We start from the raw sequence: 114,241 nt of genomic DNA on the forward strand, positions 1-114,241 counted from the left end.
CATCGTCGAAGGACTGTGCGTGACCTTCGACGGGCAGCCGTTCGAGCCGCTGCCGAGCTTCATGGCCGTGGCCGAAGACGTCCTCAGACTCACTGCTGTGTGCACCGTCTGCGGGAAAGACGCTGTGTTCCACCAACGACTGGAGCAGACGGGGAGCCCGATCGGCTCAGATTCGGCGACTGGCGCTCAGAACCCTGCCGCGACTCCGGCCGCGACCACGATCGACGCCAGTCATATCGGTGGGCTGGATACCTATGTCGCGCGCTGTCGGCAGCACTTCACCGGAGCCGGCCAAGAGGCCTAGTCGTCGATGCTGTCCCAGACCTCACGCCAGATCCGCGCGAGATCCGGTATCTGATAGTGGGCGTTCAGCCCGCTCGGCTGCGGCACCACATGCAGCGCCACATCGGCCGGCCACCCCTCGATCAGCGACGTATCCTGACGCCCGAGCTGAGCCTTCGGCAGCCGGTACCCGGTGCGGAACGCGGTGATCCCGGCGATCGCCACCGCAGAGGGCCGGATAGCGGCAAGACGGTCGATGAGGTGAGCCGCACCCTCACGCAGCTCCTGCCGGGAGAGTTCGTCGGCACGCACAGTGGCGCGACCGATGAGGTTGGTCAAGCCGATTCCACGGCTGAGGAGCTGCTGCTCATCCGCGGGATCGAGTCCACACGAAGCATCGACCTGGTGATCGGTGAGACCCGCCTGATGCAGAGACGGCCAGAAACGATTGCCGGGACGTGCGAACGGGGCATTCACCGCAGCCGTCCACAGGCCGGGATTGATGCCGACGATGAGCATCTTCAGTCCGGAGGAATCGGCCGGAAGGATATCGTCGATTGCATTCGGATCGTCCGTCGCGAACGCCGCCAGGTCGTCCTTGGTCGGTTTGCGGCCGCCCAGAGGCGATGGCCGACGATTGCTGACGAATTTGTCCTCACTCACACCTTGCACACTACCGTCGTACCATGAGCCACGATCATGTCACCCCACTGGCTGGAGAATCTGCCGCCTTCCATTTCGGCGAACGGTGGATCGTCGACGCCGGAATCGAGTCGGTATGGGCGGTTCTCGAACGGGTGGATCAGTGGCCGGAATGGTGGACGGGACTGACCGCTGCCGAACGGGTCGGGGTCGGACATGACGATGCAGCCGATATCTTCGTGGCTCCCGGCAGCCGAGCCAGACTACTCGTCCGCGCTCCGATCGGGTGGTCGCTGCGCTTCACCATCGAGGTCGACGAGGTCGAAGCACCCAATCTCATCCGGTTCCGATCAGAGGGCGATCTGCGCGGCGAAGGCCGGTGGACTCTGACTGCCTTCGAGGGTGTGACGGTCATCGATGCGCTGTGGTGTGTGACGACGAACAGAACCCTGATCAGGGCGATGCGACCGCTGTCGGGACTCATGCACGGTGCAGTGATGGCAGCCGGCGAACGCGGACTGCGTCGGCGGCTGTCGGGACTGGGCCGTCACTGATCCGAACCCCCTCAGGTCACGCGAAACTCGAAAAAGACGCCGCCGGTGACGTTATTGTCGAGTTTCGCGTGACCTGAGCTCGTTTCGCGTTGCCGGAGGCTTCAATCCTGCCCCGCCCACGCATCGATGCCGCCGGCAAGGGAACGCAGTCGGACTCCGGCCGGCACCGAACCGGACAGGATCTCGATGGCTTCGGCCGATCGAGCCCCGGACCTGCAGTGGATGACGATATCGACAGGAGCCCTCGACCGGCCGGCGCCACCGAGCACCGACTCAAGCGCCTCCCACCCGCTGTCTCGAATGTCGCCGAGGGGCAGATGCATCGAACCGGGGATGGAGGCCAGTTCGCGTTCCCAGTCCTCTCGCACATCCACGACGACCACATCGTCTTCCCGGGCCCGAAACTCTGCGATGTCGATTTCGTCCACCGTGGGACCGGGGGCCGTGCCGATGGCCGGAACGGCTGCGCAGGCGGCGGCTGCCTCGGTGAGATCGGTGACCGCAGGACGGTCGGGATCGGGGGAGAACCGCAGAGTCGAATACTCCCCGGTCAGCGCCTCATAGCGCAGGAGTCGACCGATGAATGGAGAACCGACTCCGCAGATGAGTTTGATCGCCTCGGTCGCCATCGCCGAGCCCACGGTTCCGCACAGCACCCCGAGGACTCCGCCCTCGGCACAGTTGGGTACCGAATCGGGTTCCGGGATATCCGGGAACAGGTCGCGCAGCATCGGTCCGTGGCCGGGAACGAACGTGCTCACCTGTCCGGCGAAGCGGAAGATCGTGCCCCACACCAAGGGGGTGCCGATGAGTTCGGCAGCATCATTGGACAGGTACCGGGTGGCGAAGTTGTCGGCACCGTCGAGGACGAGATCGTGGCCAGCGAAGAGTTCGAGCGCATTCTCCGGGGTCAGCCGACCCTCGATCGTGTGCACCGCAATATTCGGATCGAGCCGGTGCACGGCTTCGGCGGCTGAGGCGACCTTCGATCGGCCCACGTCGGCATCCCGGTGGATGACCTGACGCTGCAGATTCGACGACTCCACCACGTCATCGTCGATGATCGTGATCGAGCCGACCCCGGCGGCCGCGAGATAGTTGATCACGGGCGAACCGAGTCCACCGGCTCCGATGACCAGCACCGAGGCGGCCCGCAGACGCCGTTGCCCCTCCAGTCCGAATCCCGGCAGGCTGAGGTGCCGGGAGTAGCGTTCCAGCTCCGCAGGGGACAGGGATTCCACGGGTTCGACGAGCGGAGGGAGCGTCGGCAGAGCGGTGGAAGCGGTACTCATTGTGCTGCGACCATTCCGGCGAACGGCGATGATGCCAATGCCAAGGGCCGCTTGGGGATCCTCCCGGCTCCGGCCGCCAGATGTCCGGCCTCGACGGCCAAGGCCATCGCCCGGGCCATGGCGTGAGCGTCGTGGGCGCGGGTGACGGCCGAGGCCAGAAGCACAGCGGTGCATCCGAGCTCCATCGCCAGAGCCGCATCCGAGGCGGTGCCGACACCGGCGTCGAGGATCACGGGCACCTGCGCACGGGAGACGATGGTCTCGATGTTGTGGGGGTTGAGGATGCCCAGTCCGCTGCCGATCGGAGCACCGGCCGGCATCACCACGGCCACTCCGGCGTCCTCCAGGCGTTTCGCCAGAGCGGGATCGTCGTTCGTGTAGGCGAAGACAGTGAATCCGTCGAGGACGAGTTCCTCGGCCGCGGTGAAGAGCTCGATGGGGTCCGGAAGCAGGGTGTCCTCATCGGCGATGACCTCGAGTTTCACCCAGTTCGTCTCCAGGGCTTCCCTGGCCAGGCGGGCAGTGAGCACGGCATCCCGGGCGGTGTAGCAGCCGGCGGTGTTCGGCAGCACTCGGATTCCCAAACGCTGGAGCATGGTGAAGACCGAGTCTCTCGACTCGGCGTCGAAGCGGCGCATCGCCACCGTGGTCAGCTCGGTCCCCGAAGCCACCAGGGCGTCTTCGAGGATGCTCAGGGAGCTCGCCCCTCCCGTGCCCATCACGAGACGAGACGACATCTCCACATCATCGATCGTCCAGCTCATATCAGCCTCCCTGCACTGCGGTGACGACGTCGACGGTGTGCCCGTCGGCCAAGGCGAATCCGGACCAGGCACCGCGACGGATGACTTCACCGTCGACGGCCAGGGCGATGCCCAGACGTCCGCCGTCGGCTGGTGTCCCATCGGGGTTCAGTTCCCGTCCGGTGACGTCGGCGATGAGGTCGAGCGCCGAGGTGGCACCCGGCAGCTCATGGCGAGCGCCGTTGAGGACGATGGTCGGTGAGTGGTCGGGGTCGGTCATGAGATGCTCCTCGTCGAGTAGGCAGTTGCGTGGTTCGGGCCGGCAGTGGTTTCGGTGGTGAAGCGATGTGGGGACACGGACTCGAGCGACCCGTCAGGAGGCCAGTCGGACACGGTTCCCAGGGCGAGTTCGGCGCCGAGTCTGCCGCCGAACGGGGCCAAGAGGATGCCGTGGCGGAAATACCCGGTGCTCACGATGCAGCCGGAATCGATGCGCCCGATCATCGGCAGGTCATCGGGGGACCCGGGGCGGGCTCGGGTGGTGATATCGGTGATCTCCGCGTCGAGGACGCCCGGGACCAGTCGCTGCCCGTCGGCGAGCAGTCGGTGGATCGCCCCGCCGGGGGTGCCGGAGCGACCATCTTCACGGGAACTGGCACCGAGCACGATCTCGCCGTCGGGGCGAGGAACCAGATAGACGGAGCGGCCGTTGACCAGCCCGCGGATGGTGCGGGTCAGCAGGGGAGTCGCCTCGGCGGGGGCGCGCAGCCGCAGCACATCGCCCCAAACCTCCCGGAGCGGCAGCTGCGGGGCACCATGGATCGTGTTGTTGGTGCTGCCGGCGCAGAGGATCACCTGATCGGCCTCCAACCGACGGCCATCGTTGATTTCGACGCCCACGGTCGCCTCGCCGACCCTGACCAGCCCGGCGGCTCGCTGCCGGATGAGGGACCCCGAACCAGTGGACAGGACCGACAGCAGAGCCGCACAGACCCGACGCGGATCGATGGACCGGTCTCCGGAGATGTGTACGGCCCCGGCCACGGCAGGAGACAGCGACGGCTCGACCGCGCGGGCGGCGCTGCCGGTGATGAGCTCGGTGTCGAATCCGGACTGCGATTGTGCTTCGCGCAGCTCCCGCAGGGCCTGCAGGTCGGCCCGGTCGCCGGCACACACCAGGGTTCCGACATCAGAGAAGCCCAGTCCCGCCTCGGCAGCGCTCGCCACCTCGGCAGCGAACTCCGGGTACATCTGCGCCGAGGCCTGCATCAACGGGTACAGGGGAGTCTGCCCCCACACCACCTCGGCGGCGGGAGCGATCATCCCCGCGGCGGCATGGCTCGCCCCCAACGCGGGGAAAGGATCGATGATGGTGACTTCGGCACCGAGGCGGCGCAGGTACCAGGCCGTGGACAGGCCGATGATTCCGGCGCCGACGACAATGACTCTCACAGCTTCTCCCTCCGGCGGCATGATCCGCATCAGGTCTTACGGTCGGCTCCTACGCCCTCTCAGCCTCGTTGGGAGGCTCCCGCGAACTCCTCTACTCTATGACCATGACCACACAGATGCCACCGCGCACCGCAGCACGGCAGACGAAGAGAGCCTGGAGGCAGGCCCGTTTGGCCGAAGCGTCGCTCTACTTGTGCACCGATGCCAGGACCGCTCAGGGAGACCTCGCCGAGTTCCTCGACGCCGCCTATCGCGGAGGAGTCGACATCATCCAGCTGAGGGACAAGAGCATTGAGGCGCGGTCCGAGATCGCCGCGTTGGAGGTCCTCAAGGAGGCCGCCGCCCGACACGGCAAGCTCTTCTCCGTCAATGACCGTGCTGACGTCGCGCTGCTCACCGACGCCGATGTCTTCCACGTCGGTCAAGGCGACCTCACCAGCTCTCAGGCCAGGGCCGTACTCGGCCCCGATGTCATCCTCGGCCGCTCCACCCATTCCCTCGAACAGGCGCTCGCCGCCGAAGCGGACCCGGAGACCGACTATTTCTGTGTCGGACCCGTCTGGGAGACCCCGACGAAGCCCGGTCGCGCAGCCGTGGGAACGGCGCTGCTCACCGCCACCGCCGCCGAGGCGGACAAACCGTGGTTCGCCATCGGCGGGATCGCGGCGGGGGAGAGGCTGGACGCGGTCCGACAGGCGGGTGCGAACCGTGCCGTAGTCGTCCGTGCGATAACCTCGGCTGAGGATCCTGCGGCGGCCGCTCGGGAGCTCAAGGAGGAGTTGGAATGACCCAAGCAGCTGACAGCGCAGCCCAGGGAACCGGTGCAGGCGCGGATCTGTCGATTCTCATCGCCGGGGCAGGTGCCACCGGCGGAGCCTTCGGCACCTATCTGCAGGAGGCCGGACGCGATGTCACATTCCTGCTCCGGCAGGCTCGAGCGGCGACGGTCCGCGCAGAAGGAATGCGCTTCACCGCTCCCGATGCCGATCGGACGAATCAGGTCGATGTCATCACCGCTGAGGAGCTCGAAGCCGCACCACGGACCTTCGACCTCGTCATCATCGCGGTCAAAGCCGGCGGCCTCGACTCGGTCATCGATGACATCGGACCGGCTGTCGGAGAGCAGACGACGATCATCCCGTTCCTCAACGGCATGGCTCAGATCGAGAAGCTGCAGAACAGATACCCCGGACAGGTGCTCGGCGGATTCGTCAAGATCGTCGGCACCATCAGAGACGGAGCCGTCGTTCAGCTCACCGACCTGGCCGTGATGACCATCGGCGACCTCCACGGTGCCCAGGTGCCCGCGCGGATCTCCGACGCTCTCGACGTGCCGGGGTTCAAGCTCCAGACCGTCGCTGGAATCATCGACGGGCTGTGGGAGAAGTGGACCTTCATCGCCGCGGCCGGTGTCGTCACCTGCCTGTTCCGTGCTCCGGTCGGGGCGATCATGGAAGCCGGCGGCCGGTCGCATGTGCATGCCATCGTCGACGAGCTCGAAGCCGTGGCGGCAACGGCCGGACACCCGGTCTCGGAGGCCTCACACGCCATGACGCTGAAGATGCTCACCGAGGACGGTTCGGCCTTCACCTCATCCCTCTACCGGGATGTGACGGCTGGGCTGCCGAGCGAAACGGAGCACATCCTCGGCGACATGGCGCTCAAGGCTGCGGAGCTGGGAGTGCCGACTCCTCTGCTCGACCTCACACTTGTGCAGCTGCGGGCAGGGGAAGCCCAGAAGCGGTCCTGACTTCAGCCGTGCCCGTGCGCAGCATCGCCAGATATGACTCCTGCGGCTGAGTGTGTTCGGTGTCGGTCGAACCGTGGGCTGCGGTGAATGTGACCATGGGGACGCCGTCGATATCATCGAGGACGAGCAGCGTCTCGTAACCGCCAGGGCCCACAGAATGTGAGCTGCCTGAGGGCAGGTCGAAGACGAGCCGCTCCAGCGGACTGTCGGGTTCGGGCGGCCGATTCATCTCCTGAGCCGCGACATCGGCGAACTGCTCGGCAGTGATGAGGTAGGCCTTGGCCGGTGTCGGTCCGGGGACGGAATGGTCGTAGAAGGCCATGCCACCGCCCCAGACTTTCGACTCTCCGGCAAAGTAGATCGTCCCGGGCAGCTCGATCCCGGCCTCTGCCTGGGGGAGGGTGCTGTCTCTGGCGCCCGGATAGGTCACCTTCGCACCGGGCGGTCGCCCGCCCTGCAGATAGCAGGCGAGCCGATCGCGGGCCATGTTCGATCCGTAGCTGACGTACCACACATGTGTTTGAGACATCCTCTCCATCATGACATCTCGGCCTCGGAGATTGTCGAATCGACTCCTGCTGCGGGTGCGGCGCCTGCTGCGTGTGCGGCGGCGCCGGCGCATGCTCTGCAAGCGTCGGGCGAGTTCGACGCTGCTGGTGATGGCCAGGGCGATTCCGATGCCGACGGCGACCCCGAGCAGCGGCCGGTCCTCGAAGAGCGTGCCCCCGATGAGTCCGATTCCCGTCGAATAGAGCGCCCAGGCCAGACTTCCGACTCCGTCCCAGAGCAGGAAGCTTCGGATCGGGAACCCGAGCAGGCCGGAGCCGATGGTCGCCAGACTGCGGCCTCCGGGAACGAACCGACCGGCGATGAGCACAGTCCCGCCTCGGCGAGAGAATGCCGTGTGGGCGGAGTCGAGGAGCTTCTCAATTCGGGACCACCGTCGCCACCGTCCGACCCCGGTCGCAGCGAAACGGCCGACAAGATGAGCCGCCAGATCGCCGAGGAGAGCTCCGGACGCAGCGGCGAGGACGAGCCCTGCTGGGTGCGGCTGCCCCGTCGCGGCGAAGGTCGCAGCGGTGATGAGCAGAGTCTCCGAGGGCACAATCGGCACGAGCGAGTCCAGAGCCGCGGCCAGGGCGATGAGCAGGTACACCCACGGAGAGGTGAGAGAGGCAGTGAGCAGCTCGAGTGCGAGATCCATACTTATCCACGCTAGGCACCGGGCGGGAAAGTCGGTACGCGGTCGGGCACACAGTCGGTGCGGTCGACCGGCAGGTGCCGTTGCGGTAAACCGGAATCCGAGACTGCGGTCGAACCCCCTGTGAGTCGGCGATCGGCGTTGCTACGATCGATTCATGCCCTGGCCGAGCGCGCTGTCCACCCGCCTTCCTCCCGAAGTACGGATGTTCGCTGCGCGGTGGACGCGGTCCGTCCTCGCTGTCGTGTGGGGTGGTCTGCTGTGCCTGCCGCTTGTCATCACCTCCGTTCTCCCGCCCACCTCACGCGTGGCCACGAGAGTCCGGGGCTGGGAACTCGCCCGGCACTCCCGCGGATTCGGACTCGTCCTCGCATCTGCACCGATGAAACGGCGATTCCTGCTCGGCAACGGCCTCGTCGCAGGTCTCGCCATCATCCCCACGGCGAACCTCCTCGGCGGATTCTTCGTCGTCACTCTCGGTTCGCTCTTCCAGGGATTCTTCATCGGGGGAGCCGTCAACATCGGGTTCGACATGTGGTCGATCTCCCAGCCGACGCTGTTCGTCGGTGTCCTCTACGGGGCGGCGAACCTCATCGGAACCGTCGCTCTGGCCGAGGCGGCCAGCTGGGCGCACAGCCGCATCGACGCGCATTTCGTCGAGGTGGAGCGCCCCTTCGCCGTCTACACCCGCATCAGCGAACTGCTGACGACCCGCCGTGGAGTCGTGCTCGCCATCGACGAGGAACGACGCCGGATCGAACGCGACCTGCACGACGGCGTGCAGCAGAACGTTGTGTCCCTGTCTGTGCTCATCGCGCGTGCCAGGCGGGCCTCCGGGCCGGTGAAGACCGAATCCCTGCTCGACGATGCGCTGATCCAGTCCCAGGACCTCATCGACGAGATGCGGGAAGTCGCCTGGCGGGTCTATCCCACAGCGCTGGATGAGCATGGGCTTCGCCCCGTGCTCGAGCGGATCGCCGGGCGCAGCCCCGTACCGCTGACCCTCCAGACCGTGCCGGAAGGCAGATTTCCGGCAGCAGTGGAATCTGCGACCTACTTCGTCGTTCGTGAGGCCGTGACGAACGTCGTCAAACACGCCGAGGCGACCGCGATCACGGTGAGCATCGTCGCCGAGGCGCAGACGGCGCTGACCGTGACCATCTCCGATGACGGCCGCGGCGGAGCCGATCCGCGCGGGGGAGGACTCCAAGGGCTTGCGCGACGGGTCGGTGCCCTCGACGGGAGTCTCAATGTCGACTCCGCAGAGGGCACGGGCACGACGGTGAGCGCTTGGATCCCGCTCGGTGCCGAAGCACAGATGGGCAGCACGAAGAGTGAGAAGAGCTAGAGGTGACCATGACAGAGATACAGACGGAGAATCAGATGCGCGTCGTTCTCGCCGATGATGCGGTGCTGCTGCGCGAAGGCGTCCGCAGTCTGCTCGAAGACGAAGGGATCAGCGTCGTCGCGTCCGTCGGAGACGGAGGCGAGCTGCTGCGGGCGGTCGCCGAGCTGCGACCGACCTTGGCGATCGTCGACGTGCGGATGCCGCCGACCCACACCACCGAAGGGCTGGAGGCGGCATTGGCGATCAAACGGCGTTTTCCGGACATCGGCGTGCTCGTGCTCAGCCAATACGTGCTGCGTGAATATGCGACAGAACTGCTGAGCACCGAGTCGGTGGGCGTCGGCTACCTGCTGAAGAACCGGGTGACCGACATCGACCGGTTCCTCGAATCGGTCCATCGGATTGCCGAGGGCGGAACGGTCATCGACCCCGACGTCGTCCGTCAGCTGCTCACCACCTCGGAGAGGCAGAACACGCTGTCGACCCTGACCCCGCGGGAAAGCGAAGTGCTCGAAGCGATGGCCGAGGGACTGTCGAACCGGGGCATCGGCGAGCGACTCTTCGTCTCGGTCAGCTCCGTCGAGAAGGCCATCAGCGCGATCTTCGACAAACTCGGCCTCCAAGCGGGGGAGACGACGAGCCGCCGCGTCGAGGCAGTGCTCGCCTACCTCAACCGGGAGTGAAAGAATCGGACCGAGAAGCGCCACCTGGGCCGAGAATGAGGAGAGAAATGAAACGCCGACTGCCTGATCTCAAAGAGCTCGCTCCATTGCTCCAGTTCGACCTGCCCCGCCTCGACCGAGTCGCCGCGAGGTTGGAGTCGGCCGCAGACATCTGGGACCTCCGCCGCATCGCCAAGCGCGTGACGCCGACGGCTCCGTTCGACTATGTCGACGGTGCCGCTCTGGATGAGCGGACATTGGCGAAGAACCGTGACGCGCTGGGCAACGTCGAGCTGCTTCCCCGAATCCTCCATGGAGTCGACGCCCCGGACACGTCGACGACGATCGCCGGCACCCGAACCGCACTGCCCTTCGGCATCGCCCCGACCGGATACACACGCATGATGCACTCCGAAGGCGAAGTCGCCGGAGTGCGTGCGGCGTCGAAGGCCGGAATCCCGTTCTCACTGTCGACGATGGGCACGACCTCTGTCGAAGACGTCGCGCAGGCGGCACCGGATTCCACCCGGTGGTTCCAGCTCTACCTGTGGAAGGACCGGCAACGCAGCCTTGACCTGATCCAGCGGGCCGCCGCCAGCGGATATGAGACCCTTTTGGTCACCGTCGACACCCCGATCACCGGTCAGCGTCTGCGTGATCACCGCAACGGTCTGACGATCCCACCCCGACTGACGCTGGGGACCATCCTCGACGCCTCCTATCGCCCCGGCTGGTGGTTCAACTTCCTCACCACCGAACCGCCGAAGTACGCATCACTGTCGAACACCTCCCAGTCCCTGGCGGAGATGACAGCGACGATGTTCGATCCGACTCTCGACCTCGATGACCTGCGTTGGATCCGCGAACAGTGGACCGGGCGACTGTTCGTCAAGGGCATTCTCACTGCCGAGGATGCCCAGCGCGCGCAATCCGTCGGAGCCGATGGACTCGTCGTCTCCAACCACGGCGGCCGTCAGCTGGATCGGGCTCCGGACCCGCTGACGTCACTGGCCGAAGTCCGAGCGGAGGTCGGACCGGAGATGGAGCTGATCTTCGACTCCGGGATCATGTCCGGCACCGATGTCGTCGCCGCACTGTGCGCCGGGGCGGACTTCGTGCTCATCGGCCGGGCGTATCTGTACGGCCTCATGGCCGGCGGTCAGCGAGGCGTCGAGAGGGCGATCGCCCTCATCCAGCAGGAGATCCTCACCGCCATGGGTCTCATGGGCGTCCGCAGCATCTCCGACCTCGGTCCCGAACTCGTCCGGGGCCTGCCCCATGCACCGGCCTCGGACCGGAAGCTGTCGGCCGACTCCCTGTGAGTCTCCGTCAGGCCTGCAGCAGACGTGTGAGCAGTCGGAACTGATGGACCGAGATCTCCGCCGGATCGACGGCCGCGCTGTCGTCCTCCGTCAGTGACAGAGCCCTTTCATCGAAAGTGCGCAGCAGTGAGAACACCGTCAGTGTCTGGAGTTCGAGGGGACAATCAACATCGATCGCCTCGGCCTTACGCCCGACGATGAGTACGGCGCGCACCCATTCTTCGACATGGCCGGCGAGCTCCCGGACCGCGGGCCTGTCCGCATTCGCATAGACGATGTGCCACAGACGCGTGAGCTCGGGGCTCTCCGGCCATGTTCGCGCGATGTTGCCCCAGACCGAGCGTGCTCGGTCCCAGAACCCGTCTGAGAAAGTCTCCGGAGCAGGCGGTGTCCAGAACCGGCGGGCGGATACAGCGAGATCGGCGACGACGAGGGCGAAGAGGTCGTCCTTCGAATCGACGACATGGTAGAAGGAGCTCTTGCTCATCCCGCAGGTGGAGATGATGCGATTGAGCGACGCCTCCTCGAATGTTCGCGAAGCGAATTCTCGCGCGGCGGCGTCAATGAGCGCGGCGCGCTTCTCGGGGCGCATACGCGCCAACGCAGTCTCGGACACGTCGTCAGTGTAGCAATCGCCATCCAGTCTATGGACCATCCGGTCCAGTCGGTGATATCGTGTGTGGACCACCCGGTCCACATTGAGGGTGGAACATTGAACTGGATCGACGAAGGAGCTCATACATGATCACCAGCGTCACGGTCGACGACCAGCTGAAAGACGTGAGTCCAGAAGAGCCGCGCATCCTCATCGTCGGAGCCGGAATCGCCGGAATCACCCTGGCTCAGCTGCTCAGGGGCCGCGGGATGCACCCGGTCCTCATCGACCGCTCGGCCGATTCCGGCCGCATGATCGGCGACAACCGCGCCGGATACATGCTCGCCCTCATGCCGATGGTCGATCCCATCATCGACGAACTCGACTGCCGGGAGGCTTACCTCGAATCCAGCGTCGGCATCGACCGCTATATCGCCCATGCGCATACAGGCAGAGTCCTCAGGCAGGACCGCCTCGGTGACCTGCTGGCCGACTACGGCGACTACCGCGGAATCTCCCGCGCAGCACTGCTCGACGTGCTCACCGCCAGCGACTGCTCGATCGCGTTCGGCACCACAGTGACAGAACTGTCCGAAGTCGGAGCCACTGTGACTCTGGCCCAAGGAGGCCATGGGGGCCAAGATGCAGAGCACGATTTCGATGTCGTCGTCATCGCTGACGGAATGAACTCCCGCACCCGCGGACTCGTGACCGGCAAGACTGCGTTGACCGACCCCGGAAAGAACGCCAAGCCCGCCGCGACAGGCGCCGACGTGCCCTTGTCCGTGTCGGCAGTGGACACGACCTGGGGCGGATGGGTCTGCTGGGCCGAAGCCGATGATGATCAGAGTGCCGTCGATGAGATCTTGGCCGACGGATTCTTCCTCGGAATGTATCCGGTCAAGGATGGAATCGGCGTCTTCCTCGGCTGTCCCGACTCTCGGCAGCCGCTCGGCCCGCGACGATTCGCCGCCGAGGTCCGCAGCCGTCTCACGGTGCTGACGCCGCGGATCGACGCCTGTCTCACCGCGGTCGAGGAGGCGGAATCACCCTTCTTCTGGCCGCTGCGGGATTCACGGGCACACCGGTGGTGCCACGGGCGGACCGTTCTGCTCGGTGATGCGGCGGCCGGGTTCCTCCCCACGGCCGGAATCGGTGCCGGCATGGCGATGGAATCGGCCGGAGTGCTCGCCGGCGAACTCTCCGCCCTGGCCACTCGGCCCAGCACAGCCTCAAGCGCAGGCAGTTCAGTTGCCGCCGAACCGGTGGCCGCACTCGAACGTTTCGAAGCCCGCCAGCGACCGCGTGTCGAGGCTGCTCACGACAATTCGCGGTCTCTGGCCCGACTGATGTTCGGCCGGTCCCGCCTCTTCGCATTCGCCCGCGACCAGGCGTTCCGCGTCATCAGCATCCGCTCCGCGCTCAAGCCGATACTGCAGCTGCTCGAATCCCCACCCGAGCGGATGTGACCCTCCTCCCAGACTGCGTCCCCATCGGCCTCGAACGGGCCCGTGTGTGGTAGGAATGGCCAGGGTCCTCGTGCGCGGACCTGCCGAACCACGAACGAGGATGACCATGGGAATGACAGCCGCCTCGGCGAGCGAAGAACGCCGACTCCGACGGGGGCTGAAGTCTCGCCACCTGCAGATGATCGCCATCGGCGGTGCCATCGGCACCGGACTCTTCCTCGGCTCAGGCGGCACGATCTCACAGGCCGGACCCGGCGGTGCCCTCCTGGCCTACGCCGCGATCGGCATCATGGTCCTCTTCGTCATGCAGTCCCTCGGTGAGATGTCGACCCACCTGCCGGTGGCCGGATCGTTCCACACCTACGGCACCAAATACGTCAGCCCCTCATTCGGCTTCGCCATGGGCTGGAACTACTGGTTCAACTGGGCGATCACCTTGGCCGCCGAACTCGTCGCAGCCGGTGTCATCATGTCCTTCTGGCTCCCCGATGTGCCGTCATGGATCTGGGCGGCGGTCTTCCTCATCCTCCTCGCCGGGCTGAACTTCCTGTCCGCGAAGGCCTTCGGCGAAGGCGAATTCTGGTTCGCCGCCATCAAGGTCACAGCCGTCCTGGCGTTCCTCGTCCTCGGCGTTCTCATGATCTTCGGCATCCTCGGCGGAACCTCACCCGGAATGAGCAACTGGACGACGGGCGAGGCTCCGTTCGTCGGCGGATGGATGTCCGTCATCAGCGTGTTCATGATCGCCGGGTTCTCGTTCCAGGGCACCGAACTCGTCGGCGTCACCGCAGGGGAGTCGGAGAACCCTCGCAAGGACATGCCGCGAGCCATCCGCACCGTGTTCTGGCGCATCATGCTCTTCTACATCGGCGCCATCGCCGTCATCGGGTTCCTCCTGCCCTACACGGACCCCTCTCTGCTGGCCTCGGCGAACAACGAGGACATCACCGCCTCGCCGTTCACGCTCGTCTTCGAGCGCGCCGGCATCGCAGTGGCCGCCGGGATGATGAACGCCGTCATCCTCACCGCGATCCTCTCGGCCGGCAACTCCGGCCTCTACGCCTCCACCCGCATGCTCTACGCCATGGCCAAAGAGGGAACCGCGCCGAGGCTGTTCGCCCGTCTCAACGAACGCGGAGTCCCCGTCATGGCGCTGCTGGCCACCGCCATGATCGGCCTGTTCGGATTCCTCACCGAGATCATGGGCGACGGTGGGGCCTATACCTGGCTGATGAACGTCTCCGGTCTCTCCGGCTTCATCGTCTGGGTCGGCATCGCATGGTGTCACTTCCGGTTCCGCCGCGCCTATGTGCGGCAGGGGCACAATGTTGCGGACCTGCCCTACCGGGCGCCGCTGTTCCCGATCGGGCCGGTCATCGCGCTCATCATGCTCATCGTCGTCATCATCGGCCAGAACGTGCAGGCCATCGTCAACGGCCAGCTGCTCCAGGTCGCCAGCGCCTATGCCGGGCTTCCCGCGTTCCTGCTCCTGTGGGTCATCCACCGCATCGTCACAGGCCGGCGCTCACGCATGGTCGCCCTCGATGACATGGACGTCGAGGGACTTGAGATCAAGGCGTCCTGATCCCTTGGTCGATCCCTCGCCGAGGCGGCCGCGCGGTGGATTCGAACCGCCGAAAAATTATGTTAAGCTAGGCTCACCTAACTACTCAAGAAGGATTCCATGCGCCGTATTCTCGCCCCAGTGATTGCCTCAGTTCTCGTCCTCGCCGGCTGCGGCGGAGGCGCAGATTCAGCCGACGAGGCCTCGGGGCCCACCGTCGACACAAAGTTCGGCGCCGTCGAGGTGCCCGCCGACCCGCAGAAGGTCGTGGCGCTGGGATGGGGCGATGCCGAGACCGCTCTGGCGCTCGGAGTCCAGCCCGTCGGAGCCTCGGACTGGGTCGAGTTCGGCGGCACGGGAGTCGGCCCCTGGGCCGAAGACCTCTACGACGAAGCCCCGGAGATCATCGCGACGATGGAACCCGACTACGAGGCCATCGCCGCACTCGAGCCCGATGTCATCCTCGACACGAACAGCTCCGGAGAGAAGGCGCGCTACGACCGCCTCTCCGAGATCGCTCCCACGGTCGGAGTGCCCGAAGGCGGCGACAACTACCTGACGACGATGGACCAGCAGGTCGATCTCGTCTCCCAGGCGCTCGGCAAGGAAGACGACGGGAAGAAGCTGCTCGACGACCTCGATGAGACCTACGCCGATGCGCGCGAAGCCCACCCGGAGTTCAAGGACAAGTCCGTGACCGTGGCAGCGAAGACCTCCGAGGGCTGGGGTGCCTACGTCGAGGAATCAGGTCGCGTGCAGGTCATGAAGCAGCTCGGCTTCAAGCAGTCGGAGACGATCGCCGGAATGAAGGCGGACGGCTTCTCCGTGCCGATCTCCGAGGAGAACCTCGATCAGCTCGACGCGGACCTGCTGCTGACGTTCCCGATCTACATCGAGGACAAGGATGTCACCGAGGATGCTGCCTATAAGCGCATTCCTGCCGTCAAGGGCGGGCACGACCTCGTTCTGACCAAGGACAATGACGACATCCGAAAGGCATTCTCGCTCAATTCGATCCTCTCGGCGAAATACACCGCGGAGGAGCTCCCGGATCTCATCGCAGACAAAGTGAAGTAAACGGCGGTCTAGTGCAGCTGCGCATCTGCGCAGAACTCACACAGCGGCGCGCCACGCATTCAGTCCGATGTCGATGATGCGGGCGTGCCGCACATCCGGCAGGGAATCGATCGGCAGCCATTCCGCCCGATCCGTCGTCCCATCGACCTCGAGCGTGCCTAAGGTGCCGCCGGTGATCCGCGCCTCGTAGACGACGCGTACGCCTTTGAAGGGACGGTCCGTCGAATCGCTGAAGATCGGATTGCGACGTGCTTCGGTGAAGGAATGCGTGGTCAGAGGGCGGACGATCTCAGCGTCGAACCCGGTCTCCTCTTTGATCTCCCGGACCGTGCCGGCTTCGATGCTCTCGTCGAACTCGATTCCGCCGCCGGGCAGGGTCCAGATCGCGTGCAGTCGGTCCTTTCCGCCGTTGAACCAGCTGAGGAGGATTTCGTCGTCGTCATTGACGATGACCGCGTATCCGGCAAGTCGGGTGTCATATTCGGAGAAGTGCATGACCTCACCCTACCCGCGTCAGCAGTGACCGCCGCGGGAGAAACTCAACAGGGCTGCTGAGATGCAGAACGGGAAGGGCTAGGCTGGGATCGTGACCACCATCAACAGCACTCGAATCGGCGAATCCGGGCGCCTGGTCGTCTTCCTCCACGGCCTGTTCGGCCGAGGCAAGAACTTCACCCGAATCGCCAAGGGCATCGAGCCCGAATTCTCCAGCCTGCTGGTCGACCTGCCCAACCACGGCGAGTCCGAATGGACAGAGACCTTCGACTATGTCGAGCTCGCCGATGCCGTGGCGGCCCATATCGCCGAGGCGGTCGACCCCGACGACCAGCCCGTGCACTTGGTCGGGCATTCCCTGGGCGGCAAGGTCGCCATGGTGCTCGCCCTGCGCCACCCGGAACTCATCGACCGCCTCGTCGTCGTCGACATCGGTCCCAATGCCGGCGGGTCCACCGGAGTCTTCGACCATCTGCTCTCCAGCCTCGCCGCCCTCGACCTCGACCGGATCGAATCGCGCACCGACGCGGATGAGGCGCTGCGGGACCCGATCCCCGAGGCGGCGATCAGGGGATTCCTGCTGCAGAACCTGCGCCCCACCTCGGCGGGGTATTCCTGGCAGCCCAACCTCGCACTGCTGCATTCGAGCCTTGACGTCATCGGGGACTTCCCGGACATGGGCGATGCCGTCTTCGACCATCCGGTCCTCTGGGTTGCCGGTGAGAAATCGGACTACGTCGACCGTGACGACCTTCCGCAGATGCGCAGTCTGTTTCCCCGCACCACCCTTCTCACCGTCAAGGGTTCGGGACACTGGGTGCATTCGGAGAAGCCGCGGGAGTTCGTCTCAGCACTGACGGCATTCCTCAGCCGCCCCTGAAAAGGAATATGCTGTACGCGCTCGACGTTGCCACAGTGGGCACAATTGGACTCAATCTCTCAGGAGGAATGCGTGAGCACTTCGATCCCGGCCGATCCCGCAGAGAAGTTCGCCGAATACGCGGACGGAACCCGACTGGTCAGCACCGATTGGGTGGCCGAACATGCAGGCGATCCCGGACTCGTCATCGTCGAAAGCGACGAAGACGTGCTGCTCTACGAGACGGGGCATATTCCCGGAGCGGTCAAGGTCGATTGGCACACGGAACTCAACGACCCGGTCACCCGTGACTACGTCGACGGCGAAGGATTCGCCGCACTCATGTCCGCCAAGGGCATCTCGCGCGATGACACCATCGTCGTCTACGGCGACAAGTCCAACTGGTGGGCCGCCTACGCGCTGTGGGTCTTCACTCTCTTCGGCCACGAAGACGTCCGCCTCATGGACGGCGGTCGCTCGAAATGGCAGGCCGAGGGCCGCGAGATGACCACGGATAAGCCGCGCCCCGAACCCACCGAATACCCCGTCGTCGAACGGGACGACTCGGTCATCCGCGCCTTCCTGCCCGAGGTCCGCGACAGCCTCGGCGACCTGCCGCTCATCGATGTGCGCAGCCCGGAAGAATACACCGGCGAACGCACCCACATGCCCGCCTACCCGGAGGAAGGCGCGCTGCGCGGCGGACATATCCCCGGCGCGAAGTCGATGCCCTGGGGCAAGGCGGCCAACGAAGACGGCACCTTCAAGTCCGCCACTGAACTCAAGGAGCTCTACACCGAGCAGGCAGGGCTGGGCACCAGCGACGAGGTCATCGCCTACTGCCGGATCGGCGAACGCTCCAGCCACACCTGGTTCGTCCTCAAGCACCTCCTCGGATACGAGAACGTGCGCAACTACGACGGCTCCTGGACTGAATGGGGCAACGTCGTCGGCGTGCCGATCGTCACCGGAGCCGAGCCCGGAGAGGTGCCAGGACGCTGATGACCGAGACGACGACGCCCAAGACCGACGATCTGCCGGAGGCGCTGGCAGAGATCGTCACGGATTTCGCCGAAACCCCGGCCGATGACCGCCTCCAGGTGCTGCTGGAGTTCGCGACGGACCTTCCCGACCTGCCGGAGAAGTACACGGACCACCCTGAACTGCTCGAGCCGGTGCCCGAATGCCAGTCGCCGATCTTCCTCGTCACCGAGGTGGCCGACCCCGAGGCGGGGGAGCGGGCGGAAGTGCGCCTGCACTTCTCCGCACCTCCGGAGGCGCCGACCACGCGGGGCTTCGCCGGGATCCTGCACGAAGGGCTCGACGGAGCTACCGCCGAGGCGATCCTGTCGGTTCCAGCCGACCTGCCCCTGCGGCTGTCGATGTCGGAGATCGTCAGCCCGCTGAGGCTGCGCGGAATGAGCGGAATGCTCTCGCGGATCCAGCGGCAGGTATCTGAGAGGATCGGCAAGATCACAGCCGAGTGAGACGTCTCTCGCTTGGCTGAGGTGGTCCAGTGAGTTACAGTGTGGTTAGCCTGCCCTTAGTCACCTGACCACTACCTCACTCAAAGGACCACCTCGATGACCGGTTCCGCCACCTCTGCCGAGGCGAAACCGCGTATCGACACCAGTCATCCGACCGGTGGGAGCCTGCGGATCAGAAGAGTGCTGGGACTGGTCGCAGCGATCATTGCGCTCATCGTCGTGATCGCAGCCTCTCTGGCGATCGGCGCCAGGGACATGCCGATCTCGGAGGTCCTCCGAGCCCTCTTCTCGCCCACCGGCAGCGACGATCAGCTCGTCGTCCTGGAACTGCGCCTGCCGCGGACCGTGCTCGGCATCCTCGTCGGAATGGGATTGGGCCTGGCCGGCGGTCTCATCCAAGCCCTGACGCGCAACCCCCTGGCCGATCCGGGCATCCTCGGCGTCAACGCCGGTGCGTCCCTGGCGATCACGATCGGGGTCGCGTTCTTCGGGATCTCCTCGATCACCGGTTACATCTGGTTCGCGTTCGCCGGCGCCCTCGTCGCCACCGTCGGCGTCTATGTCATCGGGTCTGCGGGTCGCAGTCGCACGGTCGATCCGATCCGCCTGACTCTGGCCGGAGTCGCCGTCGCCGCTGTGCTCACCGGACTGACCAAAGCGATTCTGCTGACCAACGAACGCGCCTTCGACGCCTTCCGATCCTGGGACGTCGGCGCGATCGCCGGCCGCGATTTCGATACGATCACCGCGATTCTGCCGTTCATGATCATCGGCACCGTGCTCGCACTGGCACTGTCCCACTCACTCAACGCCGTGGCCCTCGGCGACGATCTGGCCGCCAGCCTCGGCACCTCGGTCAACCGCACCCGAGTGCTCTCCATCCTCGCCGTGACCCTTCTTGCCGGAGCGGCAACGGCCGCTGCCGGACCGATCGGATTCATCGGCCTGATGATTCCGCACATCGCCCGGTGGATCGTCGGTCCCGACCAGCGCTGGATCCTCAGCTACTCACTCGTCCTGTCACCCATTCTGCTCCTGGCCTCGGATGTCATCGGCAGAGTCGTGATGAAACCCGGCGAACTCCAGGTCGGAGTCGTCACCGCGTTCGTCGGTGCTCCGGTGCTCATCGCCCTTGTCCGTCGAAAGAAGGCGAGCGGCCTATGAAGACCACCCACTTCGCGGTCCCCGACCGCAGCCTCACCGCGCACCCGCATGCACTGCCGGGGGAGAAAGTCGACTTCGGCCGGCCCATGCTGCGCGTCTTCGGGTTCCGCATCGACCTGCGGGTCGTCATCACCGCCGGTATCATCACTGTTCTGGCACTGGCCTGCGGCTTCGCCGGTCTTATGCTCGGCAAGTTCTCGCTGACTCCGACCGAAGTGTTCCAGGGACTGTTCGGCGCCGCGGAGAAGCGCATCGTCAATACCGTCGTCGGGGAGTGGCGGGCACCGCGCATCATCGCCGGCATCGTCCTCGGCGCCGGACTCGGAGTCTCCGGAGCCGTGTTCCAATCGCTGACACGAAATCCTCTCGGCTCACCGGACATCATCGGCTTCTCAACCGGTGCCTACACCGGCGGCATCGTCACGATCATCGTCTTCGGTACGAGCTTCGTCTCCACCGCTGCGGGCGCGATCATCGGCGGACTCCTCACCGCCGTGGTCGTCTACCTGCTCACGTGGAAAGGCGGGGTGCAGGGCTTCCGGCTCATCATCGTGGGTATCGCACTGACGGCGATGCTCAACGCCTTCAACACCTGGCTGATCATGCGCGCCGATCTCGAGCTCGCCATGGCCGCTGCCACCTGGGGTGCCGGAACCCTGAATGGAATGGGCTGGTCGACGATCGCACCGGCGGCTGTGGCCACCATCGTCCTCGGTCTGGCCTGCGGACTCTTCTCCCGAGATCTCGGCACCCTGGAACTCGGCGATGATACGGCGAAAGCCCTGGGCGTACGCAACGAGCCCATCCGTGCCGTTCTCATCGTCATCGCCGTCGCCCTCGTCGCCGTGGTCACGGCCGCGGCCGGACCGATCGCCTTCGTCGCCTTGGCTGCACCGCAGATCGGGCGGCGGATCGCGCGGGCACAGGGCACCAGCCTGCTGACCTCCGCGGCTGTCGGAGCACTGCTCCTCGTCGCCGCCGACCTCATCGCCCAGCATGCGTTCGGCGACATCCAACTGCCCGTCGGCGTGATCACCGTGAGCATCGGCGGCATCTACCTCATCTGGCTCCTCATCCAAGAAGCTCGGAGGGCATCATGAGCATTCCAAACCCCGCAGGCGCAGCCTCCCCGCTGATCGCCGAGAACCTCGACCTGGCCTATGACCAGCGCCAGATCGTCAGCGATCTCGACGTGAGCGTTCCCGACGGAAAGTTCTCGATCATCGTCGGCCCCAACGCGTGCGGCAAATCAACCCTGCTGCGGGCTCTCGCGCGACTGCTGCCGCCGGCGAAGGGCACTGTGCTTCTCGATGGGAACAACATAGAGAAGATGAAGACGAAGAAGATCGCCCAGCGGTTGGGTCTTCTCCCGCAGTCGTCCATCGCCCCGGACGGGATCACAGTCGCCGAGCTCGTCTCCCGCGGGCGGCACCCACATCAGTCGTTCCTGCGCCAATGGACCGACGCCGATGAAGCAGCTGTGTTGTCGGCGCTGCGGGCGACGAACACCGAAGAGCTGTCCTCACGGCTCGTCGATGAGCTCTCCGGCGGTCAGCGCCAGCGCGTCTGGGTGGCCATGGTGCTCGCCCAGGAGACATCCCTCCTGCTGCTCGACGAACCGACGACCTTTCTCGACGTTGCCTACCAGATCGAACTGCTCGACCTGTTCTCCCAGCTCAACCACGAATACGGGCACACGCTGGTCGCCGTCCTCCACGACCTCAACCAAGCCTGCCGCTACGCCGACGAGATCATCGCCATGAAGAACGGTTCGATCGTCGCTCAAGGGGCTCCGGAGACGATCATCACCTCAGAACTCGTCAACGAGGTCTTCGGCATCGACTGCACAGTCATCGACGATCCGGTCACGGGTGCTCCGATGATCGTGGCGGGAGCACCGAAAAAGACATTCGCGCAGCGCTGACCGGGGTCGACCGGACGACTATGTTCGGGTCTGATCCGAATGCGGCCCCGCCTCGGCGGGCGTGTGCGTCCTATCGGAAGTGCTCTTGCCTTTGAAGAGTGCCTTGACTCCGAAGATCACGCCGACGACGATACCTCCCCAGATCGCACCGAGGATGAGGGAGAAGAACGTGTTGACCAGCCAACCCAGGAAGCCGCCGATGACCGCGATGGCGGCGACGGGCTCTTCGAGGTGGTGGACGAAGCCGTAAAGAGCATGGAACCCGAGCTCATCGGTGCCGACGAGGATGATGTGGCCGCCGACCCACAGCATGGCGAAGGTGCCCACGACGGAGAGCAGAGCGAGCAGCTTCGGCATCGCCCCGACGAGGAACCGACCGAACTTCTGCTGCCCGGGGGAGTCCTTCTTCGCCATATGCAGCCCGATGTCATCCATCTTCACAATGAGCGCGACGGCACCGTAGACGCCGACGGTGATCGCAACGCCGACGACGGCGAGGATGACCGCGCGGCTGGTCAGCGACTCGGCAGCCACCTCGTTGAGGGCGATGACCATGATCTCGCAGCTGAGGACGAAATCGGTGGTGATGGCCGACCGCACGACCTTCTTCTCTGCCGCCTTGCCATCGGTCGACTGTTCAGTGGCCGGGGTCTCCTTCTCATGGTGGGCGATCCAGCCGAGTTTCTCGAAGATCTTCTCGGCGCCCTCATAGCAGAGGTAGGTGCCGCCGACCATGAGCAGCGGGGTGAGGAGCCACGGCAGAAATTGGCTGAGCAGCAGAATGATCGGGAGGATGATGACGAGCTTGTTGAACAGCGATCCCACAGCGATGCGCTGGATGATCGGAAGCTCGCGTTTCGGGTCGACTCCTTCGACGAACTTCGGCGTCACCGCCGCATCATCGACGACGACGCCCGCGGCCTTCGCACCGGCGCGTGATGCCCCCGCGGCGACATCGTCGAGGCTGGCGGCCGAGAGTTTGACGAGCGCGGCGACGTCGTCGAGAAGTGCGATCAGACCCCCGGCCATCTAACGACCGCCGAGCTTGTGAGTTGGGCCGGGCGGCTGACGGTGAAGGTCGCCGAGGTGGTTGTCCGCTGCATCGAAGAGCCGCAGGCGGTCGCCGTCGGGTTCGACCCTCCTGGCTTTGGGCACCCAGGTGAGCATTCCGGGAGCGGCCTTGAGCGTCATCATCGAGGGCTTGATGATGAAGCCTTCAGCTTCCGTAGACCAGGAAGTGACGAGAGCGTTGGCACCGTCGCTGCCGCGCAGTGAGCCGTCCTCGGAGAACTCGAGGAAGGCCCGTTCGTTCGTTTCGGCAATCCAGCGGCCGATGAGTTCCTGTGTCATTTGTCTTCCTTCTCCAGTCCGCCGATGACTTTTCCGTTGCTGTCTTTGACCTTCATGACATCGCCTTCGATAGTCGCCGTTGAGGCTTTGCTCAGCCATGTGTCGACGCCGGCGCATGCTTTCTGGGTCGACATGAAGGAGTCGATGGCGATCTCGTCGCCTTTGACCTTCCAGCTCGTGACGATCGCGTTGCAGCCGTCAGAGCCCTCGAGCGAGCCGTCGTCAGCGAATTCGAGGAACGGGTCGCCCTCCTCCGGTGAGGTCCACTTACCGGTGGGATCGAGCCTGGAGGCGTCGTCGCTGGGGGAGCTCGTTTCGCTGGATTCGGTGGGGGACGGCGAGCCGGGGTTGCGTGGGTCGTTACCGGTGTCGCAGGCGGCCAGCGGCAGCGTGAGAGCAAGGGCAGCGAGTCCGAGGGCGAGCCTCGAGGCGGGTCTTACGGCGGCCAAGGGGCGAAGCTTTGTGTGGTTCGGCATGCCCCTGATCATAACGGCACCGTTTTGAAGCGACCTGGACGAACACAGGACAGCTTGTGTCGTCCGACTTCTGTAAGTTGTGTTCACCTGCGACATTGATGGCTTTTGCATTGCGTCGTGATCAAACCGTAACCTTTCACACGGTTGGAAATCTGACACCGGAGACGCGAACCGCCGAATCGGCGCGAAGTCCGTTGACGGGGTCGGGCAATCGAAGCATCGACAACGATCAAGGGAATCAACCTTATGCAGAAGAAACTCGTGCAGAGTTCGCTGGCAATCAGTGCCGCTGCGGCGCTGAGCCTGAGCGGCGCGCTCGTCGCCTCACCGGCGATGGCTGACAACGCCCCGCAGAAGCTGGACCTCCAGAGTGAAGCCCACGTCCAGAAGGCACTTTCTGGTATCGAAGGCGTCAACGCCTACGGCACCGACGGCAGCGAGCTCAGCATCGGCGTTGCCAAGAAGACCGATGATGTCAAGAAGCTCGAAGAGAAGTACCAGAACATCAAGGTCACCGAGGGCGTCAAGGAACTGAAGCCCTACGCGAAGAATGACCTTGTCGGCGGTGCCGGCTACCTGGTCAAGGCAGGCGAGAGCGGCGGAGCCTGCTCGACCGGCTTCTCCGGCTGGGATGGAGACGGCAAGCCCGTCGTCCTCACCGCCGGTCACTGCTCGAAGATCATCAACGAGCAGACAAACGAGTTCGACGGCGACACCACGGTCGACCAGACCGAGAAGCCCTCGATCTCCGAGGCCAACGGCGGCGAAGGCTTCCAGGCCTCCGGCAGCGGCGTCATCGGCAAGTGGGGCTTCCACAACTTCGGCGGCGACCTCCTCGAAGGCGCCGACCAGAACAAGTGGCCTGAGCCCAGCGAGTCCGACATCGACTTCGCAGTCATCAACGTCGACGAGTCGAAGTACAACGTCAAGAACGGCATCACCGACTGGTCGACCGCCGATTCGGACGATCTGGCCAAGTCGACCACCGAGATCACCGAGGTCGGTGCGCACAAGGACGGCGCTATCAGCAAGTCCGGTCGTACCACCGGTAAGACCGAGGGCAAGGTTCTGCCCCGCTCGGAGTACGACTTCGATTACCAGAATGTCGGCGGTCGTTGGGTCCACGGATTCGGTGTGACTGCTCCGATCGACAAGCCCTTCTCGCAGCCGGGCGACTCCGGCGGCGGCGTCTACCAGGGCAACACCGCCGTGGGTGTCATCTCCGGCGGCGGCGACCTCGATGCGAACACCTCGTTCACCTGGGTTGCCGACCTGGACCACTCGCTCGAGGAGTCCGGCACGGACTTCAACCTCAAGAAGCCGGGCGAGGAGACCCCTGAGGCACCTGCCGCTCCGAAGGCCGAAGACCAGACCATCGAGCCTGAGGGCAAGGTCCAGGGCAAGGCCGAGGCTGGCGCCAAGGTCGAGGTCAAGTGGGAACCCGCTGAAGGTGCTCAGGCAGCCGAGAACGGTTCTGAGACCGTCACGGCTGACAAGGACGGAAACTTCTCCGTCGAGGGCCCCAAGGCCGAAGGCGACTACAACTTCACTGCGACTGCAACCGTCGATGGACAGGAGTCCAAGACGACCGAATTCGACGTGACCGTTGAGAAGGACGAGTCCGAGACCCCTGCTCCCGTCGGGCGTGAGATCAGCGTCGACCCCAAAGAGATCGCTGCTTCCGACTTCGTGAAGGAAGACAAGGGCGTGACGATCACGGTCAAGGGCTTCGACGAGGGCGAGAAGGTCAACCTCGAAGTTGCCAACGGGCCTGAAGGCGTCGAGGGCATCAAGCTGGACGAGACCGCCAATGAGAACGGTGCCGCCGCATTCTCGATCTACGGCACCAGCGCCGAGAACGCCGAGGCCTACCTCGGTAAGTACGACGTCGAGGTCACCGGCGCCAACGACACCGAGGACGAGTCGGCACTGACCGGTACGTTCGAGGTAGTCGCTGACGAAGACGGTTCCGGCGGCGGATCCGGCGGAGACGATGACGGCAACAACGACGGCGGCAATGCCGACGGCGGAGCCGGCGACGGAAACGACGATGACGGAAACGGTGACGGCGGTTCTGATTTGCCTCGCACCGGTGCCGAGCTGACCGGCCTTGCTGCCGGAGCCGGACTGCTCCTCGTGGGCGGAACCGCGGTCGTTTTGACGATGCGTCGCAAGAACAACAACTGAGTGATGTGAAGCCGACCGTCTGACGGTCTGCTGAACTCACCGACGGTGCCCCCGGTCTTCTGACCGGGGGCACCGTCTATTCATGGCGGCGGTCTCCCGGAAGATGCCGGCAAGTCACTTTGTACATCTGCTGAAGTTTCGGTCATTAAGTTCACAGTTTTGGACGTACTTTTTTGGTAGTTCCTGAGTGCGGCCCGTAACCTTATCGTGACTTAGGTCATCAACTTGTGACATTGATCCCTCAGAACAGAGAGACAACAACTTATGCAGAAGAAACTCGTACAGAGTTCGCTGGCGCTCACGGCGGCAACGGCGCTCGGCCTGGGCGGAGCGTTCGCTGCTTCTCCGGCCGTCGCTGACAACGGTCCGCAGAAGCTGAATGTGCAGAGCGATGCGGCTGTGCAGAAGACTCTGGACAAGGCGTCCGGTGTCAACGCATACGGCGCCAAGAACGGCAAGCTCACCATCGGTGTTGAAAAGGCCGACAAGACTACCAAGAAGCTTGAGCAGGATTTCTCGAACGTCAAGGTCGTTGAGGGAGTCAAAGAGCTGAAGGCCTATGCCGGCAACGACTTGGTTGGCGGAGCGGGTTACCTTCTCCAGGATGGCGGACCCGGCGGCGCCTGCTCGACCGGGTTCTCAGGCTGGGATGCTGATGGAAAGCCGATCGTTCTGACCGCTGGCCACTGCGCCAAGATCATCAATGAGGATACTTTCGAGTTCGAAGGCGACACGACTGTCGACGAAACCGAACAGCCTTCCACTGCCCCTGCGGTAGGCGGAAAGGGATTCAAGCAGACGGGGCTCGGTGCCATCGGCACATGGGGCTATAACAAGTTCGGTGGAGAACTCGTTCCTCCGGGTTCAAATGCTCAGCCCAATGAGGACGATATCGACTTCGCGATCATCAATGTCGATGCTTCGAAGTACAACGTCAAGACGGGTGTAACCGACTGGTCGACCGCCGGAGACGACGATCTCGCTGCGAAGCTCGCTACCGATATCACCAAGGTCGGCGCTCATAGTGAAGGCACCGTTCAGAAGGCCGGCCGAACCACCGGGCTGACTGAGAACGAGACTTGGACTGCCTACAACGAGCAATTCGACTTCGTCAATGTCAGCGGACGCTTCGTCCACGGCTTCGGCGTCAAGGCGCCGAAGGGTGATCCGTTCTCCGCGCCCGGAGATTCCGGTGGCAGTGTATTCCAGGGTGAGACTGCAGTCGGCGTCATCTCCGGTGGCGGCCCCACAGAGGACGAGGACGGCAATGAAGTCGACTTCAGCTGGATTGCCGACCTCGACTATTCGCTCGAGAAGTCCGGCCAGTCGATTTCGTTCGAGGACCCGAACGAGGAGCCTCCGGGTGATGATGAGGCAGAGGCTGACGCGTCGGCTGCTGCTGACGGTGAAGATGCAGATGCTTCGGCCGCTGCCGACGGTGAGGACGCAGATGCTTCCGCCGCGGCCGAGGGCGACGACGCAAACGCTTCCGACAACGCTGACGCCGACGCCAAGGAAGCTGATGCTTCGTCCGCTGCGGAAGGCGACGACGCTGAAGCTTCGGCCGACGCAGACGGAGCAGAGTCAGACGCTTCCGCAGCCGCTGATGGCGACAACGCCGATGCATCCGCTGCCGCCGACGGTAAGGATGACAAGGCCGATTCCGACGCTGACGGCGACGAGAAGCCGGAAGCTCCCAAGGTTGGAGACCAGACCGTCGTTGAAGGCGGAAAGATCACCGGTAAGGCCGCTCCGAACGCTGAAGTGAAGCTGACCTGGAAGGCCGCTGGCGATGCCCAGGCAGGTTCCGCTCAGGCTCAGGCCGCACCGGCTGAGGGCAGCGTCACGGTCAAGACCGATGCTGACGGAAACTTCTCCACCGAGGCTCCTGCCGAGGCTGGCGAATACGCCTACTCTGCCACGGTTACCGCTAACGGACAGACCTCGGAAGCAACCAGCTTCACGGTGACTGTCCAGGCTGCCGAAGCCGAGCGCAAGCTGACCGTCGAGCCGAAGGAGGTCGCTGCTTCGGACTTCGTGAAGGAAGACAAGGGCGTGCAGATCACGGCTGAAGGCTTCGAAGAGGGAGAGAAAGTGACCCTCAAGGTTGTCGACGGGCCTGAAGGCGTCAAGGACTATGAGATGACGCAGACCGCCAACGCTGAGGGAGTCGTCGGATTCTCGATCTACGGCACCAGCGCTTCGAACCCCGAGGCCTACCTCGGTAAGTACGACGTTCAGGTCACCGGCGCCAATGACACCGAAGACGAAGAAGCCCTCACCGGCTCCTTCCAGGTTGTTGCCGACGAAGACGGCAACGGCGGCGGCAACGATGGTGACGACAACGGCAACGATGATGGAAACGGTGACGGCGGCGGATCTGATCTGCCTCGCACCGGTGCCGAGCTGACCGGCTTGGCTGCCGGAGCCGGACTGCTCCTCGTCGGTGGAGCCGCTGTTGTTCTGACCATGCGTCGCAAGAAGAACAACTGAAGCACACTCTGACGGTCACTCGTTGACCGAATGAGGAAAGGTGCCCCTGACCAGCTGGTCAGGGGCACCTTTTCTATACTTGAATCACAGTCGAAGTTGATTAGTCCCGAGCCAATTGACGAAGGAGTCAAAACAGTGAGCCTTGAAGACGATCCAGTCGACTACCAGGTCACCGAAGCCGGCATCCTCCTCATTCGCCGAGGCGGCCGTACCGTCATGGAGCTCGGCGGAAAGAAGGCTGCCGCGCTCATCCCCGAGCTCGGCCGAGATGACGACACCGACCGGCACCTGTTGACACGGGCGACCGGAAACTATCGCCACGGCAACGAACAACAGTCTGGTCGGCATTGAATCTGGCTGGACGTTCGTTCAGTTGTTGGTACTGTATGTGATATGAGTCAATCGACCGTCAGTGAGTTCTCACAGGCCACCGCAGTCACCCGGCAAGGCGACCACAGCTTCACCGCCGAACTCGACGCGGGCTGGAAAGTCGCCGGAGCCGTCAACGGAGGCTACCTTCTCGGAGTCGCCGGTCAAGCCCTGCGCACCGTCAATCCGAACACCCCGGATCCCCTCGTCATCTCCACCTTCTATCTCGGACCGAGCAGAGAAGGTCTGGTCGACATCACCACGCGCACACTGCGCGAAGGTCGATCGACGGCGAGCTACGGCATCGAACTCTCCCAGAACGGGGCACCGACGATCTCGGCAATGGCCACGATGGGCAACCTCGGCGAGCTTCCCGATGATGTCGGCACGACAGCCACGCCGCCCCAGCTGCCCCCACCGGAAGAATGCGTCGGTGTCGCCGAAGCCAGCGAGGACTTCAAGAAGGCGGCGCCGCTCATCGAACGGTTCGATATGCGCCTCGACCCGGCCACCGCAGGATTCGCGGTCGGCAAACCCAGCGGTCGCGGGGTGTTGCAGGGCTGGATTCGGTTCGTCGACGGGACCGACCCGGACCCGCTGTCATTGCTGACTTTCCTCGACTCGTTTCCGCCGGTGATGTTCGACCTCGGTCGCTTCAACTGGGCGCCGACGATGGAACTGACCGCACACGTCCGCGCCCTGCCCGCTCCCGGCTGGATCAGCGCGCGACTGTCCACTCGGAACATCGCCGGCGGAATGTTCGAAGAGGACTGTGAACTGTGGGACTCGGCCGGTCGCCTCGTCGCTCAGTCGCGGCAGTTGGCGCGCCAGCCCCGCGGGTGACGCGACGATGACGGCGGATAACCGACCATGACGCCTTCGACTTGTCATGTCTGTGGGGTGCTCTAGAGTCGGGTCAGCACCTATCCGACTGCGAAAGGACCGCGCTCATGGCGTCGCTGGCATCTTTGAGCATCACCTTCGACTGCCTCGATGTGGAAGCACAATCGATCTTCTGGGCAGACCTCCTCGGTGCCGACATCGATCCCGGCGCCAACGAGTTCGTTGCGAGCATCGGGGGAGTTCACAACAGCGAGTCACCGACCCCGGGAATGCTCTTCCTCAAGGTCGACGAACGGGCAGAGGGGAAGAACCCGCTGCACATCGACCTCGACGATCCGCACTATCCGGCGGACGTCGACCGCGCAGTCTCCTTGGGCGCACATAAGCTCGCGTCTTTCGACGAATATGGGATCGAATGGACGACTCTGAAAGATCCCGAAGGAAATCTCTTCGACATCGGTCGGCGAAAACTAGACTGAGCCTCACACACCTGGTTCGAACATCAGGCCGTCTGCATGGTCAGAGAGGCTCAGCATGACCCTGCCATTGACCGATCCGAGCAACTCCCCGAACGAACGTCGTGGGCTCGAAGAATTCGTCGAGTACTTCCGACAGGTGGTCAGACGCAAGGTCGATGGGCTGACGCCCGAGCAGCTCGACCACACCGTGGCCTCATCGTCTCTGACGATCGGCGGCATCCTCCGCCATCTCACGCTCGTCGAGGAGAGCTGGTTCGTCGAAGTGCTGCAGGGCAGAGAGCTGGGGGAGCCGTGGTCGAGCGTCGATTGGAACAGCGACCGTGATTGGGACTTCGAGTCTGCGTCAGGGATGACCGCAGACGAGCTCCTAGCTGACCACGAGCAGGCCTGTGAGAAGTCCCGTGAAATCCTCGCCGAGGTGGCCGACCTTGACACGCTCACCGAACGAGGAGACCGTGACGGAGAGAAGTTCAACGTCCGGTGGATCCTCATCCATCTCATCGAAGAGTACGCTCGTCACGCAGGTCATGCGGACATCCTGCGCGAAGACACCGATGGTGAGATCGGCGACTGAGTCGCGACTCATCTGCACGGGGTGGATCAAATAGGCTGGAAGGTATGACGAACTCCCTGCCGACCGATACCGACACTGCGCCGAAGAGATCCAAAGCGCTCCTCCCGCTCGACCTGATCCGCGGCTTCCTCATCGGCAGTGCCGAACTCGTCCCCGGGGTCTCCGGAGGCACTATCGCCTTGGTCACCGGAGTCTACGACCAACTGATCGATTCCGCAGCGCACGTCGTTGCCGCGGCGAAGACCTTGGTGACCGGCCCCAAGCGTGTCAGCGGAGCACTGGCAGAACTGCGGCGCACCGACTGGTTCCTCGTCATCCCTGTTCTGTTGGGTATGGCCGCGGCAGTGATCACCATCGCCGGTGTCATGGAAGGCTTCGTCACCAGCAAACCCGAACTCTCGCGGGGTCTGTTCTTCGGTCTTGTCGCCGCCAGCATCGCGGTGCCGTTGAGGATGTTGCCGGCCCGTTCCTCACGGCAGCCCGTGCTCCTCGGCGTTCTGGCGTTCATCGCCGCCGCCGCTCTCGCGTTCTGGATGACGAGTCTGGCAGGTGGGGCAGACGTGGAGAATCCACCGCTCATCGCCGTCTTCTTCGTCGCCTCGATCGCCATCTGCGCACTTGTGGTGCCAGGAGTGTCCGGATCGTTCTTCCTGCTGGCAGTGGGTATGTACTCGACCACTCTGCGGGCCGTCGACTCCCGCGATTTCGGGTACCTCGGAATCTTCATGCTCGGCGCGATCCTCGGCCTGGCGGTCTTTGTCAACATCCTGAAATATTTCCTGCACAACCACCGGTGGTGGGCCCTCATCGTCATGGCAGGACTGATGTTCGGTTCCCTCCGCGCGCTCTGGCCGTGGCAGTCATCTGCAGAGGTGGGCGCCGACGGCGAAGAACACGGAGCGGGCGGCCTGCTTGCTCCCGTCGATCCGGTACTCGGTCCGATCCTGCTTGCGGTCCTTGGCGCTGCTGTTGTCGTCATCCTCATCGTCGTCGAGGCGAAATCTGCATCATCGAAGGATGAGGCCGGCGGCGCCGATTCCTCTGGGGCGTGAGCATCGGTAAACCGGCACTCAGCTGATCGAAGGGCGGTCGAGCGCCCGGTCCATGGTGATCGGGTTCGCCTCGGCGGCAACTCACGTAGAGTGAGAGCGACAGCAGTCAGCTTCGAAGAAGGAGAGAGTCAAGCATGGCCAACACAGCATTTCAGGGATCTCCGGTCAAGACCGTCGGCGAACTGCCAGCCAAGGGCGAGCAGTCTCCGGCATTCAGCCTCGTCGGCAGCGACCTCGGCGATGTGAACTCCCAGGACCACTCGGGCAAGCGCGTCGTGCTCAACATCTTCCCCAGCCTCGATACGGGCGTGTGCGCCGCCTCGGTGCGCAAGTTCAACGAACTCGCCGCGGGTCTGGAGAACACCACCGTTCTCTGCGTGTCCAACGACCTTCCGTTCGCCCAGGCTCGCTTCTGCGGTGCCGAAGGCATTGAGAACGTCGTCATGGCATCGGGATTCCGCAGCTCGTTCGGCAAGGATTTCGGCGTGACCATGGTCGATGGCCCGCTCGCCGGTCTGCTTGCACGGTCCGTCGTCGTCCTCGATGAGAAGGGCACCGTAACGTACACGCAGCTCGTCGACGAGATCACGACCGAACCAGACTACGATTCGGCAATCGCGGCTCTGGGAGCCTGACCTCTCCGCGGGCCGATGGCAGACCGGCGAAGTACGAACCGGGCGGGACGCACACGCGTCCCGCCCGGTTGTTCTATATCAGCAGCGCGCCGGTCGAGGTGGTTCGGAGCGCCGGCTGCTGACGAGGAGCAACTGGCGAAGTGCTCACATCTCGACGACTGTGATCGGCAGGGCATAGTCGACTCCGGCGAGTTCTCCACCGCTCGTGGCGATGCTGGGGATCATATCCTTCGGCGCCGGATGATCGCCGAGGGCGTCCAAATAGACCTTGTGTGCCTCAAGCGATCGCACACCACGGTTGACGTGCTCCGCGGTAAGCGCCACGGCGTGGGTGGGCTGGGCACCATTGATGAGCAGCCGATCTGCCTTCCACGCTTCAAGCCCCTCGTCCTTGAGATCGGTGAAGACCCAGGGATTGTCCGCATCGCGAATAGCGTCGACGGTGGCAACTCCGGCGTGGCGGTGGTCGACATGATTGAGCCCCCACTGCACTTGGAGGTCGAAGGTGGTCACGACAACCGCATTCGGGCGGAACTCGCGGATCTTTCGCGCGATTGCCCGACGCAACTCGTGCGTGGGTTCCAGCAGACCATCCGGGAAGTCGAGGATCTCCAGATCGTCGACGCCGACGATATTGCATGCCCGACGCTGTTCCTCGGCGCGCAGCGGTGCCACTTCCTCCGGGCTCATGTCCCGAATTCCTGCTTCTTCTAGGGTGAGCAGAAGATAAGCGACTTCTTTTCCCTCATCGGTCCACTTCGACACGGCTGCCGAACCCCCGTATTCCATATCGTCAGGGTGGGCGACCACGCAGAGCACACGGTTGATATCGGAGTCATCGAAAAGCGGGATCTCAGTCATAAGTTCAGGCTAGGTGCCAGTCGACGCTTGCGCCAGAGACCGGGGACGACCGGAAGATTGGGTACGATGTGGAGGACCTCCCGATCGAGTGAAGGCAGACGATGATGACCAGACCACTCGTAGCGGTGACGCTGGCCCTGGGGCTGACTCTCAGCGGATGTTCGGCATTCCGGGTCACCAGCTCCGAAGATGCAGGGTCCAAGCCGGCGAATGTGGGAATCGGCGACGGGCAGTCACCTTCGCCGACGGGAACCGGCCCGACGATTCCCGACGGGATGAGCGAGACCACTGTCGACCTGGGTGGGCAATGTCCCGTGGAAGTCAGTTTGGCCTTGGGTGCCGACTGGGCGGATGGGTCCGGTTACGACGGCTATCGGCTCTATGAAGCCGAATCAGGCGCAATTATCACTGTCAACTGCATCGATGACGACGAGTCGTCTCCTCAAGAATTGGTGGACAAGGCGCGGGAGAGGATGTTCAGCACCTCGGGATCGTCCATGACCAGTGAGTCCACCGGATCACTCAGCGGTGGAGAGTACTGGGTCTTCCACGGCGCACTGGCACCCGATGACATGCGAGCTGTCGACAAAGAGGACTCCGTGATGTTCGGTGCAGTTGCCGGAATATCTGTCGATGGCAGGCTTTTCAAGGTCAGCGTCGACATGCTTGCGCAAGCCGATGACACAGAGGCTCGAGGCCAGTTCCGACAGATGCTGCCGACGGTCCGCTTTGGCGATCAGGTGCTCAAAGCCCCGGACTTGCGCTGAGGATGCCGACTGCGAGACATGCGTTTGAGCAGTTCTCGGGCCGCTATCCTTCCGGCCCTGGTCGCGCCGACCGTGGAACTGGCTGATCCGTAGCCGACGAGGAACAGCCGTGGATCGTCCTTGACCGCGACCTCGGTTTCCATGGAGATTCCGCCATCAGGTGTGCGCAAGCGCAAGGGTGCAAGGTGTTTGAGTGCCGCTCGGAACCCGGTGTTCCAGAAGATCACGTCGACCTCTTCGACACGGGGTTCGTCGAACGGCGCCCATGATTCGGGTACTGCCAGGTGGTCGCTGGCCGAAGGGCCCAAGCCTTCAGAAGTGGGCGGCAGCTCGGTGTCGCCGAGTCCGGGGAAGTGGACGCCGTGGTGAAGGATGCGGTCGAACATGCCTCGAGACACCAGGACTCCCGAGTCGATTCCTTCCCCGAACTCCCGGCGGATCGGCAGTCCTGTCGTGCGGACGACGCTGGCTGGGGCCAGACCGGACAGAGTTCGTTCGCGAACGGCTCGTTCGACCTCAAGTCCCCATTGGCCGTCGAATTCCCTGGACGTGAAGTTCGGGGGACGGCGTGTGGCCCAAAGAGTGTCGGTCACCTCGGCGAGTTCGAGGAGAAACTGCGTGGCGGAGATTCCGCCGCCGACGACGAGCGTGCGCAGTCCCCGGAAGTCCTCGACGTCACGGAAGTTCACGGTATGCAGCTGGTGGCCCTCGAACTCCGCGATGCCGGGGACGAAGGGGACGTAAGGCTGGGTCCACGTGCCGGTTGCATTGATGAGGTAGTCGCTGGAGAGCGTCACGTGTTCACCGTCGATGGTGGCAGTGATGGTGAACCGTCCCTGTCCGGGCTCTTCGGACCGGACGGTGTCCACTTCAGCCGGGCGGATGACGCAGAGTTCGAGTTCGCGTTCGAAGCGGGAGTAGTAATCGGAGACGACCTCCGAGGCGGGGACGTTCGGGTCGGGACGTCCGAGCGGAAACCCAGGCAGGTCAGAGATGTGGTTGGTGGTGCCCAGGGTCAATGAGTCCCACCGTTCTCGCCAGGCACCACCGGGTCCGTCTCCGGCATCGAGGATGATGAAATCTTTGCCCGGGGCGAGGCCGTCGCGCCACAGGTAATGTGCGGCGGACAGTCCCGCCTGGCCCGCGCCGATGATGACGATAGGCCAATGAGAGTCGATCAGGAGCTCGTTGATTCGGCACACCATGGGGCCATTGTTTCAGGTTTCTCTCGTCAAGGGCTCACAGATCATGGCCGGGCGATGGGCCGAGCCTTACCGACTGAGAATGTCACGGCCTCATCGGGCAGATCGGGCACAGTCCGGCCCGCGGGGATTGGAATAGCAGTCTTCGTCGACAAGGTAGCGGTGATATCGGTAGACCTCGATGCCGATGTCGTTGCTGGCGACGTGAGCGAATCCGTCGATGGGGAGCCAGGGGCCGCCGTCGACCGAGAATTCTCCGCTGAATGTCGCGGTCATCGACGCCGATACTTTGCCGGATTCTTGGTATTCGTGTCCGATCTGGGGTGTGCCGCCGGGCAGTGGCTTCGCCCCCTTCGCATTAGTGGTCGTGCCCGAGCCGTCTCCGAAGTCCCAGTTGAAACGCTCTGGGGTGACTTTGACCTTGACGGCATAGGTCAGCAGGGTCATGTCGATATAGCTGACGTCGATGTCCGTCCAGAAGGCCGCCGGTTTGCCGACGACAGCCCAATCCTTCGGCCAGGCGTAGATTGTGGGAGCCGGTATGTCGAAATTCTGGAATTGCGATTCTGGGATGTGCGTCGGGGGATCGGGCCGAGCCGGAGCGCCGCCACCGCCCCCTCCGCCACCGGGGCCGGGCTCACTCACACACAGATAACCGACCTCTTCCGTCGGGCAGTCAGGCTGTCCGCCGCCTCCTCCGCCGGCGCCACCTCCGCCCCCGGATCCACCGCCGCCGCTGCCGTTGCCGCCTCCACCAGAGCCGCCACCTCCGGAGCCTCCGCCGCCGGAGTCGCCCCCGCCAGGAGATGGCTGGGGTGCAGGGGGTTCTACAACTTTGCACTTCTTTAAGCTGAGTGCACTACATCCTGGCCCGGATTGGACACCGGCAGACGGACCAAAACCGCTGAGCATGATCAGACAGAGTAGAGAAGCTATAAGGCCTATTTGCCGCAAGGCGTACTCCACAAGCTCTGAGACTCGATTTTCCAATCGCTGTTATCCAGCTCAGCAAGAAACCTGACTCGGAGTGGTTCGGGTTCCTGATCAGGTAGTGACTCTCCAACACCCACCTCTGCAAAATTGGAATTATCAAGGCAGGTGAGAACTACGACTTCGTCTATTCCTGAACCTACGTCTTGAATTACTCGATCTTCAATGCGGAACTCGCCTGCCATGTGCTTTTTATTCTTCTTGAGTTCCTTGGAATCCTGTTTAAGGGTTTCAAGCGCTTCCCCTTTTGCTGCGCCATCAATATTTTCAGTTTTCTTTCCGCCGCTTGAAAACGCCTCGTTCAATGTCGTCACATATTCATCCAACGCCACCAAGGCGCCCTCGACGGCCTTCTTTTCCTCTTTGTCGAGGTCAAGGTCTGTTTCGTAGTCGGGGATGGCCACCTCGGCGGGATTATCGGTCGACCCTCCGCCCGGCTGCTGTGCGGGCAGGGTCGACGTCGGTGCGGCTACCGGCGAGTTGTCGGCACAGCCGACAACCGCGACCAAACTCAGCGCGGATAAAACGGCAACGAATAGTTGGGCAGGTCGACGATACGGTCGGGACGATCCAGTTCTCATTCCACGCCTCTGTGGTCTGCAACTGCGGCGCGACCCCGTCGGCCGACACCCGGATTCCCTACATTATTCGACAGGCACGCTTTTTAGAACAGGCGAAGTCCAATCTGTGGATAACTCACGCCCGAGTGTGTGGGAGTACCGACCATTCGGCGACTGCGGCTACTTGTTCGCGGCCTTCGCCGCGGCCTTCTGCTGCTTCTTGAACGCACGCACCTCTTGCAGAGTGACGTCATCGACGACGTCGGCGATCGAACGACGGGCGTCCGCGTCACCATAGGCACCGGCCGCCTCCTGCCAACCTTCGGCCTGGAGTTCGAACTGCTTGCCGAGCAGCGCCAGGAAGATCTTGGCCTTCTGATCACCGAAACCGGGCAGCTTCTTCAGACGTTTGAGGACCTCAGCACCGCTGGGATCACCCTCAGTCCAGATCGCCTCGGGATTCCCGTCGTAGTCGTCGATGATGGCTGCCGCGAGCTTCTGCACGCGTCCGGCCATCGACTTCGGAAACCGGTGCACCGCGGGAGTCTGCGCGAAGACATCGAGGAAATCATCCGGATTCATCTCTGCGATCTCGTCGATATCGAGCTTGCCCATCCGTCCAGCGAGCTTCGCCGGACCCGCGAAGGCACTCTCCATGGTCACCTGCTGGTCGAGCAGCATTCCGACGAGCAGAGCGAAGCGGTCTTCGGCCAAGAGTTCATCGGCCTTCGGGTCTCCAGACAGGAACAGTGAAGTCATGTCCCCATCTTCGCACGCCGCATACGGCTGTCCACGCCCGCTATCATCGACAGATGACCTGCCCCTGCTCCGGAATGCCTCCCGGCACCGCCTACGACGACTGCTGCCGCCCAGCCCTCGACGGTGAAACCTGGCCCACCACCGCCGAGGCGCTGATGCGCTCCCGTTACACCGCCTTCGTCCGAGGCAACGAAGACCACCTCTTACGCACCTGGCATGCCAAGACCCGACCCGACGATGTCGGCGTCGATGACGCCACCACGTGGCTCGGCCTCGAAATCGTGTCCACCACGGGCGGGGGAATCGACGATGCCACCGGCACCGTGCACTTCCGTGCGCGATTCCGGGACCACCTCGGCGATCATGTCCTCGAAGAGAACTCCTCCTTCGTCCGCAGAGCCGGACGGTGGATGTACCTCGAAGCGCTCGAGAGCTGACAACCGGCATCTGCTTCGAACGCTGACCACTGTGTCTATACTGGTGTTCGGCGCTTCCAACGCCCAGCCGAGGTCGTGTTCCCAGCACACCGACCGCATGGCGAAGGGGAGAGAATCCTCGGACGAAACCGGCACGGTGATTTCCTGACCAGGTTTCGTGCTGGGGGAGACTTGGTCGCTTGAGGAAGTGACACCATGACCAAGGACAAGGATTTCAAGAAGCTCGTTCGCACGCGGATGACCGAAACCGGTGAGAACTACACCACGGCCCGCGCCGCGCTGGTCGCCGCGAACCAGGGGCCAGGATCCAACAGAGATTCCCGCACCGAATCCGTCATCGCCCCGGAGATCGCACGGTTTCGGGCGAAGACACTGAAGACGTTCATGCCGGACGGCCACATCGTCGCCATTCCGACGAAACGACGCGCCCTCGTGCTCGTCCTCATCGAGGTCCTCGCCGCCCTCGACCCGGACCAGGTCTACGACGAGAAACGGCTCAACGGCATCCTCGGTGAATTCCATCCGGACTTCGCCCTGCTGCGTCGCGAACTCATCGACTACCGCCTACTCGAACGCAATGCCCACACGGGGGAGTACTGGGTCAACCCGAACCCGCCCACCCATACCGGATCGCAGGCGCAGGAGATGGCCGGGCTCCAGGTTTTTCTGCGCTGAACCGGCGACAGCGTATCCTTGAAGCTCGAACCACAAAAGGGCAGACACGAGGAGCATCCATGGCCTATCACGCCGATTCGACCGATCTCGACGAAAAAGAGATTCTCAGCTGGGACATGTTCGGCCGATCGGCGCGTGAGATGGCGCAGACCATCGCGGATTCCGACTACGATCCCGAGATCGTCATCGCCGTAGCCCGCGGTGGGCTGCTGCCCGCCGGAGCACTGGCCTATGCGCTGGGGCTCAAGCTCTCGGACGCCATCAACGTCGAGTTCTACACCGACGTCCACGAGACCCTGCCCGACCCCATCCTGCTCGCCCCGATGCTCGACGTCGAAGCGATCAAGGGCAAGAAGCTGCTCGTCGTCGATGACGTCGCCGACTCCGGCCGCACCCTGGCCCTCGTCCTCGAACTGCTGCGCAAACACGGCGCGGAAGCCCAGTCGGCCGTCATCTACGCGAAGTCCGCATCGATCATCGACCCGGACTTCGTGTGGAAGCGCACCGATCAGTGGATCGTCTTTCCCTGGTCGGCCGAACCCCCGGTCGAACCCAGCAAGTGAGCTGACCAAATGGAGGAGACACGGGACATTGCGGCCCCGTGCGGACGCGTGCGCGCCTACGTCAGCGATGACGTGATCCGCGCACGGGGCATCCGCTATGCCCGTGCAGGGCGTTTCCTCCCTCCCGTCGATGAACCTCCGGTGGACTTCATCGACGGCGGTCAACCGGGCCCGGCAAGCCCGCAGCTGCGCCGCGACCCGAACGCCGGAATGACCTTCGACCAGCTCGGCGGGCTGCCCATCAGCGAAGACTGTCTGCGCGTGAGCGTGACCATGCCGAAGGACACCACCACCGAGGCGGGGCTTCCCGTCCTCGTCTGGATCCACGGCGGAGCCTACGTCGCCGGTGCCGGGGACGCGGAGATCTACGATCCGCACGCCCTGGCAGCCGAGCAGAACATCATCGTCGTCTCCGTGACCTACCGCCTCGGCGTCCTCGGATACCTCGGAACCGGCCGAGACGAACACCTCAACCTCGGAGTGCTCGACCAGATCTCTGCCTTGCGCTGGGTGCAGAAGAACATCTCCGCCTTCGGCGGCAACCCGGACAACGTTACGATCGCCGGGCAAAGCGCCGGAGCAGACGCCTGCGCCCACCTCATGATCGCCGAAGGCACCGCTGGACTCTTCCATCGTGTGCTCATGGCCTCAGCACCCTTGGGGCTTGCCGGCGGCACCGACGCAATGAACTGGGCGATGGGGAAAGTCGCTGCGAAGATCGACTCTGAAGCCGGCGTCGACGAGATCCTCCGCGCACAGGAGGAGGTGCACAAGGCCGCCCTCGTCGGGGGTCTGCATGCCGGAATGTGCTTCGGAGTCCGCTACGGTCAGTACCCTTTGCCGTCACGCTCGAAGGCAGCCGAGGCCTGGGCGGAAGTCGCCCCGAAATTCGACGTCCTCATGACCCGCACGGAACGGGAGATGGCGTTCTTCGCCGGTTTCGTTCCCGCACTGCGTCGCCTCCACGACCGCACCCTGACCTCCCCGATGCTCGAATCCCTCATCTCCGGAATCACGTCGGCGGTCTACACTCGGGCCGGACGCGAATTCTACGACCGCCACCGGATGTCCGGCGGTCAAGGCGCCCGCCTGCTCATCGTCTCCCGCGGCGACGACAGCTTCTTCGACGCCGCGCATTCGGGAGACCTGCCGCTGATCTTCCCCGGCGAGATCTGGCACGATTCCTTCCTCGACTACGGTGCGACCACCGATATCGCCGGTCCCGAGCTGCGCCGGGTCTGGGGAGAGTTCGCCTCCTCGGGCATACTGCCGCGAGTGCGGGTGCCCGGACTCATCGACATCATGGGCTGAACGATTCGACTGCACGATTGCCGTCTGCGATCCCTGTCTGCGAACCCAGTGCTGTCGCCTTTTCACAACCGCCGTGTCACCGGCGTGCACTACCGTTGGACCATGGACGCTCATCAGATCTCGGCAGCCCGTCTGATCTCCCAGGGACTCATCGGACCTCCACCCGAGTCACCGACAGGAACCGACCTCTCAACCGCCGGCGCAGTCGTCGAGCATCTCGGCTGCGTCCAAGCCCAAGCTCTCGGCGGTGCACTGGTCTCCATCGCCCTGCGCCTAGGACCGGGTGTCACTGACGGTGTGGCCGCGGTCCGTGCTGCCATCGATTCCGGAGAGATCGTGCGTTCCTGGACCCAGCGCGGCACCATCCATCTGACTACGGCCAAGGACCTCGGGTGGATCCTCGGCCTCACCGGGGCACGGATCATGAAAGCCACAGCCAAGCGGCGCGAGTATTTCGGCATCACCGACACCATGCTCGATACTGCAGCGGAACTCGCCACAGCGGCCATCCGGGACCGGGGACCGCTGACGCGCGAAGAGCTCCTCGAAGCCTTCGCTCCCATCGGCGCCGGAGACGAATACGGTCACGCCCGTCACCTCATCACGTCACTGGCGCTGCAGAACATCATCGTCCAAGCGCCCTTGATCGAGGGCAAAGATGACATGAAATATGTGCTCACCGCCGATTGGGTGCCCACACCCACAGACCTGGACACCGAGGCGGCCGACCAGGAATGGATGAGACGCTTCGTCACCAGCCACGGACCGGTCACGGTCGATGACGCGACACGGTGGACGGGACTGCCGAAGACGAGAATGAGAAAGGCCATCCACGCCGGAATCGATGCCGGAGAGATCGCGAGCACCGACATCGACGGCACCGACTACGTCCATGCCCCGGATCTGGAGGACCGACTGGCCGAATGGGAGACGGCAGCGCAGGAGACCATGCTGCTGCCGGGATTCGACGAGATCATCCTCGGGTACAAGGACCGCAGCGCCACACTCGACCCTGCGAATGAGAAACTCGTTGTGCCCGGAGGCAATGGAATGTTCAAGAACACGGTGGTGACCGGCACCCGTGCACGCGCGACCTGGAAACGATCACCCCGCAAGACCGGTCCGCGAGTCCGCGTCGACACCTTCCCAGGGGAGAGAGTTGACCTCGAGTCCGTCGAATCGGTGAGTGCAACCCACCCGGCCTTCGTCTGAGCACGCAGAGACGACCGACGGTGGACGATCGCCACATGCCACCCACACAGTGGTCCGGCCAGGTGGGTGAAGGCGACCGACCGGCGTCGCCTGCGGGCCGAGTTGCCGTCGGGATCGTCCTCAATCCCAAACATCCAGCGACCCTGCGATCGTATGCCGAGCTTGTGCCGGAACTGCGCAATGCCGGCGCGCACTACCGAAGCATGACCACCAGCGTCGACCGTTCCGGTCGGTGGCAAGCCGAACGGCTCGTCAAATGGGGCGCCGAGATCGTCATCATCCTCGGTGGCGACGGCACCATTCGAGCGACAGCGCCGGTACTCGCCGAGGCGGACATCCTGACGTTTCTCGTCCCGACCGGGACCGCGAACGTGCTCAGCCGCCATATCGGCCTCCGATCCTCCCAGCACGCCATCGACCATTGCGTGCACACGATCGCGTCGATCAGCCGTGGCGAAAGGCCGGACCTCCGGAACGTTCCGATCAATGTTGCGGAGTTCCAGACGGCCGACGGCGCTCGGCATCGCAGTAACTTCATCTGTCTCGCAGGAATCGGGGGAGATGCCCGGGCCGTCGCCCACCACCGTGCCTCGCTCGGGCTGCTCGGCTACGCCTGGGGAGCCGCGCGGGCCCTCTTCGCCGCGGACTTCACCGCGAACACGTGGAACACCGCAAGCATGAGGGACGCCGCAAGAGCGGAAGACACCGCAAACACAGGGGAGGGAACCGCCTCGGCGCCGGTGTGGTCGGTGATGGCGTCGAAGGTCGCTCGTCCTGCAGGACCCATCGCCGTGTTCCCCGAAGCGCACATCGATGCTCCGACCTTCTCCAGGCTCACCGTCGGCCCGTTTCCGCACTCACCCATGGCGCGGTGCCGAGCCTGGGCAGGAACCGCCGCGGCATGCCTGCAGGGCAGACCGGACGCCCACCCGCTCATGAACTATCGGCGCACGACCGAGGTGACGGTCACCGTCGAGTCACCGGTACCGGCACAACTCGACGGAGACCTCATCGGCGACTGCCTGGAACTGCGGGTGGCCGCCGGTGAGGAGACACTGCGGGTATCAGCGCCGGCGTCGTGAGGTGCCGAAGATGCCGCGTGCGATCTCGCGTGCCGCGGTCCTTGTGAACTGTTTGAACGCCGAGGACTTCACGACCCGGGACAACAGGTTCTCGTCGTCGTTCTTCGCCGACTTCCTCCCAGAGCCACCGGACTCCTCCGGGAAATCGATCTTGTCCGCTGAGGCGTCGCGACCCTGACTCTCGCCGGGCGCATCGGCAGGAGCTGACTTCTGTTCCTCGGCGTGAGCTTCTGACCCGCCTTCGAGGCGCTTGGCGAGGATCTCGCGGGCGGATTCGTTGTCGATCGCGGTGCCGTACTTCTCATGCTGGGGCGACTCCGCCACAGCCGCTTTGATCTCGTCCTCGCTCATCGGCCCCATCTTCGACTCCGGGGCTCGCATTCGCGTCGGTGCCACCAGGGTCGGAGCACCATCGGGGTCCATGACGGTGACCACGGCTTCGCCGATGCCGAGTGACGTGAGCAGCTCTTCGAGGTCGTAGTCGGACTTCGGGAAGGTCTGCACAGTCGCTTTGAGTGCCTTCGCGTCGTTGGGTGTATGTGCCCGCAGCTGGTGCTGGATGCGCGAACCCAACTGTGCGAGCACATCTTCGGGAACATCCTTCGGCGTCTGCGTGACGAAGAAGATGCCGACACCCTTCGAGCGGATGAGCCGCACCGTCTGCGTCACCGACTGGAGGAAGGCCTTCGACGCGCCGGCGAAGAGCAGGTGGGCTTCGTCGAAGAAGAACACAAGCGAGGGCTTGTCCGGGTCGCCGACCTCAGGCAGGTCCTGGAACAGGTCGGCCAGCAGCCACATGAGGAACGTGGAGAACAGGGCCGGCGACTGACTGAGTTTCTGCAGTTCGAGTACAGAGACGATTCCGGCGCCGTTGTCGTCGGTGCGCAGCAGATCAGCGGTGTCGAATTCCGGTTCGCCGAAGAAAACGTCGCCGCCCTGGGCGGCGAGTTCGGAGATTTTGCGCAGGATGACGCCGACGGTGGCCTTCGACGCTCCGCCGATGCCTTCGAGATCGGCTTTCCCTCATCGGAGGTGAGGAAGGTGAGGACGGCTTTGAGATCGGAGAGGTCGAGCAGCGCCAGACCTGCCTGATCGGCATAGTGGAAGACCAGAGAGAGGACGGATTCCTCAGTGTCGTTGAGTTCGAGCACCTTTGCCAGCAGGATCGGCCCGAACGAGGTGACCGTCGCTCGCAGGGGAGTGCCGAGCCCCGAATCACCCAGAGTGCAGAACTCGGTCGGATTGGGCCGCGACTGCCAGTCCTGACGGGCGGCATCGAGGCGCTTGCGCAGCTTGTCGGATTCGACGCCGGCGGCGCCGATGCCCGAGAGAGCGCCCTTGATATCAGGAGCGAACACGGGCACTCCGGCCCGGGACAGCTGCTCGGCGAGTACCTGCAGGGTCACGGTCTTACCGGTTCCCGTGGCACCGGCGACGAGGCCGTGCCGATTGAGCATGGACAACGGAATGGAGATCGGGGTCTCCTTCGAGGGTTCTTCACCGTCCAGGGCGACCCCAAGATCGAGTGTCGCGCCGTCGACGGTGTATCCGTCTCTGAGTGTCTGCAACGCCTGCTCAGTCATGAGTCAATCTTTACGCAGCGGCACCGAGCTGGTGGAGGAATTCTGCGTGGATTCGTCCGTCCGTGCCCAATTCCGGGTGGAAGCTGGCACCCCAGACCGACCCCTGCCGGACGCGGACGGGTACGTTGTCGTGACGGGAGAGCACCTCGGTGCCGGGCCCGAGCTCGAGGATCTGCGGGGCCCGAATGAATGTGCCCTCGACCGGTTCGTCCAGCCCGCGTACGGTCAGCGGGGTGGTGAAGGACTCGCGTTGACGACCGTAGGCATTGCGGGCCACGGTGACATCGAGCCCGCCGAGGCGGTCATACCCACCCAGCGAATCGTCGCTGAGCCGGTCGGCCAGGAGAATGAGTCCGGCACAGGTGCCGAAGACCGGCAGACCGTCGGCCATGCGTTCGCGCAGAGTCGCGAAGAGATCCGTGCCGGCGGCGATGCGCACCATGGCCGTGGACTCACCACCGGGCAGAATGAGCGCATCGAGGCCCGCGAGGTGTTCGGACTTGGTGACTTTGAGGGTGTCGGCCCCCAGGGAGCCGAGCATGAGCAGGTGCTCACGGAAGGCTCCCTGGAGGGCGAGGACGCCGACTCTCACCAGCCGCGCTCGGCCAGGCGGTGCGGTGCGGGGACGTCGGCGACGTTGATGCCGACCATCGCATCGCCGAGTCCGCGGGAGGCGTTGGCCACGGCCTGCGGGTCATCGAAGTGCGTGGTCGCCTCGACGATGGCTTTCGCGCGGGCCTCCGGGTTGCCGGACTTGAAGATGCCGGAACCGACGAAGACACCGTCGGCGCCGAGCTGCATCATCATCGCTGCATCTGCAGGGGTGGCGATGCCGCCGGCGACGAAGGTCACGACGGGCAGACGACCGAGGCTGGCGACCTGCTTGACCAGGTGGTACGGGGCGGCGATCTCCTTGGCCGCGACGTAGAGCTCGTCTTCGCTCTTCGCTCCCAGCGCACGGATCTCTGAGTTGATGGTGCGCAGGTGGCGCATCGCCTCGGAGACGTCGCCGGTTCCTGCCTCGCCTTTCGAGCGGATCATCGACGCGCCCTCCTGGATCCGGCGCAGAGCCTCACCGAGGTTGGTTGCACCACAGACGAACGGCACCTTGAAGACGGACTTGTCGATGTGGTTGACGTAGTCGGCGGGGGAGAGGACCTCTGATTCGTCGATGTAGTCGACACCGAGCGTCTCGAGGATCTGAGCCTCGACGAAATGTCCGATGCGGGCCTTGGCCATCACCGGGATGGACACGGCGCTGATGATCGAGTCGATGAGGTCGGGGTCGCTCATCCGGGCGACTCCACCCTGTGCGCGGATGTCGGCGGGGACGCGTTCGAGGGCCATGACGGCGGAAGCACCGGCCGCCTCGGCGATGCGTGCCTGCTCTTCGTTGACGACATCCATGATGACGCCGCCTTTGAGCATCTGAGCCAGGCCGGTGTTGAGCAGGGTCTGTGTTTCGGTCATTGTGGTGTAGATCCATTCACTGTCGCGGAGTCGATCCGGGTCGCCACGGGGAACAGAACAGAGGGATCTCTGTCTGCTGCCGGAGGTCGGAGGGATCGTGGTTCTTCGGGGTGAACGGCCGTTCTCGACCAGCCTAAGCCGATGAGTGGCTCATTGAGAGAGCCAGTAATATGCAAGTATTTTAGGCCAGATGAACGTGATCGCTCTAGGATCGACTCATGGTCACGAAGGCACAGGACGGCACTCAGGCCGAGGGCATCGCTCTGCCGGTGAACGTCGACAAGGGGCTGTCGACTCCGTTGCCGGATCAGCTCACTCAGGAGCTGCGTCGTCTGATCTCGGACGGGACTCTGCGGCCGGGGGATGCGGTGCCGTCAAGCCGTCGGTTGGCCAAGCATCTCGGAATCTCTCGCGGCAGTGTGGAGACAGCGTATGCGCAGCTTGCCGTGGAGGGATTCCTCATCGCCGCCGAGCGTTCGGCCACGCGGATCAATCCCGACCTGCCCGCCGCCTCGACGACGGTGGGCTCCAAACACCGAGTTCCGGACTCGCCGAGGCGGCGCCTGCGCAACTATGTCGACCTGCGCCCGGGGTTCGGCGGTGACTATCCTCTGCGCGAGCCGGCCTTTCGCAGGGCCTGGAGGGAATCACTCGACCTCGACCCGGGCCCGATCGATCCCTTGGGTCAGCCCCGAGCCCGGTGGGCGATCGCCGACTATCTGCGGCTGACTCGTGGGATGGCCGTCGACCCCGACGAGATCATCCTCACCAGCGGGTCTCGCGATGGTTTGCGGCTGCTGTTGAGTCTCGGAGTCTCCGGATCCATCGCCGTGGAGAATCCCGGTTTCCCGGGTCTGCGCCAGGCGATGACCGACCAACACCTCGTGCCCCTGGACTTGGTCGGCTCTTCGCCGGCACCGGCCGATGTGTCTGCGGCCGTCGTGACACCGAATCACCAGTTCCCGCACGGAACACCGATGCCGGTCGACCAGCGTGCCCGCCTGCTGAATTGGGCGGCTCGGGGAGACGTCCTCATCGTCGAGGACGACTACGACAGTGAGGCCCGCTTCACCCGCACAGTGCTGCCGACCCTCTTCGACCTCGCATCATCGACTGGCAGCAGCGCTCAGGTCGTCCACATCGGTACCTTCTCCGCTCTGCTGACCTCGGCCGTATCGACCGGATACGTCATCGCTCGCGGACCGATCTCGGAGGAGCTCATGAGCCTGCGCGCGGCACTCGGACCGGCGTACTCTCCGATCCTGCAGATGGCCATCGCCTCCTACCTCGGCTCCGGTGGGCTGCGTCGCCGCATCTCCCGGGGACGGCGGCGACTCCGGGCCGCCGAGGAGGTCGTGTCCGAGATCGGCCCGATCCCCGGTCTCGTCCACGAGGGACGCACCCTCGTCATCGAAACGTCTCAGACACAGGCTGCAAGCTTGTTGATGGACCTGGCCGAGCGCGGCATCCTCGTCGCCTCGTTGGCTCGCGGCTGGACCGGTGGTGACGAGATTCGACACGGTCTGGTCATCGCCCATTCGAACGTCGAGGCCTCTGTGCTGCGAAAGGCCCTGGGAGAGGTGAAGACCCTGTTGAGTAGGATTCAGTCATGAGGAATTCCGGATTTGCAGTCGACGGCATCATCAAGCTGCTGCTGGCCGTGCTCGGCTTCATCTTCATCGGCGGGCTCGAGGACTTCTTCCTCGCCCCACGCTGGTTGGTCATCACCGCGCTGGTGCTGCTCTTCCTCAGCGCCGCCACCCAGATCTCCTATGCCGTGACCAAGGGGGAGAAGCGCTACCTGAAGTTCCCGATGGTCTTCGACGCGCTTCTCATCGTCACGGTCGTCGTCGGCCTCATCCTCGCCGCTGCGAGCAACCCCGCTGGCGCCTGGATCCTCTTCGGGCTGGTCGGAGTGGGCTCGTTGGGCATCGCTGTGGTCTTCACGACCGGCGAGAACGGCCCCTCGTTCAGCGAAGACGAGCCGCAGAGTTCCTGACCGCTGCCGCACGCCGCTCTCCGCCGATCAAGCTTTCCCGCACGGCGTTCTCCACCGATCAAGCGTTCCCGCAAGCCGCTTTCCGCCGATCAAGCGTTGGCGCACATTCGTGGACGTCTACGGGTACATATCCGCGGCAGCGCTTGATCGGCGGGGAATTCTCGCTGTGGTGTGACGGTGCGGTCAGCGGTTGAAGGCGATGGCCGCGATATGGCCGTCGGGAATGCCGGCCTCGAGATCGTGGATGTCGACATCCGGATGCGGTGAGTTCGGTTCCGGCCCGGCGCCGATGTAGTCGAGACCGGGGTCGCGAGCCAGGCCCGTGCTCAACGCCTTGAGAAAAGCTTCGGTGCGCGCCCACACACGGACGAAGCCGGCAGCGAAGGCGTCATCGGGAAGTGCTTCGAGCTCAGCGCGTTCTCTTTCATGGAGCAGCTGCCACGCCTCCAGCGCGACTTCTCGCTCGGGGATCGCTTCGACGTCGAGTCCGACCGGATCTTCGGAGACAGAGACGAGGACGAGGCGACGAGACCTGGACACCGAGAACTCGCACTCGTCGTGACGCGGTTTGCCCGCCGAATCGAGACGGATCTCGATGGCAGCGGGATCCTGATCCAGATGCGCCCCGAGCACATGGCGGAGGACGACACGGCCCGCAGACCAGGTAGCGGCCGCCTCGGCGTCGAATTCCTTCGCATAGTTGCGTTCCTGCTCGGTTAGCACGGAATCGTCCTCCCGCGCCCAGGCCGCTTCGGCCGAGGTATCGGCGAGGATGAGGGTGACGGGCAGCTCGGTGGGCAGTTCGGTGAAGCTGGGGTGATGCGCCATCGATCAGCGGCCCAGGGCCTTGTTGATCTTCTTCAGTTTGCGGTTGAGCACGTAGATCCGCACCGAACCGATGATTCCGGCGATGAGGATGCCGCCGATCGCGGCGAAGAGCATCGCCACGCCCAGGGGCAGTTCGAACTGCCAGCCGAAGTACTTGAACTCGGCCGGAACATTGTTCTGCAGAATGAAGATGAGCAGCAGGACGACGATGAGGGCGCCGAGGATGAGGGGGCCCCACATTCCCGCCGACATTCCGGATCCGGCCTTCGTCGACGGCAACTCACCAGTGTGTCCCGTCGGAGGCTGAGTCTGCTCACGCTGCTCGTGCGGGGGAATCTCCCGGGTCTTGTCCACCGCAGCTGTCTCGCCTGTCGCGGGAGTATCGCTGCCGAGGACTGAATCGGTTTCGGCCAGGAGCTCTTCGGGCGTCTGCGAATCGCCACGCGGGTCTTGAGTACTCATGTGCCCATCATATCTGCTGATGGGGCGCATGAGGCGGGTTTGCAGAAAGAGTCCCGGCAGCGGCTGCCGGGACTCTTTCTCAGGTGGTGTCGATCAGTTGATCAGACGGTCTTGCTCAGCGAGGAGATGATCTCATTGAGCGTGGCCGAGGGCCGCATGACGGCTTCGGTCTTCGCATCGTTCGGGTAGTAGTAGCCGCCCAGGTCGACCGGGCTGCCCTGAACCTCGAGGAGTTCGGCCACGATGGCGTCCTCCTTCTCGGACAGTGCCTTCGCCACCGGTGCGATGGCCTCGGCCAGAGCTTCGTCCGAGGTCTGCTCGGCCAGCTGCTGTGCCCAGTAGAGGGTGAGGTAGAAATGGCTGCCGCGGTTGTCGATCTCGCCGACCTTACGCGACGGCGACTTGTTCTCTTCGAGGAACTTGCCGGTCGCGGCGTCGAGGGTGTCGGCCAGCACGCCGGCACGCTCGTTTCCGTGGACGTTGAACTCGTGGCGGAACGATTCGGCCAGTGCGAGGAACTCACCGAGGGAGTCCCAACGCAGGTGGTTCTCTTCGACGAGCTGCTGAACGTGCTTCGGAGCCGAACCGCCGGCACCGGTCTCGAACAGTCCGCCGCCAGCGATGAGCGGAACGACGGAGAGCATCTTCGCCGAGGTGCCGAGCTCGAGGATCGGGAACAGGTCAGTGTTGTAGTCGCGGAGGACGTTGCCGGTCACCGAGATGGTGTCCTTGCCCTCACGGATGCGGTCGATGGAGAACTGAGTGGCCTCCACCGGGTTCATGATGCGGATGTCCAGGCCCTCGGTGTCGTGGTCACGCAGGTACTCCTCGACCTTCGCCTTGATGTTGCGGTCGTGGGCGCGGGTCTCGTCGAGCCAGAACACGGCCGGAGTCTCGGACAAGCGGGCACGGGTGACGGCAAGCTTGACCCAGTCGCGGACGGGGATGTCCTTCGTCTGGCACGCGCGCCAGATGTCACCGGCAGCAACCTCGTGGCTCATGAGCACATCGCCGGCGGAGTTGACGACCTCGACGGTTCCGGCCTCCGGGATCTCGAAGGTCTTGTCGTGGCTGCCGTACTCTTCGGCCTTCTGCGCCATGAGACCGACATTGGGCACGGTGCCCATGGTCCGCGGGTCGAAGGCGCCCTTGGCCTGGCAGTCCTCGATGACGGTCTGGTAGACGCCGGCGTAGGAGGAGTCGGGGATGACGGCCAGGGTGTCCTGGGTCTGGTCATCCTTGTTCCACATCTTGCCGCCGACGCGGATCATCGCCGGCATAGAGGCATCGACGATGACGTCGGAGGGCACGTGGAGGTTCGTGATGCCCTTGTGCGAGTTGACCATGGCCAGGTCGGGCCCGTCGGCCAGTCCCTTCTCGATTCCGGCCTTGACTCCGGCGGCTGCGTCGGCAGGCAGGGTGCCGAGCCCGGCGAGGATGGCGGCCAGTCCGTTGTCGGAAGTCAGTCCCGCCTCTGCGAGGACGTCACCGTACTCGGCGAAGACGTCGGGGAAGAAGGCTTCGATGACCTTGCCGAAGAGGATGGGGTCGGAGACCTTCATCATCGTGGCCTTGAGGTGGACGGAGAAGAGGACGCCGTCGGCCTTGGCCGCGGCGATCTGGTCCTTGACGAATTCGTCGAGGGCGGCGGCGTTCATCTTCGTCGTATCGATGATCTCGCCGGCCAGAACAGGCAGGGACTCCTTGAGGACCTTCGTCTCTCCCGCAGCGGTGCGCAGGCGGATCGACAGGGTGTCATCGGCCTCGATGATCACGGACTTCTCGTTGTCGCGGAAGTCGTCCGAGCCCATGGTGGCGACGCGGGTCTTCGAGTCGGCCGACCATTCGCCCATCGAATGCGGGTGGGCCTTGGCGAAGTTCTTCACTGCCTGCGGAGCGCGACGGTCGGAGTTGCCCTCACGCAGCACCGGGTTGACGGCCGAGCCCTTGACCTTGTCGTAGCGTGCCCGAACGTCCTTCTCCTCATCGGTCGAAGGCTCTTCCGGGTAGGCGGGCAGGTCGTAGCCCTGGGACTGCAGTTCGGTGATCGTCGCCTTCAGCTGCGGGACGGAAGCCGAGATGTTGGGCAACTTGATGATGTTGGCATCGGGGGTCTTGGCGAGATCGCCCAGCTCCGCGAGTGCGTCGCCGACCTGCTGGTCCTCAGGCAGACGGTCGTTGAACTGGGCCAGCACGCGTGCGGCGAGAGAAATGTCCCTGGTCTCAACCTCGACACCGGCCGACGTGGCGAAGGCTTCGATGATCGGCTTGAGCGAGTACGTCGCCAGAAGCGGCGCTTCATCCGTGCGCGTGTAAATGATTTTAGCCATAGTTAAGGACCACTCCGCATCTTCTTGGGGTTTATCGCCCTCCATCCTACCTTCTGGGCCATTTCGGTAGGCGGCCCCGGCCGATGATGGTGCTCACATTCCCACGTGGCACCCGGTAGTCTTCTGTGTCGGCACGGACAACAGAAAGAGGACGACATTGGCCAAACTCTACTTCCGGTACGGGGCGATGAATTCCGGCAAGTCGACCGCTCTTCTGCAGGCGGCCTTCAACTACGAGGAACGTGGCCAGCGCGTTCTGCTGGCCAAGCCGCTGATCGACACCAAGGGCGCGTCACAGATCGTGTCCCGATTGGGCGTCACCCGTGAGGTCGACTTCGTCATCCCCGCCGACGGCGACGTGGAGCGGATCTATGCCGAACATGCCGACTACGTCGACCACGATGCCCTCATCGAGTCCATCGACGCCCCGAAGACCCCGGTCGCGTGCCTGCTCATCGACGAAGCCCAGTTCCTCAGCCCCGTCCAAGTGGATTCGCTCATGCGGATCGCCACCACCGCCTCGGTGCCGGTGATGTGCTACGGGATCCGCACCGACTTCCAGACGAAGGCATTCCCCGGTTCGGCGCGGCTGCTCGAAATCGCCCATACCCTGGAGGAACTGAAGACGATCTGCCGCTGCGGTCGCAAAGCCATGTTCAACGGCCGCCTCGTCGACGGACAGTTCATCTTCGACGGCGATCAGGTCGCCATCGACGGCAATTCCGTGACCTATGAGTCGCTGTGCCCGAGCTGTTATCTCGAGTACTCCGGCGGTAGGCTGTCAACGACAGACTCCTGACCGATCCCGACACAGCTTCCCCGTCGAATCCAACTCATCGACGACCGTCGTATCCCGTCGAAATCCGTTCGCACTTTCAGTTCCCAAGGAGCCTCCATGCGCATCGCCGTCCGTGCCTTCAACGACAATCCCGGTTCCCCCGTCCTCGTCTTCGGCAACGCCCTGGGCACCCGGATGCCCCTGTGGACGTCCGTGGCCGCGCGCCTGGCCGATGACTTCCAGATCTACCTCACCGACCTTCCCGGACATACCGTTCCTTCCGGTGATTCCCTCGCCGAGGCGGCCGCCCCGCTGACGGTCGAAGCGCTGGCTTCCGGTGTCGTCGAGTCCCTCGCCGAGCTCGGGGTGGAGTCCTTCACCTACTGCGGAGTCTCGATCTCCGGTGCCGTCGGTCTGACCCTCGCACTCAACCACCCCGAAACACTCACCGGACTCATCGCCTGTGCGACAGCGGAGAAGTTCGGCACCCCGGAATCCTGGGACGAACGCATCGGCGAAGTCCGCGCCGACGGCACCAAGGGACTCGTCGATGACACCGCCGACCGGTGGTTCGCCGCCGGATTCCTCGGCGAGGACATCGCCACCGGTCACCTCATCCTGTCCGACCTCGCCCTGGTCGATGACGACGCCTACATCGCGGCCGCCTCGGCGCTGAAGAGCTACGACCTGAGCGGAAAGCTCGGCTCGATCGGCACCCCGACGCTCGTCATGGCCGGGGCTCAAGATCCCGGTTGCACACCTGAGGCGATGTCGGAGTTGGCCGAACAGATCGAGGGCGCACACTTCGTCACGATCCCGGACTCGGCTCACCTGCCGATGGTCGAACACCCCGAGATCGTCGTCGACCACATCCAGGAGTTCTGCGGCCAGCTGTAGGAGCGACTGCGGCGAAAGGCCGCGAAGCATCCATGCGCTCACGGAGCGTGGGCGATTCTCTTGGTAGAGAGACCACATCTGGAGTAGGCTGTGCAAAAGCACAGGCACACCTGCTCGATGAGGAGTGAGAATGTCCCCGCGCCCGAATTCCGCTGAGTTCACATCCACTGAGATCGACATGCGTTCTCCCGGGGAACAAGAGCCCGGAATCAGCCGCTCAACCCTGCGAATCCGGTGGATCGGGTTCCTGCTCGGCCTCATCTTCTCCACGCTGGTCTATGCGATCATGCCTGCCGATGTCGGGCAAGCCGCCAAACTGACGGCGGCGGTTGCGGTGCTCATGGCCGTCTGGTGGATGACTGAGGCGCTGCCGATCGCGGCGACGTCCCTCGTTCCGCTCGTGGCGTTCCCCGTCCTCGGAACCGACGTCGAGATGGAGACGGTCGGCGCCTCATATGGAAATCCGATCATCTTCCTTTTCCTCGGCGGCTTCCTCATCGCCTTGGCCATGCAGAGATGGAGTCTGCACCGTCGCATCGCACTCGTGACGCTGAGCATCATGGGCGACCGACCGGGACCGATGATCGCCGGATTCATGATCGCCACCGGGTTCATCTCGATGTGGGTCTCGAACACGGCGACCGCGGTGATGATGCTGCCGATCGGAATGTCGGTGCTCATGATCGTGTCGAAGGTCGTGGGCACGGCGCTCAACGAAACTGCGGACCCGGACAGGGATGTAACCGAAGACGTCGACGGTGCAGCCGAGAGCTCGAGCGAAGGCGGCGATGAAACCGGGATCGGCGCGGTTGTGAAATCGAATTTCGGCACCGCCCTCATGCTCGGAATCGCCTACTCTGCATCGATCGGGTCGTTGGGCACCATCATCGGCACTCCTCCCAACCTCTTCCTCATCGGCTACCTCAAAGACAACCACGACATCTCCATCGGCTTCGGTCAGTGGATGCTAGTCGGTGTTCCGCTGTCGGTGGTGATGATGGCCATCGCCTGGTTCCTGCTGGTCAAGGTGATGTTCAAACCGGAGATCGACAAGATCCCCGGCGGACGTGAACTCATCCGCGAAGAACTTTCCAAGCTCGGTCCCATGTCCACCGGGGAGAAGCTTGTGCTCGCGATGTTCGTCCTGGCCGCCGTCAGCTGGATCTCTTTGCCGCTGATCTTCGAAGAACCGCCGATCAGTGACGAAGGCATCGCCATGGTCGTCGGTCTTCTGCTCTTCCTCATTCCGGGCGGGGCCAACCGCGGCGTCCGCCTCCTCGACTGGGAGACCGCAGAGAAGCTGCCCTGGGGAGTCCTCCTGCTCTTCGGCGGCGGACTCGCTCTCTCCGCTCAGTTCTCTGAGTCGGGTCTGACCGAATGGATCGGCAAGACCACGAGCGGCCTCGGAGTTCTGCCGACGGTCCTCGTCGTGGCCATCTTCGCTGCCATCATCCTCTTTCTCACGGAACTGACTTCGAACACTGCGACGGCGGCGACGTTCGTTCCCGTCGTCGGGGGAGTGGCCATGGGACTCGACCTCGACCCGCTGCTGCTGACGATTCCCGTCGCCTTGGCAGCGACGTGTGCCTTCATGCTGCCGGTCGCCACCCCGCCGAACGCGGTCGCCTTTGGTTCTGGCTATGTCACCGTGGCTCAGATGGTCAAGGGTGGGCTGTGGCTCAATGTCATCGGCATCGTGCTCGTCACTGTCACGGTATATCTGCTCGCCGTTCCGGTATTCGGTATCACTGTCTGAACTCGGGCGGAACTGGCAGACTGATGTCATGACTGAGCTGTTCGAACCGCTGACCCTGCGCGGAACCGAGATTCCCAATCGCATCTGGCTCGCCCCGATGTGCCAGTACTCCTGCGAAGCTGAAGACGGCATGCCCGGCCCTTGGCATCTCGTCCATCTCGGTGCCCGGGCGCAGGGCGGATTCGGGCTCATCCTCACCGAAGCCTCCGCAGTCGTCCCCGAAGGTCGAATCTCACCACAGGACGCCGGAATCTGGAATGACGACCAGGCAGAGTCATGGTCGGCCGTCGTTGACTTCGTCCACTCCCAGGGCAGCATCATCGGCATTCAGCTCGCCCATGCCGGCCGCAAGGCCAGCACCTATCGTCCTTTCACCGGTGAGCCGAAGGGCAGCGTCCCCGAGTCCGAGGGCGGATGGTCGACACTCAGCGCTAGCCCCATCGCTTATCCGCAGCTGGCCGAGCCCGTGGAGATGACGAAGGGCGACATCGCCGAGGTGGTCGCGGCCTTCGCAGCCGCGGCTCGCCGTTCGATCGACGTAGGGTTCGACCTCGTCGAGCTCCATGCCGCCCATGGCTATCTGCTCCATTCCTTCCTGTCACCACTGTCGAACCAGCGCGGCGACGAATACGGCGGCGATCTCGCCGGCCGGTCCCGACTGCTCCACGAGGTCTATACGGCCGTGCGCGCCGAAGTCGGTGACGAAGTGCCCGTCTTCGTGCGCATCTCGGCAAGCGAATGGACAGACGGCGGTTTCGACATCGCCGAAGCCGCAGAGGTCAGCCGTGCGCTGTCGGAGGCCGGAGTCGACCTCATCGACGTCTCCTCCGGAGGCAACTACCCGGTGCGGATCCCCATCGGCCCCGGCTACCAGGTGTCCCTGGCCGCAGCGATCCGCGCCGAAGGAGCCTTGGCCGGAGCCGTCGGACTCATCACGGATCCGAAGCAAGCCGAGACCATCCTCAGCACCGGACAGGCCGATGCGATCTTCATGGCCCGCGCCGCTCTGCGGGAACCTGCCTGGCCGCAGCGAGCCGCCCATGTCCTCGGAGTCGAACCCGGGCCCTACCCTCCGCAGTACACCCGCGGAGCCTGGTGACCTGTCCCTGAACCGTACGCAGCATCAGCACAGATTGAGGAGTTTGGAAATGCACACGATCGAAACCGAGCACGTCATCATCCGCTCTATCGCGGTCTCCGAGATGGCTAACAACGTCTATCTGCTCACCGCCAAAGAGACCGGTTCCCAGGTCCTCATCGACGCCGCCGATGACGCCGAGGCGATCACCGAACTCATCGGCTCAGGAGCGCAGGACACCGAGGCCGACCCGAAGCTCAGGGCGATCATCACCACGCACCAGCACTGGGATCATATTCGGGCGCTGCCGGCCACCTCGGCGAACTATCCGGAGGCGATGACCATTGCTGGGGCTGCGGACGCGGCCGCCATCACCGAGGCGGAAGGAGTGGAGATCGCGCATTCCGTCGATCACCTCGATGTCGGGGACTTCGGCGGATTCGTCCTCCAGGCAATCGCTCTGCGCGGGCACACCCCCGGTTCGATCGCACTGCTTCTGCGCGACGGGGGCCAGACGATCCTGTTCTCAGGTGACTCGCTGTTTCCGGGCGGGCCGGGCAAGACCTGGTCGGCCGAGGACTTCACATCGCTCATGGACGACCTCGAGGAGCGGGTCTTCGGCGAACTTCCGGACGAGACTCTCGTTCTGCCCGGACACGGGGACTCGACGACCCTGGGCGAGGAACGTCCGAAACTGGGGGAATGGCGCGAACGCGGCTGGTGACCGCAGTTCGGCCGTCAGCGCGGCAGTGCTGCGAAGCCGAAGAGCGCCCAGACGATGGCGAGGAGACCCATGGCGATGATGCCGACGTTCCATCTCGTCTCGATGACACGCTGCCCACCGGGGTTGGCGAGTTCTGCGTCGCTGAGCGACGAATAGCGCTCGAGCACGGTGTCGACGGCCGGGCTCGGATTCTCGACGAGCCGCCGCATACCGTGCTCGTCCTTCTCCCACTTCTTGCCTTTGCCGGCCAGCGGCCATGAGGCGAACTTCCTCTCATGGGTGCGCACGCTCAGACCGAAGTGGGTCTCGAAGCCGTCGACGAGGTTCCACGGGATCGTCACGGTCTGCAGCGGATTGACTAAGATGAGCTGCTGTCTGTGCAGTTCGACGCGGGGAAACCGATAGCAGACGAAGACCAAGGTGCCGACGGCCAAAGGGATGCCCGCGGCGGCCAGACCGCGCAGCGTGAAATCTCCGAAGAGGATGGAGAGCACGCCGAAGGCGCAGAGCCCTCCGACGATGAAGAACAGGGCCGTCGAACTCGTCGTCCGCACGACGGTCGGCTCGGTTTGATTGCGATTTATCTCACTGCCAGCCACCTGATCATCCTATCCATTGAGACTGAACAAAAGTTGTCTGTTCCCTTGGTTTCGAAACGGTAACGATTCCGAAATTTGCTCATTATGTGGACTCCGTCACAGTCGCCGGTGAATTAACTTTGTTGCAATCCATGTGAAAAGCATGAACGCGGTCACATGCGCGTCGGCTTCTGCCGTCCCGCTGGACGTGACCGGAATGCACTCCGGTTTGGGGTGCAAGTACGAGGGTGACTCGCCCTAGATGTACTGACCGGACACGTTGATTGATTGTCAGATCGCGGAGAGCCGGCTCCGCCTCAATCTCTGAGGATGTCTTCTGGCTCCGTCTGGTCAGCCGGGTATCTTGACCTTGTCAGCGGCGATTGGAGCAGGCATGGCTCAGCAGTACCTCGGCCCTGCGATGGGTGTGGTCTCCTTCTCTACCTGGTCGGAACTCGTTGAAGCAGCCGCGGGCGGTCTTCTCGAGGAGTCGGTCTGGTGCGAGTTGAAGGAGATGGCGACCCCGGCCGGAACTGCGAAGAAGGATGCCAATCTGGAGATGGCCCGCGACCTTGCCTCGCTCAGCGTCGACGGAGGGCTACTCATCTACGGGGTGCGCGACAGAGACTTCGAGGTCGTCGGCTGTGACACTGCCGGACTCGCCGACCGGATTGCCCAAGTGTCCGCGACTCGGATCCACCCACCGCTTTCGCCCACCATCCAGCCTGCACTGGTCCATCCCGACGATGACGCCCGGGCGGTCCTGGTCGTCCAGGTTCCCCCATCACCCTTGGCTCCCCACATGGTCGACGGCAGCTATTGGGGCCGGAGCAGCAACGGCAAGCGAAAGCTCGACGATGCAGAGGTGCGTCGGCTCTTGCTGCAGCGTGATCGGGGCGAGGACGCGTTCCTCTCCCGCCTGACAGGGATGGAGGCTCGTGACCCGCTGGTTGACTACATCGAGGGTCACCCCACTGGCAACGGACACATCTACCTTGTGGCCGAACCCTGTGTGCCGGTGGTGCGGAGCGAGGAGCCTCAGGGCTCGGCCGCTCTGCGCCAAGGGATCCGGCCGAGTGGCTGGCCCGGAACGGTGCCGGACTGCACGTATCGGGCCTTCGACCCCAAGGGTGAGGCGTATGCGTCGATCCCCGCGCATGGCGATCCTGTACGAAGCCAGTACGAGCGTGGGCTCTGCCACGTCTTGTTGAAGGACGACAGCTCCATCGAGGTGGTGTCCGGCGGTGGGACCGCGGAGTACGAGACCCAGCCAGGAAGACCGGCGAAGTTCCTGTTCGCTGGGCTCATCTCAGCACTGGCAGTGCAGACCCTGCAGTTGATCGAAAGCCGGTCACTGACTTGGGGATACACCGGGCCATGGCGGATCGGTCTTCGGGTGACCAAGACTCGCGGGACCATCTACAACAACAACGACGTCTTCAATCAAATGCCCACTTTCACAGCGGACGAATACATCAAGACCACGGTGGTCCAGGGCGTGGACACCAAGCCGCTCGAACAAGCCCAAGGCCTCCTGAAGGGGCTCTATCGGGGACTCGGGATCGAGTCCCAAACGGTCGACCAGATCGCCAACTAGGTTCGCTGCACCTGGGTGCCGGTCAAGCGCGAGAACGGCGGCTGGTTGCCGCAGGCGGTGTGGGGCCTGTGGTGGTTGTAGTAGTGCAGCCAGCCTTCGAGTTCCCCGCGGCGTTCCGTCTCGGAGGTGTAGCAGCGGGCGTAGGCCCAGCCGTCGGCCAGGGTGCGGTGGAAGCGCTCAATCTTCCCGTTGGTCTGCGGCCGATACGGCCTGGTGCGCTTGTGCCCGATGCCCAGTTCGGCGCAGGTGTCTCGCCACAGGTGTGAGCGGTAGGCGCTTCCATTGTCCGACAGGACCCGCTCAACGGTGACGCCACGCTGGTTGAACCATTCAACGGCCCGAACGAGGACGGCGGTGGCGGTGAGGGCGGTCTCGTCGTCGTGGATCTCGGCGTAGGCCACCCGGGAGTGGTCGTCGATGACCGTGTGGACGTAGGCCTTGCCCATCAACGGGTCCCGCCACTTGTTGCGCGGCTTGTCCGGTGTGGCGGCTCGGTTGCGGACGCCTTGTGGTCGGCCGACGTAGCGCCAGCCGCCGCCGTCGGGGATGTTGCCGAGCTTCTTCACGTCGACGTGCAGCATCGCGCCGGGGTGGTCGTGCTCGTAGCGGCGGACGGGCTCTCCGGTGGCGCGGTCGACGTGCGAGAGCCGGTTCAGGCGGGCGTCGGCCAAGATCCGGTGGACAGTGGACGGGGCGATCCCCAGTCGACAGGCCAACTGGACCGGGCCTTCGCGCAGGCGCAGCCGGAGCTGGATGCAGCGCTTCGTGGTGCTGTGGCTGGTCTTGTTCGGCGACCGGTGGGGCCGTGAGGAACGGTCCTGCATCGACTGGCCGGCTCGGTAGCGGTCGGCCCAGCGCTTCACGGTCGGCCAGGAGACCTGGAAGCGGGCGGCCACTTCACTGATCGGCCAGCCCTCGTCAACGACCAGACGAGCGACGATCAGTCGGTGCCGGGGGGTGAGAGCTGCATTCGTGTGGGTCATCGAAGACTTGTTCCTGGTGTTGACGAGGTGTCGAGGTGTACCGAGTCCGCCCGGTTTGGAGCCCGTGGTCAGGCCGTGTCTTGCTCACGGCGGTTGGTGCGTCTGGCCGCGAGGCCGACGCCGCTCAGGACGACCGCGAGCCCGATCCATTGCAGGGTCGAGGGTTGCTGGCCGAATATGGACCACGCCCACAGCATCGTTACGGGCGCAGTCAGGTAGAGCAGAGTGCTGGTCGTGGTGGCTCCCACCTGGCGGAGGCACCAGATGAACGTGGCGTAGCCACCGAGGCCGGACAAGAGCACCAGCCAGCTGATCGCCAGCACCAGTGTCCCCGTGACCTGGAGACGAAGCCCGTCGGTCAGGAGGGCGGCGCCGCTGAAGATCACGGCGGCCACGCTCACCTGCACGGTCAGACTGATCACCACTGGCACCTGGGGCTTCCACGAGCGTTCCAGTAGGGAAGCCATGGACAGCCCCAGCAGGCTCATCGCCACCAGGCCCACGCTTCCCGCCCCTGCCGTGCTGATGCCTCCCACGCTCAGGCTGACGCCGCCCAGGGCGATGAGCAGGCCAAACCACTGGAGGATGCGGACCCGATCGCCGAAGATGATCCGTCCCGCCGCGGTCACGATCAGCGGCTGAAGTGCACACACCAGCGCAGACAAGCCGGCATCCAGCCCCTGCCCAGCGGATAGGAAGACACCGCCCAGAAAGACCACGTGAGACAGGACGGCCAGGACGACCTGCTGCCACAACTCGCGTCGACTCAACGCGCGGAAAGAATGACGCAGCGAAGGAACCAGCAAACACCCGACGAGCAGAACAAGGGCAGTCACCAGATAACGCCACGCCAGCAGGGGCCACGTCCCCACACCTATCCGGTCCGCCAGCGTCGCCCCGACGAACCCGGAACTCCACGCCACCACGAACGCCACACACATGACCCATCGCATCCGATTAGATAAACACACCGGTCGGTATACTGTCAGTGCACTCAAGCCAGCTGAGGGGACGAGACCATGGACATTGACCTTGAGGTCTTCGAGCCTGTCGACACCACACCGGTCGGTCATAGCATCCTCGATGCTGCTGCCGAGCTCTTCCGTGACCGCGGGATCACAGCCACCGGTGTCGACAGCATCGTCGAGCGTGCAGGAACCACAAAGAGGACCTTGTACCAGCGCTACGGATCCAAGGATCGGTTGGTGGCCTGCTACCTGCAACAACGCGCGCACGCCTGGCAGGGCGAACTCCTGGAAGCGTTGACCGGCGCATCCCCAGCCGAAGGCCTGGACGTCGTCTACCGGCACACTGCCCAGTGGGCGACCGGCACCCCCCGTGGTTGCGCTTTCGTCAACGCATGGGCCGAGATCGGCGCTAGCGACCATGAGGCCGCCGATTTCATCCGGGCGGAGAAGGCCTGGATGCTGGCCTTATTTACGCAGATTGCTAGTGGCGACCAGAACACGGGGACCCTGCTGCACCTGCTCTATGAAGGCGCACAGGTCAGCGCGTCAATCCAAGGAGACCCGAAGGTGTTCACCCAAGCCTGCGCCGCATCACAGGAACTCCTCGTCCGACGGTGAGGAGTTCTCCCGCACGACGAGACCGAATCGCGTTTCGCTCCTCAACCAACGTGTCCGGTCAGTACACCTAGAACAACAAGGAGAGAACGTGAACAAGCGCTTCCTCGCGGCCGGCGCCTCTGTGGCTGCCGCTGCAATGGTGCTCACCGCCTGCACACCCCCTGGCGGAGGCGACGACAGTGAATCGTCGAAGAACTCCCAGCTGAACATCGGCTGGAACGAATCGTTCCGATCGATGAACACACAGACTGCCAATGGCAACGCTGTGTCGAACGCCATTCTCACGTACATGATGAATGACAACTTCGGCTACTACGACGACAACCTCGAGGTCCAGGACGGCGCGCTTGGCAAGCTCGAGAAGGTTTCAGACGACCCGTTGAAGATCAAGTACACCTTCAACGACGAGGCCAAGTGGTCGGACGGCACCCCTGTTGACGCAGCGGACCTCGCTCTGACCTGGGCGGCCACGTCGTCGAACTTCAACACCGTCGAATCGAACAATAAAGACGACGGATCGGTGAAGGAGAACGACGCGAAGACGGTCTATTTCGACTCGGCGTCTATCGGCCCTAAACTCGTCAAGGACTTCCCCGAGATCTCTGACGACGGTAAGGAAGCCACTTTCGAGTTCTCCAAGCCGTTCGCTGATTGGCAGACCGGATTCGCCGGCATCGGGCCCAACGGAGTGGGCGTTCCCTCCCATATCGTTGCTAAGAAGGCTCTCGGGATCGACGACCCGGAGAAGGGCAAGGAAGCGATCCTCAAGGCCATCAAGGACAAGGACACCGAGAAGCTCTCGAAGATCTCGAACACCTGGAACACGGGGTTCGACTTCACCTCGATGCCGGATGACGAGGACCTGCTCGTCCATAACGGCCCGTACAAGATGACGAAGTTCGAAGAGGGCCAGTATGTCACCCTCGAACTCGATGACAAGTACACCGGCCCGACCAAGCCGAAGGTCAACACCGTGACCGTCCGTTACAACGGAGATCCGATGGCAATGGTCCAGGCGATCGAGAACGGCGAGGTCGACTTCACCCAGCCGCAGGCGACCGCAGACGTGCTCTCTGCCGCCGAAGACATCGACGGCGTCAACGTCGATGCTGCCGACGGTGCCACCTATGAGCACGTCGACTTCACTTTCGACAACAAGGGTCCTTTCGACCCCGAGGCCAATGGCGGTGACGAGGAGAAGGCGAAGAAGGTCCGCCAGGCCTTCCTCAAGACTCTCCCACGGGAAGACATCGTCGAGAAGATCATTAAGCCCCTCAATGACAAGGCCGTCACTCGCGACTCCTTCAATCAGGTTCCCGGCTCCCCAATGTACGACGAGATCGTCAAGGGCAACGGTATGGAAGATCTCAAGGAAGTCGACGTCGACGGTGCGAAGAAGCTGCTCAAGGAGGCCGGAGTCTCCAGCCCGACGGTTCGCGTCATGTATGACAACACGAACTCGCGTCGTCAGCAGGAGTTCCAACTGATCAAGGAATCAGCCGAGAAGGCCGGCTTCAAGATCAAGGACGTCGGCGATGCCAACTGGGGCACCCGCCTCGGCGACGGTACCTACGACGTCTCGTTGTTCGGCTGGCAATCGGAGTCGACCGGTATCACTGATTCTGATGCGAACTACCGCACCGGTGCTCAGAACAACTACGGCGGCTACTCGAACAAGAAGACGGACAAAATTCTCGACAAGATCGTCGGAGCTCCCGAATCCGAGCATGCGAAGCTGTCCACCGAGTTGGAAAAGCAGCTGACCGAGGACGCTTTCGGCGCACCGCTGTTCCAGCATCCAGAGCTCGTCATTTACCGGGACAAGCTGAAGAATGCCAAGTCGACTACTGTTTCGCCGACAATTTTTTGGAACTACTGGGAGTGGGAAGTCAACTGATCCGCGTCTGACGCGATCGGTTCTTCTCCAGCCTTGTTGCTGTGGGGATCACTGTGTGGTCCCCACAGCGGCGTTTTCGGAAGATTGAAACGGAAGCCCCATTATGATCAGATTCATCCTCCGACGATTGCTGTCGACGGCGCTCGTGCTTCTCGTCGTCACCTTCGTCCTCTACCTGCTGCTCAACGTCGCCCTCGACTTCTTCTGGGATCTTCGTTCGAGCACCTCACCGAACATCGAGGCTCTCTACGAGTCGCGTCGTCGTCTCCTTGACCTCGATACCCCTGCGATCGTTCGCTACTTCAAGTGGCTGGCAGGAGTCGGCGGCTGCGCCATCGGCCAATGTGACTTCGGCATCGCCTGGAAGTCCGGCCAAGAAGTCACCGAACAGCTGCAGGGCGCGATCATCAATACGATCAAGCTCATCACCGCCTCGACGATCGTTGCCATCATCCTCGGCATCGCCGTGGGCATGATCTCGGCGATCCGCCAGTACTCTGGCTTCGACTACTTCATCACCTTCGTCTCGTTCCTCCTCTATTCGCTGCCCGTCTTCTGGGTGGCGGTGCTGCTCAAGCAGTACGGAGCGATCGACATCAACAACTTCATCAACGATCCGACCTTGGAATCCTGGTGGCCGATCATCATCGGCTGTGTGGCCATGGGGCTGTTCTGGATGGGTGCGCTCGGCGGCAGCGCGAAGCGTCGCGTGATCACCTTCGTCGCCGCAGCAGTCATCACCTTCGGCACCATCTACTACATCCTCGCCAGCGGCTGGATGCAGCACCCGACGATCGGCCTCCTCGGCGTGGTCGTCATCGGCGCCGGTGCGGCCATCGTCATGACGTACCTGTCGACGGGCCTGAAGAACCGCCGCGTGCTCTATGCCACACTCAGCACGGTGGCCGTCGGCGCGCTGCTCTACTGGCCGCTGATGAACCTCTTCTACTACGTCGACATGAACTGGCTGTGGATGTTCGGGCTCTTCATCGTTGCGATCGCCGTCGCCGTCGGCATCGGTCTGGCATTCCGCGGCCCGGATCCCTGGGATACCGCGCGCACGACGAGCTTCACGGCCATCATCGTGGCAGTACTCATCTTCGCCGACAAAGTGCTGCAGGGCTGGCAGGAGTATTCGGACGACCCGGCCATCAACAATCGTCCGATCGCGACGATCGGTGCATCGGCGCCGAATATCGACGGCGACTTCTGGATCACGAACCTCGACTCGTTCACTCACCTGCTGCTGCCGTCGATCGCTCTCGTCCTCATCTCCTTCGCCTCGTACACCCGTTATACCCGCGGTTCGATGCTCGAGGTGTTGGGCCAGGACTACATCCGCACGGCACGAGCCAAAGGTCTCAACGAACGTACGGTGATCATGCGGCACGCTATGCGCAATGCGCTGCTGCCATTGGCCTCGGTCGTTCCCGTCGACATCATCACGATGATCGGCGGCGCCGTCATCACGGAGACGATCTTCGGCTGGAACGGCATGGGCAAGCTCTTCATCGACTCGCTGAGACAGGCAGAGCTCGACCCGGTCATGGCCTACATCCTGATCACAGGCCTGCTCGCTATCATCGCCAACCTGGTCGCGGACTTCCTCTATGCCGTCCTCGACCCGAGAATCCGAGTGAACGCATGAGTACTGACAACGACAAACAGAACGCTCTCGCCCTCGACGAAGTCGGGGACAACGCGATCGAGTCGAAGGAAACCGAGGGTCTCTCCCAGGGCAAGATCGTCCTGCGCAAGTTCCTTCGTCACAAGGGCGCGATGATCTCCATCGTCGTCCTTGTGCTCGTGGCCATCTTCGCCTTCAGCGCACAGGGATTTGCGGGAATTCCCGGTTGGTGGAAGTTCAGCCATACGGCGTCCGGGCCCGTGGTCAACCCCGGCGGAGCCCCGACCTGGTCGTTCGCGAACTTCTTCTCACTCGGCGATCACCCCTTCGGTCAGGACGAGATCGGTCGTGACAACTTCGCCCGAGTGATGAAGGGGACGCAGATCTCTCTCGTCGTCATGTTCATCATCGGCATCGTCTGCCTGATCATCGGCACGGTCATCGGTGCTGTTGCGGGCTACTACCGCGGTTGGGTCGATTCGGTGCTCATGCGCATCACCGACGGCTTCGTCATCCTTCCTGTCATCGTGGTCGGATCGATCCTCGGCGTCTTGGTCGGAGGTGCGAACGGCCCGCTCCTTGGTGTGGCGCTGGGTTGCATCCTCTGGGTGGGTCTTGCCCGTCTCGTCCGCGGTGACTTCATGTCGCTGCGCGAACGGGAGTTCGTCGATTCGGCCCGCGTGGCCGGCGCCAGCGACTTCCGGATCATGTTCAAGCACATGCTGCCCAATGCTATGGGCGTCATCATCGTCAACACGACGCTGATCATGAGTCAGGCGATCGTGCTCGAAGCCTCGCTGAGCTACCTCGGCTTCGGCATCAAACCGCCCGGCATCTCGTTGGGACAGCTCATCAGCGAATACCAGACCTCCTTCGCCACTCGTCCGTGGCTGTTCTGGTGGCCCGGCCTGTTCATCATCGTCATCGCTCTGTGTGTGAACTTCATCGGCGACGGTCTGCGCGACGCGTTCGATCCGCGGATGAAGACCATCCCGAGCTGGAGGAAGATGAAGAAGGCCGAGCGCATGGCACAGAAGGAGGCGAAGTGATGGCTGAGAAGAAAGCAGACGCCCAGTCGAAGAAGGGCTCCCCGATCCTCGAGGTCAATGACCTCGGAGTCCAGTTCTGGGTCAGTGACGAATGGTGGATGGCCGCCGAACACCTCGACTACACGGTCAATGCCGGCGAGGTTCTGGCGATCGTCGGCGAGTCCGGTTCGGGCAAGTCGCAGTCGAGCATGTCTCTGCTCGGTCTCCTGCCGAGCAACGGCCGTGCGACCGGCTCAGCCAAGCTCAACGGACGTGAACTCATCGGCATGCCGCCGGAGAAGATGCAGGCCGTGCGCGGCAACGACATCTCCGTGATCTTCCAGGAGCCGATGACTGCGCTCAACCCGGTCTACACCGCTGGGTACCAGATCGTGGAGACGCTGCGCGTCCACCTCGACATCGGTCCCAGTGAGGCGAAGCAACGGGCGCTCGAGCTCATGCGGCTGGTGGAGATTCCTGATCCGGAGGATCGGTTCCATTCGTTCCCGCACCAGCTCTCCGGCGGTCAGCGTCAGCGCATCATGATCGCGCAGGCACTGGCCTGCCAGCCGAAGCTACTCATCGCCGATGAGCCGACTACCGCGCTCGACGTCACGGTGCAGGCCGAGATCCTCAAGCTCATGCGCGAACTGAAGTCGAAGCTCGACGCGGGCATCATCCTCATCACGCACGATATGGGCGTGGTGGCGGATATGGCAGACCGCATCATCGTCATGCGCGCCGGCAAGGTGGTTGAATCGGGTACCGCGGAGGAGATCTTCTACAACCCGCAGCACCCCTATACGAAGCAGCTCCTCGAGGCTGTGCCCCACCTCGGCGCGGGAACCGACAGCGAAGCATTCGGCGGCAGCATCGACGATGTCGAAGCCTCGCTGTCCGATATCACCTCCGATCAGGCGTCGCACGCCGATGACCCGGTCGGCCAGCCGGACGCCGGGGCCGGCGGCGAAGGTCTCTCCGAGGCAGGGGCCGCCGATATGGCCGTGGCCGAGGCGCGTGCTCAGGTGACCGCGCAGGACCGTCCCGAGATCGAGATGGACTCCACGGAGACGTACTACCATCCCGGTTCGCAGGCGGACTTCTCGAAGCCCTCTGCCCTGCAGCTGCGCGATGCCGCGATCGAGTACCCCGCGATCGGACGGAAGAAGGCCTTCCGCGCCGCTCACCACATCAATCTCATGATCGCCCCCGGCGAAGTCGTGGGCCTGGTGGGGGAGTCGGGGTCGGGTAAGACCACGATCGGACGCGCAGCTCTGGGACTGCTGCCCACCGTCGAAGGCGACATGGTCGTCAACGGCACGAGCATCAAGGGCCTGAGCAATAAGCAGATGAGGCCCCTGCGCAAGGAAGTCGGGATCGTGTTCCAGGATCCCGGTTCCTCGCTCAATCCGCGACTGCCGGTCGGGGAGTCGATCGGTGAGCCGCTCTACCTCCACGAGGGGATGAAAGGGCCGGCGCTGAGCAAGCGGGTCGAGGAGCTGCTGACTGCGGTCGAACTGCCCACCTCGATGCGCAACCGCTATCCGCATGAGCTCTCCGGCGGTCAGCGTCAGCGCATCGGCATCGCCCGTGCCCTGACCCTGCGACCGAAGCTGCTCATCGCCGATGAGCCGACATCCGCGCTCGACGTGTCCGTGCAGGCGAAGGTCCTCGACCTGTTCGAAGGCCTGCAGAAGGAATACGGTTTCGCGTGTCTGTTCATCAGCCACGACCTGGCCGTGGTCGAACGCATCGCCGAGCGCATCGCGGTGATGCGCCACGGCTACCTCGTCGAGATCGGCAAGTCCTCACAGGTCGTGTCGAACCCCGTCCACCCGTACACACAGCGTCTGCTGTCGGCGGTTCCGGTTCCGGATCCGAAGGAGCAGCGCAAGCGTCGGGAGGCCAGGGACGCGGTCCTCGAGGCCACGATGAACGCCTGAGTGCGCCCAAGCTGACGGCCACCTGCACGCGGAGCGTGCGGGTGGCCGTATAATTGTCTGTTGGGTCCGGGCTGGACCAATCTCTCTATCTCAAAAAGGTTCTTGATGACTGAAGCCATCACACGACGGGAAAACCGCCGAAACGTAGCAATCGTCGCACACGTCGACCACGGCAAGACCACGCTGGTCGATGCCATGCTCCGGCAGACCGGTGTGTTCAGCGAACACGGCGACTTCGCCGAACGCGTCATGGATTCAGGCGACCTCGAACGCGAGAAGGGCATCACCATTCTCGCGAAGAACACCTCCGTCCTCTACAACGGTCCCTCGGCCGGCGAGGACCCCATCGTCATCAACGTCATCGACACCCCGGGCCACGCCGACTTCGGCGGTGAGGTCGAGCGCGGACTGTCCATGGTCGACGGCGTCGTCCTTCTCGTCGACGCATCGGAAGGTCCGCTGCCGCAGACCCGCTTCGTCCTGCGCAAGACGCTGGCCGCGAAGCTGCCCGTCATCCTCGTGATCAACAAGACCGACCGTGCCGATGCCCGCATCGACGGAGTCGTCGAGGAAGCTCAGGACCTGCTCCTGGGTCTGGCCTCCGACCTCGCCGACGAAGTCCCCGATCTCGACGTCGACTCGGTCCTCGACGTGCCCGTCGTCTTCGCCGCCGCGAAGGCAGGTGCCGCCTCCCTCGAACAGCCCGCCGATGGAGCGGTCCCGGACAACCCCGACCTCGAACCGCTGTTCAAGACCATCCTCGAGACGATCCCGGCACCGGAGATCAACTCCGACGGCATCCTCCAGGCACACGTCACGAACCTCGACGCCTCGCCGTTCCTCGGCCGCCTGGCTCTGCTGCGCATCTTCGGCGGCACGCTGAAGAAGGGCCAGCAGGTCGCCTGGGCTCGAGGTGACGAGATCAGCTCGGTGAAGATCACCGAGCTGCTCGAGACCCAGGGCCTCGACCGGGTGCCCGCCACGGAGGCCTCGGCCGGTGACATCGTCGCCGTCGCCGGCATCCCCGACATCATGATCGGTGACACACTCACCGACATCAACAATCCGAAGCCGATGCCGGCGATCGTCATCGACGATCCGGCGATCTCGATGACCGTGGGCATCAACACCTCCCCACTGGCCGGCCGTGAGAAGAACACGAAGGTCACCGCCCGCATGGTCAAGGACCGTCTCGACCAGGAGCTCGTCGGCAACGTCTCGCTCAAGGTCGTCCCGACCGAGCGGCCCGACGCCTGGGAGGTCCAGGGCCGTGGTGAGCTGGCTCTGGCCATCCTCGTCGAGCAGATGCGCCGTGAAGGATTCGAACTCACGGTCGGCAAGCCTCAGGTTGTGACCAAACAGGTCGACGGCAAGGTCCATGAGCCCTTCGAGGAGCTCACGGTCGATGTGCCGGAGGACTACCTCGGCGCCGTGACCCAGCTGCTGGCTGCCCGCAAGGGTGTCATGTCGACCATGACGAACCACGGCACTGGCTGGGTGCGGATGGAGTTCAAGGTTCCCGCACGCGGCCTCATCGGATTCCGCACTCGGTTCCTCACCGAGACCCGCGGCACCGGTATCGCGAACACGATCTCGGCCGGATACGGACCGTGGGCCGGCAACATCGAGTTCCGCATCAACGGATCTCTCGTGGCCGACCGCGCGGGAGCAGTGACCCCGTACGCGATGATCAACCTGCAGGACCGCGGAACCTTCTTCGTCGAACCGACCTCCGAGGTCTACGAAGGCCAGATCGTGGGCGAGAACTCGCGCGCTGACGATATGGACGTCAACATCACGAAGGAGAAGAAGCTGACGAACATGCGTTCGGCTTCTGCTGACAGCTTCGAGAACCTCACTCCGCCGCGCAAGCTGACTCTCGAGGAGAGCCTCGAGTTCGCTCGTGAGGACGAGTGCGTCGAGGTCACCCCGGGTGCCATCCGCATCCGCAAGGTCGAACTCGATCAGAAGGAACGCGCAAAGCTCTACGCGAAGATGCGCCGGCAGAACGCCTGAGCCGGAATCCTCGATCCGGCAGCACCGAATGACCTCGAGCACCCAGGAACCAATGACTGTTACGCCACGCGTCCTCTTCGTGCACGCTCATCCCGACGATGAGACGATCACGACAGGCGGCACGATCGCCGAATTGGTCTCCGAGGGTGCCGAGGTCATGGTGCTCACCGCCACCCGCGGTGAGGGCGGCGAGGTCATCCCCGCAGAGCTGAAGCGACTCGAGGGCGACCGGGCCGGTCTCGCCCGGGTCCGGGAGCAGGAGATCGCCGAGGCGATGCGTGCTCTCGGCGTGCGCATGCACACCTTCCTCGGCGGGACCACGCGCACCTTCGAGGATTCGGGCATGGAATGGGGACCGGACGGTCACGCTCGACCCGCGTCATCGATGACCGACAATGCTCTGTGCGCAACTGACATCACGACGGTGGCCAGACACATCGCCGCTGTCATCGACGCCTTCGAACCGCATGCGATCATCACCTATGCCGCCAACGGGGGCTATGGTCACCCCGACCATGTGCGGGTGCACGAGGCCACGACTGCGGCATTCGACTTCGCCGAATGGCGGACCGGTCGGCTGCTCTACGTCGACACCCCCACCGAGGTTGCCCGCCGTTCGTTCGACCCGCACCAGGCAGGCTTCGCAGGCACCGGATTCGCCCCCGTCGACACGATCCCGGCCAAACCGCCGGTCGGCCAGATCGTCATCGACCAGGACGTCAGCGCGGTGCTGCCGGCGAAACGGGCAGCACTGGAGGCCCACCGCACCCAAGTGAGTGTCGCCGGCGGCTTCTTCGCCTTGTCGAACGGTGTGGGTCAGAAGATCGGCGACCGTGAATACTTCTCTATCGGAGCCGGGGCGCCGATCCCGTCCGAGATGCTCAACGCCGGTTTCGCCCCGCACGTGCTCACCGGCCTCGACATCGCAGCTGTCGAAGCTCAGGAGAATACAGCGGCTCAGCCCCTGCGACGAAGTCGCGCACCGCGGAAGCCGGGAATCTTCGCCTACCTCCACTCCGCTGTGCTCGGACTGCTCATCGCCTTCCTCGGCACCATGCAGCACCTCAACGTCACGGTGGTCAACCTCGGTGAGACCCCGATCATCCTGCCATGGGGGCTCGTGCTGGCCCTGGCTCTGGCCGCGGCCGGGCTGTGGCACCTGAAGTCGATGTATCGCAGCAGCGCTCCGATGTTGGTCGCCGCCGTGATCATCGCCGTACTGTCCTTCGTCTTCGGCCAGCCCAAGTGGCTGCCCGGCGCCGATATGATCGTCACCGGACTGCTGCGTTCCGTTGTGTGGCTGCTCGGACCGATGGTCCTGGCTGCTGTCTTCTCCTTCATCAACGTGCGCGGGCACGATCGCACTCGCTAGACTCGTGCGAACCGCACCGAATCAGTCGTTATCGACACCCTCGGGAGAATGATGCCGACCAATACCATGTCCGACGGAACCTCGAACGCCGGCGGGCCCGACCCGTCCGGCAGCGCTGCCCGGAAGAAGATCTGGCCCTTCATTCTCCTGGCCGTTCTCGTGCTGGCCGCCATCTACGTAGTGATCGGCTTCTTCAGCGGTCGTATGCTCGCACCGGGAACGACCGTGGCCGGAATCGACATCGGCGGCAAGTCCGCAGCAGACGCCGAGAACACCCTGCGCAACGACCTGCGCGAGGACGCGGAGAAGGCCATCGTCTTAAAGGCCGGAGAGCCGACGGCGAAGCTCGACCCGGAGAAGGCCGGAATCACCTTCGACTCGGAAGCGACAGTCGAGCGCATCACCGGCTTCAGCCTCGACCCCACCGTCATCTGGAACCGCCTGTTCGGCGAAGACGAGGTCGATCCCGTCATCAAGGTCGACGAGGAGAAGTTCGACAAGGAAACCGCGAAGGTCACGGAATCCCTGGCCGTCGATCCCAAAGACGCCGAACTCGAGTTCGACAAGACCACACCGAAGGTGAAGGACGGCAAGAAGGGCCAGACCGTCGACACCGCCGCCGTGCGCACCGCCGTCGCCGATCATTGGCTGCGCATCGAGGATGCTCTCCCGGTCAGTCCGACGAGCGTCGATCCCGATATCACCACGTCCGAAGCCGAAGACATGGCCGACGGATTCGCGAAGGACGCCGTGAGAAAGGACCTCACTATCACGGCGAAGCCTGCGAAGGATGCGGACTCGGAGGTCAAGGGCGGTGATCTCACCGTGTCCCCGAAGACCGTCGCGAAGACTCTGACGTTCAAAGCCGAGGACTCGAAGCTCAAGCCTGTCTTCGATCAGGAGGCTCTGCAGAAGGCCGTGTTGGCCGCGAACAAGGACATCGGACGACCGGCCGAAGACGCGAGTTTCGAGATCAAGGACGGCAAGCCCGAGGTCGTGCCATCCCGCAATGGAATCGGAATCAAGGCCAAGGAACTGACCGGCGCGGTCACCGACGCCATCAACGGCAAGGAGGACAAGCCCAAGGTGACACTGGCCTCGGTCAAACCCGAGTTCACGACGAAGGACGCGAAGAAGGCCGATGTCTCCGACACCGTGTCCCACTTCTCCACCGGCTACAGCTCCGAACCCAACCGCGATACTAACCTGCGGGTGGCTGCGAAGAGGGTCTCCGGCACGGTTCTCAAGCCCGGTGAGCAGTTCTCCCTCAACGAAGCTCTGGGCCAGCGCACCGCCGCAAACGGCTACAAACCTGCCGGCGTGATCGCCGAAGGGCAGATGAAGGAAGACTACGGCGGCGGCGTCTCACAGGTGTCGACGACCCTGTTCAATGCGGCGTTCTTCGCCGGCTTCGAACTCGACGAACACCAGGCGCATTCGCGCTATATCTCCCGCTACCCGGAGGGCCGCGAGTCGACCCTCGACTGGTCATCGATCGATATGAAGTTCACGAACAACTCGAAGACTCCGGTCGTCCTCGACATGTACCTCAAAGACGGAGAGGTCCACGCGAAGGTCTTCGGCGTCAAGAAGTACGATGTGACGGCCGACGCCTCGGATCGGTTCAACCACACGTCACCAGGGTCGGTCACCGAAAGCGGGCCTTCTTGCTCCCCTCAGTCGCCGAAGGGCGGCTGGTCGATCCGGATCACCCGGACCATGAAAGACATCGCTTCGGGTCAGACCACGAAGGACGGCTTCACCACGGTCTACCGGCCGGTGAACAAGGTCGAGTGCAAGGGCTGAGCACTCCCCGCGGGATTCCGGCCGGCTGACCGGTCAGCGTGCCTCGGCGTACCAGGACCGGTGACGCACTGTGGCGCCGAGAGAGGCGAAGAGACCCAGCGATGCCTCATTGCTCGACTCGACGTCGACAAGGTAGGACCTGACCCCGCGTTGAGCGAGCAGTGCTGCCGCGGCTGCGGCCACCGAACGTCCGGCACCGCGTCTCCGCAGATCGGGACGGGTGATGAGGTTGGTGATGACAGCCCATTTGCTGCGCTCGACCACCCTGCAGGCCGCCACCATGGTTCGGGATCCATCGGGATGCTCGGCATAGGCGGTGACGAACTCACACGGCTGATCGGCTTCGATGAGCGTCTTGAACGCCTCAGCCGAACCCGGTTCCTCACCGGGGGTGCGCTGCGACGTCCATGCGGCGAAATGCTCGGAGGTCGGGGCATCGGAGACGTCGACGATCAGCCCGGCCGCAGGCGCCTCGGCGGGGGAAGATGCACCGCCGGCTGCCTCCGCGGTGGCGCCGGTGAGCAGAAGCGTGGCCTCGGAAGGGGTGTAGCCGCGAGCCGAGAGCAGGGGAGCGAGCCCCTCACATTCTGGTGCCAGCGTCGAGGAATCGTCAGCGGAATAGATCTGGACGCGGCTCGGCCTGCCTCGGGCCCGATACCACTCCTCGACGGCATCGAGTCCCTGTTCCCACCCGAGCCCGGTGTCGGTCACGGGCAGGCAGGAATTGGCGCGCCGGGTCGCGGATTCCGAATGCCGCAGCAGCCAGCCCTTCTGCAGCAGACTGACCTCGGCGGCCGCCTCGGTGCCTTCGTTGCGCAGATTCTCCACGTGCAGCCAGGACACGTCGTGAGGAAGCCAGGCGGCGGCCGAGATGCGCCGCAGATCCACGGCGGAGACGATCTCATGCGTGCGCCCGGCCTTCGTCGGAGCCGGGGGCACCTCGTGGACGAGGAGGATCTGGTCGCGAGCGATGCGCAGGGGACCGCGCTTCGTATCGATCTCGAGCCCCGCCTCGTCGACGGCTGTGACGACGCCGAGGGCATCCGACGTCGAATGGGTGTCACCGGGTGCGAGCGAATACCGCACGACCACTCGTCTGCCGGGCTGCAGATCGTCCACTTCTGGCCTTCCTCCGCGAAATTGATGCCCTCCCACCCTATGACACGCACGTCCCGGTCGGGTACAGGCGTGGGCGGGGATGTCAGATGCAATGCGAATCACTTGAGACCGGTGGTCACGGGAATCGGGCGAAGGCGTATTGTGGGATGTATATGCGCACCATCTGTGAGTCTTTCGAGGAGTCAGCCCAGTGACGTACATCATTGCCCAGCCCTGTGTCGACCTCAAGGACAAGGCCTGCATCGACGAATGCCCCGTCGACTGCATCTACGAGGGCGAACGCAGCCTGTACATCCACCCCGACGAATGCGTCGACTGCGGTGCGTGCGAACCGGTATGCCCCGTCGAGGCCATCTTCTATGAGGACGATGTGCCCGATGAGTGGGAAGACTACTACAAGGCCAACGTCGAATTCTTCGATGACCTCGGTTCGCCCGGCGGTGCCGCGAAGCTCGGCAACACCGGCAAGGACCATCCGATCATCTCCGCCCTGCCGCCGCAGAACCACGACGACTGACCGATGACGAACGCCTTCGGACTCAACCTCCCGGACTACCCCTGGGACCGTCTCACGGAATACCGTGACCGGGCCGCCGAGCATCCCGACGGAGTGTGCGACCTTTCCATCGGCACTCCGGTCGACCCCACCCCCGAGGTGATCCGGCGTGCGCTGTCGGACGCAGGGGATGCGCACGGCTACCCGACGACTGCCGGCACAGCACAGCTTCGTGAAGCCGTCGCCTGGTGGTACGAGAACTGGCATTCGGTTCAGCTCGATCCCGCCACGGAGATCCTGCCGACTGTGGGCTCGAAGGAGCTCGTAGCCTGGCTGCCGGCCCTGTTGGGACTGCGCGAGCGAGGACTGGCCGTCGCCTGTCCCTCCGCCGCCTACCCGACCTACGAGATGGGTGCGACGATCGCTGGTGTCGAATGCCGCCGCCTCGACGCCGCGCAGATCGTCGACGGGGAGTCATTGGACGGTGTCGGTCTGCTGTGGATCAACACGCCGAGCAACCCGACCGGTGAGGTCCTCGACGTCGACACCCTCGCCGAGGTGGTTCGCCGTGCTCGTGCCGCCGGAGTCGTCGTCGCATCAGACGAATGCTACGGACTGCTCAATTGGGAATCCGATGAGCCGGCGCCGAGCGTACTTGCGGCCACGGGGGAGTCGAACGCCGGTGTGCTGAGTGTGTACTCGATGTCGAAGCAGTCGAACCTCGCCGGCTACCGCGCGGCGTTCGTCGCCGGTGATGCCGAGCTCATCTCCGATCTCACCCGCTCACGCAAGCACGCGGGAATGATCGTGCCGTTCCCGATTCAGGAAGCCATGGTCGCCGGACTCCGCGACACCGAACACGTGCTGGCGCAGAAGGAGACCTACCGGTCACGGCGCGAGCAGCTGCGAACTGGCCTCGAAGAGTACGGATTCCGCATCGACCATTCGACTGCCGGTCTCTACCTGTGGTCGACCGCGGACAAGAACTGCTGGGAGTCCCTGGCTGACCTTGCCGAACTCGGCATCGTGGCGGGTCCCGGCGAGTTCTACGGAGCGGCGGCTGCCGACCATGTGCGGATTGCGCTGACCGCCACCGACGAACGCATTCGAGCCGCGGCCGAGCGTCTTCGGGCTGCTGCGAAATGATTGCGGGGGTGGGACACCGTGCGCGGAAGTTGCCGGTTTCCGAGCGTCCGCTAAGTTCCTGCTCAGACTTCATTCAGGGCGAAAAACTGTTATCTGCCCTGTTCAGACGTATTACCAACCAGTAAATGAAGCGTGCAGTGATTTTTTGATTCCCGCAGTTGTCGGTAGTCTTTTAAAGAACTGTGCAAAACACCTCAGGAAGTTCTTGGGGTCGGTCAACGGTGAGGAGATCGAATGACTTCGGAGGCGAACCTCAGGATCGCTGATACGGAGCTGACACTGCCCGAGGTGTCAGCAACAGCGGGCAACAACGGATACCGTATCGGTTCTCTGCTCAAAGAGACCGGCGCGGTCACATACGATCCAGGGTTTGCCAACACTGCAACCACCTCGTCGTCCATCACCTACATCGATGGTGACAACGGTGAGCTGCAGTACCGCGGTTACCCGATCGAACAGCTCGCGGAACAGTCGAACTTCGTCGAAGTCTGCTACCTCCTCATCTACGGTGAGCTGCCGACTCAGGAACAGTACGATGCCTTCGACGCTCGCCTGCGCGGACACACCATCGTCCACGAGGACCTGCGGCGCTTCTTCCGTGCGTTCCCGTACGACGCTCATCCGATGCCTATGGTTGCAGCTGCCGTCGCGGCTTTGTCGACGTTCTACCAAGATGACCTCGATGTCTTTGACGAAGACCAGATCGACACCTCGTCTTTCCGTCTGCTCGCGAAAATGCCGACCATCGCGGCACTTGCGCATCGGAAGAACATGGGCCTGCCGGTCATCCACCCGGATAACTCGCTGAGCCTCGTGGAGAACTTCCTGCGAGTGAACTTCGGCGTTCCCGCTGAGGAATACGAACCGGATCCGCTGGCGGTCAAGGCCATGGATCAGCTGTTCATCCTCCACGCCGATCACGAGCAGAACTGCTCGACCTCGACGGTTCGCCTCGTCGGCTCGTCGCAGGCCAACGTGTTCCAGTCGATCTCGGCCGGCGTCAACGCTCTGGCCGGACCGCTGCACGGCGGCGCGAACTCCGCAGTGCTTGAGATGCTCGAGCAGATCGCGGCCTCCGATGACGGACCGAAGAAGTTCATGGAACGCGTGAAGAACAAGGAAGACGGCGTTCGTCTCATGGGCTTCGGTCACCGCGTGTACAAGAACTACGATCCGCGCGCGAAGATCATCAAGAAGACGGCTGACGAGGTTCTCGCCCGGTCCGGCGGCGACCCGCTGCTCGAATTGGCTCAGCAGCTCGAAGAGATCGCGCTGGCCGACGACTACTTCGTCGAGCGCAAGCTCTACCCGAACGTCGACTTCTACACGGGCCTCATCTACAAGGCTCTCGGATTCCCGACGAATATGTTCACCGTGCTCTTCTCGGTCGGTCGCCTGCCCGGCTGGATCGCCCAGTGGCGCGAGATGATCAAGGACCCCGAGACGAAGATCGGCCGTCCCCGCCAGATCTACACGGGCGAATACAACAGGAACTACAAGGACATCAGCGAACGCTGAGTCCCGGCGGACGCAACGGCGTCGGAGCAGACTCGTCTGCCCGGCGCCGTTGTGCATTCACCCCCGGCACAGTCGTAACTTTCCAGGTCCGTCCCGCGCTGCCGCCCTTTTCCCGCCCGCACCGGTTGAGCCACTGTGCGCTGGTGTTGGCTTCTCCTACATGTACTTGGGCATGCGTCACCGTTGGTGCCACAACCTCCTGCAGGAACGCGTTGATGTGCCAGTGCCGGTGGGGTATGCGGGGCTTCCTGGCGAAGAACCGTCGAAGGCACGCTGCTGCTGCAGCTGCCAGCGCCCTCGCCGCTGGTGGCTGTTCATACAGCTGCTTGAGCATCCATCACCCTTCGTGCCACAACCTCCTGCAGGAACGGGGCGTTTTGGCACGCGCGAGATGTTTTGCCACCAGCAGGGTGACTCGCCGCGAAGAGCGTGGGGCGGCTCAGGCGAAGCCGCAGAAGTGGTGGATAGGGATTGACTCGGAGGGTGAACGCACGGGCGTGAATGCGCTGAGGGCGCGTCCACATGATGTGAACGCGCCCTCGGTTGCTCAGCGCAGGCGATTCGGCTACAGCCAACTCGCCAGCTCAGCGCTACGACGACGCAGCGCCGAAGCGCCGTAACGCCGCAACTCCGCAGTGCCGCGGCGCGGTGTCGCTGCGAACAGCCAGCCTGGCGATCAGTGCAGGTCGGGGTTGAGCTCGATGCCCTTTGAGTCGCGAGCGATCGCCTCGACGGTGCCGGTGACCGAATTGCGGCGGAAGAGGATGTTGTTCTTCCCGCTGAGCTCGGCGGCCTTGACCACGGCATCGTCTTCGCCGGGGACCGTCACGCGAGTGCCTGCAGTGATGTAGAGACCGGCTTCGACGATGCAGTCATCGCCGATGGAGATGCCGACACCGGCGTTCGCGCCGAGGAGGCTGCCCGAGCCGATGGAGATGCGGTGCGTGCCGCCGCCGGAGAGCGTACCCATGATCGAGGCTCCGCCGCCGATATCCGATCCGTCTCCGACGACGACGCCCTGGGAGATGCGGCCTTCGACCATGGCCGAACCGAGCGTCCCGGCATTGAAGTTCACGAAGCCTTCGTGCATGACAGTGGTGCCGGGAGCCAGGTGAGCGCCGAGGCGGACACGGTCGGCGTCGGCGATGCGCACACCGGAGGGGATGACGAAGTCCGTCATCCGCGGGAACTTGTCGAGCCCGTACACGGCAACAGGGCCGCGGGCGAGGAGCTTGGCGCGAGTGGCCTCGAAGTCCTCGGGGGAGCAGGCGCCGAAGGAGGTCCACACGACATTGGCGATATGGCCGAAGATTCCGTCGAGGTTGACGTCGTTGGGGGCCACGACGCGGTGGGACAGTGCGTGCAGACGCAGGTAGGCGTCGGCAGCCGAGGCGGGACCGGCGTCGAGATCGATCGTGGTGGTGACGACCTCTGAGCGGGTGCCGCGAGCTTCATCGGTGTCCACCAGGGCGTCGAGACCGTCGTCGGCGGCGCGAGCGGTGGCGGCCGCCTCGGCGGTGTCGTGGGTATCGCCGGTGCTCAGTACCGGGTACCAGACGGAGAGGACGGTGTCGGAATGGATCGTGGCGAGTCCACGTGCGGAAACGATGCGTTCTGTCATGCCTCAAGCCTAGACGGTGGCGCCGTACTAGGCTAAGAGACATGACTGTCGATCCATCTGCTGAGACTGATGCCATATTCGCGCCCGCCGGCGACCTCGGCGAGTACCTGTTCGCCGCGGTGGGTGACCCGGCTGAACTCACCGGCCGACTGTGCGCCATCGAATCCGTGTCCGGGAACGAAGCCGCCCTGGCCGATGCCGTCGTCGCTGTGCTGGAGAGGATCAGCGGGGGTCCGGGGCCGGACCTGGAGATCCTCCGCGACGGAGACACCGTCATCGCTCGCACGGACCTGGGTCTGGCCGAGCGCATCGTCGTCGCCGGCCACCTCGACACCGTTCCCGTCGAAGACAACCTTCCGCCCGTTCGCACCCACATGTCCGGAGACGAGTACCCCGATGATGAGGTCATCTGGGGGCGGGGCGCCTGCGATATGAAGGCCGGAGTGGCGATGCAGCTGTCCACCGCGGCCGCGGTGACCAATCCGAACCGCGATGTCACCTGGGTCTTCTACGACCATGAGGAGGTCGATGCCTCACTCAACGGACTCGGCCGCGTCTCCCGCGACCATCCTGATTGGCTGGCTGGTGACTTCGCGATCCTCGGCGAACCCTCGAACGCCTCCGTCGAAGGCGGCTGCAACGGAACCATCCGCGTCGACGTCACCACCACCGGAGTCCGCGCCCACTCGGCCCGTGCTTTCATGGGCGTCAACGCCATCCACGCCGCCGCCGAGATCCTCACCCGGCTCGCCGAATTCGAGACCGGCACCGTCACGGTCGATGGGCTCGACTACCGCGAATCCCTGTCCGCCGTGAACATCCGCGGGGGAGTCGCCGGCAACGTCGTGCCCGACGAGTGCGTGGTGTCCGTGAACTACCGCTTCGCTCCGAGCAAGTCGGCCGCCGAGGCGGAATCCTTCCTGCGCGAGCTGTTCACCGGTTTCGACGTCGTCGTCACCGATGCCGCCGAGGGGGCCCGCCCCGGACTCGACAGGGCGATCGCCCAGGACTTCATCGACACACTCGGACTGTCCCCGGCACCGAAGCTCGGCTGGACGGATGTGTCCCGATTCAGCGCACTCGGCGTTCCGGCGGTGAATTTCGGTCCCGGCAACCCTCTGTACGCCCATAAGTCGGATGAGCATGTGAGAGTCACCGAGGTGGAGCAGGCCACCGCAACTCTGCGCAGCTACCTTCAGGGCCGGTGAACGAGATGACCAGAGCGACAGACGACGTCGACGGCGAGCTTTCGAGTGCTCCCGGGCGCCTTTCTGCCGACGATCCGACAGGCGACCGGGGAGACGACCCAACAGGTGACCCGGGCTTCTACAGCAAGGGTCCGCTCCGGCTGAGCGGTGACCAGGTGCCGGAGACGACGACAGACCAGCGCCTCCTCGAATCGAAGTCGGGCACCGACTGGGCGCATGAGGACCCGTGGCGTGTCATGCGCATCCAAGCCGAGTTCGTCGAAGGATTCGGCTCGCTGGCGGAGATCGGACCGGCAGTGTCGATCTTCGGCTCAGCCCGTCTGAAAGCCGGCACCCAGGCCTATGCGGACACCCGCGAGATCGCTCGCCGCATCGCGAAGAACGGCAATGCGATCATCACCGGCGGGGGCCCCGGAATCATGGAGGCCGGCAACCTCGGTGCCTGCGAGGGCGGGGGAGTGTCCATCGGGCTGGGCATTGAGCTGCCCTTCGAGACCGGACTCAACAAGCATGTCGAACTCGGCGTGAATTTCCGCTACTTCTTCGTCCGCAAGACCATGTTCCTCAAATACTCGCGCGGATTCGTCGTCATGCCCGGCGGCATGGGTACTCTGGACGAGCTGTTCGAGGCCTTCACCATGGTCCAGACCGGCAAGATCACCTCATTCCCGATCGTGCTGTTCGGGACCGACTACTGGCGCGGGCTCGTCGACTGGATGCAGAACACTCTGCTGGCCGCGGGGACGATCAGCGAAGCCGACCTGCACATGTTCACCCTCACCGATGACATCGACGAAGTCGTCGCCGCGATCGGACCGGGACGCGGCCAGGAGTCGGCCGCGACGAATCCTGCGAACGGCCGACCATGAGGGGCGACATCTCATCAGTGCCGGAGGGCGAACGGTTCGATCTCGCCCGGGCTCGGCCCGGAACCCCGGCGATCATGGCCGTGATCAACCGCACCACAGATTCGTTCTACGAATCCGCTGCCACGCTCGAGGAGGCGATCACGGCAGTGGAGGCGGCCGCCTCGGCGGGTGCTCAGATCGTCGATATCGGGGGAGTGCGCGCCGGCCGCGGACGGGAGATCTCCGTGGCCGAGGAGATCGACCGCGTGTGCCCGACCGTCGAGGCCGTCGCAAGATCCCACCCGCACGTGCTCATCAGCGTCGACACCTGGCGTCATGAAGTCGCCGAGGCCGCCTGCCGGGCCGGTGCGGGACTGCTCAACGACACCTGGGCCGGGATCGACCCGAAGCTCGCCGAGGTGGCCGCCCGACATGATGCCGGCATCGTCTGCTCCCACACAGGGGGATTGGATCCGCGCACCGACGCCCACCGCAACCGCTATGGCCTGCAGGCCGGTGACGTCGTCGATTCCACCTTGGCAGGCGTCATCGACCTCGCCGAGGCGGCGCGTGCAGCAGGGGTGCGCGAAGACCGGATCATCATCGATCCCACTCCCGACTTCGGGAAGAACACGTACCACTCGCTTCGTCTGCTGCGCGAACTCGACCGGTTCGCCGCGACCGGCTATCCGGTGCTGCTGGCGATCTCACGCAAGGATTTCGTCGGTGAGGCCATCGGTGAGGTCGCCCCGTCGGACCGGTTGTACGGAACGATCGCCGCGACCGCGCTGGCCATCGAGAAGGGAGCCGCGATGATCCGCACCCACGATGTCAAGGCTACTGCCGACGCCATCGACGTGACCGTGGCAATCACCGGTGAAGCGGCGCCGAGACACACCGTGCGCGGACTGCGCTGAGCATTCCGTGCAGGCGCCTATGTGAAAATGGGGGCATGCCTCTGTGGATTGTCATCGGTGTCGCAGCTGCGGTCTTCGTCCTCGTATTCGTCGTCGCAGCGACCTTCAACGTCTTCTCTTCAGAAACCGTCGACGAGGCCGAAGAGAGCTGGACCGGGCTGCCGGCGGAATTCACCGTCAAGGACCTGGAATCGGTGCGGTTCCGGCCCGCTCTGCGCGGCTACCGGATGGAAGACGTCGACGCGGCCATGGCGATGCTGCGGGTACGCCTGAGCGAACTCGAGACCGCAGCCGCCCCCGCCGAGGCGGCACCGCCCACCAGCCCGACAACCGCACCTGACGGACCGGAAACGGCTGCCGGACCACGATGAGCCGCCCCGCAGACCTGCCAGGAATCACCCTCGCCCCCGAAGTCTTCGACTCCTCCCGTTTCAGCCGCCTCGGCGCACTGTTCATGGCTCTGCCGGTATGGCTGCAGGCCGTGGCAGTGTACTTCGCCTCCCGTGTCGTGAGCATGTCGATCTTCGCCGCAGTCCTCAAACGGCAGGACCCGGCGAACTGGTCGTCGTCGCCTGTGACGACGACGCTCAATGACTTCCTCAACTTCTGGGACGGCGGCTGGTACGGGCGCGTCGCCGAAGAGGGCTATCCTCGCATCCTGCCCGTGGACGACTCCGGAGCGGTTGCGGAGAACCAGTGGGCGTTCTATCCGCTGCACCCCTCGATCGTGTCCACTCTGGCCGATCTTACGGGGCTGAGCTACGAGGTCATCTCGCCGATCGTGTCCACGATCGCCGCCGGTTTGGCCTCGATCGTCATCCTCCACCTCTTCCGGAAGTACGTCGACGACGGTCAGGCGCTGATGGGTCTGGCGCTCGTGATGTTCTTCCCGCCGGCCGCGATCTTCTCCACCGGCTATGCCGAATCACTGACCCTCCTGCTGCAGGCATCGGCGCTCTTCCTCGTCGTCGAACGCCGCTATCTCACCGCGCTGCCGGTCGTGGTCTTCATGGATCTGTCGCGACCGATCGGTGTGGCGTTCTCGTTCTTCATGCTCTTCCACCTCATCGACCGCTTCCTCCGTCGCCGCAGCGATCCGTACCCGACCGGCGAAGTGATCCGGTCCTGGACCCTGGGCGTGCTCTCCTGCGCAGCGGCCCTCATCCACCCGATCCATGCCTGGTGGGCAACGGGATCGCTGACGGCCTACACCGACACCGAGGCGGCCTGGCATACCGGTGAGACCATGTTCGTCGTCCAGTGGGTGGCACGGTCGATCAGCCTCATCGGTCCGCTCGGTCCGGTGCTGCTCGTCATCGTCGTCGCGGGAATGCTTGCGCTGATCTTCTCCCCGGCTGGAGCGCATATGGGGCGGACGCTGCAGCTGTTCTGCCTCGGCTACGGCCTGTATCTGCTTATCTTCTTCAATCCGCAGACCTCCACCCTGCGTCTGCTGATGCCGTTGTTCCCGCTGGCCCTGACGCTGTCGCTGGTGCGCTCACGAGGCTATCGGGCCGCGATGCTGGTGGCCTATATCCTGTTTCAGATCGTGTGGGTCGCCTACCTGTGGCACTTCACTCCGCCTGCTGATCTGCCGCCGTGACCGTCCGGTGGGCGGGAGAGTTACCGGGAACGCGCGGATCGTGGAATAATCGTAGGTACATCATTCGGTCCACCTGGTGTGAACCGTCTTTGAATGACCACGGAAGGAAGAGCCCATATGGCAGCCCAGAAACCCCGCACCGGCGACGGACCTCTGGAAGTGACCGAAGAAGGCCGAAGCATGGTGATGCGGCTTCCAGTCGAAGGCGGAGGCCGTCTGGTGATCGAACTCAGCAGAGATGAAGCCACCGGACTCCACGACACTCTCGCCCAGACCCTGAAGCTCTGAGCCGACGGCCGCAGAACACGGCCGGACGGAGACACACGAACAGCAGAGACTTACCTGTAAGTCTCTGCTGTGCTCGCTTCACCGGGTCTTCTGCAGCAGCAGCAGCCCTTCTCCGATGGGCAGCAGCACCCGCTCGAGGTGCTCCTGTTCGGCGATGCGATTGAGCATGCTCCGTGCGGCCTGGGTCCGGGGACTGCGATCGACGGGATCGGCGACGGCGCCCTTGAGCAGAGTCTTGTGGATGACCAGCAGGCCCTGGGCATCGAGCAGTCGGAGAGAGGGTTGGATCATCCTCTCCAAGTTGCCCGGCTCCACGTCGATGAAGACCATGTCATAGGCCGAAGGCGCAAGGCGATTGAGAACCTCTTCGGCCCGACCGCTCATCAGCCGCAATCGCCCCGGCCGGATTCCGGCCATGTCGACGAGGTCACGAGCTGCGCTCTGGGTCGTCGAATTCGTGTCGATCGACGTCAGTATCCCGGCGGTCGGCATCCCGCGCAGAAGTGACAGCGTCGACGTTCCCACACCGGTACCGACCTCGACGGCCGCGACCGGGGTGAGCAGTCGGGCCAGCAGCGTCAGCGTCCTCGCCGTGGTTTGGGACACCGGTGCGATCCCGAACTCATGAGAGTGGGTGCGAGCGGCGTCGAGCAGCGGATCGGGACCGTTGTACTGTTCTGAGAAGGTGAGATCACCTGCATTTTTGCGTGCCAACCGGCCCCTCCCTTCTGGTGCTGAGTTCTCCCAAGTCTAACCGCAATCGGGGTCGATTCCGTGGCTGCGCCACAGCCCATCGAGTTCTTCGACATCGAGGAATGCCGCGCGTTGGACCCGCTCATGAGAATGCGGTGTGCCCTCCTCTTCCCAGTGGACGCGGGCGCGGGCGAAGATCTCGGGCGGTAGGATCCCCGCCGCGTTGACGACTCGCCACCAAGTGACGTTCGATCCGAATTCCCGCATCACCCGTCCGACATAGCGGGGTGAGCAGTCGGCTACGGCGCCGACTGTCCCGTAGGCGACGACGCGTGCGGCGGGTACGAGTTCGATGATGCGCAGCACCCGTTCGACGGCTATCTCGTCCACTGCACCTCCCGGCAGGATCGGGATGTCGAACCTGAGCTGACCATGAGTCGATGCTACCGCCGTCCACGGTAGACTTGAGGCCATGTTCGGTATCAACGGCACCGAAATGGTGATTCTGGTCGTTGTGGCGTTGGTCGTCATCGGACCCAAACGCCTGCCCGGATACGCTCAGAAGCTGCGTGATTTCGTGCGGCAGATGCGTCGCATGGCCGAAGGCGCGAAAGACAGCGTTCGACGCGATTTCGGCGACGACTTCAAGGATGTGGACTGGCAGAAGCTCGATCCGCGCCAGTACGATCCGCGCCGCATCGTACGTGAGGCACTGGTCGAAGAGGATGCGGCCATCCGCGAGTCCAAACGTCAGGAACCGGCCTCTCAGCAATCGTCATCGGCTGAGTCCTCCGGTGCTGCCCTGTCCACTCAGACCGACACCGAGGCGGCCCCCACCCGGGAGCAGTCACCCATCGAACGGTTCCAAGCTCAGGCCAGCCTGCGCGACCGTTCCGCTGCGGCACCGTTCGATCCCGAAGCCACCTGAGCCACCCCGTAAGCCACCCTCGAAGTCACCTGGGGCTGAGGCCGACGGCGTCTGTTGGGAATGTTGCATTCCCGCCTCCGTGCAAGCGTCAGTGGCTCAGTTCTTCATCACCGCGGGATGTTCGGGATTCGAGCACAGCTCATCGCCGTATCCGCGGCAGAAGTACGACCCGCCCTTCTTCCACTCGATCCCGGAGAAGAGCTCTCGCACCGTCACTGGGTAGAGGCCTTTGTCCGCCACGGCCGAGAACACCTGCGGGGCAGCCTTCGCGGTCGACGGATGGATGGAATGCATGAGCACGATCGATCCGGGGCGAGTCAGTGACTGCACGCGTCGGACCGTCTTCTTCGCATCTCTGTGCTGCCAGTCTCCGGTATCGACGTCCCAGATGATCGCAGGGCCGCCCAGAGCGTGTGCTGAGCGTTTGTCGAGGGCACCGTACGGTGGACGGACGAGGGGCTCGTCCTTCACTCCGACCGAGCGCAGCGACCTGTCGGTCCGGTCGAGCTCTCTGCGGAGCGTCGCCGATGCGGTCTTGTCCATCTGCACATGCGAGAACGTGTGATCGTCGACTTCATGGCCAGCGGAGATGATCCGCTCGGCCACCTCCGGGGAACTGTCTGTGTTCTTCCCGAGGAAGAAGTATGTCAGACGGATGTTCGCCTCATCGGCTGCGTCGAGGATCGCCTGTTCGGTCTTCGTCTCTCCGGGACCGTCATCATAGGTCAGCGCGACACAGGGCAGCAGCGCACAGGAGAAGTCGGGGGAGCGCAGATCGAACGGCTGCGGCAGTTCGAGACTGCTGTGCAGCGCCTTCTGGACTCGGTCGCCGATCGAGGACAGATCGGTGTCGGAGACCGCAGCGTCATTGATCGTCAGCGTGCCGGTGTCATCGGCTCCGACAGCTGCCGGGTCGACCGGTGCGGCGAAGAGCCGGCGGGCATTGACTGTGCTGTCGTGGGCGAGATCGGTCAGCAGCAGTCTTGTCTGCGGATGCGGCGACTGAATATCGACTGCGGTGACGACGAATTTCCCGCCGCTTGCCAGCACCCTGGTGCTGATGTCGATGGCACGCGGGTCTACTCGAGACGCTGGCGCGTCAGCGATGCTGGTCTGTGCTGGTGTGAAAGCCGTCGTCGACCACCTGTGGACAGGTGCTGTCTGAACGGGATCGAACGCGGCGCGATCGGCGAAGCCTCCGGAATCGTCGATCAGGGACAGCACATGATCTTCGATCGCCGCATTCAACGAGGCGGCCGTGGGCAGACCGAAGGTGTGGACGTCCAGTCGAGGCGTGCGTTTGTCCGAGACGAGCGCGTAGCTGCGCAGCTCTGCGGAGAGAGCGTCCCGGTTCTCGGCGGCGATCGTTCGCTGCGCGGGTTCCACCGACCGTCCGGGGGTGGGGTCATCTCGAAGCGCAGTGACGACAGCCCCGGCCAAGAGGACGAGAGCGGTCAGAGCGCTGAGGCCGGCGAAGACAGAGTAGACGAGGGTATCGCGAGGGGAGAGAGGAGACACCGACTCAGACCGGGCTCAGTCCCAAGGATCTGCCGGACAGGCCGCGACTGCGTCGCCGCAGCGACTCCGCAAGGGTGTCGAAAGCCCTTGCCGCAGGCGAATCGGGATTGCCGAGCACGACCGGGGTACCCGCGTCCGAACCTTCCCGCAGACGAGTGTCCAAGGGGATCTGAGCGAGCAGCGGAACCTCCTGGTCGAGGGTGGCGGCGAGGTTCTCGGCCACGCTGGCGCCTCCGCCGGAGCCGAACACCTCCATCCGGGTGCCGTCGGGCATCTCCATCCATGACATGTTCTCGATGACTCCCGCCAAGGTCTGCTTCGTCTGTGTGGCGATGGATCCCGCGCGTTCGGCTACCTGGGCGGCCGCCGACTGCGGTGTGGTGACGACGAGGAGTTCGGATTCGGGCAGCAGCTGAGCCACGGAGATCGCGATATCGCCCGTGCCGGGAGGCAGATCGAGCAGGAGCACGTCGAGGTCGCCCCAGAACACATCGGTGAGGAACTGCTGCAGAGCGCGATGGAGCATGGGACCGCGCCAGACGACGGCCTGGCTCGGCGGGACGAACATGCCGATGCTCATCACCTTCACGTCGTGGGCGACCTGGGGCAGGATCATCTCATCGACTCGGGTCGGCTTGCCGGAGAGACCGAGCATGCCGGGGATGGAGAAGCCGTAGATATCGGCATCGACGATGCCGACGCGCAGGCCCTTGTCCGCCAGGGACACGGCAAGGTTCGCGGTCACCGACGATTTTCCGACTCCGCCTTTTCCGGACGCGACGGCATAGACCTTCGTCAGCGATTCCGGGCGATTGAAGGGGACATCGCGGGCGCCGGAGCCCTGCAGCTTCTCCTTCATCTCCTTGCGCTGTTCGGGCGTCATCGTGCCCAGAACGACAGCCACCTCGGCGACCCCGTCGACACCGGCCACCGCAGCCTTGGTGTCTTTGGTGATCGTGTCCTTCAGCGGGCACCCGGCGATCGTGAGGAGAACTGTGACGGTGACCTTGCCGCCTTCGATCACGATCGATTCGACCATATCGAGTTCGATGATGCTGCGGCGGATCTCAGGGTCGATGACCCCGGTCAGCGCCTCTCTCACGGCGTCCTCAGAGGGACCAGTCATGCCCACGTCCTTTCCTTCCCGGAACAGTGCTCCCGGGCCATCAACACTACCGCTTCGGCGGGCGTCTCGTCATCCGCCTCGAGGGCCGCCTCGGCGCTTTTCGGAGGCCCGGGGATCGACCTTGTCGGTCCCGCTTTCGTCCTGTCTTTCCTCCTCGAGCTCCTTGAGCAGATCCTTGAGCTCGGAGCGGATGAAGTCACGAGTGGCGACCTCACGCATGGCGATGCGCAGCGCCGCCACCTCTCGTGCGAGGTACTCGGTATCGGCCAGGTTGCGTTCGGCGCGCTGCCGATCGTGTTCGAACTCGACGCGGTCCCGGTCGGTGCTGCGGTTCTCCGCGAGCAGGATCAGCGGCGCGGCATAAGAGGCCTGAAGGGACAGGATGAGGGTCAACAGGGTGAAGTTGAGCGACCGCGGGTCGAACTGCCACGATTCCGGCAGCAGGGTGTTCCACAGCAGCCACACCGCACAGAAGACCGTCATCCCGACGAGGAACGCGGGAGTGCCCATGAACCGGGCGAAGGCTTCGGCTCCGCGTCCGAAAGTCTCGGGGGAGACGGTGAAGCTCGGCAGTCGGCGCTTGCTCGACCGCGGAATCTCGAAATCATCGACGGCCATATCTACCCCCTGCTGCGATCGTCTCGACCGGTGGTTCGCCAGTCCTCGGGCAACAGCTCGTCGAGGACGTCATCGACGGTGACCACACCGACGAGGCGATCGTTGTCGTCGGTGATCGGCACCGACACCAGATTGTACGCGGCCAGCAGCTTCGCCACCTCGCCGAGCGGAGTCTCCGGCGACAGCGGCTCGACCTCGGTGTCGAGCATGATGCCCACGGCCTCGTGCGGCGGATGACGCAGCATCTCCTGGATGTGGACGAGCCCCAGATATTTGCCAGTCGGGGTCTCCACCGGCTGCCTGCAGACGAAGACCGCGGCAGCCAGCGCCGCAGGGAGGTCTTCCCGTCGGACATGGGCCAGCGCCTCGGCGACAGTGGCTTCCGGGGTGAGGATGACCGGTTCGGTCGTCATCAGACCGCCGGCTGTGTCATCGTCGTACGCCAGAAGCGTACGCACATCTTCGGCCTCATCCGGTTCCATCAGAGTCAGGAATCGTTCGGCCTGTTCATCACTGAGCTCGCCGAGGAGGTCGGCCGCATCGTCTGGAGCCATCTCTTCGAGCACGGTCACGGCTCGTTCGGTTTCGAGTCCGGTGAGGATCTCGATCTGGGTCTCGGCCGGCAGCTCCTCGACGACATCGGCAAGGCGTTCGTCATCGAGGGCTCGGGCCACCTGGAGGCGGCGAGCGGCGTTCATCTCGAAGAGCACATCGGCGAGGTCGGCAGGCTTCGTGTCCTGATAAGCGGCGATGAGCTGCGTGGCTTCCTGATCGACCTCGGAATCCACAGGATGGTCGGCATCCGTCCAGTCGATCTGCTTGGTCTCGCCGCGGCGTCGGAACGCGGCGAAGGCGCTGCGTTCGGGCACACGACGCACGAACAGTCTGGTGACCTCCCAGTCCTTGTTCACCTGCTGTTCGATGCCGACGTCCTCGACGAGCACCGGTGAGTTGTCCTCGCGCAGACGAAGCCGTCGGTCGAGCAGGTCATTCATCACCAGGGTCTCGGATTCACGCTGTTCGAAGCGGCGCATATTCACCAGGCCGGTCGTGATGACCTGGCCGGAGTCGATCGCGGTGACCCGGCCCATCGGCACGAATACGCGGCGACGGCCCGGCACTTCGACGACGAGGCCGATGACTCGCGGGAACTGACGCATCGTCGCACGATAGACGACGACGGCGTCACGGACACGGCCCACCTGATCGCCGAGAGGGTCGAACACGGGGGCGGAGACGAGTCGGGCGACGAAGACTCTTTTCGGTGGACCACTCATGTTCTCAGACTACGTGGTGCGTGGAGTCTTCAGTGACCGCCTCCATGAATTGAATAGAGATCACATTCGCGGGCGGTGAACGAAGTGGGCGTCGGGTTCCACTCGGCCTCTTCTCCTATTCATCAAGCCGTCCTGTCTGCGTCATCTCGTTGTCGCCTCGTCTCCCTAGGGTCATTTCTCGGCAGAACCCGCCATAGTCGAATACAGGAGAAATCCATGCAGACACGTCGAATCCGCCCGCGCACCGCTGCCGCAGGCTTGGGAGCCTGTGCCGCGCTCTCGCTCTTCGCCCCGCTTCTCTCGCCGACCTCGGCGACGGCCGCGGACGCACCGGCTGAACTCTACGAAGGCCACGTCCAGGTCGACCGCGACAAGGCCGACGATCCGAAGAAGTTCACCGGTCAGGTCTTCGACGACGTCAACGAGAACTCGAAGCTCGATGGTGATGAGCAGGGCATCTCCGGTGTTGCGGTGAGCAACGGAGTCGACGTCGTCCAGACGGACGGAGACGGACGCTACGAGCTGCCCGTGCGAGACAACATGACCGTCTCGATCACTCAGCCCTCCGGCTGGCAGGTTCCCGTCGATGAGGACAAGGTCGCACAGTTCAGCTACAACCACCTGCCCGAAGGCTCCGGTGACCTCGAATACGGCGGCATCGAACCGACCGGGGACACGCCGAAGGCCGTCAACTTCCCGATGATCGAATCGCAGGCCTCGGCGAAGGGCGAGCAGAACTGCCCAATCGCCTCCGACACCCAGGCCTATGACAAGACAGAGATGGGCTACGCCCGCGACGGGGCCGTCGGAGACCTCGCCGACCGCAATGACTACGGCGCCTGCGGAGTGCTGCTGCTCGGGGACAACGTCGGTGACGACCTCAGCCTCAACGATGAACTGCGCGATATCTACTCCCAGATGAACGGACCCGTGCGCGTGGCCCCGGGCAACCATGACCAGGACTACGACGCGGTCGACGACGCTCACGCCCTCGACACGTTCCGTGACCAGTTCGGTCCCTCATACTTCTCCTACGACGTGGGCAAAACCCACTTCGTCGTCCTCGACAGCATCGAATACGAGGGCAAGGCGAACAGGAAGAAGTACAAGGAGAAGATCAGTCAGGATCAGCTGACCTGGCTGGAGAACGATCTGAAGAACGTGCCGAAGAACGCGCAGGTCGTCGTCGCCACCCACGCGCCGATCCTCACGCACAAAGAGGTCGTCGTCGACAATGCGAAGGACTTCTACGACGTCATCTCCGACTACCCGAACGCCGTGACCGTCGGCGGACACACGCACACTCAGGAGAACCTCGTCGCTGGCGAGACGCGGAAGGAATGGGCTGCAGCCGGGATCGAGAAGCTGCCGAATACGCAGATCGTCGCCGGTGCCGTCTCCGGCGACTGGTACTCCGGCGGCCTCAACGCCGACGGGCTGCCGTACTCGTTCACTCAGGACGCTTCGGAACCGGGCGTGCTCACCCTCGAATACGACGGTGCTTCGCGCAGCGAACGCTACACCGTGCGCAACGAATCCGACGACCATCAGCTGCTGCTCGGCGTGAACTCGCCAGAGTGGCGTGACTGGGCGCAGAAGGCCCAGGAGTGGCAGGACGCGGACAAGGAGGGCACTGCTCCGAAGGAGATCTCCGAACGCGTCGTCACCCGCGAGGACCTCAAGCAGGGCGAGACCTGGCTGACCTCGAGCTTCCTCGCCGGCACCTCGGACGCACGAGTCGAGGTCAGCTTCGACGGCAAAGCGCCGAAGCAGTCCGAGCACACTCAGCCGGGCAAAGGCGAAGCCCTGGCCAAGGGCTGGGAATACACCGATCCGTACACGGCGTCACAGAACCTGCGCACCTCCGGCAATGTGGGCCAGTCGAGCTCGCACCTGTGGCGGACCGAAATCCCCTCGAACCTCGACCTGGGCACCCACACCGCCGAGGTGACCGGAACCGACCGCTACGGTCGTGACTTCACCGAGTCGGTCCGGTTCACCGTGGTCGAGGATGAGGCCGCCGCGAAGACCGAATCGCAGAAGCTGCTGCGTCAGGATGGCTTCGATGCTCAGCAGAAGAAGGAAGTCCGAGACCCGAAGGGTCTCGACTCCGAAGAGGCTCAGTCGGCTCGCAACGACTGACCGCTGAAGAAGGAGCTGCAGCTCCGGGCAGGTGTCGGATGATGGCGCTTGGAAGCTGCGGAGAACTGCGAGGAGCGGGGCCCGCCGAACGGCGGGCCCCGTCTCCGTGATCAGAGAGCGTTGAACTCCGAGGTGAAATCCGGTGCGATCTCGCTCAGCGTCGGCGGCTGCCCCCAAGCGCTGTCGACGGGTGTCGCCGAAACATGGGCGTCGAGGATCGCCAAGCTCAGCGCATCGGCCGCCGCCGCGGAGATCATCACGAGCTCTCGGGTGGCGGCGTCACGATCGGTGGGCAGATCCTGCGCTCCGGTGGCGATGCCGAAGACCGTGTCGCCGTCGAAGAGGGTGTGCGAGGGCTGCACAGCTCGCGAGATGCCCGCGTGCGCACCCGATGCCATCCGCGTGATCTGCGCCGTATCGAGGCGTGCATCGGTTGCGACGATCGCAATCGTCGTGTTCTTCGCGGCAGTCCCCGGGGCCGGCGGCGGAGTGGCGGGGAGACTCAGCACCTTCGGCAGATCGAGACCGATCGAGCGCAGCAGCGGGTCCAACCACAGACCGCCCGACGGCGTGCCGATCGTTCCCAGCGAATTCGCCACTACGAGGGCCGCGACTGTGGTTCCGCTGGGCAGCCGGACGGCATAGGATCCGAGCCCGCCGCGCACACTCTGGAACCCGGACCGGGCTCCGACGCCTGCCCCGATGCTGCCTCGGACCTCGTCTGTCCTCCCGGACAGCGCCGCTCGTGTCGCCTCGGCCCCTTCGTCCGGTCTCGGCGGTGACACGGAACCGTTTCCGCGGCCGAGGTCGAAGATCGCGGCCGCGGGAACGAGCGGAATGACCGCATCGGCAAGTCCGGGAGCAGGGAATCCGAGCCCCGCCTCGGCGAGGGTGTCTACGACTCCGGAGACGGCACCCAGCCCGAACGCGGATCCGCCGGTGAGGACGATGGCATCGGCACCATAAGAATGTGTTCCCGGCGCAATGACATCGGTCTCACGGGTGGCGGGACCGCCCCCGCGGACATCGACGCCGACGGTCGAACCAATCGGGGGCAGCACGGTGGTGATCCCCGTCAGCCGGCGGTCGGTGAACTCACCTGCATGGCCGATGCGGATACCGGGGATCTCGAGGACTCCGCCCCCGCGGAACGGGCCGGGCCGTGCCTGGGGGCGCGAACCGCGCGCGGTCTCCCAGGTCATCAGCGGTCCTGGGGCCGGCTCTGCACCCAGGCCTCGATCTCGGCGCGGCTGCGGGGGAAGTCGCCCGAGAGATTCTCCACTCCGTCGGCGGTGACGAGGACGTCGTCCTCGATGCGGACACCGTTGCCGCGGAACTCCTCGGGCAGGAGCAGGTCGTCTGACTTGAAGTACAGTCCGGGTTCGATGGTGAAGACCATTCCCGGTTCTATAGTTGCGTCCAAGTACATCTCCGCTCTCGCCTGTGCACAATCATGGACGTCGAGGCCGAGGTGATGACTGGTGCCGTGGACCATCCACCGACGGTGCTGCTGTCCTTCCGGTGACAGCGAAACGGCGGCGGAGACCGGCAGCACACCGAACTCTTCGAGACGCTTCGCGATGACCTCCATGGCTGCCTCGTGGACCTCACGGAACTTCACAGGACGGTTGGGGTGCTCTGCGGCCACAGCGAACGCGGCATCGGAGGCATCGAGCACGGCATCGTAGATCTTCGCCTGCACCGGAGTGAAGGTGCCCGAAACGGGCAGGGTGCGGGTGATGTCCGCGGTGTAGAGCGAATCGGCTTCGGCTCCGGCATCGACGAGGATGAGGTCACCGTCCCGGACCTGACCGTCGTTGCGAATCCAGTGCAGGGTGCAGGCATTATTGCCCGAGGCGGCGATCGTGTCGTAGCCGACCCCGTTGCCGTCGGAGCGAGCGGCGGTCTCGAACGCGGTCTCGACGACACGCTCACCACGACGGTGTCCGAGTGCCTTCGGCAGCGCAGCCACCACGTTGTCGAAACCGGCGCGGGTGATGGCGACGGCTTCGCGCAGCTGCGCGATCTCGTGGTCGTCCTTGATCAGGCGCAGCTCGGAGAGCAGCTGGGCCAGTTCGGCGTCTCCTGCCTCGGACGTCTCGAGATCGGCCTGGACCTGGGTGCGAGCCAGGTCGATGACTCCGTCGATGCGGGCGTCGGCATGTCGGACGAGGCGCACGGAGATGGCCCCGAGGTCCTTCGTGATGGCGTCGTCGACGGTGGCGGAGCTCTCCGTTGCGATGCCGGTCATGGTGGACATCGCTTCGAGATCGGCACGCGGCCCGACCCAGTACTCTCCGTAGCGGGAATCGGAGAAGAACTCTTCCGTATCGGCACCGGCGCGGGGACGGAAGTACAGCGTCACATCGTGGCCGTCGCCCTCGGGTTCGAAGACGAGCACAGCGTCGGGTTCGGAGTCGGCTTCCAGACCCGTGAGGTGGATGAACGCGGAATGAGCGCGGAAGCGATAATCGGTGTCGTTCGAGCGGACCTTGAGTCCGCCGGCTGGAACGACGAGCCGTTCGCCGGGGAATGCCGCCGAGACCGCGTCCCGACGGGCTGGGGTGAAACTGGCGGCGGCGAGAGCCTCGGCGTTGAGGGGAGTGCGATCCCAACCGGAGGCGACGAAGTCGCGGAAGGCGGCGGAATTCGGGCGATGCGAGCGGTTGTTGACGCGGTCTGCGAGGTCCTGAGTCGAGTCTGGGGTATCTGAGTTCTGCTCTGTCATGCCGCCAGTCTAGACGGGCGGAGTGACATGGTGTGTACACGGGGAAGTCGGAACGACAGATGCAGATAGACTGTGACCATGGTCATCGATCTCCACGTGCACACCGCATTTTCGGACGGGACCCAAACCCCGTCCGAACTCATCTCAGAAGCCTCGATGGAGGGCATCGACGTCGTCGGACTCACCGACCACGACACCACCGCAGGTTGGACCCTTGCCGAAGATGCCGCCCGCGTCTACGGGCTCGGCCTGGTGAGGGGAATGGAGATCTCCTGTCGCTACGAGGGTATCAGCGTGCACCTGCTCTCCTACCTCCACGACCCGTACGATACGGGGCTGGCCGAGGTCGTGCAGGAGACGAGGCGGGCGAGACTCGATCGCACTCGCCTCATCATCGAACGATTGGCCGAAGACTATCCGATCGACATGGATGCGGTCCTCTCCGTCTCGGGAGAGGACGCCACGATCGGACGTCCGCATATCGCCGATGCGCTGGTCGCGGCCGGCGTCGTCGAGTCCCGCACCGAAGCGTTCTCGTCGATTCTGTCCAGCCAGGGAAAATATCATGTGTCCCTGCCGACGATCGATCCGATCACCGCGATCGGGCTGATTCGGGGGGCCGGGGGAGTCTCGGTCTTCGCCCATCCGCGCGCGGCCATGCGCGGTCGGGTAGTGCCCGATTCGGCGATGACCGAATTCATCGCCGCCGGTCTCGACGGACTCGAGGTCGACCATAGGGACAACCCTCCGCAGGAGCGAGAGGCGATGCGACGTCTGGCGCATGAGCACGACCTCATCGTCACCGGCTCCAGCGACTATCACGGCACGGGCAAACCCAACCGCCTCGGCGAGCACGTCACTTCCGACCATATGCTCGCGAAGCTGCTCGAGCGTGCGGCTTCACGGCCCGGCGGGGTCGACTACATCCAGGGCTGAGCCCGGCTCCGAGCTGTGCCAGCCTTCATCTGGCGGCTGAGATCAGCCGAGGATTCGGCGGAGATGGAGTTTTCCCCACGCGAAGCTCAGCGCGTACGACAGAGCCGCCATCAGCGCGAGCAGACCCACATACTGGATGACGAGCAGGATCGGTGCCGCATCGACGTCGAAGAGGCGTTCGAAGAAGAGTTCGAGGAAGAACACGTGGACGAGGAATGCACCGAATGATGCCGTCGCCATGGTCGTGAAGACCTTCTTGGCCCGCTCGCTGAGGCGGATGCGGGAGACGAGGAGGATGACGCTGACCGCGAGTCCGACGATGAGCGGGTTCGCGTTCTCGATCGGATAGGACCGTCGCGACTCCCACCACAGCACGCCGAGTGCCGAGACCGCGAAGAGCAGACAGAACATCCAGATCGGCGGCCGAAGCTCATGCGCGTGATGGATGACGAAGGCCCCGATGACGAAGTACACGACCTGATACGTCGCGAAGCCCCACTTCCACGCATCCTGGTCGGAGCCGATGATCTCGAGGAAGAACGGTGCCCACACCGTCGGTCCGGCGAGGACGAGGGCCAGGGCCGCGAGCTTCCACGGTCGCTGTCCCTTCCAGAACAGGACGAGTGCGCCGAAGACGAGGATGAGCGGAATGTACGCGTAGAGATACCACAAGTGGAAAGCCGGGCGACCGGCCTCGAGGAAGGTGCGGACGAGGTCGTGCCGCACGTCGACCTCATCGGTGTCAAAGAGGTTGAAGCCGAGCACGAAGATGACCGACCAAGCGGCCAGCGGAACGACATGCCGGACGATGCGGTCCCACATCTTCGCTTCGGTGCGCGGAGGTGCACCGGCGAGTACGGCCCAACCGGCGATCATGAAGAACATCGGCACGGCCGAGGGATTGACCGCCTCGGCGAGATGGCCGAGCCACCAAGCGTCGCTGCCCTCATCGGATCGGCCGATGAGGACGCCGCCCGAATGGCCGATCATGACGGTGAGTCCGGCGAGCACTCGCATGACATCGACGTCGTGGCGGTGCGCTTTCGGAGCCTTCGGCTTCGCAGTCGGGGCAGGTGCCGCCGTCGGCTTCTCGGACGGGGCTGGTCCGGCCTTCGGCTCGGCGGGGGAGGTCGATCCGGGTGGGAGCTGCGGGGGACTCGTCGTCCAACCGGCGTGAACCGAACAATGACTCACTCTCGTTCGTATTTGATGACATGGCGTCCGAACATCATCGGTCACAGAATTGAACGGGATCGGGGGTCGAATTGAACACAGGATGAACGAAGGGCCCCGACCGGGTGGTCGGGGCCCTTCGTGCAGGCAGTGCGGGGGAATCGCTCGCGCCCGCGGAGGGATCAGCCCTCGCTGGAGTCGGTGGCCGGGTGGCCGCCCTGACCCGTCTGGCCGCCCTGTGCGCGGTTGACCGGCTTGCCGCCGCGGGTGCGGCGACGGCTGCGCTGGCGGCGTGGTTTGCGGTCGTCGCTACCGGAGTCGGAGGAGGATTCACGACGGTCGGATGAGTCGCCTCGGCGAGAGTCGGAACGGCCACGGCCCGAACCGCGACGATCGGACCCACGGCCCTTGCGCTCACCGGTGGACTTCTCGTCCTCGCCTTCGGGGTGCTGACGCGGCAGCCGGCCCTTGGTGCCCTTCGGGATGCCGAGGTCGGAGAAGAAGTGCGGGGACGTCGAATAGGTTTCGACTGGTTCGTCGAAATCGAGTCCGAGGGCCTTGTTGATGAGACGCCAGCGGGGCATGTCATCCCAGTCGACCAGGGTCATGGCGACACCGGAGTTGCCGGCTCGACCGGTACGTCCGATGCGATGGACGTAGGTCTTCTCGTCCTCAGGGCACTGGTAGTTCACGACATGGGTGACATCGTCGATGTCGATTCCGCGGGCCGCAACATCCGTGGCCACGAGCACGTCGACCTTTCCGTCGCGGAAGGACTTCAGAGCCTTCTCGCGCTGTGACTGACCGAGATCGCCGTGGAGAGCCTTGACCGCGAAACCGCGATCCTCGAGTTCGGCGGCGAGTTTGTCGGCGGTGCGCTTGGTACGGGTGAAGATGATCGTGCGACCACGGCCCTCGGCCTGGAGCATACGCGCGACGAGCTCGGATTTGTCCATCGAATGGGCGCGGTAGACGAACTGCGTCGTGTTCTTGCCCGTCAGCGACAGGTCCTCATGGTCCTGGGCGCGGATGTGGGTGGGCTGGTTCATGTAGCGGCGGGCGAGGGTGATGACCGCCCCCGGCATCGTCGCGGAGAACAGCATCGTCTGCCGGTGGGCGGGCACCGCGTTGATGATCTTCTCGACGTCGGGCAGGAAGCCGAGGTCGAGCATCTCGTCGGCTTCGTCGAGGACGACGGTGCGGACGCGGTGGAGCTTGAGGATCTTGCGACCGTAGAGATCGAGGAGGCGGCCGGGGGTGCCGACGACGACGTCCACGCCGGACTTCAGCCGGTTGATCTGCGGATCGAAGTCCATGCCGCCGTAGATGGTCATGATGTCGATGTCACGCTGCACCGAGGCGGTGACGAGATCGGCCGCGACCTGCTTGGCCAGCTCACGGGTGGGAACGACCACGAGGGCCTGCGGCAGCCGCGGCTCCTTGGCATCGCCCACGCCGTCGGGAGTCGAATCGGGGTCGGAGGTGACCGACGAGTCCTCGGTCTTGCCGACGACACGCTGGAGCAGGGGGATTCCGAATCCCAGGGTCTTTCCGGTACCCGTCTTCGCCTGCCCGATGATGTCGGCGCCCGACAGTGCCACGGGCAGTGTCAGCGCCTGAATGGGGAAGGGGTGGGTGATTCCTGCCGAGGCCAGCGAGGCCACGATCGGTCCGGCGACTCCCAGCTCCGCGAAATCCGCTTCTGTCTCCGCCATATTCCAAACTCCTTTTAGCGCGTACGCGCTTGTCATGGTGCGAACCGGTAGTCTTGAACTATGCCCGATTCTGTCCCATTGGCCGGTAATGATGCTGCAACGCTCGCACTTCTGGCGTTCGGCGAGCTGACCGGTTTCGAACGTATGGCCACAAACGCGACGACCGCAGCGGATCTGGATGACAAGGTCACCCTGGCGCGGCTGGCCTCTCAGTCATTCGCGAACTTCGAACAGCTCTCACAGCACATCGATCAGATGGGCCAGGATGTGATCGAGCTCTGTCAGCATTTCGAACCGACCTTCAGCACTCTGGCTGAAAGGACTCGTCCTCGCGACTGGTACGAAAGCCTCATGAAGGGATTCGTCTTCGACGGAATCATGAATGATTTCTACCGCACGGCGGTGGACGAACTCGCGGAGCCCGGATACAGCCTGGCTATTGCAATTCTCGATGATACACGTGCCAGCGAATATGCGCGCAATCGTCTGACAATCGAAGTGGCCGTCGACACACAGCTGGCCTCGCGGCTGGCCCTGTGGGGCCGCAAGCTCGTCGCCGAGACCCTGGGGCGAGCTCGCAGTCTGCTCACCGATCCGTTCCTCGGCCTCGACGAAGATCTCGTCGTCGAACTGATCCCGGCGGTGACTTCGAATCACTCGAAGCGGATGTCGGCGCTCGGTCTCGTCGCCTGATCACACGATAGACGCCTGCTGCGGCGGCTGAGCACGATTCCGCGTCGGCAGCACGATCCTGCGACGGCCTCGCGATCCGGCGACGGACTCACGATCCCGCGAGGGACGCAGGATTCCGCCGCGAACGCGGAAGGACCCCGGTCACGACGACCGGAGCCCATCTGTTCAAGCGTGCTGCTCAGGCGCTGAATCCCACGCGACGTGAAGTCTCGGCACCGATTTCGAGGTAGCCGAGCGAGGCGGAGGGAACGTAGACCAGACGGCCCTTCGTATCGGTGAAGGTCAGCAGCCCATCGGACTGGATCTTCTCTTCGATGCGGGCGGCGAGAGCCTTCGCATCCTCGTCCGTTTCGAGGGTGATCTCGCGCTGAGTCTGCTTGACGCCGATCTTGATTTCCATGGTGCTCCTTGTGCCGATGCTCGGTGATCGATGACGGATTGGACTGTGTTCAGCTTAACGTCCGCAGGCTTGGGTTTCTTCCCCATGGATTCCGCTGAAGGCTGAGCGGCCGGTGGAACGTCAACGATCCGCGAACGACCGCAGTCCGCCCCAACTCATCTGGGTGAGCAGTTCGACGGCTGTGTCGACGTCGACACCGCGATGAGAGTCGATCTGCTTGACGACGACCTCGGCGGTGCCGATGAGAGCCCGGCACAGCAGCTGTGCCTCATCGTCGCTGAGGCGGGCGAAGTTCTTCAACGCCGACACGACCCGCGTCGCCGAACTCTCCCGCAGCGCGCGCAGCTTCTGTTCGGCCTTCGGCTCGTAGACGTCCGAATTGAAGATGATGACGAACTCTTCGCGGTGTGAGACCACGAAGTCGAAATACGCGCGATAGGTCGCGTGGACCTGCTCATGCGGATCGGTGGTCGATCCCAGAGCTTCGGCGAGCCGAGAGTCGAGCAGCGCCGCCGAGGAATCGATGAGCGCCAGGTAGAGTTCCTGCTTCGAATCGAAGTGCTGATAGAGCACGGGCTTGGACACACCGGCTGCCTCGGCGATCATGTCCATCGAGGTCGTCCGATATCCACGGGTGGCGAAAACGGAGCGTGCGACTCCCACTAATTGGTCGCGGCGCTGGTCACGGGGCAATCTCTGTTGTGGACTCGACATTCTTCAATGCTACGCGAAGACAGGCTGTGCACCGGGCATCCGCGCTGTCACTTTGACGACGCGCCGGTCAGTGGCTGGGAAGTCTCATGTCAGCGGGCCGTGATGGAATACGAGTATGGATGAGATGACGCAGCGGATGGGCAGCACCCTGCTCTCCGGCGGCTGCCTGAATATCATCGGGCGGCCGGGAACCGGGAAGACGACTCTGCTCGAGTCGCTCTATGCACAGCTGGTGTCGACGATCGACCCCGCCTCGGTCCTCGTTCTCACACCCGACCGTGATCACGCCGATGTGCTGCGCAATCGTCTCGAGCTGCCCGCTGACGCGGTTCTCTCCTCCGCCCCTGCCCGCAGTCTGGCGTCGTTCGCGTACGGGATCGCCCGGGCCGCACATACGACGCGGACCGGGGAGGACCTCGAATTCATCTCCGGTGCCGATCAGGATGTGTTCCTCGCCGATCTCCTCGCCGGTCACGAACTCGGTCGTTCCCGCGGCCCGGCGTGGCCGTCGGAGATCACCGCCGAGGTGCGCTCGACCTCGGCATTCCGAACCGAGGTCCGCGATGCGCTCAACCGAGTGATGGAGTTCGATTTCGGAATGCGCACGCCCGACACGTCGCCGGAGATCGCGGAGCACGTGTTCGACTTCGGTCGCAGCGCCCTGGATCGTGCCCTTGCCGACAACCCCGACCCTCGGTGGCAGGCCGTGGCTGAGATACTCGACGAATATCTGGGCATCATGTCCATGCCCGGATACGGGGGCGTCGACTCCGCGACGGTTCTCGCCCTCGCCGCTTTCGAGATCCTCCGCGAACCCGCCGAGGTGACGGCCGGACGTTCGTGGACGTTCGCCCCCGACCGATTGCCCACAGTGGTTCTGGCCGACGGGGTCCAGGACTTCCCTGCCGCCAGTTGGGGAATCCTCGAACAGCTGCGCGCCAGGGGGAGTGCCGTCGCTCTGTTCGGCTCGCCCGAGACGGTGACCGGACGTTTCCACGGAGCCGACGCGTCGATCATCGATCGGGCGACGGCCGAGGTCGGCTTCGAAACGGTCGTGCTCGATCGTCAGTGGGATGTCGACCCTGCATTGGCGACGACCATCGACGGCTTCGGAGCCAGGATCACCACGCGCTGGTCGACCGGTCATATGCCGCGCCCACGTCCCCTCGAGGATGCTGTTGATTCTGCGGCTTCCGCTGAGGCGTCAGCGAGCGTGCCGCAATCAGCTCCGACAGCGGAACCTGTTGAAGGGCTGTCTCCCGTGTCGTCCGAGCCTGCCGTGGAGACGCACGTATTCGAGGGCAGTGCGTCCGGACACCGATATCTGGCCCGTCGGATCACGAACTTCGTCGAACAGGGGCACAGCTGGTCCGATGTCGCACTCATCTGCCGCAATTCGTCGAGTGCTCGTGCGATCGCCAATGAGCTGAGAGCCTCAGGGGTCTCGATCGCCACTCTCATGCAGCCGCTCAATGTCGACCCCGCGACCGCACCGTTGTTGGACCTGCTTTCGACCGCCCCTGATTTCGACGATGACGAGTCGATCGCCGACCTCGCTCTGTCCCTGGCCGGCAGCATCTACGTCCGCCTCGACCCCGTGCAGATCCGCCGTTTCCGACGAGCAGTGCGCAGACAGTTCCCTGCATCCAGCAGCACGGCGTCGCTGGCTCAGGCACTGCGCAGCCCGATCGACGATTCGTCCCCACAGGGACTGGCCACGATCTCACGGATGCTCCACGCCGCTGCTGAGGTCGGCACCACCGACCCCCACCAAGCGCTCTGGAGCATCTGGAACGCGGCCGGAGTCGCTGAGAAATGGCAGATCGAAGCCCTGCGCGACCCGGAATCGGTGACCAACGGCTATCTCGATTCGGTGCTCCGGCTGTTCGCGCTGGCCGAGAAGATCGCCGACCGCGGCGGTTTCACCGCTCGCTCGTTCGCCGGCATCGTCGCCGAACAGGACATCGCCCAGGACTCCCTGGCCGATACCGCAGGATTCGCCGATTACGTGCTGGTGGGCACCCCGTCCTCACTGGCCCATGTGCGTGTGCCTCTGGTGATCATCGCCGAAGTCAACGAAGGCGTCTGGCCGAACCCGAAGCTGCGCGGCGGAATCCTCGGCCTCACCGATCTCACTGCGGTGCTCGCCACGGGCGAGACAGTCACCGGTGACCCCGGCTACCACGCGCATGCGAAACGGACGAATCTGCGCGAAGAGGGCGAGCTGTTCTTCACCGCGCTCAGCCGAGCCCAAGAGCACGTGATCGTCACCGCCGTCACCGATGCGGAGACAGAACCGTCCCCGTTCTTCGATGTGCTCGCCGCAGGCTCCGCCAAAGGCACCGAAGCGGCCGACGGCTATGCGATCACCCACGAGGATGAGCTGCCTCCGCTGACGGTGCCGGAGATGGCAGCACATGCCCGCGCTCATCTGCTGCAAACGGCGGCCGCGGCCGATGTCGAAGCTACGGGGTCATCGTCGGCACTCGTGGACGCCACCACGACTGAAAGCTCCGAAAGCTCTGCGATTCCGGACGCGGACACGCAGTCATGGGCGGCGCTGATGCGGGCGCTCTCAGCTGGCGGCGGGGCGGTGGGGTCACCGACGCAGTGGCGCGAGGCTGAGGACATCACCACGAATGAGCCGCTCTTCACCGACTCCGATACGGTTCGCGTCTCACCCTCCCAGGTCGAAGCATTCACCGACTGCTCTCTGCGGTGGTTCCTCACCCGCAACGGCGGTGACCGCCCGATGTCGACAGCCCAAAGTCTCGGAACCATCATCCACGCCGCCGCCGAGAACTATCCGGAGGGCCCCACCTCCGCGATCCGCAGCTTCGTGGAAACTGAGTTCGCGTCCTTGCAGTTCGACGCAGAATGGGAACGCGAACGGGAATTCGACGTGGCGATGAGCATGGCCGACCGCCTCGGCGACTACATCAAGAAGACTCCGGACCGCCTCGTCGGAGTCGAAGCACAGGTCTATGCGGTCGGTGTCGACTCGAACGGACGCGAGTGGAAGGTCACCGGACGCCTCGACCGAGTCGAGGAGGTCAAGGGCGGACTGCGCATCGTCGACTTCAAGACCGGCAGGAACGTCGTCGCCGGCAAGGAGATGGACCGGCATGCGCAGCTGGGTGTGTATCAGGAAGCCATCAATTCCGGGACCATCAGGATCGGAGAGGACCAGGAGCTCGACGCACACGCTTTCGGCGCTGAACTCGTCTTCCTGCGCAAGTCGGCTCGCACTGTTCGGGAGCAGTCGGCGCTCGACGTCGATGAGAATCCCGACTGGGCGCGTGAACTCATCGACGACGTGTCCGGCAGGATGCGTGCCGCGAGCTTCCCTGCACGGGTGGACCCGCAGAAGTGCAAGTCGTGCCCCGTCCGATCATCGTGCCCGGCGATCGGCCCGAAGATGTTGGAGGAGAACTGATGCGCTTCACCGCCGAGCGGCTTGCCGAGCTCACGGCCGCCGACCCTGCCCAGGCCTTCCCCCCGAGCCCGGAGCAGAAAGTGATCATCGAGGCCGACCCGGCACAGTCGATGAAAGTCACCGCCGGGGCCGGATCGGGAAAGACCACAGTCATCTCGCAGCGCGTGGTGTGGCTGGTCGCCAATGAGTTCGTCTCTGCCGAAGAGATCCTCGGCCTGACCTTCACCCGCAAAGCCGTCGGAGAACTCGGCGGACGCATCCGAGTGCTTCTATCGCGTCTGCGGCACAACCTCGGCCGGGGTCAGGACCTTTCCCTGCCCGGTCTCGACAATCCGACCGTGTCCACATACAACTCCTATGCGGCATCCCTCGTCAGCGAACACGGGGTGAGCATCGGCATCGAACCCGAAACTGTCCTCCTCGATGACGCCGCGGCACACACCATCGCCGGGAATCTCATCGATTCGACGCCACCCGACGAGATCCCCGGCGATTTCTCCCGCGAGACGATGATCGCCGACGTCATCGCCCTGGCCGGGCAGATGAATGATCACGGTCGTGATGTCGACGATGTCACGGACTATCTCGAGCAGTGCCTGGCTGCCCTGGTGTCCAGCAAGGGCAAACCCGTCGATCCCAACGGACGACGGGCGAAACTCGAAGCGAAGATCCGAACGGCCCGACTTGCTGATGCCTATATTCGCGCGAAACGGCGCAATCTGGCCATGGACTTCTCCGACCAGGTGCGTTTCGCCCAACGCATCCTCGATGAGGTGCCCGCCGCGGCCGAGGCCGAGAGAGCCAGGTGGAAGATCGTCCTCCTCGACGAGTTCCAAGACACCTCGGTGGCTCAGCTGAAGCTCTTGCGCGACCTCTTCCGCTCCACCGCAGTGACGGCAGTCGGTGATCCCCGCCAGGCCATCTACGGTTGGCGCGGCGCCAGCGCCGACAACATGGTGCGTTTCTCATCGGACTTCCGCGACGTCGAATCCCTGTCGCTGAGCACCAGCTGGCGCAACGATCGCTCGATCCTGCAGGTGGCCAACCGCATCGCCGCCGGACTCGCTGACAGCAGCGAGTCCCCGCTGTCGGCCCGCGACGGTGCCGGTGAGGGCGAAGTCAGTGTCGAAATCAGCTCGGGTGCCCATGATCCCGATTTCCTCACCGTCGGCCTGCGCGCACTCACGGATTGGTTCCACACGGTCCCCGCAGGTTCCTCGAAAGCCGTGCTGTGCCGCAAACGTGCCCACTTCGCGCCGGTCGCGGCGGCGCTGGAAGCCGCCGGATTCGCTGTGCATGTGCACGGTTCCTCCGGGCTGCTGACCGACCCCTTCGTCGCAGATCTGCGCGCGGTGCTCACCGCTGCTGTCGATCCGATGGCCGGCGACGAGATCATGAGACTCGTCAGCGGACGGATGCTCGGCCTCGGTGCAGGCGACATCGCGGGGCTGCAGGCCTTCACCCGTCGTCAGGCCGAGAGGCGAGCGTCCGAGCGAGCCGAACCGGCCGCCGAGGAGGTCATCGCCGAAGCCATCGACCAGGCGACGATCGTCGAAGGCATCGATGAGCTCATCGAAGTGGGGCGCGTCCTCGACCAAGGAGCGCGGACAGCTGCCGACAGGGGACTCATCGCCGACTATCAGCAGTCCGGCCTGAGCTCGGAGGCACTGCATCGTCTGGTCAGGTTGGCTCGCGCGCTGCGGGCCACCCGCTCGGGAACCGGCACCGTGGCTTCGATCATCCGCACCGCGATGTCCGAGACCGGAATCGATTCGGATATCTGGGGTCTCAGCGATTCGCTGCGCAATCTGCACAGAGCCTCCGTCGACGCATTCCTCTCCGCGGCCAGCCAGTACTCGGCCACCGATGACAAACCCTCGATCACAGGCTTCCTGTCCTGGCTCAGTCTCATGGAAGCTCATGATGCGCTGAGCGTCGCCGAGCCGACGACGGCAGCCGATGCGATCAACATCATGACCGTCCATGCCTCGAAGGGTCTGGAGTTCGACGCCGTCGCCGTTCCGTCTCTGGTGGTCAAGGACTTTCCCACCGAGCCGCGGGACAAGGAAGGGTGGATGGATCGCTCGGCTCTGCCGTACCCGTTGCGCGGTGACCGCGCACACCTCGTCGACTTCGACCTGCGGGAGGCCGAATTCGAGACGAAGAAGGCCCTGGATGAGTGGATCGGAGACTTCATCCGTCCACGGATCGCCGACGCGCACGAGGGGGAGGAGCGACGCCTCGCCTACGTGGCGTTCACCCGTGCGAAGAGGCATCTGTGGCTCGGGGCGGAACTGATGGGTTCGCGTGCGGTTCCCGACGACCCCTCGCCCTTCCTCGCCGAAGCGATCGACGCCTTGGGCCTCGAAGTGGAGATTCCGGAGCCTGCCGACGACACGGCGGAGGACCGCATCGAGACCACTCCATGGCCGGTGCCGCGCACGAAGCAGGTCGCCGCCGCACAGCGAGCAGCCGGTTGGGTCGAAGCGAGCCCGGACGTCAGCTTGGAGACCTTGGCAGAGAATCCGGGAACGATCGGGCGCTTCGCCGCTCAGGCTCTGCGCATCGGGGACCGGCCCGAAGCGGTGTCCGCTGCGGGCATGCCCGACCGTCTGTCGGCAACGGCCCTGGTCGCATGGAGGAGGGACCCGCAGGGTTTCCGTACGCAGACCCTGCGTCCGATCCCGGCTCCGCCCAGCCGGGCGGCCGAGATCGGAACGAGCTTCCATTCCTGGGTGGAACAGCACTTCGGCCAGTCGAGCATCGATATCGGCGAAGACGAATCGGTGAGACCGATCGACGCCGCGACGGTCGAACGGCTGCAGGCGACGTTCTCAGCCTCCGAGTTCGCGACGCGTCGGGCCGACCATGTGGAGATGTCCTTCGAACTCGTCCTCGGCAGATTCCGGGTGCCGGGGAAGATCGATGCGGTCTTCATCACCGGGGACCATGCCGAGGTTGTGGATTGGAAGACCTCGAAGAAACCCGATGCGGCAGTGCTCGAAGTGATGAAATGGCAGCTGGCGCTCTACCGGTTCGCGATTCTCAGGGTGCATCCGGAGATCGCCGAGGTGACGGGGACGTTCTACTTCGTCGGCAGTGATGACATCGTGCAGTTCACCGATCTGCCTGATGAGGCCGAAGTCGTCGAATGGCTGAAAGCCAACGACATGGGCTGAGATCAGCGGATCCGGCCGGTCTCTTCCCCGTCATCAGTTTCGTCGGTGTCCCGAGTCGGCTCGGTCCGCACCTGCGATCCCGGCTCGGAGTCGAACTCCGAATCGTCATCCGAGGGCGCCGACGGAGGCTGAGCTCCGGGAATGAACACATCGGGGGCTGCGGTCTCCGTGATCGCGGCTTCCACGTCGGGAGCATGAGCCGCTGCCGGAGCAGAGGAACTCGGGGCCACTCCGCGAGTGTCTCCACCGTCTGCAGGTTCGGTCGCGGACTCAGAAGTCGGTTCCTCAGCAGAGGCGGATGCATCGGCGGAGGAACCGAACAGGACCTCGTTGAACGAGCTGAGGAGCCCGGCGGCATCCTCGACGGCGGTCTCATCCCCGGAGTCGACCGCCTCGAGCAGCCAGTCGAGCACCGCGAATTCGGCCAACAGCTCGGCGCGGGCAATGACATGCTCATCGGCGCGGGGCCGGGAGTTGCGGTACTCGTCGTAGAAAGTCGGCAGGGCGGCAGGATCGATCAGCGCGGAGGCCGCCGCCAGATCGATGGCCGGATCTGCGACGCGCAGACGACCGATCTCGGCGAGTGCGAGCACTCGCTCCTGATCGGTATAGACGCTCGTCTCATCGAGAGAGCCGTGGATGGGCGTGGCGAGGAAATGCCAGAGCGCCACCTTCTCGAATTCCTCCTCCCAATGCTGCAGCAGAGACGACGGAACTCGTCCGGTGCTCGCCGCCTGATCGAGGCGCTCAAGGATGAGGAACTGTGATCGAGAGGGATCCTCCACCGGGAAACCGGCATCGGCGACGGGCTCGGGCGCAGCCGAATGCAGAGTTGCAAGAGCCTGTGCCAACGAGCTGGCCCGCGCGGTGTCGGAGATGGGCACATCTCCCAGCGGCGCACCCGGCAGCGGATCGGCCAGTGTCACAGTCGTCGGGGACGACGTGTTGAAATAGTCCGCGTCCACCTCGGTGATGGCCCGCAGACGCGGCCATACGAAGTCAGCGTGTGGATACATGGACTCGTAGATTCGTCCCGCCTCGGCTGCTGAGCCGATGTCTGCGGTCCTATCGAGCTGGGTCTGAGCCGTTGCGACGAGCTGCTGATCGTCATCGCCGAGCAGGACTCTGACTCCGGCATCCAGCGGCGGCAGGGGTGTCCATGTCGTCGGGACGAAGCCGTCGAGCATCGTCGCCGCGATCGCAGTCAACTTGAGCGCCTTGGTATCCACCTTCCCCAATCTACCGTCTGGGTTCGGCTGAGACACGGGACTCGCTGTCGAGCGTGTCTGCCGAGGGGACTTTCGGGTTCTGCCAGGCATTCACGGCCACGGTCGTGGTGTCAGGACGCTGAGATATCGTGGAGTTCATGAAGCCATTGCCTCCTGTGCAGCCGATCAGCCTCGCCCGACACGGAATCGATCGTGACCATCTGACTCGGGGCCGAGACGGGGATCTCAGCGAGATCTGGGTCTCCGGAGCCCGGGCCGTCTTCGAACACCGCGGGACTCTGCTCGTCGGCGGCGGCGGCCTCTTCCTGACGGACCGCGAATCGGTGCCGGAGGGGCAGACAGAGGTCTACCTCGGCTGTGACCCGCAGGGCGCCCGCTATATCGGAGTGTCCTTGGACGACGAGGGGCGCAGTCACCTCGACGCCCGACTGGATGCATCGCGTGCACGGGACGCCACTGACTGGCTGACCGCACCGGGGGAGGGCATCGACAGCTCCGAACCAGTCTGGCTGCCCCTGCGTCACCTCGCCGAATCCCTCGACGATGTGCAGGTGTCCCTGGCCTGCGAGATCGTCGGTCTCGGCAACTGGCATCGCGCGCACCGGTTCTCCCCGCGCACGGGCACCCCGACCGCCCCGGTCATGGGCGGATGGGTCCGACGTGACCCGGAGACCGGCAGCGAACACTTCCCTCGCACCGATCCTGCCGTCATCGTCGTCATCGTCAACACCGATCGGGACGGTGTCGAACGTGTCCTGTTGGGCAACAACGCCGCCTGGGAATCCGACCGTTACTCACTCCTGGCCGGATTCGTCGAACCGGGTGAGACCCTCGAGCACGCCGTGATCCGCGAGATCTGGGAAGAAGCTCATCTCGAAGTCACCGACCCGCGGTATCTGGGCTCCCAACCGTGGCCGTTTCCCTGTTCGCTCATGCTCGGCTTCTCGGCCGTCGCTCCCACCCGAGACTTCGCCGCCGACGAGGCGGAGATCGCCTCGCTGCGCTGGTTCACCCGGGCGGAGCTGCGCGCTGCCATTGCGAACGGCGAGGTGCGCGCTCCATCGACGATCTCAATCGCCGGTCAGCTCCTGTACAGCTGGTTGGACAACGCATGAACGCTTCGGCCACGGCCCTGCTCGAGGCCTTGGACGAGGAACAGCGCGCCGTCGCCACCCATTTCGACTCACCGGTGATCGTCCTCGCCGGTGCCGGCACCGGTAAGACCCGCGCCATGACGCACCGGATCGCCTTTGGAATTGCGTCGGATGTGTTCCCTGCCAACCATGTCCTCGCGCTGACATTCACCGCCAAGGCGGCGGGGGAGATGCGCTCACGCCTGCGCGGACTCGGAGTCCCCGCGGTCCAAGCCCGCACGTTCCACTCCGCAGCGCTGCGTCAGCTGCGATTCTTCTGGGACCGGTTCGCCGAAGGAGACTTTCCGCGGATCATCGAGAACAAGGCGGGCATCATCGGCTCGGTCATGCAGAGCCTCGGGTTGGAGACCAGTCGGGAACTGACCAGAGACGTCGCGTCGGAGATCGAGTTCGCGGCGTCGTCCCTGCTCGGCGTCGACGACTATGCGACGAAGGCAGCGGCCCGGGACCTCCCCGGTCAGCTGAGCGTCGACGATATGGTGCGGATCTTCGAAGCCTACGGGGAGGCGAAGACACGGGGACGGCTGCTCGATTTCGATGATGTGCTCCTCGTGCTCTCGGGTGTTCTGGCCGAGTATCCGGCGATCGCAGCCGAGATCCGCGAACAGTACAGGCACTTCGTCGTCGACGAATTCCAAGACGTCTCGCCGCTCCAATACGATGTTCTCTCCCGGTGGCTGGGCCCCCGTGACAATCTCTGCGTCGTCGGCGATCCCGCTCAGACCATCTATACCTTCGCGGGAGCCGATGCGAGCCTGCTCGGTTCGCTCAGCACGTCGATGCCCGAGGCCAGAACGATCCGCCTGGTGCGCAACTACCGGTCGTCCCAGGCCATCGTGTCCACCGCGAACAATCTGCTGCGACACACCTCTCGGACCGCGCTGACCTTGCGGACCGACAACCCGATTGGCCGCCAGCCGCGCATGGTGGAGTATCCGACCGACGAGGCCGAGGCCACCGGGGTCGTCCAGGCTATCTCGGCAGAGATCCAGGCCGGACGTCGTCCGCGCAACATCGCAGTTCTCTTCCGCACGAACGGACAGAGCCCCTCCTACGAACAGGCATTGGCCGCAGCCGGGATTCCCTATGTGCTGCGCGGCGGAGAGCGCTTCTTCGCGCGGAAAGAGGTCAAGGAGGCCGTTCTCATGCTCAAGGCCGCACGCGCGACCTCGAGCGGACAGCGTCTGACCGAAGCCGTGACAGAGGTTCTCGCCTCTCTCGGATTCACCCGAGAGCCGCCGGCCGCCGGGGCCGGCAGACAGCGTTGGGAATCGCTCAAAGCCCTCGTCGACCTCGCCGAGGAGCATCAGCACGGTCAGGAACTCCCTGTGCCGATGGAGGTCTTCCTCAGCGACCTATCGGATCGTGCCGAGCACCAGTTCGCCCCGGACATCGAAGGCGTCACTCTGGCGTCGTTCCACGCAGCGAAAGGCCTGGAATGGGACAGCGTGCACCTGGTGGGTCTCAGCGAAGGTCTGCTGCCCATCAGCTATGCCCAGACGCCTCGAGCCATCGCTGAGGAACGCCGCCTGTTCTACGTGGCGCTGACGCGTGCAGGCACGGACCTGCGGATGAGCTGGTCGCTGGCCCGGTTCGACTCCAAACAGAAACCGAGAAGGTCGTCACGCTTCCTCGCTGAACTCGGTCAGTCCGGACCGACGATGGGAGATGGCCGCACAGCGTCGAACTCTGCGGCGCTCAACCGCTGCCGCGGCTGCGGGAGGGCATTGGTCTCGCACATCGACCGTGCAGTCGGACGATGTGCGGACTGTCCTGCCGACATCGATCTCGAACTGCTGGACCGTCTGCGCCGCTGGCGGGTGCGCATCGGAATGGAGCAGGGACTGCCGCCGTATCTCGTGCTCACGGACACCTCGCTCTCAGTCATCGCGGAGGTCCGTCCCCGCACCCTCGACGAACTTGCGCGGGTCCCCGGAATCGGTGCGACGAAGCTCGAACTCTACGGAACTCACCTACTGGGTCTGCTCGGCGACTGACCCGAAATCCGGGATCGGCGTGCGACACTGGCAGCGATCGTGGAAGGTCATTCCGCTATCCGTGACCTCGCCGGCATCCAAGGTGACCACGCGTCGGATCGGTGGTGTTTCGGTACGCAGCAGCGCCTGACGAAGCATCTGAACAACATGCGCCGAACCGAGGAAGCGTGCGGCGGGATCGCTCAGGCTCTCACGCTCCGGCAGGGCACGCAGACGCGGATGCTGATCGAGCCAACCGGCATCGCTGTCCTTCCGATGCAGGCAGGAACACACAGAGCACGGTGTCGAACCGGGCCGGATGAGTCCCGTGATCTCCACAGACTGCTCACCGAGGACGACCTGACAGTGGTCGACTTCGCGATCACTGAGCCACATGGCGGAATTGAGATCCGGAACCAGGTGAGAACTCGTGACCACTACCGGTGAAGCCATGAGATCGAGCTCCTCGACACGGCGAGCCGCGGCGACGGCGAATCCGAGAGCCGCCAGTTGCCCTTCGACATGGGAGCGCAAAGGACCCGTGACCAGCACAGGCCGGGACCCGAGGACCTGGGAGACCCGATCCGGCGACCGATTGAATATGCGCGCCGCGGCGAAAACCGGGGACCCCTTCGGCACGGCGCCGCCGTCCGCGTCGGCCGGAATGAGGACACCCGCCTCGCCGAGGAGGGTGATGAGGGAGCTCGCCCTGCTGAGGTCGACCCCGAGTTCCTGAGCGCGTGAATAGAACTGAGCCGAGCCGATCCCGAGACGGAGATCTTCGATGAGACTGGCGTCACCGAGCAGCAGCCCATCGATGAGCACAGGGTCATCCGCGCCGAACTGGATGCACGAGGGCGAACGCCATGTGATGGGAACACTCGGAAAGATTCTGAACATCTCGGCCCCTTCGCCTCGCCATCGTGGAGACTTCCACAGTAGTGAACGAGAGACAGAATGGCCACGGCAGGAGAGAAGCTGTGGACAACCCTGTGGAAAAACGGCTGAGGACAGACCGGAAACTCGTCCCGGCATGCCCTCAGCCGCATAGTGCCCCAGGCGCTCGCGAGGACTCGTGCGGCTTCCCCTTCCGCACGCATCCTCGGGTTTTCCGGGGTCAAGCATAGAACTTATTCCGCAAAAGCCTCCGCGTCAATGCACCGTCATGCACAGACACGTCAACAGCCTGTGGATAACCTGTGGGAATCGCCGTGGAGTCTGTGGAGGAAAGGTGCCTTGAGTGACGGTGTGGCTGTTGATAAACATGCTCCCGGGTCGGATCAGCTCCCGTTCCGCGGGGACTGCGATCACCGAGGCGGCTGTGGACGGGGGATCTGCCCTCAAAATTTCGGCAGACTCAGCAAACTCACAAACTCTGAAGGCTGTCCGTCTTCAGAGCCGCTTCAGGGACGCCGCCACGCTTCCATTGACACTGTCACCGCGTCAGTGCGGTTTCCTATGATGGTTCGGTGAGCAGAGCACAGCGGTGGAATGAAGAAGAGGTGCTGCGGGCGATCGCCCGGGGCGAGATAGAAGTGCGTCGATCGGCGCGGCGGAAGAAGACGGTCGCCGTGTCGAAGGAAGTCGAGACCTACGTGCTGCGCACTCCCGTTCGGTACAGCGTGGAGCGCAACATCCGTTCGCTGACGGATCTGTTCAATCGCCTCTCCGCGCGTGATCATTCGTCGGATGCCGACCTCGCCGAGCTGGCTGAGGAGATGAGCAGTCGCTTCTTCGGCGGCAGGCTGCGACCGACGTCGATCCGTTGGGTGACGAACCAGAATGTCAGCAGATGGGCGTCAACCACGACGTCGACGGGTGACATCCGCGTTTCTCATCGCCTGCGGGCCGTGCCGCGCTGGGTGCTGGAGACGGTCGTCGTCCATGAACTCGTCCATCTCCAGATCGGTCCGCACTCGAAGGAATTCCATGCATTGGCCGATCGCCATCCGCGGCAGTCCGACGCAAAACTCTACCTCGAAGGATTCAGCGACGGGGAGCGATTCAGGCGCGGGAGCTGAGCGCTGACACAGCGGAGCGAAATAGGCCCGGCAGCCGGTCCGGCAGGTCGGGCATGAGGTCATCGGGCAGTCGGTCCAGAGGAAACCATGCGACGTCGAAGGACTCGTCCGAAACATTCGGCGAATCGTCAGTCGAAGCCTGGGCTGCGAACACGACGTCGAAGTGTCGGGTGCAGGTCCCGAATGCGGCCGAGAGGTCATGCACATGCAAGTCGATGGGATCTGCAGTGACTCGCGTGAGCGGGCGCAGACCGCTTTCCTCTTCGGCCTCTCTGCGAGCGGCATCATGGAGCGAGGCGTCGGCAGATTCGAGGTGTCCGCCGAACTGACCCCACAGGCCGGCCTTCCGGTGGTGGTTGAGGAGAACGGCCTCGGTGACCGGATCGATGACCAGACAGCTGGCTGTGAGGTGGTGCTCACCCCCGGAGCGGTGCAGGGAATCGACGCCCTGCCGGTTGAAGAGCTCCGCGAAGGATTCGGAGAATGAGTTCCGCGGTCCGCGCTCGACTTCCTGCCGGGCGGTTTCGAGATCGATCATTCAGCGATCGTCGCGATCGTCCGAGCTGTCGTCGTCGGGGCTGCTGTCGTCGGTCGGCGCAGTGTCGTTGCGATCCGTTTCCTCGGATTCTGATTTCGCTTCGCTGCCGCCGGCTCCCTCGAGGCCCTCGGCGAGGATGCGTGACAGGGCCTCATCGATGCTCGATTCATTGGTCCATTCGGCCTG

107 protein-coding genes, 1 pseudogene and 1 riboswitch (2 of these 109 only partly in view) are annotated in these 114,241 nt (G+C 64.2%); of the genes and pseudogenes, 65 read left to right on the forward strand and 43 right to left on the reverse strand.

Annotated features, from left to right (window positions below):
- Nucleotides 1-304 carry the 3' portion of a thymidine kinase gene (locus tag BI49514_RS04980; protein WP_101544800.1) on the forward strand. It extends 326 nt beyond the left edge of the window, so 304 of the gene's 630 nt are visible here — the last part of the coding sequence; its start codon lies off the left edge, out of view; the stop codon is at nt 302-304.
- On the opposite strand, the gene BI49514_RS04985 is transcribed toward BI49514_RS04980, so the two are convergent.
- Nucleotides 301-945: a mismatch-specific DNA-glycosylase gene (locus tag BI49514_RS04985; protein ID WP_101544802.1), complete on the reverse strand. Its 645-nt coding sequence runs from the start codon at nt 943-945 to the stop codon at nt 301-303. The two genes, BI49514_RS04980 and BI49514_RS04985, sit on opposite strands and share 4 nt — an antisense overlap.
- Nucleotides 946-968: 23 nt before the next feature.
- On the opposite strand from BI49514_RS04985, the gene BI49514_RS04990 reads away from it, so the two are divergent.
- Nucleotides 969-1,478, forward strand: a complete 510-nt coding sequence (locus tag BI49514_RS04990) for an SRPBCC family protein (protein ID WP_101544804.1) — start codon at nt 969-971, stop codon at nt 1,476-1,478.
- Nucleotides 1,479-1,579: 101 nt separating this feature from the next.
- On the opposite strand, the gene moeB is transcribed toward BI49514_RS04990, so the two are convergent.
- From moeB to thiO, 4 genes are all read right to left on the reverse strand, one after another.
- The gene (moeB, locus tag BI49514_RS04995) at nt 1,580-2,770 is read right to left on the reverse strand and encodes a molybdopterin-synthase adenylyltransferase MoeB (protein WP_101544806.1); all 1,191 of its coding nucleotides are present in this window, start codon (nt 2,768-2,770) and stop codon (nt 1,580-1,582) included.
- Complete coding sequence (locus BI49514_RS05000) at nt 2,767-3,534, reverse strand: thiazole synthase (protein ID WP_101544808.1); 768 nt, start codon at nt 3,532-3,534, stop codon at nt 2,767-2,769. Before BI49514_RS05000 ends, moeB begins: the two co-directional genes overlap by 4 nt.
- A 1-nt stretch (nt 3,535) precedes the next feature.
- Nucleotides 3,536-3,793, reverse strand: a complete 258-nt coding sequence (gene thiS / locus BI49514_RS05005) for a sulfur carrier protein ThiS (RefSeq protein WP_101544810.1) — start codon at nt 3,791-3,793, stop codon at nt 3,536-3,538.
- Complete coding sequence (thiO, locus tag BI49514_RS05010; RefSeq protein WP_101544811.1) at nt 3,790-4,965, reverse strand: glycine oxidase ThiO; 1,176 nt, start codon at nt 4,963-4,965, stop codon at nt 3,790-3,792. The genes thiS and thiO overlap by 4 nt, the downstream gene beginning before the upstream one ends.
- Nucleotides 4,955-5,058, reverse strand: a riboswitch (TPP riboswitch). It overlaps the preceding gene by 11 nt.
- Nucleotides 5,059-5,069: 11 nt before the next feature.
- Here thiO and thiE point away from each other — a divergent pair.
- Together thiE and BI49514_RS05020 are read left to right on the forward strand one after the other, a co-directional pair.
- On the forward strand, nt 5,070-5,753 hold the full coding sequence (gene thiE / locus BI49514_RS05015) for a thiamine phosphate synthase (RefSeq protein ID WP_244195073.1): 684 nt from the start codon (nt 5,070-5,072) through the stop codon (nt 5,751-5,753).
- Nucleotides 5,750-6,715, forward strand: a complete 966-nt coding sequence (locus tag BI49514_RS05020; protein WP_101544813.1) for a ketopantoate reductase family protein — start codon at nt 5,750-5,752, stop codon at nt 6,713-6,715. Before thiE ends, BI49514_RS05020 begins: the two co-directional genes overlap by 4 nt.
- On the opposite strand, the gene BI49514_RS05025 is transcribed toward BI49514_RS05020, so the two are convergent.
- Nucleotides 6,669-7,919: a DedA family protein gene (locus BI49514_RS05025; protein WP_101544815.1), complete on the reverse strand. Its 1,251-nt coding sequence runs from the start codon at nt 7,917-7,919 to the stop codon at nt 6,669-6,671. The two genes, BI49514_RS05020 and BI49514_RS05025, sit on opposite strands and share 47 nt — an antisense overlap.
- Before the next feature lie 154 nt (nt 7,920-8,073).
- On the opposite strand from BI49514_RS05025, the gene BI49514_RS05030 reads away from it, so the two are divergent.
- Genes BI49514_RS05030 through BI49514_RS05040 form a run of 3 tightly spaced genes read left to right on the forward strand, consistent with a single transcriptional unit; the run spans nt 8,074 to nt 11,248 of the window.
- Nucleotides 8,074-9,264, forward strand: coding sequence for a sensor histidine kinase (locus tag BI49514_RS05030; RefSeq protein ID WP_101544817.1), 1,191 nt, complete (start codon nt 8,074-8,076; stop codon nt 9,262-9,264).
- Nucleotides 9,265-9,272: 8 nt separating this feature from the next.
- Nucleotides 9,273-9,947, forward strand: a complete 675-nt coding sequence (locus tag BI49514_RS05035) for a response regulator transcription factor (protein WP_240688454.1) — start codon at nt 9,273-9,275, stop codon at nt 9,945-9,947.
- A gap of 47 nt (nt 9,948-9,994) precedes the next feature.
- Nucleotides 9,995-11,248, forward strand: coding sequence for an alpha-hydroxy acid oxidase (locus BI49514_RS05040; RefSeq protein WP_101544819.1), 1,254 nt, complete (start codon nt 9,995-9,997; stop codon nt 11,246-11,248).
- A 7-nt stretch (nt 11,249-11,255) separates the two neighbouring features.
- On the opposite strand, the gene BI49514_RS05045 is transcribed toward BI49514_RS05040, so the two are convergent.
- Entirely contained in the window at nt 11,256-11,864 is a 609-nt protein-coding gene (locus BI49514_RS05045) for a TetR/AcrR family transcriptional regulator (protein WP_208634979.1), read from the reverse strand.
- A 125-nt stretch (nt 11,865-11,989) separates the two neighbouring features.
- Here BI49514_RS05045 and BI49514_RS05050 point away from each other — a divergent pair, with 125 nt between their 5' ends.
- The 3 genes from BI49514_RS05050 to BI49514_RS05060 all read left to right on the forward strand — a co-directional run bounded on the left by BI49514_RS05050 (nt 11,990) and on the right by BI49514_RS05060 (nt 15,953).
- Nucleotides 11,990-13,312: an FAD-dependent oxidoreductase gene (locus BI49514_RS05050; RefSeq protein ID WP_101544822.1), complete on the forward strand. Its 1,323-nt coding sequence runs from the start codon at nt 11,990-11,992 to the stop codon at nt 13,310-13,312.
- A gap of 106 nt (nt 13,313-13,418) precedes the next feature.
- On the forward strand, nt 13,419-14,897 hold the full coding sequence (locus BI49514_RS05055; RefSeq protein WP_420808556.1) for an amino acid permease: 1,479 nt from the start codon (nt 13,419-13,421) through the stop codon (nt 14,895-14,897).
- Nucleotides 14,898-15,017: 120 nt separating this feature from the next.
- Complete coding sequence (locus tag BI49514_RS05060; RefSeq protein ID WP_257904112.1) at nt 15,018-15,953, forward strand: ABC transporter substrate-binding protein; 936 nt, start codon at nt 15,018-15,020, stop codon at nt 15,951-15,953.
- Nucleotides 15,954-15,989: 36 nt separating this feature from the next.
- Here the strand turns inward: BI49514_RS05060 and BI49514_RS05065 are convergent, their stop codons facing one another.
- Nucleotides 15,990-16,448, reverse strand: coding sequence for an NUDIX hydrolase (locus BI49514_RS05065; protein ID WP_101544826.1), 459 nt, complete (start codon nt 16,446-16,448; stop codon nt 15,990-15,992).
- 91 nt (nt 16,449-16,539) lie between these two features.
- Between BI49514_RS05065 and BI49514_RS05070 the strand changes: the two genes are divergently transcribed.
- The 6 genes from BI49514_RS05070 to BI49514_RS05095 all read left to right on the forward strand — a co-directional run bounded on the left by BI49514_RS05070 (nt 16,540) and on the right by BI49514_RS05095 (nt 21,882).
- A complete protein-coding gene (locus BI49514_RS05070; protein ID WP_101544827.1) occupies nt 16,540-17,328 on the forward strand; it encodes an alpha/beta fold hydrolase in 789 nt (262 codons plus the stop codon).
- A gap of 72 nt (nt 17,329-17,400) precedes the next feature.
- A complete protein-coding gene (locus tag BI49514_RS05075) occupies nt 17,401-18,309 on the forward strand; it encodes a sulfurtransferase (RefSeq protein ID WP_101544829.1) in 909 nt (302 codons plus the stop codon).
- Nucleotides 18,309-18,794: a SufE family protein gene (locus tag BI49514_RS05080; protein WP_101544831.1), complete on the forward strand. Its 486-nt coding sequence runs from the start codon at nt 18,309-18,311 to the stop codon at nt 18,792-18,794. Before BI49514_RS05075 ends, BI49514_RS05080 begins: the two co-directional genes overlap by 1 nt.
- A gap of 96 nt (nt 18,795-18,890) precedes the next feature.
- Nucleotides 18,891-19,958 carry an iron chelate uptake ABC transporter family permease subunit gene (locus BI49514_RS05085; RefSeq protein WP_101544833.1) on the forward strand — a complete coding sequence of 356 codons (1,068 nt, stop codon included), beginning with the start codon at nt 18,891-18,893 and terminating at the stop codon, nt 19,956-19,958.
- On the forward strand, nt 19,955-21,058 hold the full coding sequence (locus BI49514_RS05090; RefSeq protein ID WP_101544835.1) for a FecCD family ABC transporter permease: 1,104 nt from the start codon (nt 19,955-19,957) through the stop codon (nt 21,056-21,058). Before BI49514_RS05085 ends, BI49514_RS05090 begins: the two co-directional genes overlap by 4 nt.
- Nucleotides 21,055-21,882 carry an ABC transporter ATP-binding protein gene (locus tag BI49514_RS05095; RefSeq protein ID WP_101544837.1) on the forward strand — a complete coding sequence of 276 codons (828 nt, stop codon included), beginning with the start codon at nt 21,055-21,057 and terminating at the stop codon, nt 21,880-21,882. Before BI49514_RS05090 ends, BI49514_RS05095 begins: the two co-directional genes overlap by 4 nt.
- Nucleotides 21,883-21,900: 18 nt before the next feature.
- Here the strand turns inward: BI49514_RS05095 and BI49514_RS05100 are convergent, their stop codons facing one another.
- The 3 genes from BI49514_RS05100 to BI49514_RS05110 are packed head-to-tail and all read right to left on the reverse strand — an operon-like array spanning nt 21,901 to nt 23,708.
- Nucleotides 21,901-22,911, reverse strand: a complete 1,011-nt coding sequence (locus tag BI49514_RS05100) for a DUF808 domain-containing protein (protein WP_101544839.1) — start codon at nt 22,909-22,911, stop codon at nt 21,901-21,903.
- Complete coding sequence (locus BI49514_RS05105; protein ID WP_101544840.1) at nt 22,912-23,232, reverse strand: META domain-containing protein; 321 nt, start codon at nt 23,230-23,232, stop codon at nt 22,912-22,914.
- Entirely contained in the window at nt 23,229-23,708 is a 480-nt protein-coding gene (locus BI49514_RS05110) for an META domain-containing protein (RefSeq protein WP_101544842.1), read from the reverse strand. Before BI49514_RS05110 ends, BI49514_RS05105 begins: the two co-directional genes overlap by 4 nt.
- 246 nt (nt 23,709-23,954) lie before the next feature.
- Between BI49514_RS05110 and BI49514_RS05115 the strand changes: the two genes are divergently transcribed.
- The 8 genes from BI49514_RS05115 to tpx all read left to right on the forward strand — a co-directional run bounded on the left by BI49514_RS05115 (nt 23,955) and on the right by tpx (nt 32,340).
- Nucleotides 23,955-25,895, forward strand: coding sequence for a S1 family peptidase (locus BI49514_RS05115; RefSeq protein WP_101544843.1), 1,941 nt, complete (start codon nt 23,955-23,957; stop codon nt 25,893-25,895).
- A 264-nt stretch (nt 25,896-26,159) separates the two neighbouring features.
- Nucleotides 26,160-28,388 carry a S1 family peptidase gene (locus tag BI49514_RS05120; protein WP_101544845.1) on the forward strand — a complete coding sequence of 743 codons (2,229 nt, stop codon included), beginning with the start codon at nt 26,160-26,162 and terminating at the stop codon, nt 28,386-28,388.
- Between the two features lie 135 nt (nt 28,389-28,523).
- Entirely contained in the window at nt 28,524-28,739 is a 216-nt protein-coding gene (locus BI49514_RS05125; RefSeq protein WP_101544847.1) for a hypothetical protein, read from the forward strand.
- 42 nt (nt 28,740-28,781) lie between these two features.
- On the forward strand, nt 28,782-29,600 hold the full coding sequence (locus BI49514_RS05130; RefSeq protein ID WP_101544848.1) for a thioesterase family protein: 819 nt from the start codon (nt 28,782-28,784) through the stop codon (nt 29,598-29,600).
- A 107-nt stretch (nt 29,601-29,707) separates the two neighbouring features.
- Nucleotides 29,708-30,079 carry a VOC family protein gene (locus tag BI49514_RS05135; protein WP_101544850.1) on the forward strand — a complete coding sequence of 124 codons (372 nt, stop codon included), beginning with the start codon at nt 29,708-29,710 and terminating at the stop codon, nt 30,077-30,079.
- Between the two features lie 55 nt (nt 30,080-30,134).
- Nucleotides 30,135-30,653, forward strand: coding sequence for a DinB family protein (locus BI49514_RS05140; protein ID WP_101544851.1), 519 nt, complete (start codon nt 30,135-30,137; stop codon nt 30,651-30,653).
- 44 nt (nt 30,654-30,697) lie between these two features.
- Entirely contained in the window at nt 30,698-31,705 is a 1,008-nt protein-coding gene (locus BI49514_RS05145) for a DUF368 domain-containing protein (RefSeq protein WP_101544853.1), read from the forward strand.
- A gap of 134 nt (nt 31,706-31,839) precedes the next feature.
- Nucleotides 31,840-32,340 (forward strand): thiol peroxidase, encoded by a 501-nt coding sequence (gene tpx, locus BI49514_RS05150; RefSeq protein WP_101544855.1) that lies wholly within the window; start codon nt 31,840-31,842, stop codon nt 32,338-32,340.
- Between the two features lie 144 nt (nt 32,341-32,484).
- On the opposite strand, the gene BI49514_RS05155 is transcribed toward tpx, so the two are convergent.
- On the reverse strand, nt 32,485-33,201 hold the full coding sequence (locus BI49514_RS05155; protein WP_101544856.1) for a PIG-L deacetylase family protein: 717 nt from the start codon (nt 33,199-33,201) through the stop codon (nt 32,485-32,487).
- A 104-nt stretch (nt 33,202-33,305) separates the two neighbouring features.
- Here BI49514_RS05155 and BI49514_RS16500 point away from each other — a divergent pair, with 104 nt between their 5' ends.
- On the forward strand, nt 33,306-33,968 hold the full coding sequence (locus BI49514_RS16500) for a hypothetical protein (RefSeq protein ID WP_167443939.1): 663 nt from the start codon (nt 33,306-33,308) through the stop codon (nt 33,966-33,968).
- On the opposite strand, the gene BI49514_RS05165 is transcribed toward BI49514_RS16500, so the two are convergent.
- From BI49514_RS05165 to BI49514_RS05180, 4 genes are all read right to left on the reverse strand, one after another.
- The gene (locus tag BI49514_RS05165; protein WP_101544859.1) at nt 33,938-35,173 is read right to left on the reverse strand and encodes an NAD(P)-binding domain-containing protein; all 1,236 of its coding nucleotides are present in this window, start codon (nt 35,171-35,173) and stop codon (nt 33,938-33,940) included. The two genes, BI49514_RS16500 and BI49514_RS05165, sit on opposite strands and share 31 nt — an antisense overlap.
- A gap of 90 nt (nt 35,174-35,263) precedes the next feature.
- Complete coding sequence (locus tag BI49514_RS05170) at nt 35,264-35,815, reverse strand: hypothetical protein (protein WP_101544860.1); 552 nt, start codon at nt 35,813-35,815, stop codon at nt 35,264-35,266.
- Nucleotides 35,816-36,111: 296 nt separating this feature from the next.
- Nucleotides 36,112-36,741 carry a hypothetical protein gene (locus BI49514_RS16300; protein ID WP_145996183.1) on the reverse strand — a complete coding sequence of 210 codons (630 nt, stop codon included), beginning with the start codon at nt 36,739-36,741 and terminating at the stop codon, nt 36,112-36,114.
- A gap of 159 nt (nt 36,742-36,900) precedes the next feature.
- On the reverse strand, nt 36,901-37,479 hold the full coding sequence (locus BI49514_RS05180; protein WP_101544861.1) for an HhH-GPD-type base excision DNA repair protein: 579 nt from the start codon (nt 37,477-37,479) through the stop codon (nt 36,901-36,903).
- A 53-nt stretch (nt 37,480-37,532) separates the two neighbouring features.
- On the opposite strand from BI49514_RS05180, the gene BI49514_RS05185 reads away from it, so the two are divergent.
- The 6 genes from BI49514_RS05185 to BI49514_RS05210 all read left to right on the forward strand — a co-directional run bounded on the left by BI49514_RS05185 (nt 37,533) and on the right by BI49514_RS05210 (nt 42,759).
- The gene (locus tag BI49514_RS05185) at nt 37,533-37,916 is read left to right on the forward strand and encodes a YchJ family protein (protein WP_244195074.1); all 384 of its coding nucleotides are present in this window, start codon (nt 37,533-37,535) and stop codon (nt 37,914-37,916) included.
- A gap of 195 nt (nt 37,917-38,111) precedes the next feature.
- Nucleotides 38,112-38,591 carry a DUF2087 domain-containing protein gene (locus BI49514_RS05190; protein WP_101544865.1) on the forward strand — a complete coding sequence of 160 codons (480 nt, stop codon included), beginning with the start codon at nt 38,112-38,114 and terminating at the stop codon, nt 38,589-38,591.
- 59 nt (nt 38,592-38,650) lie between these two features.
- On the forward strand, nt 38,651-39,154 hold the full coding sequence (locus BI49514_RS05195) for a phosphoribosyltransferase (RefSeq protein WP_101544866.1): 504 nt from the start codon (nt 38,651-38,653) through the stop codon (nt 39,152-39,154).
- 9 nt (nt 39,155-39,163) lie between these two features.
- On the forward strand, nt 39,164-40,465 hold the full coding sequence (locus BI49514_RS05200) for a carboxylesterase family protein (protein WP_101544868.1): 1,302 nt from the start codon (nt 39,164-39,166) through the stop codon (nt 40,463-40,465).
- Nucleotides 40,466-40,567: 102 nt separating this feature from the next.
- Nucleotides 40,568-41,677 carry a winged helix DNA-binding domain-containing protein gene (locus BI49514_RS05205; protein WP_101544870.1) on the forward strand — a complete coding sequence of 370 codons (1,110 nt, stop codon included), beginning with the start codon at nt 40,568-40,570 and terminating at the stop codon, nt 41,675-41,677.
- Between the two features lie 35 nt (nt 41,678-41,712).
- Nucleotides 41,713-42,759 (forward strand): diacylglycerol/lipid kinase family protein, encoded by a 1,047-nt coding sequence (locus BI49514_RS05210; protein ID WP_115614047.1) that lies wholly within the window; start codon nt 41,713-41,715, stop codon nt 42,757-42,759.
- Here BI49514_RS05210 and BI49514_RS05215 read toward each other — a convergent pair.
- The 3 genes and pseudogenes from BI49514_RS05215 to pdxS all read right to left on the reverse strand — a co-directional run bounded on the left by BI49514_RS05215 (nt 42,742) and on the right by pdxS (nt 45,812).
- Nucleotides 42,742-44,342 (reverse strand): annotated as a pseudogene (locus BI49514_RS05215) (helicase HerA-like domain-containing protein). The gene BI49514_RS05210 and the pseudogene BI49514_RS05215 overlap by 18 nt on opposite strands.
- A 10-nt stretch (nt 44,343-44,352) precedes the next feature.
- On the reverse strand, nt 44,353-44,934 hold the full coding sequence (pdxT, locus tag BI49514_RS05220; RefSeq protein ID WP_101544874.1) for a pyridoxal 5'-phosphate synthase glutaminase subunit PdxT: 582 nt from the start codon (nt 44,932-44,934) through the stop codon (nt 44,353-44,355).
- Nucleotides 44,931-45,812: a pyridoxal 5'-phosphate synthase lyase subunit PdxS gene (gene pdxS / locus BI49514_RS05225; RefSeq protein ID WP_101544876.1), complete on the reverse strand. Its 882-nt coding sequence runs from the start codon at nt 45,810-45,812 to the stop codon at nt 44,931-44,933. The genes pdxT and pdxS overlap by 4 nt, the downstream gene beginning before the upstream one ends.
- Before the next feature lie 218 nt (nt 45,813-46,030).
- Between pdxS and pdxR the strand changes: the two genes are divergently transcribed.
- Entirely contained in the window at nt 46,031-47,425 is a 1,395-nt protein-coding gene (pdxR, locus tag BI49514_RS05230; RefSeq protein WP_101544877.1) for a MocR-like pyridoxine biosynthesis transcription factor PdxR, read from the forward strand.
- Complete coding sequence (locus BI49514_RS05235; RefSeq protein WP_101544878.1) at nt 47,422-47,811, forward strand: hypothetical protein; 390 nt, start codon at nt 47,422-47,424, stop codon at nt 47,809-47,811. Before pdxR ends, BI49514_RS05235 begins: the two co-directional genes overlap by 4 nt.
- 183 nt (nt 47,812-47,994) lie before the next feature.
- On the opposite strand, the gene BI49514_RS05240 is transcribed toward BI49514_RS05235, so the two are convergent.
- From BI49514_RS05240 to BI49514_RS05250, 3 genes are all read right to left on the reverse strand, one after another.
- A complete protein-coding gene (locus BI49514_RS05240; RefSeq protein ID WP_101544880.1) occupies nt 47,995-48,639 on the reverse strand; it encodes a 4'-phosphopantetheinyl transferase family protein in 645 nt (214 codons plus the stop codon).
- A gap of 3 nt (nt 48,640-48,642) precedes the next feature.
- Nucleotides 48,643-49,101 carry a LapA family protein gene (locus BI49514_RS05245; RefSeq protein WP_101544881.1) on the reverse strand — a complete coding sequence of 153 codons (459 nt, stop codon included), beginning with the start codon at nt 49,099-49,101 and terminating at the stop codon, nt 48,643-48,645.
- Between the two features lie 101 nt (nt 49,102-49,202).
- Nucleotides 49,203-51,431 (reverse strand): NADP-dependent isocitrate dehydrogenase, encoded by a 2,229-nt coding sequence (locus tag BI49514_RS05250; protein ID WP_101544883.1) that lies wholly within the window; start codon nt 51,429-51,431, stop codon nt 49,203-49,205.
- 157 nt (nt 51,432-51,588) lie between these two features.
- On the opposite strand from BI49514_RS05250, the gene BI49514_RS05255 reads away from it, so the two are divergent.
- The 5 genes from BI49514_RS05255 to BI49514_RS05275 all read left to right on the forward strand — a co-directional run bounded on the left by BI49514_RS05255 (nt 51,589) and on the right by BI49514_RS05275 (nt 56,664).
- Entirely contained in the window at nt 51,589-52,230 is a 642-nt protein-coding gene (locus BI49514_RS05255) for a thymidine kinase (RefSeq protein WP_101544884.1), read from the forward strand.
- 96 nt (nt 52,231-52,326) lie between these two features.
- Nucleotides 52,327-53,106 (forward strand): alpha/beta fold hydrolase, encoded by a 780-nt coding sequence (locus BI49514_RS05260; RefSeq protein ID WP_101544886.1) that lies wholly within the window; start codon nt 52,327-52,329, stop codon nt 53,104-53,106.
- A 130-nt stretch (nt 53,107-53,236) separates the two neighbouring features.
- Nucleotides 53,237-54,862 (forward strand): SLC13 family permease, encoded by a 1,626-nt coding sequence (locus BI49514_RS05265; RefSeq protein WP_101544888.1) that lies wholly within the window; start codon nt 53,237-53,239, stop codon nt 54,860-54,862.
- A 28-nt stretch (nt 54,863-54,890) separates the two neighbouring features.
- Nucleotides 54,891-55,961, forward strand: a complete 1,071-nt coding sequence (locus tag BI49514_RS05270; protein WP_101544890.1) for an NADH:flavin oxidoreductase/NADH oxidase — start codon at nt 54,891-54,893, stop codon at nt 55,959-55,961.
- A gap of 49 nt (nt 55,962-56,010) precedes the next feature.
- Nucleotides 56,011-56,664, forward strand: coding sequence for an MBL fold metallo-hydrolase (locus BI49514_RS05275; RefSeq protein WP_101544891.1), 654 nt, complete (start codon nt 56,011-56,013; stop codon nt 56,662-56,664).
- A gap of 14 nt (nt 56,665-56,678) precedes the next feature.
- Here the strand turns inward: BI49514_RS05275 and BI49514_RS05280 are convergent, their stop codons facing one another.
- Entirely contained in the window at nt 56,679-57,263 is a 585-nt protein-coding gene (locus tag BI49514_RS05280) for a hypothetical protein (protein WP_244195075.1), read from the reverse strand.
- Between the two features lie 373 nt (nt 57,264-57,636).
- Here BI49514_RS05280 and BI49514_RS05285 point away from each other — a divergent pair, with 373 nt between their 5' ends.
- Entirely contained in the window at nt 57,637-58,839 is a 1,203-nt protein-coding gene (locus BI49514_RS05285) for an AlbA family DNA-binding domain-containing protein (protein WP_101544895.1), read from the forward strand.
- Here BI49514_RS05285 and BI49514_RS05290 read toward each other — a convergent pair.
- A complete protein-coding gene (locus tag BI49514_RS05290; protein ID WP_094452453.1) occupies nt 58,836-59,822 on the reverse strand; it encodes an IS481 family transposase in 987 nt (328 codons plus the stop codon). The two genes, BI49514_RS05285 and BI49514_RS05290, sit on opposite strands and share 4 nt — an antisense overlap.
- Nucleotides 59,823-59,890: 68 nt before the next feature.
- Complete coding sequence (locus BI49514_RS05295; RefSeq protein WP_094452452.1) at nt 59,891-60,763, reverse strand: DMT family transporter; 873 nt, start codon at nt 60,761-60,763, stop codon at nt 59,891-59,893.
- 78 nt (nt 60,764-60,841) lie between these two features.
- Between BI49514_RS05295 and BI49514_RS05300 the strand changes: the two genes are divergently transcribed.
- From BI49514_RS05300 to BI49514_RS05335, 8 genes are all read left to right on the forward strand, one after another.
- Nucleotides 60,842-61,408: a TetR/AcrR family transcriptional regulator gene (locus BI49514_RS05300; protein WP_094452451.1), complete on the forward strand. Its 567-nt coding sequence runs from the start codon at nt 60,842-60,844 to the stop codon at nt 61,406-61,408.
- A gap of 88 nt (nt 61,409-61,496) precedes the next feature.
- Nucleotides 61,497-63,305: an ABC transporter family substrate-binding protein gene (locus BI49514_RS05305; protein ID WP_101544897.1), complete on the forward strand. Its 1,809-nt coding sequence runs from the start codon at nt 61,497-61,499 to the stop codon at nt 63,303-63,305.
- Nucleotides 63,306-63,408: 103 nt separating this feature from the next.
- Nucleotides 63,409-64,953 carry an ABC transporter permease gene (locus BI49514_RS05310; RefSeq protein ID WP_101544899.1) on the forward strand — a complete coding sequence of 515 codons (1,545 nt, stop codon included), beginning with the start codon at nt 63,409-63,411 and terminating at the stop codon, nt 64,951-64,953.
- Nucleotides 64,950-65,981 (forward strand): ABC transporter permease, encoded by a 1,032-nt coding sequence (locus BI49514_RS05315; protein WP_101544900.1) that lies wholly within the window; start codon nt 64,950-64,952, stop codon nt 65,979-65,981. Before BI49514_RS05310 ends, BI49514_RS05315 begins: the two co-directional genes overlap by 4 nt.
- On the forward strand, nt 65,981-67,903 hold the full coding sequence (locus tag BI49514_RS05320; protein WP_101544902.1) for an ABC transporter ATP-binding protein: 1,923 nt from the start codon (nt 65,981-65,983) through the stop codon (nt 67,901-67,903). The genes BI49514_RS05315 and BI49514_RS05320 overlap by 1 nt, the downstream gene beginning before the upstream one ends.
- 105 nt (nt 67,904-68,008) lie before the next feature.
- Complete coding sequence (typA, locus tag BI49514_RS05325) at nt 68,009-69,919, forward strand: translational GTPase TypA (protein ID WP_101544904.1); 1,911 nt, start codon at nt 68,009-68,011, stop codon at nt 69,917-69,919.
- 52 nt (nt 69,920-69,971) lie between these two features.
- Nucleotides 69,972-71,291 carry a PIG-L family deacetylase gene (locus tag BI49514_RS05330; RefSeq protein WP_101544905.1) on the forward strand — a complete coding sequence of 440 codons (1,320 nt, stop codon included), beginning with the start codon at nt 69,972-69,974 and terminating at the stop codon, nt 71,289-71,291.
- Nucleotides 71,292-71,339: 48 nt separating this feature from the next.
- Nucleotides 71,340-73,097, forward strand: coding sequence for a VanW family protein (locus BI49514_RS05335; RefSeq protein WP_244195076.1), 1,758 nt, complete (start codon nt 71,340-71,342; stop codon nt 73,095-73,097).
- Nucleotides 73,098-73,130: 33 nt separating this feature from the next.
- Here the strand turns inward: BI49514_RS05335 and BI49514_RS05340 are convergent, their stop codons facing one another.
- Complete coding sequence (locus tag BI49514_RS05340; protein ID WP_101544907.1) at nt 73,131-74,216, reverse strand: GNAT family N-acetyltransferase; 1,086 nt, start codon at nt 74,214-74,216, stop codon at nt 73,131-73,133.
- Nucleotides 74,217-74,406: 190 nt separating this feature from the next.
- Here BI49514_RS05340 and fdxA point away from each other — a divergent pair, with 190 nt between their 5' ends.
- From fdxA to BI49514_RS05355, 3 genes are all read left to right on the forward strand, one after another.
- Nucleotides 74,407-74,733 carry a ferredoxin gene (gene fdxA / locus BI49514_RS05345; RefSeq protein ID WP_101544909.1) on the forward strand — a complete coding sequence of 109 codons (327 nt, stop codon included), beginning with the start codon at nt 74,407-74,409 and terminating at the stop codon, nt 74,731-74,733.
- A 3-nt stretch (nt 74,734-74,736) separates the two neighbouring features.
- The gene (gene dapC, locus BI49514_RS05350) at nt 74,737-75,858 is read left to right on the forward strand and encodes a succinyldiaminopimelate transaminase (protein ID WP_101544911.1); all 1,122 of its coding nucleotides are present in this window, start codon (nt 74,737-74,739) and stop codon (nt 75,856-75,858) included.
- A gap of 234 nt (nt 75,859-76,092) precedes the next feature.
- Complete coding sequence (locus BI49514_RS05355; protein ID WP_101544913.1) at nt 76,093-77,376, forward strand: citrate synthase; 1,284 nt, start codon at nt 76,093-76,095, stop codon at nt 77,374-77,376.
- Between the two features lie 676 nt (nt 77,377-78,052).
- Here the strand turns inward: BI49514_RS05355 and dapD are convergent.
- Nucleotides 78,053-78,997 carry a 2,3,4,5-tetrahydropyridine-2,6-dicarboxylate N-succinyltransferase gene (dapD, locus tag BI49514_RS05360; RefSeq protein ID WP_101544914.1) on the reverse strand — a complete coding sequence of 315 codons (945 nt, stop codon included), beginning with the start codon at nt 78,995-78,997 and terminating at the stop codon, nt 78,053-78,055.
- A 41-nt stretch (nt 78,998-79,038) separates the two neighbouring features.
- Here dapD and dapE point away from each other — a divergent pair, with 41 nt between their 5' ends.
- The 6 genes from dapE to BI49514_RS05390 all read left to right on the forward strand — a co-directional run bounded on the left by dapE (nt 79,039) and on the right by BI49514_RS05390 (nt 83,861).
- Nucleotides 79,039-80,205, forward strand: a complete 1,167-nt coding sequence (dapE, locus tag BI49514_RS05365) for a succinyl-diaminopimelate desuccinylase (RefSeq protein WP_101544916.1) — start codon at nt 79,039-79,041, stop codon at nt 80,203-80,205.
- A 5-nt stretch (nt 80,206-80,210) separates the two neighbouring features.
- On the forward strand, nt 80,211-81,074 hold the full coding sequence (locus BI49514_RS05370) for an LOG family protein (protein ID WP_101544918.1): 864 nt from the start codon (nt 80,211-80,213) through the stop codon (nt 81,072-81,074).
- Nucleotides 81,071-81,970 (forward strand): dihydropteroate synthase, encoded by a 900-nt coding sequence (gene folP / locus BI49514_RS05375; protein WP_208634980.1) that lies wholly within the window; start codon nt 81,071-81,073, stop codon nt 81,968-81,970. Before BI49514_RS05370 ends, folP begins: the two co-directional genes overlap by 4 nt.
- 35 nt (nt 81,971-82,005) lie before the next feature.
- Complete coding sequence (locus BI49514_RS05380) at nt 82,006-82,341, forward strand: DivIVA domain-containing protein (RefSeq protein WP_101544920.1); 336 nt, start codon at nt 82,006-82,008, stop codon at nt 82,339-82,341.
- Nucleotides 82,338-83,573: a hypothetical protein gene (locus BI49514_RS05385; protein ID WP_101544922.1), complete on the forward strand. Its 1,236-nt coding sequence runs from the start codon at nt 82,338-82,340 to the stop codon at nt 83,571-83,573. The genes BI49514_RS05380 and BI49514_RS05385 overlap by 4 nt, the downstream gene beginning before the upstream one ends.
- 117 nt (nt 83,574-83,690) lie before the next feature.
- Nucleotides 83,691-83,861 carry a DUF3117 domain-containing protein gene (locus tag BI49514_RS05390; RefSeq protein ID WP_101544924.1) on the forward strand — a complete coding sequence of 57 codons (171 nt, stop codon included), beginning with the start codon at nt 83,691-83,693 and terminating at the stop codon, nt 83,859-83,861.
- Between the two features lie 78 nt (nt 83,862-83,939).
- Here BI49514_RS05390 and BI49514_RS05395 read toward each other — a convergent pair whose 3' ends face one another.
- A complete protein-coding gene (locus BI49514_RS05395; protein WP_101544926.1) occupies nt 83,940-84,575 on the reverse strand; it encodes an O-methyltransferase in 636 nt (211 codons plus the stop codon).
- A gap of 36 nt (nt 84,576-84,611) precedes the next feature.
- The gene (locus tag BI49514_RS05400; RefSeq protein WP_101544928.1) at nt 84,612-84,944 is read right to left on the reverse strand and encodes an MGMT family protein; all 333 of its coding nucleotides are present in this window, start codon (nt 84,942-84,944) and stop codon (nt 84,612-84,614) included.
- Nucleotides 84,945-85,026: 82 nt separating this feature from the next.
- On the opposite strand from BI49514_RS05400, the gene BI49514_RS05405 reads away from it, so the two are divergent.
- Nucleotides 85,027-85,482, forward strand: coding sequence for a twin-arginine translocase TatA/TatE family subunit (locus BI49514_RS05405; protein ID WP_101544929.1), 456 nt, complete (start codon nt 85,027-85,029; stop codon nt 85,480-85,482).
- 96 nt (nt 85,483-85,578) lie between these two features.
- On the opposite strand, the gene BI49514_RS05410 is transcribed toward BI49514_RS05405, so the two are convergent.
- The 4 genes from BI49514_RS05410 to BI49514_RS05425 all read right to left on the reverse strand — a co-directional run bounded on the left by BI49514_RS05410 (nt 85,579) and on the right by BI49514_RS05425 (nt 90,021).
- Nucleotides 85,579-87,000, reverse strand: a complete 1,422-nt coding sequence (locus tag BI49514_RS05410; RefSeq protein ID WP_101544931.1) for a polysaccharide deacetylase family protein — start codon at nt 86,998-87,000, stop codon at nt 85,579-85,581.
- A gap of 4 nt (nt 87,001-87,004) precedes the next feature.
- Nucleotides 87,005-88,126 (reverse strand): Mrp/NBP35 family ATP-binding protein, encoded by a 1,122-nt coding sequence (locus tag BI49514_RS05415; protein WP_101544933.1) that lies wholly within the window; start codon nt 88,124-88,126, stop codon nt 87,005-87,007.
- 69 nt (nt 88,127-88,195) lie between these two features.
- The gene (locus BI49514_RS05420) at nt 88,196-88,744 is read right to left on the reverse strand and encodes a DUF1003 domain-containing protein (RefSeq protein ID WP_101544934.1); all 549 of its coding nucleotides are present in this window, start codon (nt 88,742-88,744) and stop codon (nt 88,196-88,198) included.
- A 2-nt stretch (nt 88,745-88,746) separates the two neighbouring features.
- A complete protein-coding gene (locus BI49514_RS05425; RefSeq protein ID WP_101544936.1) occupies nt 88,747-90,021 on the reverse strand; it encodes a magnesium transporter MgtE N-terminal domain-containing protein in 1,275 nt (424 codons plus the stop codon).
- A gap of 216 nt (nt 90,022-90,237) precedes the next feature.
- Between BI49514_RS05425 and BI49514_RS05430 the strand changes: the two genes are divergently transcribed.
- Nucleotides 90,238-92,163, forward strand: a complete 1,926-nt coding sequence (locus BI49514_RS05430) for a calcineurin-like phosphoesterase C-terminal domain-containing protein (protein ID WP_101544937.1) — start codon at nt 90,238-90,240, stop codon at nt 92,161-92,163.
- Nucleotides 92,164-92,273: 110 nt separating this feature from the next.
- Here BI49514_RS05430 and BI49514_RS05435 read toward each other — a convergent pair whose 3' ends face one another.
- Both BI49514_RS05435 and BI49514_RS05440 read right to left on the reverse strand, forming a co-directional pair.
- Nucleotides 92,274-93,365, reverse strand: coding sequence for a P1 family peptidase (locus BI49514_RS05435; RefSeq protein ID WP_101544939.1), 1,092 nt, complete (start codon nt 93,363-93,365; stop codon nt 92,274-92,276).
- A complete protein-coding gene (locus tag BI49514_RS05440; RefSeq protein WP_101544940.1) occupies nt 93,365-94,891 on the reverse strand; it encodes an aminopeptidase P family protein in 1,527 nt (508 codons plus the stop codon). Before BI49514_RS05440 ends, BI49514_RS05435 begins: the two co-directional genes overlap by 1 nt.
- A gap of 78 nt (nt 94,892-94,969) precedes the next feature.
- Between BI49514_RS05440 and BI49514_RS05445 the strand changes: the two genes are divergently transcribed.
- Nucleotides 94,970-95,827, forward strand: coding sequence for a PHP domain-containing protein (locus BI49514_RS05445; RefSeq protein WP_101544941.1), 858 nt, complete (start codon nt 94,970-94,972; stop codon nt 95,825-95,827).
- A gap of 42 nt (nt 95,828-95,869) precedes the next feature.
- Here BI49514_RS05445 and BI49514_RS05450 read toward each other — a convergent pair whose 3' ends face one another.
- Nucleotides 95,870-97,021, reverse strand: a complete 1,152-nt coding sequence (locus BI49514_RS05450; protein WP_101544942.1) for an acyltransferase — start codon at nt 97,019-97,021, stop codon at nt 95,870-95,872.
- Between the two features lie 161 nt (nt 97,022-97,182).
- Nucleotides 97,183-98,715, reverse strand: coding sequence for a DEAD/DEAH box helicase (locus BI49514_RS05455; RefSeq protein WP_101544944.1), 1,533 nt, complete (start codon nt 98,713-98,715; stop codon nt 97,183-97,185).
- Nucleotides 98,716-98,775: 60 nt separating this feature from the next.
- Here BI49514_RS05455 and BI49514_RS05460 point away from each other — a divergent pair, with 60 nt between their 5' ends.
- Nucleotides 98,776-99,408 carry a ferritin-like fold-containing protein gene (locus BI49514_RS05460; protein ID WP_101544946.1) on the forward strand — a complete coding sequence of 211 codons (633 nt, stop codon included), beginning with the start codon at nt 98,776-98,778 and terminating at the stop codon, nt 99,406-99,408.
- Between the two features lie 178 nt (nt 99,409-99,586).
- On the opposite strand, the gene BI49514_RS05465 is transcribed toward BI49514_RS05460, so the two are convergent.
- Together BI49514_RS05465 and BI49514_RS05470 are read right to left on the reverse strand one after the other, a co-directional pair.
- Nucleotides 99,587-99,808 carry a DUF3107 domain-containing protein gene (locus BI49514_RS05465; protein WP_101544948.1) on the reverse strand — a complete coding sequence of 74 codons (222 nt, stop codon included), beginning with the start codon at nt 99,806-99,808 and terminating at the stop codon, nt 99,587-99,589.
- A 120-nt stretch (nt 99,809-99,928) separates the two neighbouring features.
- A complete protein-coding gene (locus tag BI49514_RS05470; RefSeq protein ID WP_244195077.1) occupies nt 99,929-100,522 on the reverse strand; it encodes a TetR/AcrR family transcriptional regulator in 594 nt (197 codons plus the stop codon).
- A 115-nt stretch (nt 100,523-100,637) separates the two neighbouring features.
- On the opposite strand from BI49514_RS05470, the gene BI49514_RS05475 reads away from it, so the two are divergent.
- Together BI49514_RS05475 and BI49514_RS05480 are read left to right on the forward strand one after the other, a co-directional pair.
- Nucleotides 100,638-103,958, forward strand: a complete 3,321-nt coding sequence (locus BI49514_RS05475; RefSeq protein WP_101544952.1) for a PD-(D/E)XK nuclease family protein — start codon at nt 100,638-100,640, stop codon at nt 103,956-103,958.
- Entirely contained in the window at nt 103,958-107,137 is a 3,180-nt protein-coding gene (locus BI49514_RS05480; protein ID WP_101544954.1) for an ATP-dependent helicase, read from the forward strand. The genes BI49514_RS05475 and BI49514_RS05480 overlap by 1 nt, the downstream gene beginning before the upstream one ends.
- A 2-nt stretch (nt 107,138-107,139) precedes the next feature.
- On the opposite strand, the gene BI49514_RS05485 is transcribed toward BI49514_RS05480, so the two are convergent.
- Complete coding sequence (locus tag BI49514_RS05485) at nt 107,140-108,345, reverse strand: protein kinase family protein (RefSeq protein ID WP_244195078.1); 1,206 nt, start codon at nt 108,343-108,345, stop codon at nt 107,140-107,142.
- 158 nt (nt 108,346-108,503) lie between these two features.
- Between BI49514_RS05485 and nudC the strand changes: the two genes are divergently transcribed.
- Together nudC and BI49514_RS05495 are read left to right on the forward strand one after the other, a co-directional pair.
- Entirely contained in the window at nt 108,504-109,481 is a 978-nt protein-coding gene (nudC, locus tag BI49514_RS05490) for an NAD(+) diphosphatase (RefSeq protein WP_101544956.1), read from the forward strand.
- Nucleotides 109,478-111,517 (forward strand): ATP-dependent DNA helicase UvrD2, encoded by a 2,040-nt coding sequence (locus BI49514_RS05495; RefSeq protein ID WP_101544958.1) that lies wholly within the window; start codon nt 109,478-109,480, stop codon nt 111,515-111,517. The genes nudC and BI49514_RS05495 overlap by 4 nt, the downstream gene beginning before the upstream one ends.
- On the opposite strand, the gene BI49514_RS05500 is transcribed toward BI49514_RS05495, so the two are convergent.
- Nucleotides 111,494-112,396: a hypothetical protein gene (locus BI49514_RS05500; protein WP_101544960.1), complete on the reverse strand. Its 903-nt coding sequence runs from the start codon at nt 112,394-112,396 to the stop codon at nt 111,494-111,496. The genes BI49514_RS05495 and BI49514_RS05500 overlap by 24 nt on opposite strands.
- Nucleotides 112,397-112,965: 569 nt before the next feature.
- Between BI49514_RS05500 and BI49514_RS05505 the strand changes: the two genes are divergently transcribed.
- On the forward strand, nt 112,966-113,517 hold the full coding sequence (locus tag BI49514_RS05505; protein ID WP_101544962.1) for a M48 metallopeptidase family protein: 552 nt from the start codon (nt 112,966-112,968) through the stop codon (nt 113,515-113,517).
- Here BI49514_RS05505 and BI49514_RS05510 read toward each other — a convergent pair.
- Nucleotides 113,501-114,055 (reverse strand): NUDIX hydrolase, encoded by a 555-nt coding sequence (locus tag BI49514_RS05510; RefSeq protein WP_101544964.1) that lies wholly within the window; start codon nt 114,053-114,055, stop codon nt 113,501-113,503. The genes BI49514_RS05505 and BI49514_RS05510 overlap by 17 nt on opposite strands.
- Nucleotides 114,056-114,241, reverse strand: the final stretch of a protein-coding gene (locus BI49514_RS05515; RefSeq protein ID WP_101544966.1) for a zinc-dependent metalloprotease. The gene runs 1,251 nt beyond the window's last position; only the last 186 of its 1,437 coding nucleotides appear in the window; its start codon lies beyond the right edge, outside the window; it ends in the stop codon at nt 114,056-114,058.

This window comes from Brevibacterium iodinum ATCC 49514 (genome assembly GCF_900169265.1).
In the GTDB taxonomy this organism is placed as follows: domain Bacteria; phylum Actinomycetota; class Actinomycetes; order Actinomycetales; family Brevibacteriaceae; genus Brevibacterium; species Brevibacterium iodinum.

Excerpts from the sequence above, each read along its gene's own strand:
- BI49514_RS04990 (WP_101544804.1), top strand. The coding sequence starts at position 969 with ATGAGCCACGATCATGTCACCCCACTGGCTGGAGAATCTGCCGCCTTC.
- moeB (WP_101544806.1), bottom strand. The coding sequence starts at position 2,770 with ATGAGTACCGCTTCCACCGCTCTGCCGACGCTCCCTCCGCTCGTCGAA.
- BI49514_RS05000 (WP_101544808.1), bottom strand. The coding sequence starts at position 3,534 with ATGAGCTGGACGATCGATGATGTGGAGATGTCGTCTCGTCTCGTGATG.
- thiS (WP_101544810.1), bottom strand. The coding sequence starts at position 3,793 with ATGACCGACCCCGACCACTCACCGACCATCGTCCTCAACGGCGCTCGC.
- thiE (WP_244195073.1), top strand. The coding sequence starts at position 5,070 with ATGACCACACAGATGCCACCGCGCACCGCAGCACGGCAGACGAAGAGA.
- BI49514_RS05020 (WP_101544813.1), top strand. The coding sequence starts at position 5,750 with ATGACCCAAGCAGCTGACAGCGCAGCCCAGGGAACCGGTGCAGGCGCG.
- BI49514_RS05025 (WP_101544815.1), bottom strand. The coding sequence starts at position 7,919 with ATGGATCTCGCACTCGAGCTGCTCACTGCCTCTCTCACCTCTCCGTGG.
- BI49514_RS05030 (WP_101544817.1), top strand. The coding sequence starts at position 8,074 with ATGCCCTGGCCGAGCGCGCTGTCCACCCGCCTTCCTCCCGAAGTACGG.
- BI49514_RS05035 (WP_240688454.1), top strand. The coding sequence starts at position 9,273 with ATGACAGAGATACAGACGGAGAATCAGATGCGCGTCGTTCTCGCCGAT.
- BI49514_RS05040 (WP_101544819.1), top strand. The coding sequence starts at position 9,995 with ATGAAACGCCGACTGCCTGATCTCAAAGAGCTCGCTCCATTGCTCCAG.
- BI49514_RS05050 (WP_101544822.1), top strand. The coding sequence starts at position 11,990 with ATGATCACCAGCGTCACGGTCGACGACCAGCTGAAAGACGTGAGTCCA.
- BI49514_RS05055 (WP_420808556.1), top strand. The coding sequence starts at position 13,419 with ATGGGAATGACAGCCGCCTCGGCGAGCGAAGAACGCCGACTCCGACGG.
- BI49514_RS05065 (WP_101544826.1), bottom strand. The coding sequence starts at position 16,448 with ATGCACTTCTCCGAATATGACACCCGACTTGCCGGATACGCGGTCATC.
- BI49514_RS05080 (WP_101544831.1), top strand. The coding sequence starts at position 18,309 with ATGACCGAGACGACGACGCCCAAGACCGACGATCTGCCGGAGGCGCTG.
- BI49514_RS05085 (WP_101544833.1), top strand. The coding sequence starts at position 18,891 with ATGACCGGTTCCGCCACCTCTGCCGAGGCGAAACCGCGTATCGACACC.
- BI49514_RS05090 (WP_101544835.1), top strand. The coding sequence starts at position 19,955 with ATGAAGACCACCCACTTCGCGGTCCCCGACCGCAGCCTCACCGCGCAC.
- BI49514_RS05095 (WP_101544837.1), top strand. The coding sequence starts at position 21,055 with ATGAGCATTCCAAACCCCGCAGGCGCAGCCTCCCCGCTGATCGCCGAG.
- BI49514_RS05100 (WP_101544839.1), bottom strand. The coding sequence starts at position 22,911 with ATGGCCGGGGGTCTGATCGCACTTCTCGACGACGTCGCCGCGCTCGTC.
- BI49514_RS05105 (WP_101544840.1), bottom strand. The coding sequence starts at position 23,232 with ATGACACAGGAACTCATCGGCCGCTGGATTGCCGAAACGAACGAACGG.
- BI49514_RS05110 (WP_101544842.1), bottom strand. The coding sequence starts at position 23,708 with ATGCCGAACCACACAAAGCTTCGCCCCTTGGCCGCCGTAAGACCCGCC.
- BI49514_RS05115 (WP_101544843.1), top strand. The coding sequence starts at position 23,955 with ATGCAGAAGAAACTCGTGCAGAGTTCGCTGGCAATCAGTGCCGCTGCG.
- BI49514_RS05120 (WP_101544845.1), top strand. The coding sequence starts at position 26,160 with ATGCAGAAGAAACTCGTACAGAGTTCGCTGGCGCTCACGGCGGCAACG.
- BI49514_RS05130 (WP_101544848.1), top strand. The coding sequence starts at position 28,782 with ATGAGTCAATCGACCGTCAGTGAGTTCTCACAGGCCACCGCAGTCACC.
- BI49514_RS05135 (WP_101544850.1), top strand. The coding sequence starts at position 29,708 with ATGGCGTCGCTGGCATCTTTGAGCATCACCTTCGACTGCCTCGATGTG.
- BI49514_RS05140 (WP_101544851.1), top strand. The coding sequence starts at position 30,135 with ATGACCCTGCCATTGACCGATCCGAGCAACTCCCCGAACGAACGTCGT.
- BI49514_RS05145 (WP_101544853.1), top strand. The coding sequence starts at position 30,698 with ATGACGAACTCCCTGCCGACCGATACCGACACTGCGCCGAAGAGATCC.
- tpx (WP_101544855.1), top strand. The coding sequence starts at position 31,840 with ATGGCCAACACAGCATTTCAGGGATCTCCGGTCAAGACCGTCGGCGAA.
- BI49514_RS05155 (WP_101544856.1), bottom strand. The coding sequence starts at position 33,201 with ATGACTGAGATCCCGCTTTTCGATGACTCCGATATCAACCGTGTGCTC.
- BI49514_RS16500 (WP_167443939.1), top strand. The coding sequence starts at position 33,306 with ATGACCAGACCACTCGTAGCGGTGACGCTGGCCCTGGGGCTGACTCTC.
- BI49514_RS05165 (WP_101544859.1), bottom strand. The coding sequence starts at position 35,173 with ATGGTGTGCCGAATCAACGAGCTCCTGATCGACTCTCATTGGCCTATC.
- BI49514_RS16300 (WP_145996183.1), bottom strand. The coding sequence starts at position 36,741 with ATGAGAACTGGATCGTCCCGACCGTATCGTCGACCTGCCCAACTATTC.
- BI49514_RS05180 (WP_101544861.1), bottom strand. The coding sequence starts at position 37,479 with ATGACTTCACTGTTCCTGTCTGGAGACCCGAAGGCCGATGAACTCTTG.
- BI49514_RS05185 (WP_244195074.1), top strand. The coding sequence starts at position 37,533 with ATGACCTGCCCCTGCTCCGGAATGCCTCCCGGCACCGCCTACGACGAC.
- BI49514_RS05190 (WP_101544865.1), top strand. The coding sequence starts at position 38,112 with ATGACCAAGGACAAGGATTTCAAGAAGCTCGTTCGCACGCGGATGACC.
- BI49514_RS05195 (WP_101544866.1), top strand. The coding sequence starts at position 38,651 with ATGGCCTATCACGCCGATTCGACCGATCTCGACGAAAAAGAGATTCTC.
- BI49514_RS05200 (WP_101544868.1), top strand. The coding sequence starts at position 39,164 with ATGGAGGAGACACGGGACATTGCGGCCCCGTGCGGACGCGTGCGCGCC.
- BI49514_RS05205 (WP_101544870.1), top strand. The coding sequence starts at position 40,568 with ATGGACGCTCATCAGATCTCGGCAGCCCGTCTGATCTCCCAGGGACTC.
- BI49514_RS05210 (WP_115614047.1), top strand. The coding sequence starts at position 41,713 with ATGCCACCCACACAGTGGTCCGGCCAGGTGGGTGAAGGCGACCGACCG.
- pdxS (WP_101544876.1), bottom strand. The coding sequence starts at position 45,812 with ATGACCGAAACACAGACCCTGCTCAACACCGGCCTGGCTCAGATGCTC.
- pdxR (WP_101544877.1), top strand. The coding sequence starts at position 46,031 with ATGGTCACGAAGGCACAGGACGGCACTCAGGCCGAGGGCATCGCTCTG.
- BI49514_RS05235 (WP_101544878.1), top strand. The coding sequence starts at position 47,422 with ATGAGGAATTCCGGATTTGCAGTCGACGGCATCATCAAGCTGCTGCTG.
- BI49514_RS05240 (WP_101544880.1), bottom strand. The coding sequence starts at position 48,639 with ATGGCGCATCACCCCAGCTTCACCGAACTGCCCACCGAGCTGCCCGTC.
- BI49514_RS05245 (WP_101544881.1), bottom strand. The coding sequence starts at position 49,101 with ATGAGTACTCAAGACCCGCGTGGCGATTCGCAGACGCCCGAAGAGCTC.
- BI49514_RS05250 (WP_101544883.1), bottom strand. The coding sequence starts at position 51,431 with ATGGCTAAAATCATTTACACGCGCACGGATGAAGCGCCGCTTCTGGCG.
- BI49514_RS05260 (WP_101544886.1), top strand. The coding sequence starts at position 52,327 with ATGCGCATCGCCGTCCGTGCCTTCAACGACAATCCCGGTTCCCCCGTC.
- BI49514_RS05265 (WP_101544888.1), top strand. The coding sequence starts at position 53,237 with ATGTCCCCGCGCCCGAATTCCGCTGAGTTCACATCCACTGAGATCGAC.
- BI49514_RS05270 (WP_101544890.1), top strand. The coding sequence starts at position 54,891 with ATGACTGAGCTGTTCGAACCGCTGACCCTGCGCGGAACCGAGATTCCC.
- BI49514_RS05275 (WP_101544891.1), top strand. The coding sequence starts at position 56,011 with ATGCACACGATCGAAACCGAGCACGTCATCATCCGCTCTATCGCGGTC.
- BI49514_RS05285 (WP_101544895.1), top strand. The coding sequence starts at position 57,637 with ATGGCTCAGCAGTACCTCGGCCCTGCGATGGGTGTGGTCTCCTTCTCT.
- BI49514_RS05290 (WP_094452453.1), bottom strand. The coding sequence starts at position 59,822 with ATGACCCACACGAATGCAGCTCTCACCCCCCGGCACCGACTGATCGTC.
- BI49514_RS05295 (WP_094452452.1), bottom strand. The coding sequence starts at position 60,763 with ATGTGTGTGGCGTTCGTGGTGGCGTGGAGTTCCGGGTTCGTCGGGGCG.
- BI49514_RS05300 (WP_094452451.1), top strand. The coding sequence starts at position 60,842 with ATGGACATTGACCTTGAGGTCTTCGAGCCTGTCGACACCACACCGGTC.
- BI49514_RS05310 (WP_101544899.1), top strand. The coding sequence starts at position 63,409 with ATGATCAGATTCATCCTCCGACGATTGCTGTCGACGGCGCTCGTGCTT.
- BI49514_RS05315 (WP_101544900.1), top strand. The coding sequence starts at position 64,950 with ATGAGTACTGACAACGACAAACAGAACGCTCTCGCCCTCGACGAAGTC.
- BI49514_RS05320 (WP_101544902.1), top strand. The coding sequence starts at position 65,981 with ATGGCTGAGAAGAAAGCAGACGCCCAGTCGAAGAAGGGCTCCCCGATC.
- typA (WP_101544904.1), top strand. The coding sequence starts at position 68,009 with ATGACTGAAGCCATCACACGACGGGAAAACCGCCGAAACGTAGCAATC.
- BI49514_RS05330 (WP_101544905.1), top strand. The coding sequence starts at position 69,972 with ATGACTGTTACGCCACGCGTCCTCTTCGTGCACGCTCATCCCGACGAT.
- BI49514_RS05335 (WP_244195076.1), top strand. The coding sequence starts at position 71,340 with ATGATGCCGACCAATACCATGTCCGACGGAACCTCGAACGCCGGCGGG.
- dapC (WP_101544911.1), top strand. The coding sequence starts at position 74,737 with ATGACGAACGCCTTCGGACTCAACCTCCCGGACTACCCCTGGGACCGT.
- BI49514_RS05355 (WP_101544913.1), top strand. The coding sequence starts at position 76,093 with ATGACTTCGGAGGCGAACCTCAGGATCGCTGATACGGAGCTGACACTG.
- dapD (WP_101544914.1), bottom strand. The coding sequence starts at position 78,997 with ATGACAGAACGCATCGTTTCCGCACGTGGACTCGCCACGATCCATTCC.
- dapE (WP_101544916.1), top strand. The coding sequence starts at position 79,039 with ATGACTGTCGATCCATCTGCTGAGACTGATGCCATATTCGCGCCCGCC.
- BI49514_RS05370 (WP_101544918.1), top strand. The coding sequence starts at position 80,211 with ATGACCAGAGCGACAGACGACGTCGACGGCGAGCTTTCGAGTGCTCCC.
- folP (WP_208634980.1), top strand. The coding sequence starts at position 81,071 with ATGAGGGGCGACATCTCATCAGTGCCGGAGGGCGAACGGTTCGATCTC.
- BI49514_RS05380 (WP_101544920.1), top strand. The coding sequence starts at position 82,006 with ATGCCTCTGTGGATTGTCATCGGTGTCGCAGCTGCGGTCTTCGTCCTC.
- BI49514_RS05385 (WP_101544922.1), top strand. The coding sequence starts at position 82,338 with ATGAGCCGCCCCGCAGACCTGCCAGGAATCACCCTCGCCCCCGAAGTC.
- BI49514_RS05390 (WP_101544924.1), top strand. The coding sequence starts at position 83,691 with ATGGCAGCCCAGAAACCCCGCACCGGCGACGGACCTCTGGAAGTGACC.
- BI49514_RS05405 (WP_101544929.1), top strand. The coding sequence starts at position 85,027 with ATGTTCGGTATCAACGGCACCGAAATGGTGATTCTGGTCGTTGTGGCG.
- BI49514_RS05415 (WP_101544933.1), bottom strand. The coding sequence starts at position 88,126 with ATGACTGGTCCCTCTGAGGACGCCGTGAGAGAGGCGCTGACCGGGGTC.
- BI49514_RS05420 (WP_101544934.1), bottom strand. The coding sequence starts at position 88,744 with ATGGCCGTCGATGATTTCGAGATTCCGCGGTCGAGCAAGCGCCGACTG.
- BI49514_RS05425 (WP_101544936.1), bottom strand. The coding sequence starts at position 90,021 with ATGAGTGGTCCACCGAAAAGAGTCTTCGTCGCCCGACTCGTCTCCGCC.
- BI49514_RS05430 (WP_101544937.1), top strand. The coding sequence starts at position 90,238 with ATGCAGACACGTCGAATCCGCCCGCGCACCGCTGCCGCAGGCTTGGGA.
- BI49514_RS05435 (WP_101544939.1), bottom strand. The coding sequence starts at position 93,365 with ATGACCTGGGAGACCGCGCGCGGTTCGCGCCCCCAGGCACGGCCCGGC.
- BI49514_RS05440 (WP_101544940.1), bottom strand. The coding sequence starts at position 94,891 with ATGACAGAGCAGAACTCAGATACCCCAGACTCGACTCAGGACCTCGCA.
- BI49514_RS05445 (WP_101544941.1), top strand. The coding sequence starts at position 94,970 with ATGGTCATCGATCTCCACGTGCACACCGCATTTTCGGACGGGACCCAA.
- BI49514_RS05455 (WP_101544944.1), bottom strand. The coding sequence starts at position 98,715 with ATGGCGGAGACAGAAGCGGATTTCGCGGAGCTGGGAGTCGCCGGACCG.
- BI49514_RS05460 (WP_101544946.1), top strand. The coding sequence starts at position 98,776 with ATGCCCGATTCTGTCCCATTGGCCGGTAATGATGCTGCAACGCTCGCA.
- BI49514_RS05465 (WP_101544948.1), bottom strand. The coding sequence starts at position 99,808 with ATGGAAATCAAGATCGGCGTCAAGCAGACTCAGCGCGAGATCACCCTC.
- BI49514_RS05470 (WP_244195077.1), bottom strand. The coding sequence starts at position 100,522 with ATGTCGAGTCCACAACAGAGATTGCCCCGTGACCAGCGCCGCGACCAA.
- BI49514_RS05475 (WP_101544952.1), top strand. The coding sequence starts at position 100,638 with ATGGATGAGATGACGCAGCGGATGGGCAGCACCCTGCTCTCCGGCGGC.
- BI49514_RS05480 (WP_101544954.1), top strand. The coding sequence starts at position 103,958 with ATGCGCTTCACCGCCGAGCGGCTTGCCGAGCTCACGGCCGCCGACCCT.
- nudC (WP_101544956.1), top strand. The coding sequence starts at position 108,504 with ATGAAGCCATTGCCTCCTGTGCAGCCGATCAGCCTCGCCCGACACGGA.
- BI49514_RS05495 (WP_101544958.1), top strand. The coding sequence starts at position 109,478 with ATGAACGCTTCGGCCACGGCCCTGCTCGAGGCCTTGGACGAGGAACAG.
- BI49514_RS05500 (WP_101544960.1), bottom strand. The coding sequence starts at position 112,396 with ATGTTCAGAATCTTTCCGAGTGTTCCCATCACATGGCGTTCGCCCTCG.
- BI49514_RS05510 (WP_101544964.1), bottom strand. The coding sequence starts at position 114,055 with ATGATCGATCTCGAAACCGCCCGGCAGGAAGTCGAGCGCGGACCGCGG.